Raw genomic sequence first — 111579 nt, forward strand, 5'->3', positions numbered from 1 at the left:
GACGTGTTCGAATACATCGAGATGTTCTACAACCCGACACGCAAGCACACCAACAACGGTATGCTGTCGCCGGTTAACTATGAAATCAAACAGAAGAAGATGAACGAGGCAGGCGTCTAGGAAACTAGGGGCACCTCAAACACTACCTTTGGCGTGCCGTCGATCACGAAGTCGAGGTTCTGGAAGCCGTCGCCACTAAGCGTAGAAACAAAGTTGCGGCATTGAAATTTCTAAAGAAACTGATGAAGCGACATGGAAAAGTCGAAGAAGTAGTTACAGATCGCTTGGCGTCTTACCGTGCCGCGTTGAGAGACCTGGGAATGCAAGTCAGACAACGAACTGGGAGATGGCTCAACAACCGCGTCGAAAACTCACATCTTCCATCCCGACGAAGAGAACGAGCAATGCAACGTTTCTGGCGGATGCGAAGTTTACAGAGATTCGCTTCTGTCCATTCTTCCTTCTACAACCATTTCAACCATGAAAGATCAGTCAGCAGCAGAGAAACATTCAAACTGACACGCGCCGCCGCTCTTGCCGAGTGGCGTCAGCTTTGTTTCGCATAGGATCGCGCGTGTCTCAGCACGGTCCTCGACGATTACAACCGCTACATCGTCTCCTGGAAGCTCTGCAAGAACATGCGGGCAGAAGATGTGACGGATTGCTGGACCTCGCATTGCAGGCTTCTGGCTGCGACAAAGTTCACGTCGTCCACAAGCCACGCCTGCTTAACGACAATGGATCCAGTTACGTCTCAGGGGATTTGGCTGAGTGGTTGCAGGACAAGGGGATGAAACACACGCGCGGTGCGCCGTATCATCCGCAAACCCAAGGCAAGATCGGGCGTTGGCATCAAACACTGAAAAACCGCAACTTGCTGGAAAACTACTTCCTGCCCGGGGATCTCGAAGCTCAGATTGAAGCCTTCGTCGATCACTACAACAACCAGCGCTACCACGATAGCATCAACAACGTCACTCCCGCTGACGTCTACTTCGGGCGTGATAAAGCCATTCTAAAGCAACGGGAAAGGATCAAACGGAAGACGCTCGAAACGCGCCGCTTGCATTACAGACAACTCGCCGCATAATCAAACCAACCAGATGAGCCAGACTCTCTCTCTTACGTCAGGCCGCCATTGGTTCCAATAACTCTGACGACACACACTTTGGTAGCATCAATTGGGGGTGTTTTGAGCCTGTGCCAAAAAGGAGGCCTTTTGATGCGCCATGCAACTATTGTCTAAACCACAGCGTCATCATTCTTCCATTTTTCGACGTAGTCAGTTTGATATACTTTGGACCCCGAGGCCATTTTCTTGAGTGGCTTTCGCACCGCATAATTCAGTATCAAGGGAGAGTTCTTCGGCAAATCGCCTTTAATTCGAGGTCGTTTACCAGTCTCATTGGGGTTGGTCGTGCTTGCTACATGCTTCGCGAAATTAGGTAGCAGAGGTTGCAGTGTAAGATGCAGCACTTCATACCCCATCGCTTTTTCCCAGAACCCATACACCATCTCAGGGCTAATTTGGTAAAATGAATGATTGATCCAATTATTGCATGGGGAATGCCCGATCAATGTACCGCCAGGTTTCAACATACGGTGGATGTTGCGATATGCTTTTGGTAGTTCGAAAATGTGTTCGCAAGTGCCCCCATCATAGATAACATCAAAACGGTGCTTTAACTTCTTGTCCAGTTTACCACTTAGGTCCTGAACGATGCTGGCCCCTTAGAATGAAGATATATCCATTGAATCCACGTTGTCGAAACCCAACATGCGAAAGAAATTTTCTGAGTAGCCATCGTTAGGGTTCTTCAGATCTTCTTCTTGAACGCCCGGCATATAGTTTTCTAAGGTATCTTTGAGCAACTACGCAGCAACACCTTTTCGAGTTCCTAGCCAACCCTGACGCCCCAGCATAAGCATATCACCAGAAAGGCTGTGATGTTTGACTGTTTCAATCAGCCGCGCAATTAAAGTGTCAGGAAGAGACATGGACGTTGCCTTGCTAGTGGACGTCAAAAAAGGTTAGCAACAAAGGGAGCGAACTAGCAATAGTACCGTTTTCCAAGGACCACGGTTTGTTGAACCACTCACTGAACCAGACATTGGTACTCCTGCGTCGGAGGTCCGTTCAGTCGGCGGAGCGGTCGTTCGCTTACAATATTTAGACTGGCCGCTTCCGGATGTTTTTTAGGACCAGAGCCTAAGCGACGGCAGCTTATTCAAATATTTTTGGTCCGTTTTCCAACATGAAGAACGGTTCCTTATTGGGTAGGTGCGGCCCTAGCCGCCCGTGCCGATTAGTTCTGCGATGATGGCCTTGGCACTGTCCGATGACCAGTCCGCATCCCCTCGCAACCGGGCTATTTCGCGCCCTTCACGATCAATTAGCACTGTGATGGGAAGGCCGAAGATGCCCATTTGCGCTGCCAGTTTTTGCTTTGGGTCCTGATGGCGTGGCAGGTTGTCGATGCCCGTGTCCTTGAAGAATTTGACGATCCCGGCAGGTGAGTTGCGCCCGGTGGCGATGGTTACCACTTCAAAATCATCACCGCCAAACTCGGTCTGTAACTCGGACAGCATTGGCATCTCGTGCCGACATGGCGCACACCACGTCGCCCAGAAGTTCACCAGAATGTATTTCCCCTGAAATTCTTCCAGCGTGATCTGACCTGCATCATCGGCCAGATCAAAGGCGACGTTGGACACAGCCTCAGGGGTGTCATGAAAGATCAACTTGCGCATATCTCCGTCGCGCAGGGCCGCTGCGGCTGAAGTGTCAGCATGCCCGGGAATTGCGCCCAAGCTCAGGGCCATGTAGAGGGCGGCAGCAACCAGTTGTTTCATCTTCTTACCTCTCATAGGCCACACGTCATGACCGATAAAACTGCAAACACCATGTGGGGCGGACGCTTTGCCGCTGGACCGGACGCGATCATGGAAGCAATTAATGCCTCGATCGGGTTTGACCAGCGTATGGCGTCCCAGGATATTGCAGGCTCGCGTGCCCATGCCGCCATGTTGGGCGCCACAAGCATACTGAGCAATAAGGATGTGGAGGCCATACGGGAAGGCCTGCTCACGGTCTTGTCAGAGATCGAAGGCGGCACGTTTGAATTCTCGACCGCTTTGGAGGACATCCACATGAACGTGGAGGCGCGGCTGAAAGAGGTCATTGGCGAACCTGCGGGGCGTTTGCACACAGGCCGTTCGCGAAATGATCAGGTGGCAACAGATTTCAAACTCTGGGTGCGCGACCAGCTTGATGCAGCGGAAGGGGCGCTTTTGTCCTTGATCAACGCCCTTCTGGAACAGGCCGAGGCGGGCGCGGATTGGGTCATGCCCGGCTTTACGCATTTGCAAACCGCACAGCCGGTAACATGGGGCCATCACATGATGGCCTATGTCGAAATGTTTGGCCGCGATCTGTCCCGCGTACGGGATGCGCGGGCGCGGATGAATGAATCGCCCCTTGGTGCGGCCGCTTTGGCGGGCACGTCCTTTCCCATCGATCGGCATATGACAGCACAGGCGCTTGGCTTTGACCGCCCCGCTGCCAATTCCCTCGACGCGGTCAGTGATCGTGACTTTGCCCTTGAATTTCTCGGGCTTGCCAGCATCTGTGCGATGCACCTGTCCCGCTTTGCCGAAGAGCTTGTGATCTGGTCGTCTGCGCAGTTCCGTTTTGTCACGCTGTCGGATCGGTTTTCCACCGGGTCTTCCATTATGCCGCAGAAAAAGAACCCGGACGCCGCCGAATTGATCCGCGCCAAGGTGGGCCGCATCTTTGGCGCAAATACGGGTCTGATGATGGTGATGAAAGGTCTGCCGCTGACCTATTCCAAGGACATGCAGGAAGATAAGGAACAGGTCTTTGACGCGGCAGACAACTGGATGCTGGCGCTGGCAGCGATGGACGGAATGGTGCGGGATATGACGGCGAACCGGGACAGTCTGGCGGCTGCGGCCGGATCAGGATTTTCCACGGCGACCGATCTTGCCGACTGGCTTGTGCGCGTGTTGGGCCTGCCGTTTCGCGACGCGCACCACATCACTGGAAGCCTTGTGGCACTGGCCGAAGCCGAAGGTTGCGACCTGCCTGACCTCACTCTGGAACAGATGAAATCCGCTCACGCTGACATCACAAACGACGTCTTCGAAGTTTTGGGCGTGGAAAATTCCGTTGCATCGCGTACATCTTATGGGGGGACGGCGCCGACTCAAGTGCGTGCGCAGATCGCCCGCTGGAAGGAGATGTTGTCATGAAACGTGCCCTGTGCCTGATTGCGATGCTTGCCCTCGCTGCATGTGGTGTCGATGGCGAACCCGAACAGCCTGTTTACACTGACATTGGTATCGCCATCGGATCGGGCGGGCATGTTGGTGGTTCGATTGGAGTGTCGCGCGGCCCACTTTCAGTCGGTGTGGGCATCTTCTGATCTGATGGCCCCGATCCGTATGATCTACCTCGCCCTCGCGATCTGGGGATCGATCCATCCGATGTATTACTTCATCTCGTGGTTCAACGGAAATGGCTATGACATAATGGCTATGGTCGATGCGTGGCACGTGAATGACGCTGCGAGTGGGCTGGTCTGGGATTTGACGATCGCCGCAGTGGCCTTGACGGTTTTCATCCTTTCCGAGGTTGCAGTGCGGCGCAATTGGCTCGCGCTCATCGCGATCCCGGCAACCTTCTGCATCGGTGTCAGCTGCGGCTTGCCGCTTTACCTTTTCCTGCGCTCGCGCCCTGTCGCTTAAAACTTTCACCGATTTGGAAACAATGGCGCCCAATTGTTGCCATTTTCGCGTGTCACGATTCAGCGCAAAGCAAAGTTTCGGATCAAAACGCGGGGCAACGTGATGACAGATACAGGCATTCAAGCGCCAAAAGGCGCACTTCTGGACGCGCCGGGCAAGGCCAAAAAAGCAGAGGCGTCTTTGATCGCTCAAGTGGCGAAGGCACACGGTATCAGCCCGCTGCGCCAGATGCGCGAGATTTTCTCGATGCGCCGGGGTGCACAGAAGCTGAGTGGCCCGGAATATTATTCGCTGCGTTTGTTCGATCCCTCCAAGAGCATCGAGGATAAGCGCGCTTTTCTTGGTCAGGCGGGCGTGAACGCCCTCAACACGTCCATGAACCCGCCCGTGGCTGTGCCAACGCGTGCCTTCGTTGGCAACAAGCTGCTTTACACACAACTTTTGACGCAACTGGGTATTCCCACCGCGCGGACGCAGGCCCTTGTCAGTGCCTTTCGGCATGCAGGCGCGTTACCTGTGTTGCGCGATGCTGAGGCTGTCGCCGGTTTCCTGCGCACCGACGCGACATATCCCCTCTTTGGCAAACCGCATCATGGCTCACTCTCCGAAGGTTCAGTGCGCATCAAGGCGCGCGACGGAGACATCCTGCGCCTTGGCAATGGCTCCCAGAAGGACATCGATGCGTTTGCCGCTGAAGTCATGGATCGCTATCCTGGCGGATTCCTGTTTCAGGATGCCCTGACACCCCATCCCGACATGGCTCGGATCGCCGGGCCTTCCATTGGCTGCGTGCGTGTCGTGACGGTGAATGACGGAGCCGGGCCGAAACCGGCCTATGCGGTTTGGAAAATGCCCGCACCCGACGCGATGTCGGACAATTTCTGGCAGGCGGGTAGCTTGCTGGCCCTTCTTGATCTCAGCACTGGCGAAGTGTTGTCCTGCATTCGTGGCACTGGCCTCGGGGCCGAGGCACTGTCGATGCATCCGACGTCAGGCGAACAAGTCGTAGGGAAAATGCTGCCCCATTGGGAAGAAACCCTGAAAGTCGCTCAGGACGCCCATGCGGTGTTCCCTGAATTCGGCATCTGCGGCTTTGACATCGCGGTGACTGCAGACGGCGCACACATTGTGGAATGCAACGACAACCCCTCCCACATGCTTTACCAAATTGCCGCCGGGCGCGGGGTCGCTAACACGTATCTTGCCCCCGTCTGGCAGGCTGTGGCGGAACGTCAGACCAAACAAGTGAGCAAGTTAAACGCCGCACGGAGGGCAAAATGATGCTGGCAACCGCTGACAAAGTCCTGCTGGCGGCACCCAAGGACCCACGCCCGGCAGCAGCCGAAACAATGGTCGCTGTCGCGCGTAGCTGTGGGATCGGCCCGTTTGGTCAGATGCGTGAAATGGCGGCCCTGCGTTGGGGGCCCGGCAAACTGGCCAGTCACGAATACTTTTCGACCGGCGCGTACGACACCAAGCTCAGCAAGGCAGAAAAGCGGGCCTATGTAGGCAAGATCGGCAGCTACGAATTAAATCTGGCCGCCTCGCCCTTGAAGTTGACGGGCACGCGGGCCTTTGTGCGCGACAAGGTGATGTATACAGCGCTGTTGAACCAGTTGGGCCTTGAGACGACGCAGACCCAAGCCGTGGTGCATGCCGATCGCCTGTTCGGCAACATCCCGACTTTGCGCAGCCCAAGCGAGGTTGAAACCTTCCTGCGTGAAACCGCGAAATACCCACTCTTTGCAAAACCCTGCGAAGGTGCGGCCAGCGTCGGTTCGGCCCTTATCGAAGCCCGCGACGGCGACTTGCTGAAACTCGGGAACGGACGCCAGGCCGATGTGGCCAGCTTTGCCCACGAAATTATAGAAGACTACCCCGAAGGCTTCATCTTGCAATCGGCCATCATTCAGCACCCCGATATGGTTGCCATGACCGGCGCTTCTGTTGGTACGCTGCGCGTGGTGACCTTGCGGGACGAAAGTGGCATCGCGCCGCTTTATACTGTCTGGAAAGTCCCTTCGCCCAAGGCAATGTCGGACAACTTCTGGCAATCCGGCAGCATGGTTGCGCTGATCGACGATGACACCGGGTGCGTGCGCAAGTGTAATATCGGGTCCGGTCCTGCGGCGCAGTGGATTGAAAAGCATCCCACCTCGGGTCTCGCCTTTGAGGGCTATCAGATCCCGCATTGGGGCAAGGTGATCGATGCGGCCTGCGCGGGTCACGGCCTGTTCCCCGAATTTGGCATCGTCGGATGGGACATCGCAGTTGGTCCCGACGGTCCGGTGATTATCGAATGCAACGATAACCCCTACCATGTGCTTTGGCAGCTGGCGGCGGGTGAAGGTATTCGCAACGACCACTTCCTGCCTCGGTTCAAGGCGGCAGCAGCCCGCTCGGACGCCATTCTGCGGGGTAAGGTTGCGACATTCCAGGCGCGTCAGGCGGCCAAATCCGCCAAGAGCTGATTGAACAACCCTTTAGCGGCCGTTATTGGCCGGTACATGGATCATTTTCTTTACCGTGACGGCGCTTTGCACGCCGAAGACGTCCCCATAGCCCAGATTGCGGCTGAGGTTGGTACGCCGTTCTACGTCTATTCGACAGCTACATTGCTGCGCCACTTTCAGGTGCTGGATGAGGCGCTGGACGGCATGGACCATCTGGTCTGCTATGCCATGAAAGCAGCAAGCAATCAGGCGATCCTCAAAACACTCGCGCAGGCGGGCGCAGGTATGGACGTGGTCTCTGGCGGCGAATATCTGCGCGCCAAAGCTGCCGGCGTGCCGGGCGACAAGATCGTGTTCTCGGGCGTGGGTAAGACAGCCGACGAGATCCGCATGGCTCTGACCGGTGGTATCCGCCAGTTCAACGTCGAATCTGAACCCGAGATGGAGGTGCTAAACCAAGTCGCGGGCGACGTGGGCGCCATTGCCCCGATCACCATCCGTGTAAACCCGGATGTAGACGCCAAGACCCATGCAAAAATCGCGACGGGAAAATCGGAAAACAAATTCGGCATCCCCATCGCACGGGCCCGGGAAGTTTATGCCGTGGCGGCAGCGTTGCCCAACCTCGAGGTGATCGGGATAGACGTTCACATCGGATCGCAACTGACCGATCTGGCGCCATTTGAATCGGCCTACCAGAAGGTGGCGGAATTGACGGAAATCCTGCGTGCGGATGGACATACCATCCGGCGCCTCGATTTGGGCGGGGGCCTAGGCATTCCTTATGCACGCAGCAATGAGGCACCGCCGCTACCCCGCGAATATGGCGAGCTGATCAAACGCACTGTCGGACATCTCGGCTGCGAAATCGAAATCGAACCGGGTCGTCTGATCGCTGGAAATTCCGGCTGCATGGTGAGTGAAGTCATCTACGTCAAGTCCGGCGAAGGACGCGATTTCCTGATCCTCGATGGCGCAATGAACGACCTGATCCGCCCCGCCATGTACGAGGCGCACCACGACATTGTACCTGTGATCGAGCCCGTGCCCGGCGTCGAACAGTTGCCATACGACATCGTTGGACCGGTTTGCGAATCTGGGGACACGTTTGCAAAGCAGCGGATGATGCCACCTTTGGCGGCAAAAGATCTCGTCGCCTTCCGTTCAGCGGGTGCATATGGCGCGGTAATGAGCAGCGAATACAACACCAGACCCCTGATTCCAGAGGTTTTGGTGAAAGGTGATCAATACGCGGTGATCCGCCGGCGTCCGACCTTTGACGAAATGATAAATCGCGATAGCATTCCCTCGTGGCTGTAGCTGTGCTCAAAGTCATCTGGCTTTGAGTGCGTCACATCCTATGTAAAGGGTCAGGTGCAAACTGCGCCGCGCCACCGGCAAAGGACGCGAGATATGTCGAGCTTTTCCAGAAATGACGTGCGCCGCGGGCTGAGTGCCTTGCGCTGGCCGCTATTCTGGACGCGCGCGGGCATGTTTGCCGAAAGCTTTTGGCGCGCCACATGGCCGTTCGCCACTGTGGTGCTGCTGGTTCTTGCCGCTCTGATGCTGGGCCTTCAGGACAGCGTTGTCGTTGAAGTTGTCTGGGGCATCGCAGTCGTTTCGGCCCTCGCGGCTCTGGGTGCACTGATCTACGCAATCGCCCGGTTCCGCCTGCCGACACGTGAGGCGGCGCTAGTGCGGCTTGACGAAACTCTGCCCGGGCGACCCATTCAAGCGCTGATGGACACCCAAGCCATCGGTGACGACGATTCCGCCTCAAGCGCTGTTTGGCGCGCGCACCAGGCTCGGATGGCTGAGCGCGCTGCTACAGCCACTGCCGTGCCCGCCGACTTGCGCATAGCGCGCCGTGACCCTTATGCGCTGCGCTATGTGGCGGTTCTGATTTTTGCCGTTGCGCTGATCTTTGGTTCTATCTGGCGCGTTGGTTCTGTCACAAACATGACACCCGGTGCTGGGGATGGCCTGGCCTCTGGGCCCGTTTGGGAGGGCTGGGCCGAAAGTCCGCGCTATACCAATCGGCCGACCATCTATCTGAACGACATCCCGGAAGGGGTGCTGGACCTGCCAGCAGGTAGTCTGATCACCTTGCGCCTTTACGGAGAAGTGGGCGCATTGACTGTGGCCGAAACCGTTTCGGGCCGCATCGGGGAGTTGCCCCCGGCCTCTGCGGCCGAACAGGATTTTACCGTGCGCCAATCCGGCGACATCACGATTTCAGGCCCCGGTGGGCGCACATGGAGCGTTGCCATCGTTCCGGATCGGGCGCCCAGCATCGCTATCCTGAACGAACCGGACTCTGACGCAATGGGCGAGATGTCATTGCCCTATCAGGCAGCTGACGACTATGGCGTCGAGGCGGGCGAGGCGCGCTTTGCCCTCGACCTGCCATCCGTTGATCGCCGTCACGGGCTTGCCATCGACCCCGATCGGCGCCCTGAACTGACTGTATCGTTGCCGATGCCGATTGCCGGGGACCGCACGCAGTTTGAGGAAAGCCTTGTCGAGGATTTCTCCGAACACCCTTTTGCCAATTTGCCAGTGACCGTAACGCTGAGCGCATTGGATGCGGCCGAACAACAGGCTGAAACTGCACCACGCCAGATCATCCTTCCGGGGCGTCGCTTCTTTGACCCGCTGGCGGCCAGCATCATTGAACAGCGCCGGGACCTGCTGTGGGCCAAGCAAAATGCCACCCGCATTGCCCAGATCATGCGCGCTGTCGCGCACCGCCCGGACGAGGTGTTTCGCAAGCAAGTGGACGAATTGCGCCTAAGCCGTGTGATCAAGCGCCTCGAGACGCTGGCGCGCTACGGGCTGACAGATGAACAGCAAACCGAAATCGCGCGGGACATGTGGGACCTCGCGCTTGGGATCGAAGAAGGGGACCTCTCCAGTGCCCTCGAACGGCTCCGGCAGGCCAAGGAACGGCTGAACCAGGCGATGCGGGATGGAGCGAGCCAGGCTGAAATCGAAGAGTTGATGCGCGAATTGCGCCGCGCCACGGATGACTATATGCGCCAGCTGTCGCGTCAGGCAGAGCTGGATGACGAGTCCAATGAAGAAAACGGCGGCCAACAAAACAGCCAGAACCAGATGCAGATGAATCAGGACGATCTGCAACGGATGATGGACCGCATTCAGGAGCTGATGGAACAGGGCCGTATGGCAGAAGCCGAACAGGCGCTGCAGGAACTGCAGGAAATGCTGGAAAACATGCGCGTCACCCAAGGTGAAGGGCAGGGCGGTCAGTCTCCGGGCGAACAGGCGATGGAAGGTTTGGCCGAGACCTTGCGTGAACAGCAGGGCCTGTCTGATCAAGCCTTCCGCGATCTGCAAGAACAATTCAACCCGAACGCGCAAGCCGGTGAAAGCCAAGGCAATGAGGGTCGCGACGGTGGGCAAGGCCAGGGACAACAGCACAGTCAGGGCGGCGATGGTCAGGGCGAACAAAGCACGGATGAAGGCGGTGGCGATGGCAGTGACCAAAATGCCGGCGAAGGACAAGAAGGTTCGCTCGCTGATCGCCAACAAGCGCTGCGCGATGAACTGCGCCGACAGCAGGGCAGCCTGCCGGGTGCCGGTACACCCGAAGGCGATGCGGCGCGTGATGCACTGGATCGCGCCGGACGCGCGATGGACGGAGCCGAAGAGGCGCTGCGTCAGGATGACTTTGCTAGGGCCATCGATAACCAGTCGCAAGCCATGGAAGCGCTGCGCGAAGGCATGCGCGCGCTGGGCGAAGCGATGCAGCAAGAGGCCCAGAATGGGCAGCAGGGGCAAGGGATGGCAGATGCAGACCGCCGTGCTGATGCCCGCGATCCGCTTGGGCGCGAACCTGGCTCAAACGGCTCTGTTGGTACCGAAGAGGGACTGTTGCAGGGAGAAGACGTCTATCGCCGTGCCCGTGATCTGCTGGATGAAATCCGGCGACGTTCGGGTGAAGGAGAGCGCCCGGACGTGGAGCTGGACTACCTGCAACGGTTGCTTGATCGTTTCTAAACTCCGGCGAGGAGCGGCTGCGCGCGTGGAGGCCCAGAACCTATCGTAGCCTCAGGCGATCGATTAAGGCCTTTCGAGAAGGCCTTGCGCGGTCTTATTCTTCCTGCGCCGAAGCGACATCATCCAGCCAAGTCAGCGTCATTGTTACCTTCTCATCGAGCCAGGTACGCCCGGAATCCACCAGTGCAACGTAGTCGCTCAGGTACGGGTTTGCCTGCGGTACAGCATCCGCGATTTGCGGCGCCGTCACATAGATGGCCCCCAGTATCACGGCCAACAGGATCATCAGCGTAAAGCCACGGCGGAATCCGGACTTGGCAGGAGGGGCGACAGGCGCAGAATGGGCGTCACTTGACTCGTTGGTCACACCTGACTGGCGGTCGCTGGACGAACGCAGGGTGGAATTGATCTCTTCGATATCAGGCAACAAATCGCGGCGGGATCCCAGGGCTGCCGCCGTCGCGGCTGCTTCGCTGACGGCGCTTTCAGGGGGCTCTTCACCACGCATCTTGGCCATGCGTGCCTGTGTTTCGTGACTGCGTTTGTCACTCTCCGCGTCCTGCAAGCCCAAATCAGGTTGGCTTTCAAGCGCCTCTCCGGCGCGGGCCTGTGCCTCGTGCTCGGCCTCCTGACGCAGGATATCGGCAACAGAGGTATCCAGTTCGCGGCGTTCCGGTATTGGGGGCGCAGCAACGCGCTCTTCCCCTTCCACTGGTTCATCATCGACTTTGGCCGGGTCTTCAGACAGGTCTTCGGACAAGTCATCAGGGGGCTCGGACGTATAGGTCTCTTCGACCTCTTCGAGCATGTGATCGGGGTGATCCTGAAACCATGTCTGCCCGCAATTGGAACATTGCACGTCACGGCCTTCTTCGGGGATTACGTCATCCACGACCTCATATTGCGCATCGCAATTAGGACAAACTAGCCGCATTTATGCCTCTGCTCTCTTTTATTTTCTTCACCATATGTTGTGTGGCCTCGTCAGAAAAGTAATATTTGCAACTCATCCTGTCTGCTATTCAATTGAATCCCGCATGATGCTGAGGCACAACAGGCGCGTTGGGTCGGGGGCACGCGTGATTGAGCTAGAAAATGTTGCGTATAGTTATGGCGGGGGCGAGTTGTTGTCCGATATTTCCGTCAAACTCGCGCCCGGATCATTTCACTTTCTGACAGGACCGTCGGGGGCGGGGAAAACGACGCTGCTCAAGCTGTGTTACGGCGCGCTTTTGCCTTCTGCGGGCTATATCCGGCTGTTTCAGACCGATGTACGGTCGCTGGAAAGGGATGATGTGGCCAAGCTTCGGCGCAGGATCGGGGTTGTTCACCAGAACGTACAGTTTCTCGACCATTTATCTCTGACCGACAACGTCGCCTTGCCGCTTACAGTTTCGGGACGGCACAGCGAGGCTGCGGGCGGCGATTTGCCTGAACTGATGAACTGGGTAGGCCTCACCAACCGCGCCGATGCCTTGCCTCCGGAATTGTCAGGCGGTGAACGCCAGCGCGCTGCCCTTGCGCGCGCGGTGATCATGTCGCCTGACATCGTGCTGGCCGATGAGCCCACCGGCAACATTGACTGGGAGATGTCCCAACGTCTGCTGACGCTCTTGGTCGAGCTCAACCGCATGGGCAAAACCTTATTGATCGCCACTCACGACCTAAGCCTTATCCGGGCGGCCAAGGCACAGGTGCAGGCGCGTGTGTTGCGCATTTCGAACCGGCGGGTACAACTGGCGGGGGCGGATCTGTGAAATTCAATCTTGCCAGTCTGCGCGGTCTTATTGCCGGAGATCAATATGCGGCGCGCGTTGTGCCGCCCTCGGGGTTCACCGCGCAACTGACACTGTTTGCCTCGGGCGCTATGGCCTTTCTGGCTGTATTCGCGCTGGCCTTGTCGCTGGCCAGTGGACGGCTTGCGCAGCGTTGGGGGGATGAGCTGGCAGGCACTGCCACGATCCGCATCGTGGCTCCTCAGGATCAACGAGCCGAACAGTCAGCGGCGGCCCTGACCGTTTTGGAAACAACACCGGGCGTCGCCAGCGCGCGCGCATTATCGGACGCCGAACAGCAAGCGCTTCTGGCGCCATGGTTCGGCTCTGACTTGCCGCTGGACACCTTGCCTGTCCCCCGTCTCATTGAGATTTTCACGACAGGGCGAGGGTTTGACGCCACTGGCTTACGCCTGCGACTGGCAGCCGAGGTGCCGGGCGCTGTGCTGGACGATCACGGGCGCTGGCGCGCGCCGCTGGTTGCAGCGGCTCAACGCTTGCGGTTTCTCGGCTGGCTCGCTGCCGGGCTGATTCTCGCGGCCGTCGCCGCGATGGTCACCCTTGCGGCCAACGCTGCATTGGCCGCCAACGCTCAGGTCGTTGCCGTGCTGCGCCTTGTCGGGGCGACTGACCGCTACATCGCCCAGGCCTTCGTGCGCCGCTTTACGTGGCGTGCGTTGGTGGGATCGACGGTCGGCGTCCTGTTGGGACTCGCCGCGGTTTGGCTCCTGCACACAGGTGGCGACGTTCCCAGTTTCCTCACTGGCATTGGTTTCGAAGGGGTGGGTTGGCTGGTACCTCTGGCCCTGCCACTGGTCTGCGCCCTTGTGGCATTGGCAGCGACTGCAGTGGCCGCGGGCCGTGCGCTTAAGGTTTTGTCATGATGCAAATGATCCGTTCCTACCTATTCATCGCGCAAATGTACGTCATGATGCTGGTTATCGGCCTCGTGTTTTTCCCTTACGCGCTGGTCAACAAAGAAGGCGCGCGGCTTTGCTGCAAAACTTATAGCCGGTGGGTGTTCTGGACCATGGGTTGGATGGTTGGCATCCGGCATGAGGTGCGAGGCGAGGTGCCACAGGGCGAAGTGCTGGTTGCTGCCAAACACCAGTCTTTCCTCGACATCATGATGATTTTTACGGCCCTGCCCAAAGCAAAGTTCATCATGAAACGCGATATCCTGTGGACACCAATCATTGGCTTCTACGCCAAGATGCTCGACTGCGTACCAGTTGAGCGGGGCAAGCGGGGGGCTGCGATTGCCAAGATGGTGGCGGACGTGCAAGCCGGGCGCTCTGATCCGGGCCAACTGATCATCTATTCCCAAGGAACCCGCGTCGCACCTGGAGCCAAGGTGCCTTACAAGGTGGGCACCCACGTTCTTTATGAACAACTCGACCAACCTTGTGTTCCTGTGGCCACCAATGTCGGTGTGTTCTGGCCGCGCAAGGGGATGTGGCGCAAGCCGGGCCTTGCCGTCGTTGAGTTCCTGCCCGTGATTGAAACGGGGTTGGGAAAAGATGCATTTCTGGCCCGGCTTGAAGATGAGGTTGAGACGCGTTCCAACGAACTGATGGTTGAGGGAGGATTTGATCCGGATGGAGTTCATTGACACGGTCGAGGGGCTCGAGGCGCTTTATGGAACTCCTGGCGCTGCGTCTTTGCGCAAGGTTGCCGATCACCTGACCCCTCTTTACGCCAAGTGGATCGAACGTTCCCGGTTCGTCGTGCTCACAACAGTAGGTTCTGGCGGCACAGACGGGAGCCCGCGTGGGGACGATGGCGCTGTGGTGACGGCGCTTGATGCACGCACGCTGGCGATGCCGGACTGGCGCGGCAATCAACGGCTGGACTCACTGCGTAATATCGTCGAGGACGGACGGGTGTCGCTGATGTTCATGGTGCCGGGGTCCAACACGGTGGTGCGGGTGAACGGGCAGGCGCGCCTGACAGCGGACGCCAATTTGCGCGCCCGGTTCGAACACAAGGGACGTCAGCCCGCAACGGTGATCGTGGTAACTGTGGGCGAGGTCTACACCCAATGTGCGCGCGCTGCGATGCGAGCGGGTCTTTGGTCACGCAATGATGCAGAGGGTTTGCCAACGCCGGGTGAAATACTGGCGGAAGTGTCAGGGGGCGAAGAGGGCGGTGCAACCTATGACGCCGAATGGCCCGAACGCGCGGCCCGGACCATGTGGTAGCCGTCAATGCTGACGAGCTGGGTAGTGCGGAGCGTTGAACCAACGCTCCGCACTCTTTTCTAAGCTTAAGGCAGCAGAACCTTGTCGATCACGTGGATCACGCCGTTAGTTGCAAAGATGTCAGCGGCTGTAACGTTGGCATCATTGACTTTCACGCCTGTGCCGAGTTTGCCAGCCTGACCGTTAACGTCCACTGTCGCACCGTTGACTGTGGCAACGTTTTGGCGTGTGCCCAGCACATCGCCGGCTGTGACCTGACCGGGCACAACGTGATACGTCAGAATGCTGGTCAGAGTGTCTTTGTTTTCAGGCAGCAGCAGGCTGTCCAGTGTGCCGGCTGGCAGAGCGGCAAAGGCTGCGTTGGTTGGCGCGAAGACGGTGAACGGGCCGTCGCTTTTCAGAGTGTCAACGAGGCCAGCCGCTTGAACGGCTGCTACAAGTGTCGAGAAATCGGGATTGCCTGCCGCAATATCGACGATGTCGTCGCCCTGCGGCTGTGCGCAAGCGGTCAAAGCCAGAAGGGCGGCAGCGCCCCCAAGAAGTTTCATAGAAGTGCGACGTTTCATCGGTCGTGTCCTTTCAAAAATTCAATGCGGGCCAGAACCCAGGGCTACAGGTCGCAAAACAAAGGGTTTTTGGCGAAAAAAGATACAAGTTGTCTCGCCGAGTACCCACGACCGCGGGTTATCGGCAGAAACTCTCTTCCCTCACGGCTTGCAATCGGCGATGAGTCGCCATCCACGCAAACTGAGCTGTTCCATTAGCTCGAATTGCTCGTTTTTTTTGAGGAGGATGCGCAGGCTCTCTACGGAGCATGTGCGCCATACGGATGTATAGCGCACAGCGTTTCTAAAGTTGCCCCGACGGTCGGAGACATTTCACCGTCCGCCTAGCGGCGCTCCACGGACTAGCTGTGGATCGGGCCTAAACCACAGGCCAATGCCGCTTCGCGCACGGCTTCTGAATATGTCGGGTGCGCATGGCAGGTCAGGGCCAGATCCTCAGCGGAGGCCCCAAACTCCATCGCCACGCAAACCTCGTGGATCAGGTCACCCGCGGCGGGGCCAATGATGTGGGCACCCAGAATCCGGTCTGTCTCTGCGTCTGCCAGGATTTTGACAAACCCGTCGCCGGCAAAATTCGCCTTGGCACGGCCATTGCCCATAAAGCTGAACTTGCCCACCTTGTAGGCGGTGCCCGCCTCTTTCAGGTCTTGTTCCGTGTGGCCCACATTGGCGACCTCGGGATGCGTATAGATCACGCCCGGGATCACACCGTAGTTCACGTGGCCATGCTTGCCCGCAACCGTGTCGGCGACGGCCATACCTTCGTCTTCGGCCTTGTGGGCCAGCATGGGGCCTTCGATGACGTCGCCGATGGCGTATATGCCGGGCACATTGGTCTGCCAATGGGCGTCCACGGCGATCTGGCCGCGCTTGGTCATCTCGATGCCCAAGGCGTCGAGGCCAAGACCGTCGGTGTAGGGTTTGCGCCCGGTGGCGACCAGCACGATGTCAGCATCCACGGTGTGTTCGCTGTCATCCTTGCGCAGCTTGTACGTGACTTTGGCCTTTGTCTTGGTCGCGGCCACCGACTGTACGGCGGCACCCATGGTAAAGCTCAGCCCTTGCTTGGTCAGCAACCTTTGGAACTGGCGCTGCACTTCGGCGTCCATGCCGGGGGTGATGGCATCGAGGAATTCGATCACCTGCACTTCGGCGCCAAGGCGGGAATAGACCGATCCCAATTCCAGCCCGATAACCCCTGCGCCAATCACCACCATCTTCTTGGGGACTTTGCCCAATTCCAATGCACCTGTAGAGGTCACGACAACCTTTTCGTCCACCTCGACACCGGGCAGGCTAGAGGGTTCGGACCCCGATGCGACGATGATTGACTTGGCTTCGTGGACCTCATCGCCAACCTTGACCTGACCGGGCGCGGGGATGCTGCCCCAGCCTTTGAGCCAGTCCACCTTGTTCTTTTTCATCAGGAATTCCACACCCTTGGTGTTCTGGCCAATGGTGTCTTCCTTGTAGGTCAGCATCTGCTTCCAATCGACCGAGGGGCTTTTGCCCTTCAGGCCCATGGCGGCAAAGTTGTGCTCGGCCTCGTGCAGCATGTGCGAGGCATGCAGAAGCGCCTTGGAGGGGATGCAGCCGACATTCAGGCAGGTGCCGCCCAGCGTTTCGCGCCCTTCGACGATGGCGGTTTTTAAACCCCGCTGTGCGCAACGGATCGCGCAGACATAGCCGCCGGGGCCGGAGCCGATGATGATTACGTCGTAAGATGCCATGGGTCAGGTCCTTTTTTGCCGGGGTCAGAGGGGGCCAGCCCCCCGGTGCTGCGCACCGCCCTCCCGGGATTTTTTTTCTAATCAGAGAAGCGGACGGGCGCGCCGCTGTGGGTGTGGGGTGTCTGCGTCATCAGAGCAACGGGACAATCATCAGGGCAAGGCCTGCAAGCGATACAAACCACGCGATGGAGCGGACCAGAGGCAGGCCAGAGGCATAGGCCGGGATGTAGGCGACGCGCGCCCAGAACCACAACGCCGCACCAAGGGCCGTCGTCTCAGTGCCGAGCTCGGTCACGGCGAGCATCAGGGCCAAAGCGACGAAAGCAGGCAGGGTTTCGAGGTAGTTTTTCAGTGCGCGCTGGATGCGCGCGGCGACGGGAGGCTGGTCGCGGTGTTCGTCCTGCGGGCCAAGGGCCCAGCCGAGGCCTTTGGACAGGTCAGAGAACGTGGCCTGAATGAGTGCATGGGCGATCAGCAGGATCACGGCATAGGTGAGGTAGGTGAGTTCGGGGGTCATTTTGATTGCTCCGTATTCGTCTCAAAGATCAGCTTCATTTAGAAATCTAACACGCTTACTTTGCCTCAGCAGGGTCAAAAGGCTGCTATTTCAAAACAGCCCGGGTTTGCAGCGCGTCCGCCAGAGGTTTCGACTGCGCCACCTGTTCGAGTAAAAGGTGGCGCAAACCGTGAAAAACCTAGATATGACAAAGCCATATGGCCCCCTTACAAATCCATCAACAAACGCCGCGGGTCTTCTAGCGCTTCTTTCACTCGCACAAGGAACGTGACCGCGCCTTTGCCGTCCACGATCCGGTGATCATAGGACAGTGCCAGATACATCATCGGGCGGATCACCACCTGACCACCAATCGCCATGGGCCGGTCTTGGATCTTGTGCATGCCAAGGATACCGGACTGTGGTGGGTTCAAAATCGGCGAACTCATCAGTGAGCCATAGACGCCGCCATTGGACAGCGTGAACGTGCCGCCCTGCATTTCGGCCATGGACAGCTTGCCGTCACGGGCACGCGCACCTTTTTCGGCAATCGCCTTTTCGATATCAGCAAAGCTCATCGCGTCCGCATCGCGGATCACGGGCACCACAAGGCCGGTCGGCGTGCCTGCGGCCACACCCATGTGCACGAAGTTTTTGTACACGATGTCGGTACCATCGATCTCTGCGTTGACCTCGGGCACCTCTTTCAGGGCATGGCAGCACGCCTTGGTGAAGAAGGACATAAAGCCCAGCTTGACCCCGTGTTTCTTCAAAAACAGGTCTTTGTATTCGTTACGCAGGGCCATCACCTCAGTCATGTCGACCTCGTTGTAGGTGGTGAGCATGGCGGCGGTGTTCTGGCTGTCCTTGAGGCGGCGCGCGATGGTCTGGCGCAAACGGGTCATCTTCACCCGTTCCTCGCGGGCTTCGTCATTTGCCGCCACAGGGGCACGCGGAGGGCTGACAGGGGCAGCGGTCGCCGTTGGAGCTGTACTCGCAGCAGCGACGGCTTTGGCGACGTCGTCTTTCATCACGCGGCCATCGCGGCCTGTGCCTGTGACGGCATCCGGGCTGATCCCGGCCTCGGCCATTGCTTTTTTGGCGGCGGGCGCGTTTTCGACATCCTTGCTGGATGCGGCAGGCGCTGGGGCAGCAGCAGCAGCAGGGACTGCAGCTACGGCACCGGAGGATGAGATAACAGCCAGTTTGGCACTTGCATCTACGGTCGCGCCTTCGGGGGCAACGATTTCCGCGAGGACACCTGCGGCGGGGCTGGGCACCTCGACGCTCACCTTGTCGGTTTCCAGCTCGCACAGCATTTCATCTTGCGCGACGCTGTCGCCGACGGCTTTGAACCATGTGCTGACTGTGGCCTCTGTCACGGACTCGCCTAAGGTGGGCACCATCACGTCGACACTGTCACCACCGGATACGGGCGCTGGGGCGCTTTCGGCAGCGGCGGCGGGGGCAGGAGCCGCGTCGCCTTCGGCGATTGTGGCCAGCAGGGCATCGACACCCACGGTTTCGCCTTCGGCGGCGATGATTTCGCCGAGAGTGCCTGCAACGGGCGAGGGCACTTCGACCGTCACCTTGTCGGTTTCCAGCTCACACAGCATCTCATCAACGGCAATCGCCTCGCCAGGTTTCTTGAACCACGTGGCAACAGTGGCTTCGGTGACGCTTTCGCCCAAGGTGGGCACGCGGACTTCGGTTGTCATGGTCTTACTTCCCTTTGATGGTCAGCGCGTCGTTTACGAGCGCGGCTTGTTGGGCTTTGTGATTGCTTGCCAGACCCGTCGCGGGGCTGGCAGAGGTGGCACGGCCCACATAAACGGGGCGGGTGTGCTTGGCCTTGATCCGGCCCAGCACCCATTCGAGGTTGGGTTCGATAAACGTCCAGGCGCCCTGGTTCTTGGGCTCTTCCTGACACCAGACCATCTCGGCCTGTTTGAACCGTTCCAGTTCCGCAACAGCCGACTGCGCCGGGAAGGGATAGAACTGTTCGAACCGCAGCAAATAGACATCGTCAATCCCACGCGCATCACGCTCTTCGAGGAGGTCATAGTAAACCTTGCCCGAACACATCACCACGCGCTTGATCTTGGCATCCGGCACCAATTGGGTGTCCGAATTGCCGTGCTGGGCGTCATCCCACATCAAACGGTGGAAGGACGACCCGGTGGTGAACTCTTCGGTCTTGGACACGGCCATCTTGTGGCGCAGCAAGGATTTGGGCGTCATCAGGATCAGCGGTTTGCGGAAATCCCGGTGGATCTGGCGGCGCAGGATGTGAAAGTAGTTCGCAGGGGTCGTGCAGTTGGCGACGATCCAGTTGTCCTGTCCGCACATCTGTAGGAACCGCTCAAGACGGGCCGAAGAGTGCTCGGGTCCTTGCCCCTCAAACCCATGAGGCAGCAGGACGACCAGACCGGACATGCGCAACCACTTGCTCTCACCCGATGAGATGAACTGGTCAAACATGATCTGCGCACCGTTGGCGAAATCGCCAAACTGCGCTTCCCACAGGGTCAGCGCGTTGGGCTCGGCAAGGGAATAGCCATACTCAAACCCAAGTACCGCATACTCAGACAGCATCGAGTCGATGACCTCATATTGCGCTTGACCCGTGCGAACGTTGTTGAGGGGGTAGTAACGCTCTTCGGTCTCTTGGTTCACCAGCCCCGAATGGCGCTGTGAGAACGTGCCACGGGTCGAATCCTGCCCGGCCAGCCGCACAGGATACCCTTCGGTCAAAAGGGATCCGAAGGCCAACGCCTCACCGGTGGCCCAATCAATGCCCTCACCGCTTTCAAACATCTTGGCTTTGGTGTCGAGCAGCCGCTCAACTGTCTTGTGCAGAGGGATACCCTCCGGCACGGTGCTGAGCGCTTGGCCAACCTCGGCAAAGGTTTCGGGCGGGATAGATGTCTTGCCGCGCTGGTACTGTTGCTCTTCCATCTTATCCAGATGGGACCACTTGCCATCCAGCCAGTCGGCCTTGTTGGGGCGGTATTCTTTGCCGGCTTCGAACTCGTCGTTCATGCGGGCCTGGAACGCGGCCTTCATGTCTTCGATCTCGCCTTCAGGGATCAGACCATCCTTGACCAGACGCTCGGTGTATAAGGTCAGGGTCGTCTTATGTTTCTTGATCTTCGTGTACATCACCGGGTTGGTGAACATGGGCTCGTCACCCTCGTTGTGACCAAAACGGCGATAGCAGAAGATGTCGATGACGACGTCCTTGTGGAACTTCTGACGGAATTCCGTGGCGACCTTGGCGGCATGAACAACAGCTTCCGGATCATCGCCATTCACATGGAAAATCGGGGCCTCAACGACCAGCGCATTGTCCGTGGGGTAGGGCGAAGACCGGGAAAAGTGCGGCGCAGTGGTAAAGCCGATCTGGTTGTTCACAACGATATGCATCGTCCCACCCGCACGGTGACCCCGCAGGCCCGAGAGGGCGAAACATTCGGCCACAACACCCTGACCTGCGAACGCCGCATCGCCGTGCAGCAGGATGGGCATGACGCTGGTGCGTTCAGGATCGTTGTTCTGATCTTGCTTGGCGCGGACCTTGCCCAGAACAACCGGGTTCACCGCCTCCAGATGCGACGGGTTCGCGGTCAGGGACAGGTGCACAGAATTGCCATCAAATTCGCGATCTGAAGACGCGCCGAGGTGATATTTTACATCGCCGGATCCATCGACATCCTCGGGCTTGAAAGACCCGCCCTGAAATTCGTTGAAAATCGCCTTGTAGGGCTTGGCCATCACATTGGCCAAAACCGACAAACGACCCCGGTGGGGCATGCCGATCACGATGTCGCGCACGCCAAGGCTGCCGCCGCGTTTGATGATCTGCTCCATCGCCGGGATAAGGGATTCACCGCCATCCAGACCAAAACGTTTCGTGCCCATGTATTTGACATGCAGGAACTTTTCGAAGCCTTCGGCCTCGACCATCTTGTTCAGGATCGCCTTGCGCCCTTCACGGGTGAACTGAATTTCCTTGCCCAAACCCTCGATGCGTTCTTTGAGCCAGCCCGCCTCTTCGGGGTTGGAAATGTGCATGTATTGCAGCGCAAACGTGCCGCAATAGGTACGCTTCACGATGTCGATGATCTCGCGCATGGTGGCGACATCCAGACCCAACACCTTGTCGATAAAGATTGGTCGATCCATGTCGGCCTCGGTAAAGCCATAGGACTTTGGGTCCAACTCAGGATGAGGCGTCTGATCGCGCATGCCCAGCGGGTCGAGATCGGCGACCAGATGGCCCCGGATACGATAGGCGCGAATGATCATAAGGGCGCGGATACTGTCGAGAACCGCGCGCTTGATCTGATCGTTGGAAACCTCGACACCTTTTTCAGCCGCCTTGGCCTTGATCTTGTCGCCTGCCCCTTTGACCTCTGCAGGTGCCGCCCACTCGCCTGTCAGGGCTTGGGTCAGATCATCACCGGGCATGGGCGGCCAGTCAGTGCGCGCCCAGCTTGGACCTGCTGCCTCATGTTTGACGCTGATCTCGTCATCGCCCATCGCCTTAAAGAACGCCTGCCAAGCTTCATCCACAGCGCCCGGATCATTGGCGTACCGCGCATACATCTGTTCGAGGTATTCCGCGTTGTGTCCTTGCATGAAGGACGAGGCGTGAAACTGGTCGTTGGGAGACTGGTCAGTCATTGAAGTACCTCCGAAAGATTGGGGTTTGGCGTGGGGCGGCGAGTAGGGAGTAAGGCGAGAAGTAAACACAGGATGGCCAGTGGACGGCCGACCCAAGGCATGATGTCAAAAAGAACCCGAAGGAAAGGATAGTGTCCGAGTTCTGACGCGGGCACGGTTTTGTCGTCAAACTGGACCGACAGGTTTTGCAACTCGCCCTCGGCAGGCACCGGAATGCGGTAAAGAAACTGTGCGATCACACCGAACAGAAAGACGAGAACGAACAGCCAGCGCCAAACGCCTGCATCTACCAGACGTCGGGTGCCGACGGCTATCATCGGGAGTGCAAGGGCGATTGTGATCACCGTTGCAAGGATGTCGGCATTGGGCCCTGAGGTCGGCAGCCCGCGCCAGTGCATGATGAGCATCGCCGCCGAGTAAAGTAGCCCCCAAGTCCACCAGAATTCCGACCGCGAAGCGCGGCCGGAAAAGTCGAACGACTTCCGGAAGGACATCTCTAAGGCGCTTACCGGTCCCATCTCATCCATTGCCAATTGCTTCTATCAATGCAGTGCAGGGCCAATCGCGCGTTCGACGCGACGCAAGGGATGCTCCCCCAATCGCCACCGGCGGATGCCGTTCGCGCATATGATCGCCCGTGCTGCATTTAGCTGTTGATCGCTTCCTGAACCGCTTCACCTAGCGTCGCAGGGCTGTCAGCCACCACGATCCCTGCGGCGCGCATGGCTTCGATCTTGTCCTCGGCCCCACCTTTGCCACCGGCGACAATCGCACCCGCGTGGCCCATGCGGCGGCCCGGAGGCGCTGTGCGGCCAGCGATGAAACCAGCGGTTGGCTTCCAGCGGCCTGCTTTTTTCTCGTCAGCGAGGAACTGGGCGGCGTCTTCTTCGGCGGAGCCGCCAATCTCACCGATCATGATGATGCTTTCCGTCTCTGGATCAGCGAGGAACATCTCGAGCACGTCGATATGCTCGGTCCCTTTGATAGGATCGCCCCCAATGCCGACAGCCGAAGACTGGCCAAGTCCCAAATCGGTGGTCTGCTTGACCGCCTCATAGGTCAACGTGCCCGAGCGGGACACAACCCCACAGGACCCACGCTTGTGAATGTGGCCGGGCATGATGCCGATTTTGCAGGCATCAGGCGTGATCACGCCGGGGCAGTTTGGCCCGATCAGGCGCGACTTTGACCCTTCAAGCGCGCGCTGAACACGCATCATGTCGAGCACGGGGATGCCTTCGGTGATGCACACGATCAGCGGCATTTCGGCATCGATGGCTTCAAGGATCGAGTCCGCTGCGAAGGGCGGCGGCACGTAGATCACGGAGGCATTCGCCTCTGTCACATCCATCGCTTCGTGGACCGAGTTGAACACGGGCAGGTCGAGGTGTGTCATCCCACCTTTGCCCGGTGTCACGCCGCCAACCATCTTGGTGCCATAGGCGATGGCCTGTTCTGTGTGAAAGGTGCCTTGCGAGCCGGTCAGGCCCTGGCAGATCACTTTGGTGTTTTCGTCAATAAGTACGGCCATTGGGTTTCCTTAGTTGATTTGGCTTGCAGCGGGGGTAAGCCGCTCCACATTCATGAATGTTTCTATGCCGTTGGGTCCTTGGCGGGTTCCTACATGGACCACGGCGATGCGTTTGGGGTTAAGGTAGCGGGCCGCAAGCATTTCGGTGCCTGCGATCGGCGTGTAAGTGTCGGGAACGGGGGCGTCCCGGCGGATGCCTTCCGCTTGCAGTCCGTTTTGTGCCATCTCGACAGCCAACGCACTGTGATCACCATCAAAGCTGACTTCACAGCGCCGGTCGGTGCCGCGCGTGGCAGGGCGCAACCCAAAGGCGGGCGAAGGGGCTGCATTGGAAAACGGTTCAAGGTCATAAAAGTCATGGCGTGCACCAGCGACACTCAGAGCGTCCCGCGCCTTGGTGGCGGTCAGGTAGGGTGAAAAACAGTTCTGCGTGAAAGCCTGCGCAGCAAGGATAGCGTTTTCCTGCGCAAGCGCAGGCGTACTCAGTGCCATCGCTGCAAGACCAAGTTTAAGCCCGCGTCGGGAAGATGCCTGTCGCATGGTCACAGCCTCACTGCGTCGTACTGTCCGGCGTGAGCCACGTTGGCATTTGAAACGCGCCCCATCTGGATTGATCCCGACGGCGGGCTTTGGACAACAGAGCGCACTCCCGTTGTCCTCTGCAACGCCGACAGGACATCAAGCCCAGTTACGAGGCACGCATTGCGCATCGCCTTACCCCTTGACGGCTTTCACGATCTTCTGCGCGCCGTCTTTGAGGTCGTCAGCGGCAATCACGTCAACGTCTGAGTTGTTGATGATGTCTTTGCCCTGCTGCACGTTGGTGCCTTCAAGGCGCACGACCAGCGGCACTTTCAGACCAACCTCTTTTACCGCGGCAACCACACCCTCGGCGATCACATCGCAACGCATGATGCCGCCAAAGATGTTGACCAGAATGCCTTTGACCTGCGGGTCGGAGGTGATGATCTTGAACGCCTCGGTGACCTTTTCCTTGGTCGCACCACCGCCCACGTCGAGGAAGTTGGCAGGTTCGGCACCGTAAAGCTTAATGATGTCCATGGTCGCCATGGCAAGGCCCGCGCCGTTCACCATACAGCCGATTTCACCGTCGAGCGCGATGTAGTTGAGGTCGTATTTCGAGGCGGCGAGTTCTTTGGGGTCTTCTTCTGTCTCGTCGCGCAGCTCGTTGATGTCGGCGTGGCGGTAGATCGCGTTGCCGTCAAAGCTGATCTTGGCGTCCAGAACTTTGAGATCGCCGCCATCGGTGACGATCAGCGGGTTGATCTCAAGCATCTCCATGTCTTTTTCCATGAAGGTTTTGTAAAGCAGGCTCATCAGGCCAACGCACTGTTTGACTTGTTTGCCTTCCAGCCCAAGGGCAAAGGCGATGCGGCGGCCGTGGAAGGCCTGATAGCCGGTGGCCGGATCAACGCTAAAGCTCAGGATCTTTTCGGGGGTGCTTGCGGCGACTTCCTCGATATCCATTCCGCCTTCAGTCGAGCAGACAAAGCTGACGCGACTGGTTTGACGGTCGACCAGCAGGGCAAGGTAAAGTTCAGTCTCAATCCCAGAGCCGTCTTCAATATAGATACGGTTGACTTGTTTGCCGACAGGCCCGGTCTGGTGTGTGACCAGTGTGCGGCCCAGCATCTTCTTGGCCTCTTCGGCGGCCTCAGTGGCCGACTTCGTCAGGCGCACACCGCCTTTTTCGCCAGCGTCCGCCTCTTTGAACGTCCCCTTGCCGCGTCCGCCGGCGTGGATTTGGGCTTTGACCACCCAGAGAGGGCCGTCCATTTCACCGGCTGCCGTCTTGGCGTCTTCAGCGCGCAACACAACGCGCCCGTCTGAAACGGGTGCCCCGTAGCTGCGCAAAAGGGCTTTGGCCTGATATTCGTGGATGTTCATGAGCATTGGCTCCCGCTTTGTTTACTGGGTTCTCTCACCGGCATAATGTGGTAAGGGACTGTATGGAATTCAGTTTTCCAGTTGAATCGCATATAATTGGGGAAACTTACCATTTTGTGATCACAGGTTTAAAACGTGTGATCACAAAATAGAATTCACCTTTTTTTGGGTGCGAATCAGTGCTGGTGATTCGGCGTCAAAGGCGGTGTAGGGGGGTGTAAATAGCAATCGGCAGAAAACGTTTCCATCCAAAGTTGCAGCACCTTCTATGTAGACGCGAGTCTTCATAACTGTGGCGGGAATTGGGCGCAAACATCTTTGAAATATGGCGAAAATGCGATTTTTTTGGAAAAGGAAAGTACAAAGGTCGGTTCCTTTGCAGATTTTTACGAGGTTCAGCATCTTTGATGCTGGGCCGTAAACAGTGAACAGGATCTGAGACATGAAAAGACTATTTTTATCGGCGCTTATTGCTGGCGGGCTTGCCGCCACATCGGGGTTGGCAGCGACATTCAATATCGATTTTGTTGGCGCTGCAGCGGGCAATGAACAAGGCGTAGAAGGTGAGGCACTGTTCTTTAGCAGTACTGGCTATGCCGGAACGACAGCAGGTGCGGGCCTGCTGAGTGTAACAGGCACAGCCAACACCACCTACAATGCTTATCTGGATGATCTGTCAGGCGGTAAACCGGCCGGCATGGGCGTGTGCAAAATATTGAATAGCAATGATCAATGTAACCCGGCTGGTGATGACAATATTCAACAGGGTGAGAGACTGACTCTGACTTTCGGATCTGCTGTTAAGAACCTTACTGATTTTGTCTTCCACGACGCTAATCACAACGCACTGGCAGGAAGCGCGTTGGAGTTCCAGTACAGGGAGAGGATTAACGGGTCTCCCAATCCTGATTGGGTGACAACAAGTTTTGCAGGTATAGGTACGATTGCAGGACCGATCGATGGTCTGCGGTTCAAGACAAAAGGAAGTACGCACACCCCATTCTATGTATCGTCTTTTACCGTTTCAACCGTCCCAGTCCCAGCAGCCCTTCCACTTATACTTGTCGGAATGGGTGGCTTCGCCTTTATGGCACGCCGCAAGCGCAAATCAGCCTGACCTAACGCAATAAATGAACGCACAAAAAAAAGCCCCGGATCAATCCGGGGCTTTTTGCATTTCTGTAGACACGTTCAGGTCAGGCTGTCGTCAATGCCTTTGCACGCGTCGACCAGACCTTTGACGGCTGTGACTGAGCTGTCGAACATGGCCTGCTCGTCCTTGGTCATTTGAATGTCGATCACCTTTTCGACGCCGGCTGCGCCGATCACGGTGGGTACGCCCACATACATGCCTTTGAGGCCAAGGGCACCGTCCACATAGGCCGCGCAGGGCAGCACGCGTTTCTGGTCCTTGAGATAGGCCTCGGCCATTTCGATCGCCGAGGTGGCGGGGGCGTAAAAGGCAGAACCGGTTTTCAGCAGACCCACAATCTCTGCGCCGCCATCACGGGTGCGCTGGACGATGGCGTCCAGTTTTTCCTGCGTGGTCCAGCCCATCTTGACCAGATCGGGCAGCGGGATGCCTGCAACGGTTGAATAGCGTGTCAGTGGCACCATCGTGTCGCCATGCCCGCCCAGAACGAACGCGGTGACGTCACGCATGGACACACCGAACTCTTCGGCGAGGAAGTGGCGGAAGCGGGCGCTGTCGAGCACACCAGCCATACCGCAGACTTTTTCATGGGGCAGGCCCGAGAACTCGCGCAGGGCCCAGACCATCGCATCCAGCGGGTTGGTGATGCAGATGACAAAAGCGTTGGGGGCGTGATCGCGGATGCCTTCGCCGACGGACTTCATGACTTTGAGGTTGATGCCCAACAGGTCATCGCGGCTCATGCCTGGCTTGCGCGGAACACCTGCTGTCACGATGCAGACATCAGCACCTGCGATATCGGCATAAGACTGTGTCCCGCTCATCTGGGCGTCAAACCCTTCGGATGGGCCGGACTCGGCGATATCAAGCGCTTTGCCTTCAGGCGTGCCTTCGGCAATGTCGAACAAAACGACGTCGCCCAGTTCTTTGATAGCTGCGAGGTGAGCGAGGGTGCCGCCAATTTGCCCTGCGCCGATAAGCGCGATCTTGGGTCTGGCCATGGGTGAAAATCTCCGGATCGTTGGGGTTTATTTGCGGCGTGTGCTATCCTGCATGGGCGCGCCGCGCAAGTGCGCTGCATTGCAGCGCGGGCATTCGTGATCGCTGGTGGCAGACGGAGGCTTGGGCTAAAGGGATCGGAACGCAGACTTTTTCGATCGGTCAGGACATGTTGCAGCTGGACATCTGGTTTTTTGCGGTCGCCGCGCCCGCTGTCGTCTTTGCGGGTATTTCCAAGGGCGGGTTTGGATCAGGGGCGGCCTTTGCGGCGACGTCGATTCTGGCGCTGATCCTAGAGCCGGGGCTGGCGCTGGGCGTAACCTTGCCTCTGTTAATGCTGATGGATGCCGCTGCCCTGCGGCCCTATTGGGGCAAGTGGGACTGGGCCATATCGCGGCGCATGATCGTCGGCGCTCTGCCCGGTGTAGCAATCGGAGCGTGGCTGTTTGCCCGTGCGGATGGCGATGTGTTCCGGGTTCTGATCGGAGTGATCTCGATTGCATTCGTGATCTGGCAGGTGGGTCGCGCCCAAGGCTGGATCAAACTGGCAGAGCGCGCCCTACCGAACTGGATTGGCGGTGTGACGGGGGCTGTGGCAGGGTTCACCAGTTTTGTTAGCCACGCAGGCGGGCCTCCGGCGGCTGTCTATCTGTTGTCTCTCAAGCTTGGTAAAACAGCTTATCAAGCCAATACAGTTCTGATTTTCACGGCCATCAATGTCTTCAAATTCGTGCCATACGCCTTTCTGGGCATGTTCACGTTGCAGACCTTCACGGCCAATCTGGCGCTTGCCCCGTTTGCGCTGCTAGGAACGTGGCTGGGGGTCAAGGCGCACCACCTGATGCCAGAGCGCGCGTTCTTTCTTCTTACATATGTGCTGTTGATTATGACAGGAACCAAGCTGATCTGGGATGGGCTGACCTGACAACCCACTGGTGAGAGTTGCCAACGAGAGAGCACTCGCGAAACGATGTGTTCGCAACGCAAAAAAGGCGCACCAACTGGCGCGCCTTGCAGTTCTCGCAGACCGTTTCGCTTGTTCAGGCGTCGTTGCCCTTGGCAGGCAGGGCCTCGGCCAGTTCCTCAAAGGCCTGACCGCTGGCAACCAGACAGGTCACACCATTTGGCGACGTCACGGTGATCGTCCATGTGCCGGCTTCTTCTGAGGCAAAGACCTCAATTACCGCATTGTTTGCGCCCAACCCCATGGATTGACGGGTCTCGCCAAACCCTTCGGCCAGTCGGTTCACTACCAGCTCACGCGGTCCGCAATTACGGCTTTGCTGGGCGGCGGCCATTCCGGTCGTCACCAGATTCAACGTGGCAGCCATGACAAGCGCGCCCAGCGTTATCGGAGTGTTGTTCCGTTTCATTTGTTCAGCCTTTCGCAATGGAAGGCGTCACCTCTGGTCATCTGGCCCACCCGGATCGTCCGGCGATGACCGGGCGGCCCCGGTTCATTTCCAATTCCGCGCTCTCTCTTTCCGCAAAAGTGTTCAGCGGCCCAGCTGAAACGGCCCTCCCGGAGAAGTCGGAATACGAAACAAGGTGCGCTCAGGCTCTGAAATAATGGTTAACGGCCCGCACGCTGATGTGCTCAATTTGAATTGTGACCGCCTCGTTTCGGAATTTCGCGCATTTGCGCCAACAGGCCCTTGAACTATCCGGAAATAAAATGCACCTGTCCGCGCAACATTATGACTCACCCGGAGGCTTCCATGGCCATCGCACGCCCGCTACGTTCTGTTCTCTATATCCCCGGATCTAAGCCGCGCGCGCTGGACAAGGCCCGGGGGTTGCCTGTGGATGCGATAATTTTTGACCTGGAAGACGCTGTTTCCATTGAGGAAAAAGAAGCTGCGCGGGAAACACTTGCATCCGCACTGGACACCGGCGGCTACGATGCGCGCATGAAAATCGTCCGCATTAACGGCCTTGATACTGCTTGGGGCGCGGATGACGCCAAAGCAGCGCTGAACATGGACACCGACGCGATCCTGATGCCCAAAGTGTCGGCCCCGACCGATCTCGACGCGCTTGCAGCGATCACAGGTGACACACCGCTTTGGGCGATGATGGAAACCGCACTTGGGATGCTCAACGCGGGCCAAATCGCCACCCATCCGCATTTGCAAGGTATGGTCATGGGCACCAATGACCTGGCCAAAGAACTGCAATCCCGCCCCCGTGCCGATCGTCTCGGGCTGCAATCGGGACTTGGGCTGTGCCTGCTGGCAGCAAAGGCGCACGGCCTCGCAATCATCGACGGCGTCTATAATGCATTCAAGGATGAGGCAGGGCTGGACGCGGAATGTCAGCAGGGCCGCGACATGGGCTTTGACGGCAAAACACTGATCCATCCGGCCCAAATCGATATAGCAAATGCGGCCTTTTCCCCCTCCGAGGCAGACATCGATCTCGCCCGTCGCCAGATCGAGGCGTTCGATGCGGCAGAGGCCTCTGGGCAAGGAGTCGCCGTCGTCGATGGACGTATCGTCGAAAATCTGCACATCGTAACCGCACGTGAAACGCTGGCCAAAGCAGACGCGATAGCCGCGATGATGGAAGGATAAGCGATGTACTGGATCATTCTGGTTTTGGGTGTGGGTCTGTGGTGGGCCGCGCACCTGTTCAAACGTGTCGCGCCAGAACGACGCGCGTCACTGGGTGATCCGGGCAAGGGCCTTGTTGCAGCAGGTATCGGGATCGGAATTGTGCTGATGGTCATCGGCTATCGCGGTGCCGACTTTATCCCGGTCTGGTTCCCCCCCAGTTTCATGGTCCACATCAACAACACGCTGATGATCATCGCCATCTACATGCTCAGCCCCGCCCCCAAGCGCGGCAAGCTGATCTCGGGCATGCGCCACCCCATGCTTACGGGCTTTTCGATCTGGGCGATCTCTCATTTGCTGGTGAATGGCGATCTGGCTTCGATCCTCTTGTTTGGCGGCCTCTTGATCTGGGCCATTCTGACAGCGCGTATCATCAATTCTGAAGAACCTGATTGGCAGCCCGGGCCCAGTGGCACCTACGCCAAGGACGGTATGTTCCTCGCCGGGTCGGTGATCCTGCTGGGCGTGATCGGGATGATCCACAACTGGCTGGGTGTCTGGCCGTTTCCGAGTTAAGCACATGAAATTATATCGCTTTCTGTCCGAAGAGGACACATCGGCCTTTTGCCACAAGGTGACCGAAGCGCTGAACAAGGGCTGGGCGCTGCATGGCAGCCCAACCCAGACATGGGATCACGCAGCCGGAGTGATGCGCTGCGGACAGGCTGTGACCAAAGAGGTCGAGGGAACATACACTCCCGACGTAAAGCTCGGGGCGCAGTAACTATGGGCAAGACCAATCAGGGCCGCTTTTTCGAAGATTACAGCGTCGGCGATGTGCTGACCCACGCGGTACCCCGGACCGTGGGGGCGGGCGAACGTGCGCTCTATCATGCACTCTATCCGGCGCGGCACGCGCTCTATTCGTCTGACACCTTCGCCCAAAACTGCGGTCTGAAGGCATCGCCTCTGGACGACATGATCGCCTTTCACACCGTGTTCGGCAAAACCGTCCCGGATGTGTCGCTGAACGCCGTGGCCAATCTTGGTTACGCCGAAGGGCGCTGGCTGGCACCGGTCTGGCCCGGCGACACGCTGACTTCGGCCTCAGAAGTTATTGGGGTCAAGCAGAATTCAAACGGTAAAACCGGGGTTGTCTGGGTCCGGACAACTGGGCGCAATCAGCATGGGGTTCCCGTTCTGGACTATGTGCGCTGGGTCATGGTGCGCAAACGCGACATCGACGCGCCGGCCCCAGAAACGGTTGTGCCTGACCTTGCCAAAGTGGTCGCGCCAGAAACGCTTGTTGTGCCTTCGGGTCTGACTTTTGATGGTTACGACACTGCATTGTCAGGACAGCCGCATCGCTTGAGTGAATACAAGGTCGGCGAACAGATTGATCATGTCGACGGTGTCACGGTCGAAGAGGCCGAGCATATGATGGCCACTCGCCTCTGGCAAAACACCGCCAAAGTGCATTTTGACACGTCAGCACGGCCTGATGGTACGCGTCTGATCTATGGCGGGCATGTGATCTCCATGGCGCGCGCCTTGTCTTTCAACGGTCTGGCGAACGCGCAGATGATGGTTGGGCTAAATGCTGGCGCGCACGCAAACCCTTGCCTGGCTGGCGACACCATCCGGGCCTGGAGCGAGGTGTTGGACACCGCCGAAACCTCAGCCCCCGGCGTGGGCGCAATCCGGTTGCGGCTGGTTGCGACCAAGGGCGGTGCACCGTTTGCCCTGCGCGGAGAGGACGGCAAATACTTGCCCGATGTCCTTCTCGATCTTGATTATTGGGCGCTAATGCCGACCTGAGCACGTTTCGCGCCCGACCTCAGCACTGATTGCGCAGAAGCGATTGCGCGCGCCTGCCAATCGGTATCATCTCAGCGGCAACCGCATGAACGGAGGCCGCACATGACACATCCCGAAATCGACGCGCAACGAGTCGAGGATATGATCCTGCAACTGGGCGAGATCGGGCGGCATTCCGATACTGGCGTATGGCGCACCGCGTTTTCACCGGACTGGGTGACTGCCAACTCTTTGGTGGCCCAGTGCGGGAGGGACGCGGGCCTAAACGTGAACTACGACACTGGCGGAAACCTTTGGGCTGTGGCCCAAGGGCGCGAAGCTGGCCCCTCGATCGTGACGGGGTCCCACATCGACAGCCAGTGTCCCGGCGGGCGGTACGATGGCGCACTTGGGATCATCGCAGGTATGGTCGCGGTCAGTGCGCTGTATGAACAATTCGGCCCGCCTCGTCGTACGCTAGAGGTGGTGTCGCTATGCGAAGAGGAAGGCAGCCGGTTCCCCACCGCAGGGTTCTGGGGGTCCCGGGCACTGGTCGGTCAAGCAGCGCCCGAGGATTGCGAAGCAATGTGTGACGCCAACGGAGTAAGCGTCGGCGCGGCCATGACCGAGGCCGGATTTGATCCCACACGCATCGGCGAGACGGTGCGCGAAGATATCGCGGCGTTCATTGAATTACACATCGAACAGGGACCTATCCTTGAGGACGCGAACCTGCCCGTGGCTATCGTGGATGCCATCACCCACATCCGGCAAACCGAAGTCACGCTTTATGGCACCTCGAACCACGCTGGTGCTTTTCCGATGGACATTCGCACCGATCCGATGGCGGGCTTTGCTGAAATCGCAAGCGGCGTGATCGGCCACGCAGAGGCTCTGGGCCGTCCGGCTGTCACTACCATAGGGCATTGCGTGCCCAAACCCGGTGGGCGCGCCATCATTCCACGCTCGGTCACCTTTTCCATCGATGCACGCCATCCCGACCCAAAGGCCGCGCATGCAATGTACGACGCCCATCTGGAAATGATCCAAGAGGTGGCTGCGCAGCGCGGGCTGACATTTGACAGCACCATTTTGCTGGATCACCCGGCTTGCCAAAGCGATCCGGCACTTCTGGCGGCGCTCGACAGGGCGGCAGCAAAAATGGAGGTCCCAGTGATGCATATGGCCAGCGGCGCGGGCCACGACGCGCAGCAAATGGCACAGATTTGCCCTGTTGCCATGCTGTTTGTGCGCAGCTTTGAGGGGCGCAGTCATACGCCCGAAGAATTTTCAGAGCTCAGCGATTGCGTGGCCGGGATTAAAGTGCTGGCCGCTGCGCTCTACGACCTGGCGTACTGACGGATCGAACACCAACATTTCAGATGCGTGTCAGGGCCGCTCTGCTAGGGTCGCCCTATGAACTGGTTGTGCGCCCCCGCTTTGGCAATTTTAGTGACATTCGCCGCGACGACGCAGTCGCGCGCCTGCGACCTTGCGCTGCTATTGGCAGTGGATGTGTCGGGGTCGGTGGACAAACAGGAATACCGCATTCAGATGGATGGTCTGGCCGCCGCCTTACGCGATGGGATCGTCGCTGACGCGCTCGTGGATCAGCAGGCGCAGATCGCGCTGATCCAGTGGACAGGGTCCTCGCGCCAGCGCCAGACAATCCCATGGACCGCGATGCGTACCTATGCGGATGTGCTGGCCCTCGCCGATCAGATCGAGGCCGACCCGCGAATCTGGCGCAACTTCTCAACAGCCATTGGCGAAGCACTGGAAGTGTCGCGAGCAGCGCTTGCGCCCGTGGCGCATTGCACGCGCCGCGTGATCGACGTTTCGGGTGACGGGGAATCGAACGAAGGGACCGAACCTGCGAGCCAGCGCGCTCTGCTGAGCGCCGATGAAGTCACCGTGAACGCGATCGCTATTGAAACCGACGATGCAAATCTGACCGCCTACTTCTTTGAAAATTTGATCACTGGCCCCGGGGCCTTCGTCGTGACAGCAAACGGATTCGCGGACTACCCGGAACAAATCAAACGCAAATTGCAGCGCGAAACGACGCGGCAGATGACGGACATCGCGCAACAGTGAGTTTTCGTGATCACAGCCTTTTGCCCTGTGATCACGAATTAGAGAAAACCGCAATTGTGCGCCAATTAACCGCGCCATGGACCCGCGCGGGGTAGGTGACACCGGCGTAGAATAGAGTATCAATAGGGCAGGGAACAAAAGGACGCATTATGGCCGACGTCAACCGGGGCAATCGCCCGCTCTCGCCGCATCTTCAGATCTACCGTCCACAGTGGACGTCTATTTCTTCAATCATGGTGCGGATTACGGGCATCGGTTGTCTGCTCGCGTCTGTGCTGGTTGTGGCCTGGCTGCTGGCTGCGGCTTCATCCGAGGCAGCCTTTGCAGTGGTCGATGGCTTTTTGCGCAGTGTGCTTGGAACCCTGATCCTGACGGCGGCGACATGGGGCATCTTTTACCACATGCTTGGACGGCTGCGTCACGTGCTGTGGGACTTTGGATACTTGGTCCGCGTTGAAGTGTCTGAGGACATGGCCAAGGGGATGTTTATCCTCGCAACCCTTCTTACAATCTTTGTTCTGGTCGTCACCTGAGGAGGGTTTGATATGCGCTATTTAACAGATCGCAAACGTGCGTCAGGGCTGGGGTCCGGTCGCGAGGGTACGCATCACCACTGGCAGATGATGGTCAGCTCGATCCTTTTGCTTCCGCTTGTGCCGATTCTTGTTATGCTTTTCGGGGGCGCGCTTGGTGGCAGCCACGAAGAAGTGGTCGCCTATTTCAGCCGCCCAATTCCGGCCATTCTGATGGGCCTGGCGCTCATCGTGATCGTTGTGCACCTGATGCGCGAGGCACATGCCGCAATCGAAGACTACGTGCATGGCACCGCAGGAAAACTCACTCTGATCGCTACGACGGCATTTTCCTACACGATCATTGCTGCCGGACTGTTCGCAATCGCGCGCATCGCACTTTGAGCTGCCAACGCGCGTTTCGCGCGATGAATTTAAACAACGGCGCGGATCCCCGCGCACAGATGACAAGGGCGCCCGGCGCCAAGCATGAAACAGGAGGCCTGACAAATGGCTGCATATGATTACGAGACGCATGAATATGACGTCGTGGTCGTGGGTGCCGGTGGTGCCGGACTGCGCGCAACGCTGGGCATGGCCGAACAGGGACTGCGCACCGCCTGCGTGACCAAAGTGTTCCCGACCCGCTCGCACACTGTTGCGGCCCAGGGCGGGATCGCTGCGTCGCTGTCCAACATGGGCCCAGACAACTGGCAGTGGCACATGTACGACACGGTCAAAGGATCTGACTGGCTCGGCGACACGGACGCGATGGAGTATCTGGCGCGCGAAGCCCCCAAGGCGGTTTATGAACTTGAACATTATGGCGTGCCATTCTCGCGAACCGAAGAGGGCAAGATCTACCAGCGTCCCTTTGGCGGCCACACCACTGAATTTGGGGAAGGCCCCCCGGTACAGCGCACCTGTGCTGCCGCTGACCGGACTGGCCACGCGATCCTGCACACGCTCTATGGGCAAAGCCTGAAGAATAACGCGGAATTCTACATCGAATACTTTGCAATCGACCTGATCATGTCCGAAGACGGGGTGTGTCAGGGTGTGCTCTGCTGGAAGCTGGACGACGGCACCATGCACCTGTTCGCCGCCAAGATGGTCGTGCTTGCGACAGGTGGTTATGGCCGTGCATATTTCTCTGCCACCTCTGCCCACACCTGCACCGGTGACGGCGGCGGCATGACGGCGCGCGCGGGCCTGCCTCTGCAAGACATGGAATTCGTGCAGTTCCACCCCACCGGCATTTACGGCGCGGGCTGCCTGATCACCGAAGGCGCGCGGGGCGAGGGTGGTTACCTCACCAACTCCGAAGGCGAACGATTCATGGAGCGCTATGCGCCGACCTACAAAGATCTGGCCAGCCGCGACGTTGTCAGCCGATGCATGACCATGGAAATCCGCGAAGGGCGTGGTGTGGGAGATCAGGGAGATCACATCCACCTGCACCTCAACCACCTGCCCAAAGAAACGCTGGACCTACGCCTGCCGGGGATCTCCGAATCCGCCCGCATCTTCGCAGGGGTAGACCTCACCAAAGAACCGATCCCGGTTTTGCCCACTGTGCACTACAACATGGGCGGCATTCCGACGAACTACTGGGGCGAAGTGTTGGCACCAACCAAGGATAAGCCTGACAACATTTCGCCCGGTCTGATGGCTGTTGGTGAGGCGGGCTGTGCGTCCGTTCACGGCGCGAACCGTCTGGGTTCGAACTCGCTGATCGACCTTGTGGTGTTTGGCCGCGCGGCCGCGATCCGCGCCAAAGAAGTTGTGGATGCAGACGCGCCTGTCCCAACACCAAACCAGCGCTCGGTCGAGGCTGCGTTCTCGCGCTTTGATGGTTTGCGCTATGCCAAAGGCCATGTGCCCACAGCGGAACTGCGCCTTGAGATGCAGAAAACCATGCAGGACGACGCTGCTGTCTTCCGCACGGACGAGACACTTGCCGCGGGCGAGGAAAAGATGAAGGACGTGGCGGGTAAACAGGCTGACCTCAAGGTCACCGACACCTCGCTGGTCTGGAACTCGGACTTGATGGAGACGCTGGAACTGACGAACCTCATGCCAAACGCCGTGGCAACGATCACGGCGGCAGCGGCGCGCAAGGAAAGCCGGGGTGCGCACGCGCACGAAGACTATCCAGACCGCGATGACGAGAACTGGCGCAAGCACTCGCTTGTCTGGTTCAAGGGCAACGAGGCGTCGCTTGGCTTCCGTGGGGTGCACCTTAACCCGCTCACCAGCCACAATGACGGCGGCATCGATCTGAAGAAAATCGCGCCAAAGGCCCGGGTCTACTAAGCCTTTATGACCCAAGGCCAGACCACCCCGGACCCGCACACACTGGCCCCCGGCCGTGTTTTGCGCGTCTACGGGATGCGGCGGTCCGGCAACCACGCGATCATCGACTGGATGATGCGCAACGCGCCTGACGGGGCGGGGCTGTTCCTGAACAATTGCAAACCAAACCGCGATCCGATCAAGACGGCCAGTGGCGTCTCTTTGTATGAGGGCGGCGTCGTGGCGCCGTATGACAGGGTCAAAGACAAGGTCCGCGCGGCCGGCGAGGCTCCATTCGCCTTGGTCAGCTATGAAGATCGCATGCCTTCGCCTGTTAGTCCCCCACTCTTTGATGCACCGGAAACCAACGTCATCATATATCGCGCCTTTTTGCACTGGGCGGCATCGCTGCTGCGCAAGATCCAGGGCAATGCGGGCTACGGCCCGTTGGAACGCATGCGGGTAATGATGCAGGCCATGCGGACATATGACGAAATGTTGGGTCGGGTGCTGGAAGCCGATGTCGTCTCCATCTGCTATGACGACTGGATGAGTGACGAAGACTACCGGCGCGCCGCTCTTGATCGGCTGGATCTGCCGGGGCGCGACCTCGACCTTGGGGCAGTGCAGCGTTACGGGGGCGGGTCGTCCTTTCAGGGCAAAAAGGCGGAGGTCGCGGACCTGGATACCGGGGAAAGGGCCGCGCAAATGGCGGGCGACCTCGAATACCAGGTTGTTCTATGGACGGCCGCGCGCGATCTTACATTCATGCGGCGTCTTGCCGATGTTTTCCCTCGGGACGCAGAACGGCTTTCTGGCCTGCTCGACACTGCAAGAGCAGAGGTAACCTTGCCATCATGATGCGCGTATTGACCCTGACCGCCCTGATCACACTCACCGCATGCGAAGAGGCGACGCGTGCCGTCGATGACGCAGCTCGGCGCAGCGCCAAACTGGCGGTGTCCGAAGCCGTCGTGACCCGCTTCCCTGCCGTGCCCAAGGAACTGATCACGCCATTTACCGACTGTGTGATCGACAACGCCTCGGCAAACGAAATCGGTGCGTTCGCTCGTGATGCGGTGATTGGGGTGACCGAAGAAACGGCGACTCTTGTGCGCACGGTGCTGGAACGGCCCGAAACCCAGACTTGTGTCGTGCAGGCAGGGGCAAATGTCCTTGGCACAGCGTAAAAGGAACGACATTATGAATGGGACGATTCTGATCAGGGCGCTGCCCAAGACCACTGATTAAAGGACACCTTTCCCTCATGCGTTTGAAAACACTTTTGGCCGTATTGGCCGCGCTGACACTTTCAACCACGTTTGCTGTGGCAGATGTTCCTCGATCTGCGGCACAAAAATGCGCTGAGCAAACACGCGCTCCGGGCAACTATTACCTGTCGGATGCGCCGGGCCTGCCGCACGTTCTGCCAAGCCCGGACGGAACGGTCGATGGGGCGGCACGTATCAACGACTGCCTCAAGGATGCTTACGCGGTCCAATATGGTGCCAGACTGGGCGAGACTTCTTCCGGAGCTTTGGCGGAAACCGGAGGGGTGGACGCAGCACAAAAGTGTAGACAAACGCGCAACGGGCAAGTCGTTGTCGGGACTGTTCTGACTGCAGGCATTATCGCGGCGATTGGTGAACCCTATACAGCAGCGACCATTGGCGGTTTGATTGGTCTGAGCCAGGGGGTCAAATATTCCAACCAGGAATACGCCAAGTGCGTGAACGCGGCCGCTCCTCCGGTGGACCCGAACGCAGCGTTTTACACGGGATGTAGCCGCCGGAACGGTGTGATGAGCGGTGGCACTCGGCTGTGTGTGGCACCTTGACCAATTGCACTCCGTATCCCCTGTTGGATACTGCTGCATACAACAATTCTAGTGCACCGATCTCGTCTATCGAAAGGATCAATCAATGGTTCAGCTGACGCTTCCGAAAAATTCCCGCATGCAGACGGGGAAAACCTGGCCTAAGCCCGAAGGCGCGACAAACGTGCGCAAATTCAGCATCTACCGCTGGAACCCGGATGACGGCAAAAACCCGCAAGTGGACAATTACTTTGTCGACATGGACACATGCGGGCCGATGATTTTGGACGCACTGATCAAGATCAAGAACGAGATTGACCCGACACTCACCTTCCGCCGTTCCTGCCGTGAAGGCATTTGTGGGTCCTGCGCGATGAACATCGACGGGATCAACACGTTGGCTTGCATCTATGGCATGGACGAGATCAAGGGCGACGTCAAAATCTACCCCCTGCCGCACATGCCAGTGGTCAAGGATCTGATTCCGGATCTGACCCACTTTTACGCCCAGCACGCCTCGATCATGCCTTGGCTCGAGACCAAGACAAACCGCCCGGCCAAAGAGTGGCGGCAGTCCATTGAAGACCGCAAAAAGCTGGATGGCTTGTATGAATGCGTGATGTGCGCGTCCTGCTCGACTTCGTGCCCCAGCTACTGGTGGAACGGCGACCGCTACCTTGGGCCAGCCGCACTGTTGCACGCATATCGCTGGATCATCGACAGTCGGGATGAAGCAACGGGCGAGCGTCTGGATGACCTTGAAGACCCGTTCAAACTCTATCGCTGCCACACGATCATGAACTGCGCCAAGACGTGCCCGAAGGGCCTCAACCCAGCCGAGGCCATTGCAAATATCAAGAAAATGATGGTCGAACGCACAGTCTGATCACAGCCAAATACCAATCCCAAAAACGCCCTGCGCTACCGCGCGGGGCGTTTTTCTTTTGAGACTTGCGCAATTTTTTTTCCCCATGACGCCTTATTGAAGGCTATGCATCTTCTTGCGAAGTTGCGGATGCGACAATTGCGGAAGGAAAATACAATGAAAAAACCACTAGCCGAGTTTATCGGCACATTCACACTTGTCTTGCTTGGCTGCGGAGCAGCCGTCATCGCGGGGGACGCAATCGGGTTTGCGGGCATCAGCTTTGCCTTTGGCCTTGCGCTGATCGGCATGGCGTACGGCATCGGTCCGGTCTCGGGCTGTCATATCAATCCTGCTGTCACACTGGGCGTTGTGGCCTCTGGTCGGATGAGCGTAGGCGACGCGATCCCCTACATCATCGCGCAGGTCGCAGGCGGTATTGCCGGTGCTTTGGTGCTTATGATCATCGCAAGCGGGCAGGCAGATTACTCGGTTGCAACCAATGGACTGGGGCAAAACGGATGGGGCCCCGGGGTCTTCAACGAATACTCCATGGCGGCTGCGTTCATCTTTGAGGTGGTAGCAACCTTTCTCTTTGTGGTCGTGATCCTTGGGGCCACAGGCTCCAACGCACCTGCCGCAATGGCTGGCCTCGCAATTGGTCTCGCGCTTGTTGTGATCCACCTCGTTGGCATCAGCGTCACAGGTGTTTCGGTAAACCCGGCACGCTCCATTGGGCCTGCCCTGTTTGTCGGCGGCACTGCGATCGCGCAGCTGTGGTTGTTCATTGTCGCGCCCATCATTGGCGGCGTTGCCGCGGGTATTCTGTTCAAATCAGGCTTGCTCGAGCCCGACGACGCCTGATCTGTAGAACAACTGACTGGAAAAGGACGCCCGTCATGGGCGGCCTTTTTCGTTAGGACATCAATGGCATTCGCCGTCCGCTTCCTTATGATCAGCGCCAGGTAGCGAAAGAGAGTTCATGACCCAACCGACAGACGCCGACGCCCGCCGCGCAATTGCGCCCGTGATCTGCTATCCGCCCAACACGCTGCCTGCGCCGGACATGGCGCTCTACAGTAAGGCGCGCGATACCATGACCAAAGTGGATGAGGTCATCGCGCAGCCACGCGAGGCCGCCTGCTTTGAAGTGCCGGCGGGTCACATCTTTCGCATCTCCTCGGTCGAGGGACCTCAGGTGGGCGATTTGAACCTTTGGAACGCAAAAGATCTTTCCGAGCGGTTCTATTCCGGTAAAACCCGCGCGCTGCATGGCACCCATATCACAACAGGCGAGCGGATGTGGTCGACCTTTCCGGCCCTTCGCCCTATGGCCACGATCATTCACGATACACTTGGCTGGTACGGGATCGATCAATACGGCGGCTCAGTGCACGACGTAATCGGCACGCGTTGTGACCCCTACACCGGCAACCTACTGCAAGGCGGGCACTACCACCACTGTTGCCACTCAAACCTGACTCGCGCACTGGCAGATCACACAGGAATGACACTGGCCGAAGCAGAACCACATGTGCATGACGTCATGAATGTCTTTATGTGCACGGGGTTTACGCGCGACACAGGCCAGTATTTCATGAAGGCAAGCCCGGTACGCCCCGGCGATCATATCGACTTTTTCGCCGAAATCGATCTGCTGGGAGCGCTCAGCGCTTGCCCCGGTGGCGATTGCGGATCAGAGCATACGTCAGACGTCGCCCCGTGCCACCCGCTCAAGATCGAAGTCTTTGCCACAGTTCCGGGTGCGCTCGATGGCTGGTCCAGTCCATTGCCAAATGGCTATGACGGCACTCATGGGCGGTAGGGCCACAAAGGGTCATTTTCACTGTACAAAAAACTCCAGGCGCCGGTTCCACGCGGATCCGCAGCATTAACAGAGTCTTTAGGTTCCGCCCTCATCCTGACAGCGTGCAGCGGCTGAAAGTAAACGATACCTGAACGGGCGGTGCGGCACCTGTGCACAATCAGTGCACAGGTTGTGCACGCCCGGTGCACGGGTTGTGACAAGCTCAAATGGGGAATAACCGGCTGATCATGAACGCTTAAACGGGAGCCTCAATCAGGAGAACGCTGCTTCCAACGCAATTTCCAACATGTCGCCAAAGCTCTTTTCACGATCCTCGCTCGGCAACGCCTCTCCGGTCTGTAGATGGTCGCTGACCGTCAGCACAGCCAAGGCACGACGGCCATGACGTGCGGCGAGGGTGTAGAGTTCCGCAGCCTCCATCTCGACCCCGAGAATGCCGTGGCGCACCATCTGCTCGTCGAGATCGGGACGCTCAGCATAAAACACATCAGAGGAATAGATCCCGCCGACATGGGTTGTGGAGCCTTTGATTTCGGCAGCCTTCACGGCCGCGTTCAACAGTCCGTAGTCAGCGCAAGGAGCGTAATTCAGTTCGCGAAAAATGCTGGAGGAGGGGGACGTGATCGTGCTGGCGGTCATTGCGATAATCACATCGCGGATGCCAACATGGGATTGCATGCCCCCACACGACCCGATCCGGATCAGGGTCTGCGCATTGTAGGTGGTGATCAACTCATTAGCGTAAATCGACAGGGACGGCATGCCCATGCCCGAGCCCTGGATGGTAACGCGATTGCCTTTCCACGTCCCGGTAAAGCCCAGCATGCCGCGGACTTCGTTGACCAATTCAGCGCCGTCCAGAAACGTCTCTGCAGCCCAGCGGGCACGGTAGGGATCGCCTGGCATCAAAACGGTTGGGGCGATCTGTTCGGGCTTTGCGCCGATATGCACTGTCATGGGTTTTCCAATCCAAAGATGACTCGCCCAAGACTAGCGCAAAACGCACGGGCGATACGAGGGGGACCTCGCATCGCCGGACAACTGTTCAGATCAGCAGATCGTCAGCGCTCTTGCCGCCAGACACAGCAGCTTTGAACCAATTGGGCTGGCGCCCTTTGCCAGTCCAGGTCTGGGTGGGGTTTTCTGGGTTAAGGTATTTAGCCTCGGCCTTTGTGCCTTTGCCCGCACCTTTTCCGGAGCGTTTGCCTGTCAATTCTTCAAGGGAAAACCCGAACTCGGCGGCCGCTTTCTGGGCGGCAGCAAGTGCGTCCTGTTTCTCTTTCTTGCGCAAATCGACAATAGCTTTGTCGACGTCATTGCGCAGTTTTTCCAATTCGCTTCGGCTCATTTTTTCGAGTTTCACGGCCATTCTTTAACTCCGAATTTTTCCCAGGATCGGTGCATATTTTCGATTTCTTTAGGAATTTCAATGAGTCGGGTGATCCAATTTGTGTCACCGGCGATCAATTGCTCGTTTGTCGCGACTTCTTCGACCACCAGTGGAAAAGCTGGCCCGATTTTCTCCAAAAGTCACAGCGCCGAAACTTGCCGAGTTTCGAATTCTCTATTCAGCGGCCACCGAACGCGGATCCGCTAAAGTCACGATATCAGCCATAATCGTATTCAGCTCAAAATCCTTCGGCGTATAGACGCGCGCCACGCCCAAAGCGCGCAGTCGCGCAGCATCATCATCCGGAATAATGCCGCCGACGATAACTGGCACGTGACCCAGCCCTTCGGCCCGCATGCGCTGCATCAAATCCTCGACCAGTGGGATGTGACTGCCTGACAGGATGGACAAACCGACCACATGCGCCTCGTCAGTGCGGGCGGCTGTCACGATTTCTTCTGGGGTCAGGCGGATTCCTTCATACGCGATGTCCATACCGCAATCGCGCGCCCGAACGGCGATTTGTTCTGCGCCGTTCGAGTGTCCGTCAAGTCCAGGTTTCCCAACGAGAAATTTCAGTCTTCGACCTAGCCGATCGCTGACCAAATCAACATCCGCGCGCAACTCATCGAGTCCTTCTGTCTTGTTAGACTGCGATGCTGACACGCCCGTTGGGCCACGATACTCACCATGTACGGCGCGCATCTGTGCGGCCCATTCGCCGGTGGTCACACCAACACGCGCGCAAGCGATCGAGGCGGGCATGACGTTCTCGCCGTTCGCTGCCGCTTGGTGCAAATCAGCAAGGGCTTGCGCGACGGCAACGCTGTCGCGTTCCTGCCGCCATGCCTCAAGCCGGTCAATCTGTTCCTGCTCAACCGCGGGGTCCACGACCATGATCCCACCGTCGCCGGTCATCAGCGGAGATGGCTCTCCGGCCTGATACTTATTTACGCCGACAACAACAGTTTCTCCGCGCTCAATCCGACCCAATCGTTCCGCATTTGAACCGACCAATTGTGCCTTCATGTAATCGATGGCCGCAATCGCCCCACCCATGGAATCCAGTTGCGCCAATTCCTGTCGGGCGCCTTCTTTGAGGGCTTCGACCTTTGAATCCACCGCCGGATTGCCATCAAACAAATCATCAAATTCCAAAAGATCGGTCTCAAACGCCATAATCTGCTGCATGCGCATCGACCATTGCTGATCCCATGGGCGGGGCAGGCCAAGCGCTTCGTTCCATGCTGGCAGTTGCACAGCTCGCGCGCGCGCTTTTTTCGACAACGTCACAGCGAGCATTTCAATGAGAATACGATAAACGTTGTTTTCGGGCTGCTGTTCGGTCAGGCCCAGTGAATTGACCTGCACCCCATACCGGAAACGGCGGTATTTCGGATCGGATACGCCGTAGCGCGTCTCGCAAATCTCGTCCCACAAATCCACAAAAGCGCGCATTTTGCACATCTCGGTTACGAACCGGATGCCAGCATTCACAAAGAATGAAATGCGGCCCACAACAGCTGGAAAGTCCTCAGGTGCGATACGGGGCTTCAACGCGTCGAGCACTGCGGTTGCGGTGGCAAGTGCAAAGGCCAGCTCTTGTTCCGGTGTAGCGCCGGCCTCTTGCAAGTGGTAGGAACACACGTTCATCGGGTTCCACTTGGGCACATTGCTATAGCAATACTCCGCCACGTCCGCGATCATCTTGAGGCTCGGCGCAGGCGGGCAGATATAAGTGCCCCGGCTAAGGTATTCCTTGATCAGGTCGTTCTGAACCGTGCCCTGCAGAGCAGACACATCTGCGCCCTGTTCTTCGGCGACAGCGATGTAAAGCGCCAACAGCCACGGGGCTGTGGCGTTGATCGTCATCGAGGTGTTCATCTGTTCCAAAGGGATGTCTGAGAACAGCGTGCGCATGTCACCAAGGTGAGACACGGGGACGCCAACTTTGCCGACTTCGCCGCGCGCGAGTACGTGATCGCTGTCGTAGCCTGTTTGCGTGGGCAGATCGAAAGCGACGGAGAGGCCCGTTTGCCCTTTGGCAAGATTCGCCCGGTAAAGCGCGTTTGATGCAGCAGCGGTCGAATGGCCTGCATAAGTGCGGATGAGCCAGGGGCGATCTTTTTGGGTCACGGTGACCTCCTTGAATCGGGTGAGCAACAAAGTTGCGCTTGATGCGGTTTAAGAGAAATATTCTGGCGTTGTCAATTCGCTGCGTCGCGGCATTTTTTGCGCCGCGGCAAGAGGGCGACAACCAGCATAGCCCAACCTAGCAAACCAACACTGTGTGCAGAGAGAGTTGCCGGACCACGAAAGGTCAACAATGCGACCAGGACCTCAGGGCGCGGGGGGGCGTCGATTACGGATTGAGCCGGCAAACCATCGATGACGAGACGATAGTAGGCATAATACCCTTGGGGCGAGGCCCAGACAAAGCAGATGAACAACACGAACCAAATTGGTGGTCGCAAAAGTAATGGACGCAACACCGTCATGATGCGTGTGATCGTCAATGCGGCAAGAGCAAAGGCGATCGACACTATGACCAGCCCCACTTGTCCCCAAACCGTCAAGGTATAGAACGAGTCACCTTCATACATCTGTTAGGTCCGTCATGGACGTTTGTGCCAAGTTTCTCATTTACCCCGGCCCGCGCGTTTGCGAGTGTCCCGCGCAATGACGACAACAATTGAACTTCCGCTGTGGCTGTTTGTGCTGATGGTGCTGTTTGCCATGGTGACGTTCGCCTCGCATTTCCTGTTTCCATCTGTCCGCTGGTTTTTTCGCCGCCGCCTCGAGCGCGCAGTCAAACGGCTGAACGAAAGGCTAACGCGGCCCATTGAACCGTTCAAGCTGGCGCGTCGCTACGACATGATCCAGCGTATCATCTACGACCCCGAAGTGACCGAGGCAATCGTCCAGCATGCACATGACAACGAGGTGCCCGAGAACGTCGCCTTTGAAAAAGCTCGCCGCTACGCGCGTGAGATTGTGCCCAGCTTTTCTGCCTTTACTTATTTCAGCTTTGGCACACGTGTGGCACGTTGGCTGGCCACGGCGCTTTACGATGTGCGAACGGCACCCGGCAACACTTCCCGTCTGGACAGCGTCAGCCCCGATGCAACGGTGGTGTTCGTGATGAACCATCGCAGCAACATGGACTATGTGTTGGTGACCTATCTGGCTGCCAAATCCTCCGCGCTCAGCTATGCAGTCGGGGAGTGGGCGCGGGTCTGGCCGCTGAGCCGGTTGATCAAGTCGATGGGAGCCTATTTCATCCGCCGCCGGTCGCGCGGGCAGCTTTATCGCAAGGTTTTGGCTCGATATGTCCAGATGGCGACAGCTGGTGGGGTGACCCAGGCGATTTTTCCCGAAGGCGGGTTAAGCGTGAATGGCCGTCTGATGCCGCTCAAGATGGGCCTTTTGTCTTATGTGGTGGAGGGGTTTGATCCGGAAGCGAGAGATGTCGTATTTGTTCCTGTCGCAATCAACTATGACCGCGTGCTCGAAGATCGGGTTTTGATTGCGGCTGATCAACGCGGTGACCGACGGTTCAGGGCCGGAATCATTGAAGGGATGGGCGCGATCCTGCGGATGTTGTGGCAGTGGGTGACTGGGCGCTATCGCAAGTTTGGCGCGGCCTCCGTCGCGTTTGGCGAACCCGTTTCTCTTGCTCAACTGGCTCCCGAACAAGGGATCGAAACGCTAGCAACAACACTACGAAACCGGATCAATGATGTGACGCCTGTGCTGCCTGTACCGCTGATCTCGCGGATAATGCTGGCCGCAGACGGGCCGTTGGATGAAAAGACATTGCAAGAACGCGTGCTGGCTGCTGTTCCGCAGCGCGCAGGTTATGTCGCTGATCCTCAGGATGGCAGTCTGCAGGCAGACGTCACGCGCGCCCTGACGGACATGGCATTGCGTGGAATGATCGCCGAGAGCGACGCAGGCTGGAGCCTCGTCGAGGCGGAGCGCCCATTTTTGCAGTTCTATGCCAACTCGATTGCCGAGCTTTATCCAGATTGCCCACCCCCAACGGATGCTGCGCGCGCAAAGTTATAAAATTACAAAAAATGCATTCCAGTTGTTGCATTGTTGCGTAAAGGGCCATATTCAGCCACTAGACGCCGCGATTCTGCACTGCGGCACGTATTTTTTGACCGGAGGCTGACATGGCACTGGACCTTGTGACTGAAACGGGCATCGCGCCTTACACTGCACCTGAAAAAGACCTGTACGAGATGGGAGAAATCCCACCCATGGGTTACGTCCCGAAACAAATGTACGCTTGGGCGATCCGCCGCGAACGTCACGGCAACCCAGATACCGCAATGTTGCAAGAGGTCGTGGATGTCCCGACCCTCGACAGCAATGACGTTCTGGTTTTGGTGATGGCAGCGGGCGTGAACTACAATGGAGTCTGGGCCGCCTTGGGTCAGCCCATCAGCCCGTTCGATGGTCACAAGCAACCCTACCATATCGCGGGATCAGATGCGTCGGGTATCGTTTGGGCTGTTGGGGATCGCGTCAAACGGTGGAAGGTTGGCGATGAAGTCGTGGTGCACTGCAATCAGGACGATGGTGATGACGAACACTGCAACGGGGGTGACCCGATGTATTCACCAACTCAACGGATCTGGGGTTACGAAACCCCCGATGGATCGTTTGGCCAGTTTGCCCGCGTCCAAAGCCAGCAACTCATGCCGCGCCCCAAGCACCTGACGTGGGAAGAAAGCGCCTGCTATACCCTCACGTTGGCAACCGCGTATCGGATGCTGTTTGGTCATGAGCCGCACGACCTCAAGCCGGGCCAAAACGTACTGGTCTGGGGGGCGTCGGGCGGCCTTGGATCTTACGCGATCCAATTGATCAATACCGCGGGCGCAAATGCGATTGGTGTGATCAGTGATGAATCCAAGCGGGACTTTGTGATGGACCTTGGCGCCAAAGGAGTCCTGAACCGAAAAGACTTTAACTGCTGGGGCCAGCTGCCGACCGTGAACACGCCCGAATATGCCGAGTGGTTCAAAGAGGCGCGTAAATTTGGGAAAGCCATCTGGGACATCACCGGAAAAGGCAAAAACGTCGACATGGTGTTCGAGCACCCCGGCGAGTCCACATTCCCTGTCTCAACATTCGTGTGCAAACAGGGCGGCATGGTCGTGATCTGTGCCGGTACCACCGGGTTCAACTGCACATTCGACGTGCGCTACATGTGGATGCATCAAAAGCGCCTGCAAGGCAGTCACTTTGCCCACCTGCAACAGGCCAGCGCGGCCAACAACCTGATGGTTGAGCGTCGCCTTGATCCATGCATGTCGGAAGTCTTCACCTGGGAAGATCTGCCCCAGGCTCACATGAAGATGCTGCACAACCAGCATAAGCCCGGTAACATGAGTGTTTTGGTGCAGGCCCCGAAAACGGGTTTGCGCACCCTTGACGATGTTCTTGAGGTTCGGTCGTAGGCTAAATACACCCTTGAGTAGAAATCAAGCGCCGGCGAATCACCCCTAGGTTTTGCGGGCGTTTTCCGTTTTCGGGAGTGTCCTTACACTTCAAAGCGTTGGAATTTCGCCCCTCACTATTTCTGGGGAGTGAAAATAGGTGAATTTTCCACGGCAATTAACACATGTTATAGTTGTGTTAATCTTTCATTAACTACTGGGAAGTGAGTCTGTAGATGAGAAGTGACTGGATACTGGACGTTCTGACGGACCTCAAGACTTTTGCCCGGTCCAACAATATGCCGATACTGGCTGAACAGTTGGACGATTCCGCAATCGTCGCGATGGCCGAGATCGCCGCGATGAAGGATGTCAAAAATGCTCAGCGCGAAGACGGCGACGAAGCCGTTGGAACTCATCTTGGAGGAGCTGGAACAAGCTGATGGCCTTGAGGGTCTTCAAACGGCTACCGAAGCACTATGTGATCACTATGGAATTGATCATGTCATCTATCATTGGGTCGACTCGGCCGGAGAACAATATGGATGCGGCACCTATTCAGACACATGGCGCCATCGCTATCTTGAACTTAATTACCTGCGCATTGATCCAGTTATCATTGGATGTTTTCAGCGGTTTCATCCTGTTGATTGGAAACGCCTTGATTGGTCCAGCAAAGCAGCCCGTGCGTTTCAGGCTGACGCCATTTCACACGGCGTCGGCAATCAAGGGTTTTCCGTACCCATCCGCGGTCCCAATGGACAGTTTGCGCTCTTTACCGTCAACCATTCATGCGGCGACGAAGCATGGGCGAACTGGACTGAAGCACACCGGTGTGATCTGATCCTGATAGCTCACTACTTCAACCAGAAAGCACTGGAATTCGAACCCGACCGTACCCCCGAACAATCTCAGGCGCTCAGCCCGCGCGAAGTTGATGCGATGACGTTGCTGGCAATGGGTTACAGTCGAGCACAAGTCGCTGACACCTTGTCGATCTCGGAACACACGCTGCGCGTCTACATTGAAAGCGCCCGTTTCAAACTGGGCGCGTTGAACACAACCCATGCCGTCGCGCGCGCGATGAGTCGCGGGTTGATTGTGGTTTGAATTCCCCCGTTGCGTCGCTGCACCTCTTGTCGTGCGCCCATGTGAGCAAACGTTAACGCACGCTTGGGTAATACTTCGGTCATGCCTTCCCCGGTCTGACAAGGAGTACCCAAATGCTGCGTTACGTCTATGCCTCCGATTTGATGAATTTTCCCAAACTTGCCCGCACCATGTTTCGCGACCGTGCGGACCAGTTCAAAACCCGACTTGGATGGGATGTGAGCGTTGACGCAGAAGGGTATGAGCGGGACGAGTATGACGATTTGAACCCGCTCTATGTGATCTGGGAAGAACCTGATGGCAGCCATGGCGGTTCCATGCGGTTCTTGCCAACCACGGGACGCACAATGGTGAATGATCACTTTGGCGATCTCATCTCAGGCCCAATCACAAGCCCGCTTATCTGGGAGTGCACACGGTTTTGTTTGACCCGTGGTGCAGGAGGGCATGTAGCGGCGGCCCTTATGCTGGGGGGCGGAGAAATAATGCAGAACTTTGGCGTGGAGCATTTTGTTGGCGTCTTTGACGCCCGCATGGTGCGCATCTATCGCATGATCGGGTCGTCGCCCGAGGTACTAGCTAGCGCAGGCCAAGGGCGCGATCAGATCAGTGTGGGGCTGTGGCATTTTGATCCTGGCGCGGCTGACAAGGTGGCCGAACGGGCAGGGGTCCCGCTCGAGCGCTCGCGGCAGTGGTTTGACCGCGCCTTTGGCAAGCAGACTTCTATCAAGTTCGCGCGAAGCGCCTGATCGCGCTGGCTCATGGTGCGGCCTCTCTGTAGGGTCGCGCCATGAACGTTTCTCTTGCCCTCTCAGATGACCAGGCTGGCGCCTTTGATGCTGTGACGGACATGCTGCGCAGTGCCGGAATCGATCTGGATGATGCACTGTTGATGCCGCCGAAATCGAACGCCACCTCTGTGATGGCGATCACAGGCAAGGCGGGGTCGGGCAAGACGCTGTTGCTTGCCGAGCTCTACAAGGCGCTTGAAGCGGCCGGTGTCGAAATCGTCTCGGGCGATTATGAATCTCGCAAGAAACGCGACAAACGGACCCTCGCCATTCTGGCGCCGACGAACAAGGCGGCCAGCGTGCTGCGTTTTCGTGGCGTACCTGCAACCACGATCCACCGCGTTCTTTACACTCCGGTCTATGATCCCGAATACGAACGGATCGCAGAATGGCTGGCAGGCAACGGCGAACGGCCTGAGGTTGAAGGCCTCACGGAACTCGCCCTCGACCGCGCCTTTGGTTTCTACCAGACCAACAAGTCCATCCCTGGTGCACTGGCTGCTGCAGGCCTGCGCGGTTCTGACTTCATCACAGGTTGGAAACGGCGTGAAGAGCCCCTCGATATTGGCTTTGTCGACGAATCCTCGATGCTGGATGACAAGCAGTTCGAGGACCTTAAGGAAATCTTTCCCAACCTTTTGTTGTTTGGGGACCCCGCTCAGCTGGCCCCAGTCAACCAATCGGGCACGATGGTGTTCGAAAAACTGCCCGCGCCTCGTGTCTTGCACCTTAACCGCATTCACCGGCAGGCAGAGGGCAACCCGATCCTTGATCTCGCCCATGCGCTCGCAGACCCGCAAGTTGATTTCTATGCCTTCGAAAAGATGGTCGAACAGGCCGCAGCCAAAGATGACAGGGTAGTCTGGGGCGAGCGGGTTGAAGTGGATCTGATGGCCCGCAGCCCGGTGTTGGTCTGGCGCAACGCCACGCGCATCCGTCTGATCAATGCCTTTCGCACGGTGCACGGCGCACCAGATGATGCATTGCTGGAAGGTGAACCACTGATCTGCGACGGGCTGGAACTGCCTCTGAAGCACCGCAAGAAGCGGCTTGATCTTGAGGCGCGGGGCCTGATCAAGGGTGCGCAGGTGATCTTTCTGGGGGAGGGTCGTAAACCGGGATTTTCCCGCTTGCACGTGATGGGGGCTGAAGACCCGCAAGTCTCTGCCGCTTCGATCGTGAAGATTGAGAAACCGGATGAGGAAGAACCGTTTATTCCGTTTGCTGCACGTATGGGTGCGACATTCTTGCACGGGGCGGCAGTGACCATACACAAGGCGCAAGGCAGCCAGTGGGACACGGTACAGGTCTTTGCCCCCGACCTATACGGCGCGGCGCGGATGGGGCGTACAGAGGCTGGTCAACCCTTGTGGAAACGCCTTGCCTACGTGGCTATCACGCGTGCCCAAGAAAGATTGATATGGGTGGTGCGCAACCGCCTAGCCAAACCCACGGGCACGCTCACGGTGGATGATTTGCGCAGCGCCCCGGTCGCTCCGCTTACATTGGATGCGCCCGAGCCGGACCTGTAACTCTGCCTGATCTTGGTCAACACGGCGGTGTGTGGAGAAGGGGGACCTTCACGCACGCAGAAAAAGCGAAATCAGTTTCGCAGCAGAGAAAAGGCCGCGGACGCGCCCCATCCTGCAAAGATGGCAATCGCCAGTGACATCAGCCCGTATATGATTGGCTGTTGGCGGCTGAGGCTAAACAGCCAGCGTTCAAGTCCGACTTTACGCACATCAATGCTGGTCTCGTAACTTGACACCACTTGCCCATCCCGGGTCAGGAAGATGCGGGTGGCGTAGGCCCCTTCGGTCAAAGCAGCCGGCAGTTCGATGCGGGCGCGAAACAGTGTTTGCTCATCCACGGCGACTTGGTTTTCCCGCAACTGATACAGGCTTGCCTCTGACCTGATGCGGATCAGGGCCTCGGTGAAGGCAGGAGCATCCGTAATCGACATGGGCGCGCCCACGGACCGGATCGCACGGGGCACCGAGATTTGGTAGCGCAGATCTTCGGTGTCGCGGAGCACATCGCGCAACAGCCCACTGGTGGCGACCGCATAAAAGCTTGGCGCCCTGTCAACTTCGACGGCATCTGTGTTCACCCAGATGCCCACCCGCTTGTCCTTGCGACGCACCATCACCGGGACCGACGGACCCGCGACAGTTATGATCACTTCCAACTCTGGCCCATCTGGCACCGGGACTTCGCGTTTCACCGCCCCAAAGATAAGAATCTCAGAGCCGTCGAAACTGGTTGTGATTGCAATTTCATTCTGGCTGAGGCCCAGCACAACGCTTTCACCCCAAGCGGGCAGGGCCACAAAAAGGAACAGGGCAAGCCAGCGCATCAATGCCCTCCTACCGCACCGACCGAGAAAAGCTCGGAAGGCATCACAAGCAGATCAAAAGCCAGTTTGCCACAAACGGCCAGGACCATTATGGCCAGCAGGATGCGCAATTGTTCGGCCTTCATCTTTACCCCGATCCGGGTGCCGATCTGGGCGCCAATCACGCCCCCGACCAACAGCAGCACGGCCAGAACCACATCGACGGTAAAGTTCGTCGTTGCGTGCAGCATGGTGGTAAAGGCGGTCACAAAGATGATCTGGAACAGAGACGTGCCAACCACAACTTTGGTGGGCATGCCCAGCAGATAGATCATGGCAGGCACCATGATGAACCCGCCTCCGACCCCCATAATGGCGGCCAGAACGCCAACGCACAGACCAACCAGCACCGGGGGAATGACAGAGATATAAAGGCCTGAAACACGGAACCGCATTTTAAAGGGAAGCTTGTGGATCCAGTTATGTTTCTTTCGGGGGGGGACTTTGCCCTTCTTGGTATTGCGGATCGCATTGAGGGATTCGATGAACATCAACCCACCGATCACGCCCAAAAACAGCACGTAGCAAAGCTTGACCAGCAGATCGACCTGACCCAGCGCCTTGAGGTAGTTGAACACAACAACCCCCAGAGCGGCCCCGATGAGCCCCCCCACCAGCAGGACGCAGCCCATCCTGAGGTCCACCGTCTTTCTTTTTAGGTGGGCCAGAACACCAGAGAAGGACGAAGCGACAATCTGGTTGGCTTCGGTGGCCACAGCCACAGCAGGCGGGATGCCGATAAAGAACAACAGCGGCGTCATCAAAAAGCCGCCGCCGACGCCAAACATGCCCGAAAGGATGCCTACTAGACCGCCCAAACCCAGCAACAGGTAGGCATTGACCGACACCTCGGCGATAGGCAGGTAGATTTGCATACCTCTCTTAGGCCCACTGCTGGAGGTAAATCAAGGCATCATGCCGCTCTGCAGCAAACTGGTCGGGCAAGAACAGGCAATCTGGACTTAAATCCACAGCAGTCCTGAACCGTCACCGTTCTTTCACGTAAGGTTCGCCGCCCGCTCGTGGTGGGATTGCCTTGCCCACGAAGCCAGCCAGAATGACAACGGTGAGGATGTAGGGCAGTGCGTCCAGCAACTGGACCTGTACTTTGAACCCAAGCGCGCCTTCGATGATGTCCGGGCGTAGGGCGATGGCCTGCAGGTATCCAAACAGCAATGTGGCCCAAAGCGCGTGCCACGGGCGCCACTTGGCAAAGATCAGAGCCGCCAGTGCGATGAACCCGCGCCCTGCAGTCATGTCCTTCACAAATCCAGCTTGCAGACCTGTGGCAAGGTACGCCCCTGCAAGACCGCACAAGATACCGCAGATGCCCACGGCGGCAAAACGCAAGCCGACGACGGAAACACCCGCCGTATCGACCGCCGCCGGGTTTTCTCCCACGGCCCGCAGGCGCAAGCCAAAGCGTGTGCAAAACAGGATGTACCACGTGCCCGGCACACAGAGCAGCGCCACATAGACAAGGATCGAATGACCTGAAATCAATTCCGCATAGATCGGCCCGAAAACGGGCACAGTGCTGAGGGCATCGGCAAACGGCAGGGTGATGGGTTCAAACCGTCCTCCGCCGATCAGGGACGGGGTGCGCCCGCCTTGCTGAAACCAGCTTTGCGCAATGAGAACGGTCAGGCCCGCGGCAAGGAAATTGATCGCGACACCTGAAATTAGTTGGTTGCCTCGAAAGGTGATCGAAGCAAGCCCGTGTACTGCTGAAAGCACCAGAGAGGCCCCAATGCCTGCCAGCAGCCCGATCCAGACTGACCCGGTGATTGCAGCCAATGCGGCGGAAAAGAAGGCGGCAGCCAGCATCTTGCCCTCGAGCCCGATGTCAAAAATGCCGCCGCGCTCAGAAAACAGCCCCGCAAGACATGCCAACAGAAGTGGTGTGGCCAGTCGTACCGTTGTGTCCAGAACCGACAGATCAAAGAGAGCAAAGAAGTTCATATGTTCTACTCCGCCGGTGTCGATTTGGATTTGGACGTGCGCCGCAGTGCCAGAAATATCCGTTCAAGCGGCATCCGCACCATATTGTCGAGCGCACCGGTGAAAAGGATCACAAGGGCCTGAATGACCACGATCAACTCGCGCGGGATCGACGTCCACAGGGCAAGCTCCGCACCGCCCTGATAAAGAAACCCGAAAAGGATCGCGGCTAGGAATACGCCCACGGGGTGGCTGCGCCCCATCAGCGCGACGGCGATGCCGATGAACCCGGCGCCTTCAACCGCGTTGAGAACCAGACGCTCTGCCTCGCCCATCACGTTGTTGATCGCCATCATCCCCGCCAGTGCGCCCGAGATCAGCATTGCGATCATGGTGATCTGTACAGCGCCGATGCCAGCATAACGCGCGGCGCGTTGGGATTTGCCGTAGGATCGGATTTCCAAGCCAAGCGGCGTGCGCCAGATCAAAAGCCACACGAGCACACAGGCAATCATAGCCACAACAAGGGATACATTTGCAGGGGCTGCCTTGGAAAAGGCGATGCCAAAAGGCGCCAGCAAATCATGTAGCGACGGCAGGTGCACAGCCTCGGGGAAGCGGGCAGTGGCCGGGTCCATGCTTCCCGCCGGGCGTAGTATATTGACCAGCATGTAGTTGAGCACGGCGGCGGCGATAAAGTTGAACATGATCGTCGTGATCACGATATGACTGCCCCGCTTGGCCTGCAGATAGGCCGGGATTGCTGCCCAGAGTGCGCCGAACAGGGCCGATCCGATGATCGCCGCCAGCACTGCGATGGTCCAGTGGGGCCACGGGATAAACAGGCAGACAAGGGCCACGCCAAGGCCGCCAAGCATTGCTTGGCCCTCGCCACCGATGTTGAACAGCCCTGCGTGAAAGGCCACGGCAACGGCCAAGCCGGTGAACATAAAGTTTGTCGCGTAGTAGAGCGTGTAACCCCAGCCATATGTGGACCCCAGAGCGCCTGACACCATCAGTTTGACGGCGGCAACCGGGTCCTCACCGATGGCGAGGATCACAAGGGCTGACAGGATCGCCGCCAGCAAGAGCGAGATTAGCGGAACAAGGATCACCTCGGCCCATTTGGGCATCACATCCATGTCAGTTTTCCTCAACTACAAAGCCGGAAAAGGCCGGTCGGCCTCCGGCTACAGAACTCAGAATGCGCGCATAAGGCGGGCGCCAATCGCTAACGGTCAGGCTTTCGCCACTGCCCGCGTGATAGGTCCACAGCCCGGCAACAAAACAGCGGTGGGCGTCTTGGGGCTGACCGCCTGCGCTGTCATGCACGACGACCAACACGTCGGTATCATCAAAACGGTGGCGGGACACATCACAGGGGGTGCCGACTGAGCCCAACTGCGCAACCGACTGAGCCAGTGCTGCAGGCATTGCAGCGCGCAGCTTATCGCTAGCGACTGCTCCATCGATGAGACCTGTGCCCGAGTGGAACTCTAACCGAGATGCTTTGCGCGCCCCAGACGTGCGGGGTGCGAGCATGGCAAAAGTGGTTGCCAGCGTGACCAGAGTGGATTGCGTGGTTTCATCTTCCGCCCTGACTGCGATATCAAAGCGATCGATTTCTGTTTGCGCGCTGAGCGTGGTTGCAGTGCAGACAAAAGCCGAGGCGAGTTTGAAGAGGCATCGCTTCATCATGCGTCCTCGCTTACGCCGGCCATCAGAAGGCCAAGTTCTTTTTCGTCCGTCTGGCCGGGCATCCGTTCTCCCATGATGCGTCCGTCAAACATAACCGCAACGCGGTCGGCCAGGCTCAGGATTTCTTCTAGTTCGACCGAGACCAGCAGGATCGCTTTGCCTTGATCGCGTAAGGCAACGATTTGCTGGTGAATGAACTCGATTGCCCCGATATCGACGCCGCGCGTGGGCTGGCCGATCAAGAGCAGATCGGGGTTGCGTTCGATCTCGCGTGCCAGAGCGATCTTCTGTTGGTTGCCGCCGGAAAAGTTCTTGGCCGCAAGATGCGGGTGCGGCGGACGGACGTCAAAGCGGTCCATCTTGGCTTGGGTGTCGGCTTTGATCGCGTTGTTGTTGCTGAGCATGCCCGACTGATAAGCGGCGTCACGGTGATAGCCAAAGGCCGTATTTTCCCAAGCCGCGAAATCCATGATCAGACCTTCGCGTTGACGGTCTTCGGGCACGTGGGCGATGCCCTGCGCGCGGCGGGACCGCCCATCTGACTGCGCGCCCGTTAGTTCAATGGGCTGGCCGTTCAACGTGATGGTGCCGGTGCCGTCGGCATAACCGCCAAGCACTTCAAGCAGTTCGGATTGACCGTTCCCTGCGACCCCGGCGATGCCAAGGATTTCACCAGCGCGCACTTGCAGATCGATGCCGCGCAAGCGTTCGACCTTTTGGTCGTCCACAACGCGCAAGTCTTTGATATCCAACACGACATCGCCAGGCGTTGCTGGGGCCTTATCTACGCGCAACAGCACCTTGCGCCCCACCATCAACTCGGCCAGTTGCTCTGGTGAAGTTTCAGACGTCTTCACCGTCGCCGTCATCTCTCCGCGCCGCATCACGCTGACCGTGTCGGTGATGTCCATGATCTCGCGCAGTTTGTGGGTGATCAGGATGATCGTTTTGCCTTCATCCTTGAGACGACCAAGGATGCGGAACAATTGGTCGGCCTCCGAGGGGGTCAGCACGCCGGTTGGCTCGTCCAGAATCAGGATGTTTGCCTGCCGGTACAGCGCCTTGAGGATTTCAACGCGCTGCTGCATACCCACACCGATCTCTTCGATCACGGCATCAGGGTCGACCTTAAGGCCATATTCCTGCTCTAGTTGAAGAAGGGTCTTGCGGGCTTTGGACAACGAGGGTTTCAGCAGGCCCCCATCTTCGGCGCCCAGAATGATGTTCTCCAGAACGGTAAAGTTCTCGACAAGTTTGAAATGCTGAAACACCATCCCGATCCCAGCGGCAATGGCGGCCTGACTATCCGGAATTTCGGTCTTCTGGCCAGAGATGAAGATCTCGCCAGCGTCTGCTTTGTAAAAACCGTAAAGGATCGACATAAGCGTCGACTTGCCGGCTCCGTTTTCTCCGATGATCCCGTGAATCGTGCCGGGCATCACGCGGATCGAGATGTCTTTGTTGGCTTGCACCGGGCCAAAGGCCTTGGAAATGCCTTTGAGTTCAATCGCCGGAGCGGAGGCGGGGGCGGTCATGGTATTGCGTTTCCCGGCTTGTCAAAAAGGCCGCACCACACTCATGTGCGGTGCGGCCCGTAGGGTCTTGGGTTCGGATCAGAAGTCCAGAACGGGGCAGCTGTCGTTGGTGTAGTAGGCGACAACTTCCAGATCGCCGGAGATGATCTTTTCACGGGCTTCTGCGACCGCGGCTTCCATCTCGTCTGTCACCAGTGCGTCATTGTGCTCGTCCAGAGCAACGCCCACACCTTCTTCGGCGAGACCGAGGGTTGTGAACCCACCAGTTTCCATGCCTTCGCCCGCTTTCATCGAGTCATAGACAGCGACGTCAACGCGCTTCAGCATCGAGGTCAGAACTTTGCCGGAGTGCAGGTAGTTCTGGTTGCTGTCCACGCCGATCGACAGGATGTCTTCGTCCGCAGCCGTTTGCAGAACGCCCACGCCAGTACCTCCAGCCGCAGCATAGATCACGTCAGCACCCTGACTGATTTGCGCTTTGGTCAACTCGGAGCCTTTCACGGGATCATTCCAAGCCGCTGGTGTCGTGCCGGTCATATTGGCGATGACTGTTGCATCTGGGTTGACGGCTTTTACGCCTTGGGCAAAGCCGCAGCCAAAGTGGCGGATCAGGGGGATGTCCATGCCGCCAATAAAGCCGACTGTGCCGGACTCAGAAGCCATCGCAGCCATCATGCCCACAAGGTAAGAACCCTGGTGTTCCTGAAAGCCGATCAGCTGTACGTTTGCAGGCACTTCAGGCATCCAGCCGTCGATGTTGACGAACTTGGTGTCCGGATAGTCCGGGGCCACAACGCTGACTGGATCGGCAAATGCGAAACCAGTGGTGATCACCGGGTTTGCGCCGGATTCTGCGAAACGGCGCAGGGCCTGTTCGCGCTGTGCTTCGGACTGCAGTTCGATCTCAAGGAACTTACCGCCAGTTTCGTCCGCCCAGCGTTTGGCGCCGTTAAAAGCAGCTTCGTTGAATGATTTGTCGAATTTGCCGCCAAGATCAAAGATCAGGGCAGGCTCGGCCAGTGCAGCACCGGCCGACAGGGCAAGAGCAGCACTTGCGCCGAGGAATTTCTGCATGAGGGTCATGGTGTCAGGTCTCCCGAGTTTATGTTTGGGGCGGTGCCAGAAGTGAGGCCCGCCCGGGATCGCAGTGATCATACGGGATTAGGCCGCAGGGGCGGGATGGGGTCAACCGCTTTTTGACCCTTGGCCTTGCGCATTTGAACGTGACCTTGCGCTATGCTGAACGCTTGGGCGGGGGGCTGTCTGCCTCCATTGCCCGGTACGTGTCGGTCCCCCGAGGTTTTTTAGCGAACAGAGGACGGCAGGGGCGCCCGCATGATCAGCGCATCCACTTTGTGATCGTCCCGTTTGTAGTAGCCAGCCCTGCGGGCCACGATTTCAAAGCCGAATTGTTCATAGAGGCTGGCAGCTGGAGCATTGTCTGCGGCGACTTCCAAAAATGCGGTTCCTGCACTGTCTTGGGCTGTTTGCATCCACTGCCGCATTAGCTTTGTCGCGATCCCTTGCCGCTGATGATCAGGGTGGGTGGCTATTGTCAGCAACTCGGCCTCGCCCGCAATGGCGCGCCAAAGGGCAAATCCGTTTTGCGCGGTGCTCAGGTGGCAGTATGGGCTGTCGAGCAGTGCGCGAAACTCATCTGCCGACCACGCTCGGTCTTTGGAAAACGCGGCGTCATGTAGCTTTGCCAGCGCTTCAGGGGTCATGTGAGAATGCGGGGCGGTGCATCCCGTGCCGGGGCTGCGTCCGGAGCGCGGACGTAGAACGGGGCGGGTGGCTCGGGCGTTGCCGGCCACAAACGCGCGGCATGGAGAGCGGCACCTGTCGCCAGTTCGGAGGGCGTCGGATTCGGCGCGGCATCGGCGACGTTCTCTGCGGGGACGATGCGGGCACCATGAGAGTCACTTACGTAGACCATGTCCCGAGGGGCAGGAATTGCAATCCGTGCACTCTCCAGGGAAATTTGCGCGCGCGCCTCGAAACCCGTCACACCATAGGCTGGAATGTTCAGACCCAACGCCAATCCTCGTGCCGCAGAAACGCCAATCCGAATGCCGGTGAAATTGCCGGGGCCGGTGCCCACAGCCAGCGCACTCAGATCCGACCAAGTCTTGCCTTGAGCCGCCAGAACCTCTTCTAAAAGGTCCATAAGGCGTTCCGCCTGCCCGCGGGCCATGTCCTCTCCATGCGCGTGCAGAATTGTATCGCCTTTGATCAGAGTGGCGGCGCAATGCGGGCCGGACGTGTCCAAGCCCAGGATTAGCGGGCGACTCATGACTTGGATGCTTTCAGGTTGGCACGTGCGGTGCCATCAGAACGTGGCAGATCATCTGCAAGATGCAGCCATGGCAGACGCTCTGCATGATGGCTGTGCAGAACTGGTGTCAAACAGTCCGCTTGGTCGATGATTCCTAATGGAACATAGATTTGGTCAGGCAGGTAATCGAAGGCTGCGCCGAGGGGGGAGCCACAAGTTGCGCATGTCCAGCGTCGCACGGGACCTTTTGGCGCATAGTCCGGCGGCATCTGCTTGATCAGCGCATCTGCAGAGAAGGCTGCGAACGCGGCAACCGGCGCGCCTGTCCAACGTCTGCAATCGCTGCAATGACAATAGGCCACCGTTTCCGGTGGCCCTTGGATCGTGAGTTCGGATTCGCCGCAATAACAGCGAGCTGTGTATTCCGGCACAGTCTCAGACGGCAACGGGGCGCACTTCTGTGACTTCGGGAATGTAGTGGCGCAGCAGGTTTTCGATGCCCATTTTCAGCGTCAGGGTCGAGGACGGGCAGCCCGCGCAGGCGCCTTGCATGTGCAGATACACGACACCGCGGTCAAAGCCGTGGAATGTAATGTCGCCGCCATCTTGAGCCACAGCTGGTCGTACGCGACTGTCGAGCAATTCTTTGATCTGGCCCACAACTACGCCGTCTTCGCCGTCATGTTCTGCGTGCCCCGAGGCGGGAGCGTGGCCGTCGTCCATTACAGGTTGGCCGGACTGAAAGTGTTCCATGATCGCACCCAGAAGAGCAGGTTTGATATGGTCCCAGTCGACGCTGTCGGCTTTGGTCACGGTGACAAAATCTGTGCCAAAGAAGACGCCTGTTACGCCCTCGACCGCAAAAACGCGCTGTGCCAGTGGTGATTTCTCTGCGGCATCTGCGGTTGGAAAGTCAGCTGTGCCAACCTCTAGTACGGTCTGGCCGGGCAGAAATTTCAGCGTCGCTGGGTTAGGCGTGGATTCGGTCTGAATGAACATGGAGCATCTCCTGATGGATATTGTCGGATATGCGCTTGCACGCGGGTCAAGTCAAGGTTTGGAACAATTCTAAACTGCTGCGCGTGCGTACCGACAGGCCGGTTGATCCGGCGAGCAAGGTCACGTGATGAGTTCGAGCTTTTCCTTGCTCAGGTCTCCGGGAACGATCGTAATCGGAATAGGTAAATTGCCAGCATTGCGGGTCAACTGGGTCACCAGCGGGCCGGGGCCCTTCTTGTCTGTGCCTGCACCCAGAACCAGAACACCAATTTCGGGGTCTTCGCGCACTTGGGCCATGATCTCGTCAACTGGTTGGCCTTCGCGGATCACCAACTCTGGATCTATGTCCTGTTTGTCGCGCATCCATTTGGCGAACACTTCGAAATGTGCGTGGATGCGTTCGCGGGCTTCCTCGCGCATCACCGCACCGACACCAATCCAGTGATTGAATTCATCAGGCGGAATCACGGACAGAATGGCGACTCCGCCGCCCGTGTTGGCCGCACGCATCGCGGCAAAACGCATGGCGTTCAGGCACTCTTGGCTATCATCCAGCACCACGAGAAATTTGCGCATGACGGGATCCCTGTTCCATTGCGAACTCAAGCATGCCGCCAGAGTCGGTCAGAGGCAATGGAAACTTCATACGCCTTCAGGTGGAGGCCGCCCAATCCCAATACATTTCACGAACCCGGCGCGTCACGGGGCCGACCTGATATTGGCTGTCCTCAAACGCGGTGACCGGGGTCACCTTCATCATGTTGCCGGACAGAAATACTTCGTCGGCGTCTTCAAAATCGGCAAATCCAAGAACGGTCTCGTGCACTTCCATCCCGTCTTTGCGCATGTTGTCCATGTGGCGGGCTCGGGTAATCCCAGCCAAAAAGGTGCCGTTCGGGATAGGGGTAAAGACTGCGCCGTCTTTGACCATGAACACATTGGCGGTCGCACTTTCAGCAACGTTGCCCATGGCATCGGCAACCAGTGCATTGCCAAAACCGCGCCTGCGCACATCCGCCAGCATGCGCGCATTGTTTGGATAAAGGCAGCCTGCCTTTGCGTTCACCACATTGTCTTCCAATACGGGGCGGCGGAACTTGGTCCGCCCCAGCGTGGTTGACGCGTTTTGATCTGCCATAGGTACAGCCTCAAGGCAGATGGCAAAGCCAGTGGAATTTTCTTTGGGCACGATGCCGGATACGTCACCATCCAGTGCCCAGTACATCGGACGGATATAGACAGCTTCGTTAGGGCCATAGGCCTGCAATCCCTCTTGCACGGCCGCCACGACGTCGGCCGTTTCCATCGTCGGCGTGATCATTAACGCTTCGGCAGAGCGGTTCACGCGGGCGCAGTGCGCTTCGAGATCCGGGGACCGCCCGTTAAAGTACCGCGCTCCGTCAAACACGGTGGTGCCGACCCAGCTTCCATGATCGGCGGCGCGCATGATCGCGACATCCTCATCGTGCCATGCGCCGTTGAAGTATGTGCGGATATGTGTGCCGATAGTCATGAGTAAACCTTTCCAGTGCTGCGCGCGAGGCTATCAGAAACAGGTCACAGTTCCAGACCTTTCAGTCGGCCGGGCGCAGTTGATACACACCTTCGGGTAGATCAAGCGCCGCAGCCAGATCGCGCACTTGTTCAGGAGACAGTGTGATGCGCACCACGCTGTCTGTACGGGCATCAAACTGTTCAACCGTGATACATTCAGCGAAATTGTTGACGATCACATCCTCTTGCAGAGGTGTCGCCCCCTCATCCACCAGTGTGATGACCGTCGCGTCAAATTCGTGTTCAATTGTAAACATGGCGAGAGGCTAAAACATGCTTTCGGATTTGCAAAGAGTCGCAAGCGAGGAATGGAGCGCTTGATCGGGGCTGTAACCCACATATTTCCATGGTAGAAAGATGATCCGACGGGCCAACAAGGATGTCCCGGGTCGTAGAAAAGGAATGTGCGCAATGATCCGTTTGATGGCAGCTCTAGCACTGCTGGCATTTGTATCCGCCTGTGGCGATCCAGTGGTGATTTCCGGACCAGCTTCCACCGGTCCAGCGCCAGCGGCGCAGGATGTGCCCGACGAATTGCGCACCAGTTCACAAACCGGGCGTGCCTTTGCAAGTGTTGTGAATCGCGTCGAGCCGATTGCAGAACGAGAATGCCGTTCGCGCACCACCGGGGTGAATTGTGATTTCCGTATTTTGATTGATGATCGTCCGAACCAGCCTGCCAATGCGTTTCAGACTTTGGATGAAAACAAACGGCCTCTGCTGATTTTCACGATAGCGCTGCTCAATGAAGCACGAAATGCGGACGAGATAGCGTTTGTGATGGGACACGAAGCGGCACACCACATTCGGGGCCACATCGCCCGGCAGCAACAAAACGCCGCAGCCGGAGCCATACTCTTGGGTGGGATTGCATCCGTTATTGGAGGCGATCTGGGGTCTGTAGAAGCGGCACAGCAACTTGGGGCGCAAGTCGGTGCACGCTCCTATTCCAAGGATTTTGAGTTGGAGGCTGATGTACTCGGTACGGTGATTACGGCGCGTGCAGGTTATGATCCGGTGAGGGGGGCGGGCTTCTTTACCCGAATTCCTGACCCAGGTGACCGGTTCCTTGGGACCCATCCGCCCAATGCCCAAAGGATCCAGGTTGTCAGACAGACGGCTGCTGGGCTTTAGGGCGTCGTTTTCCGACCTCGAAAACGGATGGAAATCGGCGCGGTTTCCTTTTCGTCTCGCCCGGTGTTTCTTTCGAGTATGAAACAACTTGGACACATCCTGACCGACAAGGGTTCGAAATACGCGGTGTCGGGGTGTTCCGTGACTGACCGGTCAATGATCGACGCTGCACTGAAATTGCTGAAACGCGACCGCAGCTATGCCAAGGCGACGCACAACACATGGGGCGCAAATTTGAGCCAAGGTGGACCCATCAAGGGTGATGATGGTGAATCGGGCGCGGGGATGGTGATTCTGCGGATGTTGGAGCGCGAAGGGGTGCAGGATCACCTCGTTGTGGTGACGCGCTGGTATGGCGGCAAACACCTTGGTGGGGATCGTTTTCGCCATGTGCAGACTTGCGTGCGCGCCTATCTGGATGCGCTTTGATCTGCATCAAGGACGATCAGAGGTGTGGGGGGCATCGTTTCAATCAACGATAGCCAGCAGGAAGGACCTTTCCCCGATGTCCCCGACTCATCTGAAACGACATGCCCAACTGGTAGACGACATGGCCACTGCACGTGGGCTTGATCTGCAGGAAATTGCTTTGCGCGGTGATCTTAGCCCCTCGGATATTTCCGATCTTGTTCTGCGCTGCACCGGTTGCACGCAAACTGCAGCTTGTGAAAAATGGCTGTCCGAGCAAGTCGGTGCTGTGTCCTCCGCGCCCCACTATTGCCGCAACGGTCACCTCTTTGACGAACTGGCCCGCAAATCAGGCTGACACGCCCACAGACACCGCCGCAAAGAAACAGGTGGAGGCAGCCAGCACGAACCCGTGCCACACCGCATTCTGATAGCGCATTTGCGGATGGCGGTAGACCAGCGTGCCCAGTGTATAAAGCAAACCGCCCCCGACGATCAGCCCAACGGTTGCGGGGGGCAACGTTTGTGTCATTGGCCAGATCAGCAGCACACTAGCCCAGCCCATGCCAAGATAGACCAGCAGTGACCCACGCCCGTCCGCGGCCCAAAAGCTGAGCTTGGCCACAGCGCCTCCAAGGGCAACAAGCCAAACCCCAGCCAGAACCACATAAGCAAAAGCTGAGCCGATCAGGACCACCAACGGCGTGTAGGTGCCCGCAATTTTGAAATAGATTGCTGCGTGGTCAATCCGCCGTAACAAGGGGCGCGTCCGCTCCCAGGGCAGAAGGTGATAGAGCGCAGAGGCAACGAACGAAAACAATAGAAACCCCGCATACATGCTGGTGGCAGCAATCTGCGTCGTGGTCTGGGTTTGGGTGACGTAAACCACGAGGACGATGCCCGCGATCAGGGTCGCGATCAGACTAAGGGCATGGACAGAGGCGTCCGCAAGGGTTTCGCGCAAGGAATATGGATAAGGCATGACACCAAACTGACCGCTGTTGCGCCCTCAGTCCACAGTCGCACGCGTCACGATTGAGTTGACGTTGCGCCAACGCGCCTCAGGTGCCAGCGATATATCAAAGGTGCCAAAACATAGTCATATGTCAGACAAGCTAGCTTGTTCAAACCGGGCAGTGAGAGCAGGCGCGCAAGCCAGCGATACCGGGGCATGTCTTGCCACAACACAATGAACGCCGGAATGCCGGAATACATTTGGGCGTCCTTCATGACATACAGCCGACGCGCTGCTTCATCAGGAGTCAGGCCCCAGTCGTCGAGCGCATCCCGGTTGAGATCCTCAAACCGGATAGGCAAGCCCGTCCGTTCAGAATAGGCGGCGTAGTGGTTGATCTCAAAACTGCACACCGGGCAGTCGGCATTGTAAAGGACGCGTGTGTTGTCTGTCATAGACGAAAAGTAGGGCTGCTATTCTCGTCCAACAGGGGCAATGCGCCGCAGGGCAAGACTCAACGCGGTTTGTTCCCGTCAATCCAGCGCGACATCATCAGCTTGTCCCGGAAGCATTCCGGGGGGATGTCGCGTCGCTTCAACCGGGCAATGCGTTCGGCAAACTGGACTTGCTTGGCACTTGGATATGCAGAAAACCGGGACGCAGGCGCGCGTTTGGCGCGATCAATCCATGCCGACAAACCAGTCTTGTTGCGCAGCAAGGCGGACGGGATTGTCTGACCTGTCCGCGCCGCAAGCGTGCGGGCATATGCGATCTGTTTTTCACTCGCGGGCACAGGTGCCTCTATCGGCAGTGCCCCTTGGGCGGGGTCAAACAAGCTTGGCTGGCGTGCATGATAGGACATCGATGTTCTCCATTCTCGAGAGTGAGAACAAATATAGAACATTTATTGAAAATTGCAAGGATGCGCCCAATTCCGTCGGCGAGAGCTGTCACAGTTTGGAATGTGATCCGTCGCATAGTGGTTTGTTTTCGCTCGCCTTGCAGCCGCAAAAGAACACCTTCTTGCTTTCTTCGGCGGTGTATTTGTGCGGATTGATCCCGGTATCTTTATGCGATCCGTCGCAAAACGGTTGATTGGCGGACTGGCCGCATGCACACCAGAAATAGGACTTTCCGGCCTCTACATCGACGGGGTACGGCGCTTTTTGGGCGATTTTGGGTGTCGTCATCGGATCAGACCTTTCGTTGAGCAATACCGCTCACATAGGCGGGAGCCTGAAAATTTCGACTTCATTTGTCATGCAAGGTCAAAAGGTCAGACCAATCGCCCCCAAAGATCGTATTCGCCTGCTTCGTCTACCTCGACTGATACGATGTCACCGGGCTTAAGTGCCTCAAAGCCTTCATCGATGAACAGATTGCCATCAATCTCGGGCGCATCCGCTTTAGTGCGGCAGGTCGCGGCCTCATCGTCGATTTCATCCACAATGACCTGAATCGTTTGACCGACCTTGGCCGCCAGCTTCGCTTCTGAAATGGCCTGCGCCTTCTCCATGAACCGGTCCCAGCGCTCTTGTTTGACCTCTGCCGGTACATGATCGGGCAATGCGTTGGATCGCGCCCCCTCCACGTTTTCGTATTGAAAACAGCCCACGCGGTCCAATTGAGCTTCGTCCATCCAGTCGAGCAGAGTCTGAAATTCGGCCTCTGTCTCGCCGGGATAGCCGACAATAAATGTCGAGCGCAGCGTGAGATCGGGACAGACGTCACGCCACGCTGCAATCTCGTCCAGCGTCTTTGCCGCGGCGGCAGGACGGGCCATGCGCCGCAGCACATCAGGGTGGGCGTGTTGGAAAGGAATATCGAGATAAGGAAGCACCAAGCCATCCGCCATCAGCGGGATCAATTGGCGCACATGCGGGTAGGGATATACGTAATGCAGACGCACCCACGCTCCCAAACTGCCCAGATCGCGCGCCAGATCCGTGATGTGCGCACGATGCCCATTGGCTTCGGCATGTTTGATATCGACGCCATAGGCTGACGTGTCCTGAGAGATCACCAAAAGCTCGCGCACGCCTGCCTCAACTAGCTTTTCGGCCTCGCGCAGCACTGCATGAGCTGGGCGCGAGGAAAGGCGGCCCCGCATGTCTGGGATGATGCAGAATTTGCACTTGTGATTGCAGCCTTCGGAAATCTTGAGGTAGCTGAAATGGCGTGGGGTCAGGCTAACGCCGCGTGCGGGCAGGAGATCGATAAAGGGGTCCGGGTCTGGCGGCACGGCAGAGTGCACTGCATCCAAAACCTGTTCATATTGGTGCGGTCCGGTCACAGCCAGCACCTTGGGGTGCGTGCCGGTGATGTATTCGGGTTCTGCACCAAGGCATCCGGTCACGATCACGCGCCCGTTTTCATTCAGCGCCTCACCGATGGCTTCAAGGCTTTCGGCCTTTGCACTGTCAAGGAAACCGCACGTGTTGACGATCACCGCGTCCGCTCCTGAATAGTCGGGCGAAATGCCGTATCCTTCAGCGCGCAGCCGGGTCAGAATCCGTTCGCTGTCCACCAGCGCCTTGGGACAGCCAAGCGACACCATGCCAATGGTCGGCTGGCCAGGGCGGCGGTTAGGGTCCATCCGCGCCTTTGGCGAAGTATCATCAAGCCGCACCTTTGGTGCGAGATCAGGGCGGAGGTCTGGCGGATTTGTGCTCATACCCTGCCTCTTATGCGATCACATCTGCGGCGAAAAGGGTTGGGGTGGGTAGCGGCCCTGCGTTAGGCTGATTTCAACCACGTCACAAGAACGGAGCAGGCCTATGAAATGGATCGCACGGCTCATCGGGTTCTTCGTTGTGCTTGTCCTTGTGGCTGGGGTTTCCCCGCTTTTCTTACCCGCCGATCGCATCGCGCGGCTGGCGACGGATCAGATGCGCAACGCCACGGGGCGGGATGTTCGCATCACGGGTGATGTGTCTATGACCTTGTGGCCAGTTCTGGGGGTCAGCGTCGGCGGGCTTGAGGTCGACAATGCTGATTGGTCCGAACAGGGGCCAATGCTGACCGCTGAAAACGCAGCCATCGGTGTGGATGTGATGGCCCTGCTAAATCGTGAAATCCGGATCACCAATATCGAAGCCACGCGCCCAACCATAAGACTGGAAAGCCGCGCGGATGGCCGAGCGAGCTGGGTTTTTACAGACGCCAGTGGCGCAGCACAGATCGAAACCGAAGTCGCACCAGACACCCGCACCCCGCAAGCGGTGTGGATCGAGAACCTGTCCGTCAGCGATGCGACGTTGATTTATGACGCCGAAGGGTCTGACCTTGTGTCCTTCGCAAACGTTGATCTTACGCTGACTTGGCCCGAACGGCTGGGTGCGGCCGAACTTGCGGCCACGCTCAGCCCGGCAAGGGCAGATGTGGACGTGCGGGCGACAATTGGCGGGTTTGCGGGCTTCATCACTGGGCAGGTTCAATCTGTTACCGCCACTGTCACGGCCGGGGGCGGATCACTCGCGCTCGTTGGGCGGGGCAGCACAGCGGGTGACGTCGCCGGGCAACTGACGCTGGACATGCCAAACACGGATGACTTCTTAACTGCTCTTGGCCTGCCGGCACCCGGACTACCCGCAGGTCTGGGACAGTCCGTTGACTTGCGCGCGGACCTGACCCTGACATCGGACCGGCGTTTATCTTTGCGCGATGTTGTTGCGGACTTGGGGGCCAACGCAGTTGCAGGGGCGGCTGATATCTCGCTGAACGGAACCCCGGAGGTTAACGCGCAACTGAGCGCGGGGGCGCTTGATCTGAGTGTGGCCACAAAGGCAGGTGGCGCATCAATTGGGGGATCTGCAGCCCCTGCGGGCTCTGGCTGGCCCACTGATGTTTTGGATGCCAGTGGATTGGCCAGCTTTAACGGACAAATCGCGCTGAGCGCTGACTCGATTGACCTTGGCCAGTTCAAACTGGGCCAAACCCGCGCGCTTGTGCGCAATGACAACAACCGCATGGTGTTTGAGTTGCGCGAGGTGGCGGCCTACGCGGGCAAGCTTACGGGCGAGTTTGTGATGAACAACCGGTCGGGCCTGTCTGTTGGGGGCAAGCTGTTGGCCACTGGGATCGACATGCAGGCTGTATTGCGGGACGCGGCCCAAATTGAGCGACTGACCGGAGCGGCGGATGCCGAGATGTCCTTTCTGGGGTCAGGACAGTCCGTTGACGCTATCATGAAGTCGCTGTCTGGTAATGGAAAAATCCAGTTTGGGCAGGGCACGATTATTGGCATTGATCTGGACCGTTTGATGCGCTCCGGTGCGACCGGGGCTGGGACCACGGTGTTTGACAGTCTTGCGGCGACATGGACGATCGACGGAGGCGTGATGCGCAACGATGATCTTCTCTTGCGCCTCAGCAACTACGAGGCGCAAGGTGCAGGAGAGGTCGGGCTGGGCGCACAGACGATTGATTATACATTCACGCCAGTGGCGCTCCGGGCCAACGACGGGAACGGAATCGCGATCCCCGTCCGCATGGTTGGACCTTGGTCCGATATCAGCATTCGCCCGGATCTGGAGGCCGCCCTTGACCTAAACCTCTCCGCTGAAAAGGAACGGCTTGAGCAGCAGGCCGAGGATGCGGTGCGTAGCAAGGTCGCTGAGGAACTCAATGTGACGGATGAAGGTCAGGACCTCGAAGAGGCGGCCAAAGATAAGCTGGAAGATGAATTGAAGAAAGGGATACTCAAACTGTTTGATTAGGCCGCCCAACACGCAATTTTTCGGAGATCCAGATGCCATCCACGCCCGAAGCCAACAAGGCAAACGCGATCGCGTTTTACGACCTGATGTTCAACCAATGCGAACCGCGTGCCGCGATCGAGGCCTATGTGGGCGATGTCTATATCCAGCACAATCCGCATGTCGGGGACGGCAAGGAAGCATTCATTTCCTATTTCGAGGAGATGGCGGCGGGATATCCGGGCAAGGAAGTGCGCTTTGTCCGCGCCATCGCTGAAGGCGACTTGGTCGTTTTGCACTGCCACCAAACTTGGCCGGGCAGTGATGACTACGCGGGCATGGATATCTTTCGCTTTGATCAGAACGGCAAAGTGGTGGAGCACTGGGATGTGCTGCAGGTAATCGCGGGAGAGTCCAAGAACGAAAATGGGCTGTTCTGAAAGATCAGACTAGGGCGCTCGCATCATGCGCCCGCCTTGCTTAAAACGTCTGGTCGTAGTCGCCGACCCCCGGTTCGGTGCGGATCACGTCATCGATGTCTTTGAAGATTGCGCGCAACTCGGCTTCAGATTCCGGGCTTTCGCACACGACGACAAGGTTTGGTGTGTTGGACGATGCACGAACCAGTCCCCAGCCACCATTGTCCAGGATGACACGGGCCCCATTTACTGTCACCACTTCTTTGATCAGGCGACCGCCGATGGATCCACCGTTCTCGTGCCGATCAACCAGCTTCGCAACGATCCGTTCAAGGATGTCGTATTTCTCAGTATCCGCTGCATAGGGCGACATCGTCGGCGTGGCATAGGTCTTGGGTAGGGCACGGCGCAGGTCGGACATTTTCATATCCGGGTTCCTGTCCATCAACTTGCAGATTTCGACAGCCACCCGCATTCCGCAGTCATAACCACGCCCGATGGGCTCAGCGAGGAAATAGTGGCCTGACTTTTCAAACCCCGCCAGCGCGCCCAGCTCCTTGACCCGCCGCTTCATATGGCTGTGTCCGGTTTTCCAATAGTCCGCGGTCACGCCATTTTTGATCAGTTCGGGATCCGAGGCGAACAGGCCGGTGGATTTTACATCTGCAACGAAGGTTGCATTGGGATAAATCTTGGCCAGATCGCGGGCCATGATGACGCCAACCTTGTCGGCAAAGATTTCTTCGCCCTCGTCATCCACAACACCGCATCGGTCGCCATCACCGTCAAACCCTAGCGCGAAATCCGCACCTGACGCTTTCACGCTGGCGGCCATGTCATGCAGCATCTCCATGGCCTCAGGATTGGGATTGTAGTGAGGAAAGGTGTAGTCGAGTGTGTTGTGGCTTTCGACCACTTCGACTCCAATTCGCCGGAACAACTCAGGTGCAAATGCGGCCGCAGTGCCGTTGCCGGTCGCGCAAACGACCTTGAGCGGGCGCGTCATTTTGAAATCACCCACAAGGTCTTGCAGATAGGCCTCTTGCACGCCGTCCACAAACTCATACCCTCCGCGTGGACGCGGTTCGCCCCGGCCGTTCAGAACGATCTCCCGCAACTCGCTCATCTCGTTCGGGCCGTGAGTGAGGGGGCGTTCAAAGCCCATCTTGACGCCTGTCCAGCCGTTGGGATTGTGGCTGGCTGTCACCATTGCGACGGCGGGTACATTCAGGTGAAATTGGCTGAAATAGGCCATCGGGGACACAGCTGGACCGATGTCCTTGACCTGAATGCCAGCCTGCATCAGCCCCAACATCAGCGCGTTTTTGATCGACAGTGAATAGTCGCGATAATCGTTGGCGACTGCGATTTCAGGCTTGATCCCGCGGCGGTGCATCTGGGTGCCGAGGCCTAACCCAAGGGCAGTGATCCCCGGTAGGTTGATCTCATCCGGGTATTTCCAGCGCGCGTCGTATTCGCGAAAACCTGTTGGCGCGATCATCGGGTCGCGCAAAAATTCCCAAGTGTTGGGGGTGACAATCGGTGCGGGTTTGGTCATCGAAACGTACTCTGCTTTGAAAAATGATTTAAATCGAAAGAGGATCGGCCTTGGCCAACGCGTCGAACTGCATCAGGCTTTCGACAAGGCGCGGCATCTGATCCAGATACACCATGTTCGGTCCGTCAGAGGGAGCGTTATCTGGGTCGGGATGGGTCTCGATGAACACACAGGCCACACCAAGGGCGACCGCGGCGCGGGCCATGACGGGGGCAAATTCACGCTGCCCCCCGCTCGAGCCACCTTGCCCACCAGGTTGTTGCACCGAATGGGTTGCATCCATCACCACTGGATACCCCGTTTTCGCCATCTGAGGCAGGCTGCGCATGTCGGCCACCAGCGTGTTGTACCCAAACGAGGTGCCGCGTTCGGTCAGCAGAATGCGGTCATTGCCGGTGCTTTCAACCTTAGTGATGATGTTGGGCATTTCCCAAGGTGCAAGAAACTGACCCTTCTTGATATTGACCACCGCTCCGGTGTTACCCGCGGCCAGAAGCATGTCAGTCTGGCGGCATAAAAAGGCGGGGATCTGTATGATGTCTGCCACCTCGGCGGCCACGGAGCATTGTGCTTCGCTGTGCACATCTGTCAGCACCGGCACACCGAACGTGTCCTTGATCGATTGCAAAGCAGCCAAACCCGCTTCAATCCCCATGCCGCGTTGCCCGGACAAAGACGTGCGGTTGGCTTTGTCGTAGCTTGCTTTGAATACGTATTGCGCCCCGGCGGCCTTACAGGCCTCTTGCATTTTGCCGGCGATTTCGTGGCCCTGATCTAGGCTTTCAATTTGGCAAGGGCCTGCGATTACCGTCAGGGGGCGGTCATTGCCGATGTTCAGGTCGGCGACTTGGACATGTTTCATGTTAGCTGGTCACTTGTTCTCTGAGGATCGACGCGGTTAGGGAGATCATCAGATAGATGCCTGCAAAGACCAGAAAAGCCAAGATCGTGTTCTCAAACGCGCGTGGATAGGAAGGTTCCTCGCTCGCGATTGGGTCAACAGCAACCGTCAGGTAGCGCACTTGACGCGATGCCTCGACCCGGGCCTGTTCCATCGTTTGCAGCGCCGACTGCATCATCATATCGCGCGCGGCGAGGTCTGCTTGGGCGATCTGAATGCGCGCGGCCAGTTCAGCAAGGGAATTCTCGCCCCGCGAAACATCTGTCATCTTGCTATTCAGGAGGTTCAACTGGGTCTTGAGGATTTCCAGCGTCCCACGGGCCCCATCGACCCGGCTTTGGTTCGGACGGGAATTGTTGAGCAAGCTCGCCAGTTCGATCTCTTTCTCGATCACCTGTGTTTCAAGTTGCGAAATCTGGGCGCGCAGCGAGGCGATCACACCCTCCGGGTCCAGCGTTGACCCCTCGATCTGCAAGCGAACAAGAGACTCCTGAGCCGCGCGACGATCGATTTCAGCGCGGTCAAACCCTTCGCGGGCGTCGCGCATCTGGTCTTCGCGCTTTTGCTGAGACAGGTTGTTGACCCGTTGTTCCGCATACTCGATCAACTGGCGGGAAAAATCCGCCGATACTTGCGGATCTGCCGCGGCTACTTCCATACGGATCATGCCTTCGGTCGGGTCGTAGCCGATTTTTACATTTTTCTTGTAAACCTTATAGGCCTCTTCGTTTGTAGGGGCTGCGCTGAGGCGCTGGATTGGATCAATCCAATCCTGGGTGAAGTGGGACTTGAACCCGACATCCTGATCAAGACGCAGCATCGCGTCCTTGGACTGTAAAAAGCCTTGTACCGCGATGCTGTCGGAATTGGTCGCGAACTGAGTGGGTAACAGACCCCCCAACGCACCACCGCCGCCGGAACCTTCATTCTGGATGATCAGAAACTCGGATTTAGTGGCGTACATCGGCGTGGCAATGGCGTAAAAATAGTACCCGGCCAGAAAGGTGGGCAGCATCACGAAAAAGGCCAGCCGGACCAGTAGGAGACCTGTTTTGCGGCGCCGTCTGCGCGCGATGTCGCGCTGGATGTTGAACATTTCCTGCGCACGACGGTCTGCGGGGCTGACCTCGGTAGAGGGCAGTTGCTGTTTTCTGACAGGCACTGTCTGGGGCAGCTGCACGCGGCCCTTGGTAGCACCTGCACCCCCTTCAGATGCAGGTAAGCTGGCAAACGCATCCGGGGCGCCACCCTCATGTGGTTCGGCACCGGCCTGTGGCACGACCAGTTCCAGCATGTTTGAGCGCTGAAATGGATCGATGCCCTTGGCACGCAATAGGCGTACTGCGTCGAAATCGGACGTGGCTGGCAGCTTGTGTTTTTGCGCGACGCGACGCGCCATGCGCAACTGGCGACCTGTCAGTCCTTCTTGGCGGATGGCATCAATGGTGTTTGCACTGTCGACCTGCTTGGTTGAAGGTGCCTCGCTTGCGGCTGCGGCTGCGGCTGCGGTTTGGGCGGCTGCCGGCTGCGCACTGTTTCTCGGTGCAGAGGCATCGCGTTGCACGGCTTTCACGGGTTGTGGTTCACCGCCGCCAGCATCTGCCTGCTCCGCCGAGGGTGCCGCACGTTTGATGCGGAACTTTCTAGCTTTGGGTTTCGTAGTCATAAAGCCGTTTCGCCTCTTCCAGCGTGTCAAACATGTGTAGTTTGCCATCCAGAAGGACAGCAGCCGAACGCGCGAACTTTTCCAGTGTCTGCGCCTGATGTGACACGATTATTATTGTTGTGGTGCGCAGCCGTTCTTGCAGCACCTCGCCTGCTTTGCGGTTGAATTCGACGTCGGTGCTGGATGGCATCCCTTCGTCGATCAGATAAATGTCGAAATCCAGCGCCAGCATCAGCGAAAACGAAAACCGCGCACGCATGCCTGATGAATAGGTGCCGATGGGTTGGTCGAAATACTCACCAAGATTGCACAACCAGCGGCAAAAGCTTTCGACATAGTCGGGGTCAAGCCCATAGAGACGGGCAATGTAGCGGCAATTTTCGTGGGCCGAAATCTTGGAGATCACCCCGCCCATGAAACCGAGAGGGAACGAGATGTTGCAGAGGCGTCGAATTTCCCCCTCATCCGGTTTTTCCAACCCTGCCATCATGTTGATCAAAGTTGTTTTGCCTGTGCCGTTCGGGGCCAATACACCGAGCGAATGTCCCAGTTCCACGCGGAAAGACACACGGTCAAGGATCACCTTGTGCTGTGTGCCAGTCCAGAAGGACTTGGAAACATTTTCAAACTCTAGCATCCCGTTGCTCCGCGGTGTGCTGGTGGTGCCCCAAGATGTACGCGTGGGGCGATCCCTCCTTATCAGAGGTGTATTAACGGCCTCGTCCTTAACCGTGGCTATATTATGTCGAAGTTCACGTTAAATGTACAGGATCGACGCTGCACTGTTGCGCAGCGTCGAACAATGATTTTTCAAAGGGTTCGGCGGAGTGTCGCCGTCCGCTTGACGCTTAGGATCAGGCGATCACTTGCCATGCCAACCCGGCAAGGATGGAACCGGTCAGCGCAAACCCAAGATAGGCGGCGAATACCCTTGGTTTGACCAGTGCCCAAACTGCAATTGCTGCTGGGATTGAACTGACGCCACCAGCGATCATGAAGGACATCGCCGCTCCGCTTGCCATACCTTGATCCAGCAAATCGCCGATCAGTGGAGCCGCCGCATACCCGTTGAGGTACGCTGGCATCCCAACCAAAGCGCCCAGCATGATGGTGCCAATACCAGTCCCACCAAGCACGTTGGCGATCAGATCAGCAGGCATGTAGTAGACCATCAACCCTTCAATCACATAGGCCAGTGTCAGCCATTTCAGCAGGAAGGCGGCGTTCTCAAGTCCCGCGCTGCGGAAGATGGCCACACGGTCGCTGTCTCCCCAGAACTTCCATACTGGCTTGGTCGAAAACGGAGCTTTTACTCCGCAGCATCCGCCCACGGCAGGTTTGTCCCGCAACGGGTTGGTGAAGACGGGCGTGCCGGACAGAAGCAACGTGCCAAAGCCGCCGAACATGCCTAGCGCGATGGCTGCCACGGTTTTTGCCAGTGCAAATTCCATACTGATTGCACCTGTAGTAATCGCAAACATGGCTGGGTCCATCAAAGGCGAGGCAAGCCAGAACGCCATAACAGCCCCAAGCGGCGCACCCACGGCAAGAAGGGCAGCGATGAACGGAATGACTTCGCACGAACAGAACGGAGAAAGGCCGCCCAGCAGAGCTGCCATTACAATCATGCGCGCGGGGTTGCCTTCAAAGGCTTTGGCCAGCAGGTTTTCGGCCCCTGTCGCTTTGAGATAGGCGATGGCCAGTACGGCAAAGGCGATGAAAGGCATCGTGCCCGCCAGTGCCTTGGCCGCGAAAATCAGGACATCGTCAACTTGTGCAGTGTCAAGAAGTGCGACGAGCAGGACGATGACGCAAATGGCCAGCCAGACGCGGTCAATGCGCGCCAGCCAGTTGGTGCGCGGGATTGGGGTCGTTGTATCAGCCATTGTTTGCGTCCTTTTGGAAATCCACGCTGTCGGCGCAGCACTCAGTTAGTAGAAAAGCCGAGAGGCTTTGTACTTCGTCAAATGCGACGGCTGCGCAGATGATCGAACGGCCCTGACGCGATTGCTTTACAAGGCCCGCGGTCGACAAGATTTTCATGTGATGTGTTAGGGTCGAACCCGTCACATCGGTCCGCTCTCCAAGGTCGCCGATGCTTAGACCTTCGGGGCCTGCGCGCACGAGCGTTCGCAGAACGGACAAACGTTGTTCGGACCCAAGCGCTGCAAATGCACTGGCGGCGCGGGTGAGATCGAGCGGGTGGGGTGATTCCATTTTCATATTTCTAGAATTGTCGAAATGAAGGGGGTCTGCAAGCATTATTTCGACAAACATCGAAATGTTTGCCTAAGTCTCTGGAGTGTTTAGATGTTTAGTATGAGTATAGAAGCTGATCTTGGCGCTTGTACGATCTGTGCTGATCGCTTTGCCGCAACGCAAACACAACACCAGCCCCGCCCAGTTGTGTGGTTTCGCCCCGGCGTGCGCATCCTCGTGGCCGGTCAGGCCCCCGGAGCACGGGTTCACGAAAGCGGGCGTCCCTTTACTGATCCATCCGGCGATCGGTTGCGCGATTGGTTGGGAATAGATGCAGAGACGTTCTATGACCGTGACAAGCTGGCGATTGTACCGATGGCCTTTTGCTTTCCAGGCTACAACGCCAAGGGATCAGACCTGCCGCCGCCCAAAGTTTGCGCTCAAACATGGCGGCATCAGGTGATGGCACATGTCGGGGAGGTCCCGCTGGTTCTGCTGATCGGGGGGTATGCTCAAAGCTGGCATTTGGGCGCGAAGGCAGGGGTGACCGAGACGGTTGCGGACTGGCGCAAATACGCTCCGCAAAGCTTTCCCTTGCCTCACCCGTCCTGGCGCAATACCGGGTGGCTGAAGAAGAATCCGTGGTTTGAGGTTGATGTACTGCCTTCTCTGCGCGCCCAAGTGAAAGACGTGCTGGCATGACTGAGACGCCTCTTGATATCGCACACAACGCAATGTCCGCCGCGCCGGACGATGATGCGCTGCGCCTGCGCTTTTTCGAGCGCCTTGGCGATGCAGAATTGTTTTTGCTGCTCGAGGACGAGGCAGAGGCAGAGGGCGATGCGGTTACCCCTCAAGTCTTTGATCCGGGCTCCGGCTCTATTGTTCTGGTTTTTGACCGGCCTGAAAGGATGAGTTCATTTGTCGAGGCCGAAGTGCCTTACGTGGCGCTGTCCGGGCGGGTCATCGCGGGGCTGCTTGCTGAACAGGACCTTGGGCTGGGGTTGAACATGGGTGTGGCGCCCTCGTCCTTTCTGCTCGATGCAGACGGGGTGAAGTGGCTGGCGCAAACTCTGGGCCATGGCCCGGACGAAGTTGAGGCGCAGTTGGCTGAAGTTGCACCACCGACAGGCCTGCCGGATGTGCTGATCTCTGCGCTTGATACGAAGCTGGCGACAGCCACTGGATTGGCACAATTGGCCTATCTTGTGAGCAGCACCGATACGTCTGGCGCGCGCGGTCATTTGCTGGCTTTTGTCGGGGCCGCACCTGGGGCGGAGCCTGCTCTGGCACGGGCGGCGTCTGAGGCACTGACCTTTTCGGGGATCGAGGCAGGCGCGATGGATGTTGCCTTTTTCGACGCGGGTGAGCCAATCACTGAGCGGCTGGCGCGGGTAGGTCTGCGATTTGACCTGCCACAACCGGCCCCGGCGCGCAGTCCCGAAGTCATTGCGCCCGGATCAGACCCGGACCGTCCGCCCAAGCTGCGCTGATCACGGTCGGGTTTCAGGCGGTCACATCCGCGCGAGACGGCCTGATAAGGGCTTTGGCGATCCTCTATAGTTGTAGCACCAGCAGGGCAGATAACGCGACCTGTTGCCCCGAACATGACCAGATGCCATCGTGCAAAAAGGATACTTGAAAGATGATGAACCGTTTCACCCTTGCCGTTGTTGGTGCCGCCAGCGCACTGACCTTTGCCACAAGCGCTTTTGCAGGCCCCCAGTATCTGGACGAGACCGGCTATGCGGTGTCGGGATATGACGTTGTGGCCTATTTTAGTCTGGAACAATCGCCGGTTGGCCAATCCCAGCCTGCTGGCGTGCCGGGCAAATCGTCCATCACGGCAGACTACAATGGCGCGACGTTTGCGTTTTCAACCGAAGCAAACCGGGATGCGTTTGTTGCTGATCCAGCCAAGTATGCCCCTCAGTATGATGGCCACTGCGCTTATGGAGTGGCCAAAGGTGGCAAGGTGCCGGGCAACCCGAACCTGTGGCGCGTCGTGGATGGCAAGTTGTTCCTGAACATCAACACAGCTGTTGTTGGTTTCTGGGAAGAAGACATTCCGGGCAACCTTGATCTGTCAGAAGGCAACTGGGTTTCTTTGGATGCAAAGCCGGCGTCGGAAAATACGATCCCGAAGTTTTCCAGCGCTGCGCCGCAGGGCTGACGTGAGCAAAACGAAGTCAGATATCAAAGGCCCGGCGCGCATTTCGCGTCGGGCCATTGGCTTTGGAGCAGGGGCCCTTGTTTTGGGTAGTGCGGTGTTTGCATCGCGCTGGTTCAACATTTCTGCTGATGCCAGAGCCGACGGCAATTTGCGCGTTGAGGATGCACACAAGGCTGCGTTGTCCGGCGCTGTTGTGCTGGTCGACATCCGCCGTCCTGACGAATGGCAGCGTACCGGAGTCGGAGAGGGCGCTGTAGCGCTGGACATGCGACGCGACGACTTTACCGATGCGCTCCTTGCACACACTGCCGGTCGGCAGGATGCGCCTGTGGCGCTGATCTGTGCACGGGGGGTGCGGTCTCGCGGATTGACGGCGAGGCTGACCTCTGCGGGGTTCACCAATATAATCGATGTGCCTGAAGGCATGCTTGGCTCTGGTGCTGGTCCCGGCTGGTTAAAGCGCGGTCTACCCGTGGTTGCGTGGTCCCCGACCTAGCTGTTGTCAAAAGGAGCACGCTAACGTGCGCACTCCATTCTTGATTTGCCTTCCATCTTACAAATCCAGTCAGAGATCGGGGCTTGTGCCCGGATCAAAGTGGACGGACGGCGATGGCATCAAAGTACTTCACCAATTTACTCTGCGGCGATGTCAGGTACTTCGATACGTGCGCGCAATCCGGCCCGTGCCACGCGGGCCTGAGCCACAATTGTGGGTTCCCGCAGTGTCAGTGGGTTGTCCAAACGCAGTGCTCGCGCCGCGGTTGCGCTGAGAGCTGAAAGGGGAACTGCGAGCAGCAGACTGATCATGATCGGCAACAACCACAAGGAAACTAATCCCGACAACAGTCCTGCCAGCAACAGCGTTCCTATCGCAGTTTCAATCCAGTGAAACTGGATCAGCTTGCCCAAAGGATAGGCGCCCGCGTCCCTTTTTTGCGGCTGCCATCCGTTGCCGCGCCCAAACACGCTGCGCAAAACTGCGCGGGTTTGCTGGACCATCATTATGGGCGCATACGCCACAGACAGGGCCAGCTCGATCCCCACAGCTCTCAGGAACGCGCCCCGACCGCCAAACAACTTGACCGCTTTGTTCTGTGTCATGATCAGCGTCGCGCAGGCAACTTTTGGAGCCAGAAGCATTGCGTACATCACCACCAGAAAGACCGCACTGTCGATATGTGTCATCGCCGGAGGCCAGTTTGGGAACAGAGGATTGGCTTCGTTGAAATAGGTGATCAGGTTGGTGTTGGCATCCCTGCCCAACAACGCCCAAAAGGCCAGCAAAACGAACCAGGCTGGCGACATCAGGTAGGCGGCCGCGCCCTGAAACAAGTGAAACCGGCTGATCGGGTGCAGGCCCCGGGTGGCAAGCAAGCGCAGGTGTTGCAGGTTGCCCCGGCACCAGCGGTTGTCGCGCACTACGTAGTCAATCAGCGTGCCGGGCGTCTCTTCGTAGCTGCCTGAGATGCGCGGCAGAAACCGCACGCGCCAACCGGCACGGCGGAGCAGCGATGCTTCGACAAAGTCGTGCGAAAGGATGAGATCCGTGCGCCCTGTCACGCTGCGCAGATACGGCAGGCCAGCAGCGGCTGCAAAGGCACGGGTGCGGATGATCGCGTTGTGGCCCCAATAATTGCCCTCGGTCCGCGCCCAATGTGCCAGTCCTTCAGCCAGCAGCCAGCCATAAGCCACGTTTGAAAACTGCTGCATCCGGGCAAACAGTGTATCGGCACCAATCAGTTGCGGACAGCTTTGGATCAAACCGGTTTGTGGGTCAGCAGCCATTTCGCAAGCCAGCCTGTCAATCGCGCGCCCGGTCATCAGACTGTCAGCGTCCAGAACAACCATCGCCTCATACGCGGCGCCCCAGCCGGTGATCCAATCCAGCAGGTTGCCGACTTTCCGGTCGGTGTTTTGGGGGCGACGACGATAGTGGACAGGGAATGGCGCGCTATACGCCAGTGTTTCGAAGGCGTGCAACTCTTGCGCGGCCAAAGTATCATCGCGTGTGTCCGACAGGACAAACAGGCTGTAGCGATGTCCGCCACGTTGCCGGGCCAGATCTGACAGCATGGCTGCTGCATTGCCAAAAACGTCAGACGGGCGTTCGTTGTACACAGGCACCAAGAGGGCAACGTCCAGGCTAGTTGCGTGTGCGGCTTGCCGTGCCGGATCACGCCGACCGACCAGACCAACCGTGACCGTTGACACGGCCAAGGTCACCCAAACGAAGGTCAAGCCGATCAGAGTGAGGAGTACATATTCCAGCCAGCTCATTCCGCTGCTTGCAAAGACACCGTACAGCCCCCAGACCATCAGTGCGGTCGTAATCAGCGCCGGAGCGAACACGGCGATGCGCCAGAGCGGTGCCTGTTGCACGGGTGCCGTGACGGCCATGTCAGGGGCCGCAGAAAAACTCTGCGTCGGCATAGCCAACGGCGCGCGCGCCGGCATATGCACGTGTTGGCTCACGACTGTGTCCAACGATAAAGCCACACTTCGCTCAGGGCCTGGCCATCAAGGCGCAGTTGGGCGCGGAATTCGGCCCATATCGCCTCACCCGGCGTAAATGTGAAGGCAAGGCGCGGGCCGCCTGTGGCGGGGTTGCGCTGAATGATCCCTTCGGTCACTTCGCCCGCGGAACTGCGCACCAACCGTTCAATCTGACCCAGATCGTCGGGTACGTGATCGCCCGCTTCAAAGTCGATGGCAAAGATGCGTCCACCTTCAGGTCGCCCACCGGCGGCTGTGTTCAGCACCCGCAAAGGCATGGCCGCCTTGGGCGCCGGGTCGCTGCCCCAATCGAGGCGATAGGTGATCTTGTGCGACGTGCCCGGTTCGATATCCGCTGAGGGGCGCCAGTAGGCGACAATGTTGTCGTAGATTTCGCGGTCCGCCGGTATTTCGACCAACTGGACATTGCCGCGCCCCCAGCCTTCGCCCGGAGTGACCCAGAGGCCGGGGCGGCGGTGGTAGAGGGCTTCGAGGTCATTGAAATCCGAGAATTCTCGGGCCCGTTGCATCAGGCCAAAGCCACGCGGGTTGTTGTCCCCAAAGGCGCTGATTTGCAGCGTCGTGGGATTGGCAAGCGGACGCCAGATCACCTCGCCTCCACCGTTGTGGATCATCAATCCGTCATTGTCGTGAACTGCCGGGCGGAAGTCGTCAAAGCGCTGACGGTCCATGTCGTCAAAGAGGAACATCGACGTCAGGGGCGCGATGCCGACATGGGTCAGCGAATTGCGCGCGAAAATTTCGGCCTCGACCATCATGGTCAGAGGCTGGCCCGGCATGATTTCAAATCGATAGGCCCCTGTGCACGACGGGCTGTCGAGCAGGGCATGAAGCACGATCTTGGCCGCGCCGGGTGCCGGTTCTTCGAGCCAGAAATGAGTGAAGTCGGGGAATTCCTCGCCCATCGGGTCGCCGGTCTTCAGGGCAAGACCGCGTGCAGAGAGACCATAGATATCGCCTGTACCGATGCCCCGGAAATAGCTTGCGCCCTGAAAGACTGCGTATTCCTCGTAGATACCCGGTTGGCGCAACTCTGCCCGAAGGCGCAGGCCGGAATAGCCCAACGTTTCGTCGATCGGCACATCCGGGAATTTGTCAGTTGTGTCGAAAACGCCCATGTCAAAGACCATCGGGCGGGCTTGATCCCCCTGAACCACGTAGGTGCGGATAGCTTGGGGAAAGTAGAGACCGGGCGGGAAGACATCGACCCGTTGCGGCGCGTCGGACCCTTCCCACAGCGCGTTGCGACTGTCGAACCAGATCTTGCGGTATTGATCATACGTCAGGTTGCGCCACTCCGCCGGGATCAGGGGACGAGGCTGGTAGTCTCGCGAAGCCATCTCGCGTGCCATCTCGGCCACATCACTTGGTGCGAATGGTTTCGCGTCCCCAAGCTGTAGACCGGGTTCAACTGCATCCTCTGCCCAAGACGCGCGTGGTGCTGCGGCGAGTGCCGCAAGGCTTGCCAAAAATTCACGGCGTAGCATCAGCGCACCTCTTTCGGTTTCCAGGGTGTCGTCTTGAACCACCCAGCCAGATAGGCGGTCAGGATCAGGCAGCCGCAGCCAAACGCGTTGACGGCCAGAACCGTAACTGTCTCCCGACCCAGAACGTCCATTGCAAAACCATTGAACCGCGCAACAAAGATCGACACGACAAACACGGCCAAAGATTGCTGCCCGACTTTGAGAATGATCTGCAGCACTACATTCCATGCACGCCCAAACGCCCCTGCGCCGGCACGAATTCGGTTTCCTTTGTCCCCGGCAATCACCCAGCAAACATAAGCCAGCGCAAGGAACTGGACATAGCGCAGCAGCCCAAAATCGGTCTTGGAAATCCACTGACGGTTTTCGATCCGCCATTCACGGGCCCAGTCAAAACCGAATTCACGCACGCCAATGTTGGATAGGGGCACGTTCGCGACCACGATGAATGTGGCAATCCCGATCAGAACCGGAGTTACTGGAGGCTTGGGTATCCATCCACGCATGAAGGCAAAGCCGGTGAAGAATACCAGTTGCCAGCCAAATGGATTGAGGAACCAGCGCCGTTGCCAGTCATCATCCCCCACCCAAGGCTCAGCTGTGAAGTTGAGGTAGGGCAGGCCAAGGCTTTCCATGAAAGCGCGTTGGCCAAAAAACCACAGGGTGAGACTGGCAATGGCCAGCAGCGCAAAATGGGTGCGTCCAAGCACAATGACGATCGGCATCATGGCGAGGATCACCATGTACATCGGCAGGATGTCGAACAGATTAGGCACCCATTGCAGGGTCATAAAGCTGAACAAGATGTTCGGATTGTTCCAGTGCTCACCTTCGACAAACAGCATCCACAGGTTCAACTGGCCCCAATAGTTGCGCGTCGTGATCTCAAGATCGGTGAGAAAAGCGAGCATCGCGGCGGTAGCGAAGAACAGGCCGATATGCGCCCAGTAGACCTGCCAGATGCGATAGAGGACGCGCGCGGTTCCCAAGACCCATCCGGCCCGATCAAACGTGGCCCCGAAGGCAATGGCCGAAGCCATGCCCGAACAGAACACAAAGATCTCTGTGGCGTCAGAAAAGCCGAACCGTGCCGGGATCCACGACGTGATGAAGTTGCCCGGCGTGTGGGCAAACAGGATGATGAACATCGCGATCCCGCGGAAAAAATCCAGACGGATATCACGCACCCGAACCGCATTGGCGGGGGCGGCAGCGGCGGGCGCTGCTTGGGTATGTGTTGGGTCGGCAAACGTCATGGCCGTTCTTTAGTCTTCTTTACTCAGGTTGTCTTGACCCACCGGATTATTGAGCCGGGATACGCCGTGCATTGTGGATGCTGGCAAGGCGAGTGCTGGAGAACCTGTCCATCGCGCCTGCGCGGCGTGCGATGCGGTCTTCGATAAGTGTTTCAGTGGCATCAACTAGGCCTGCACGCAGACCTGCGTCGATTGTCATCCGTTCAAACACATCGCGCTGGGCATGGCTTCCCCCGATGGTTTGCATGCCGGGACGCGCCGCGGCGAGGCTTTGGAAGGCTTGTTCGTAGCGCCCTTCGGAAAAGGCATTTAAACCTGCAAGAGCAGCCTGACCCGGGTTCGCAACTCGCGCGGGCATCTCACCACTGCGCACCGCGTCGCGGGCAAACCGGTTTGTCATAGAGGCTTGGGCGGTACTGCGCCCGGCGGCACCTAGGGCCAGCATGTAATGCAGGTCGGCGAAAACGAGACAGCCGTCGTCTGTGCGGTTTTGGGCCAGATCGGCCAACTCGTCCCACCGAGCGCCGACATGGACACCCTCCAATTCCAGACGCATCAGCAACGATGTGGCGTTGGCCATGTCGCGGTAGTCATCCGTCTTTTCGCTTCGCACCTGATCGTCGTAGATCGCCAGCACGATGTCTGTCTCACCCTGGTCCAAATGCAGCAGCGCTTTGTGCCACCATACGTGGTAGCGGAAGTTGTTACAGTGATCCCAGGCCGAGCAGTTGTTTTCGATCAGCGCAATGCCGTGGTCGGGGCGCGCTGTCATGTCATAGACGTGGGCCACGGCGTGCAGGCCCCACGCGTCGTCACCGGCCAGCCCTAGTCCCTTGAGGCCAGCGGCTTCGGCGGCGTCATACTCGCCCGTTTCTTCAAGAGTGAAAGCGTGGCAGCCAAGCACGTATCCTTCCAGATCGTGACCTTTATGCGCATCCAGCACGTTCTCAATGGATGTCCGCATACCCACGCCATCGCCAAGGATGAAGCGGATGGCGTGACTGACTTTGGCGGATAGGGTGTCAGTGGGTTGATTAACCAGTATCCGCTCCATTGCAGCAATGGCACCGGACGGTCGTCCGTCCAACCATTCGCCAAGGGCGCGGACCCACAGGCGTTCGCGGGTGCTGCCGCCGGATGCGGCCAATGCCGCCACGGCCGCCTGCCCAGCCTCGCGCGCCACTACGTTCAACTCGCGCCGTCCCATCATCAGAGAGAACAGCCCCTTGGCCGCGTGTCCCATCGCAAAGTTCGGAGCCCCGCTGAGCACAGCGCCCAGATGTGTTGGGGTTGCAGTACCATGTGCCATGAACGCGCGGATCAGAGCGTTCCATTCCTCAAGCAAGGCAGGATCGTCCAGACTGACGGGGGATTGGCAAATGTCGTACATCATAGATGGAAAACCCTTTATCTCGTGCTGTCTAACGCTCTAAACCATCTGGCTCTTTTTGGGACCCATTGCGCGCCGCTCACACGCACACGTGAAGGGCGAGCAGGGATTCTGTGAGCAAAATTTCAGCGTGTCAGTTCAGAAACGGCGGTTTTCAGCCAAAGCACTTGGGGGCAGCGCCTCAATCTTGCTTTTTCGCAGATTTCAGAGTGGCGAGAACGGCTTGGGTGTCTTGACCAAACCGGGGCGGGGCCCGGTCATAGCGCACAGGCGTCGCGGAAAATTTCAGCGGATTCGCCAAAAGACGGACATGGCCGTCGGCAACATCCTCGCGTTCGACTTCGACAACTGTGCCGCGTGCTTGCGCCTGCTCCGATGCTAACGCCTCGGCCACATCATGGATCGGGCCGCAGGGGACTTTGACCTCTTGTAACATCTGCAGGATATCGGCCTTCGCCATCTTCGAAAGGATCGGGCGCAAGGTTGGGATCAGGCTTTCGCGGTTCTCAATTCGGCCAAGATTGGTCACAAAACGCGCATCCTGTGCCAGTTCCGGCACGCCGAGTGCATCGCAAAACCGAGCAAATTGCGCATCGTTGCCGACAGCGATCAGGACGTGGCCATCGCTGGCCTCAAACGCATCGTAAGGCACGATGTTGGGGTGCGCATTGCCGCGGCGTTCGGGCACTTGGCCGGACGTGAGGTAGTTGCATCCTTCATTGATCAACCAGGCCATTTGTGCGTCGACAAGGGACAGGTCGATGTGCTGGCCTTCGCCTGTGTGATCGCGGTGGCGCAGGGCCGCGAGAATGCCGATTGTCGCGTACATCCCGCACATCACATCCGCTATGCCGACGCCGACTTTCATGGGCGCTCCCTCCGGTTCGCCTGTCAGTGACATGATCCCGCCATAGCCTTGCGCCATCAAATCGTATCCCGGCTGATCCCGGTTTGGCCCGTGCTGTCCAAAGCCAGAGATCGAGCAGTAGACAAGCCCCGGATGCGCCGCGCGCAGGGTCGCATGATCCAGCCCGTATTTGACCAGCCCGTCCGGTTTGTAATTCTCGATCACAATGTCCGCGCGTGCGGCCAGTTGGCGTATGATGTCCTGCCCTTCGGGGGTCGAGATATCGACGGCAATGGACTGTTTGTTCCGGTTGGCCGCCATGAAGTAGGCCGACAGATCCGTAGGCTTGCCATCGGTGCCTTTGGCATAATTCGGCCCCCACCCACGGGTGTCGTCTCCGCCGGTTTTTGGGTTTTCGACCTTGATCACTGTCGCGCCCAAATCTCCCAGCAGTTGGGTGGCAGTCGGGCCTGCAAGGATGCGGGACAGATCAAGGACGAATACGCCATCCAGTGCGCCGGGTTTAGATGCGTCCATCGTAAGCCCCCCGGTCGATCACGCAGGCGATCACACTAAAGGTGTCGCTGGATTGGGCGGCCTGCAATGCGTTCTGTAACTCGGCGCGTGAACTCACGGTGTGGCCAGCTCCGCCAAAGGCGCGGCCCATGGCGGCAAAGTCGTGTTTTGCAAATTCAACACCTTTATTGCTCAACTGCCTCTGGCGTTGTTTCAACTCGATGAGCGCCAATGAGGCGTCAACAAAAACCACGAAGATGGTTTTGAGGCCCAGTTCCGCAGCTGTCGACAACTCTCCCGCAACCATCAGGAACCCGGCATCCCCGGAAAAACTGACCACACAACGATCAGGTTCAACCACTTGGGCGCCCATCGCCAGCGGGATGGCGCAGCCCATCGTGCATAGGGCGGATGACTGCATGATCCCACGTGGTTCGAAACACTGCCACATCTGGCTCAACAAAATACGGTGCGCGCCGCTGTCGGCAGTGGCCAGCGTGTCGCGGGGCAGGGCGGTGCGGCAGGTATCGATCACAGCGGCGGGCCCCCATGCATCGTCACATGGGAATGCGGTGGCCAAATCGGCGCGCGCTTTGTCCACTTCTCCACCTGCCCATGTGGCGTTTGGCACCACGCCGTCGCGCATCGCGGCCAGCGTCGCGCCACAGTCCGCCACGACATTCATGCTCGCCTGATGCATGTAATGGTGGTTCGGCTCTGCTGTGATGTCGATCATTGTCTGGATTCCGGGAAAGTAGAAATCTCGCCATCCTGTGCGCATCTCGATCGGGTCATAGCCAAGGCCGATAATCAGATCCGCGCGTTGCACAAGAGGCAGCAGAACGGCGTCCGCCTTTGGGGACAGGCCTGCACCACCTAGGGCAAGCGGGTGATCTTCGGGAAGTAATCCTTTTGCCTTGTAAGTGGTGATGACGGGTACGTTGAAGGTCTCAACAAAGCTGCGCAATGCCTCTGAGATGTCTACGCGCCGGGTATCGAACCCTTGGGTCAGCGCATCTACGCCTACGATCAGAATGGGGCGTTCTGCGCGGGCCAGATGCGCCCGCATCTCCTCGAGTTGAGCAGGGGCAGGTACCACGGGCGAGGCGACAGCACGCTGCGCAGGAATCTCCGGGGTGACCGGCGTGACGGCGACAGTAATGGGCACATCGATGTGCACTGGGCCAGGCCGTCCTTCAGTTGCAATGGCCACAGCCTTGTCCGCGATCACATGCGCGGCTCCGGTGTTGAGAGTGAACGTCGCTTTGGTGATGGGGCGGAATACCCGCGTCTGATCAAGCACCTGATGGGTGTAGGTTTGCGCCTCATCCTCATCCACGCAACCTGCCAACACAATGAGGGGCACACGATCCTGATGGGCATTGGCGACCGCATTCACACCGTTCAAAGCGCCCGGGCCTACCGTCGCGACCAGTATGCCCGGTGCTCCTGTGCGGTGCCACGCGCCCTCCGCCATAAAGGCAGCAGCGTTTTCGTGTTTGCACAGAATGAACGTAATCCCGGCACGCTCCAGCGCATCCACCAGCGTCAGAACTTCACCCCCCGGCATCCCAAAGGCATGCCGGCACCCCGCATCATAAAGGCGCGCAGCCAAGACGTCGGCGGCGCGGGGCGGGGAAGGGGGTATATCGGTCATCTTCGCTCTTTCACGTCTGATCGCGGTGTTGCGTCTAACTGTCATGGGCGTTCGACACGTTCAACTCACACCTGCGTTGTCAGATGTTTCAGTATCCTGATGGCATGGCTCTTGACCTTCCAGTCACGGGAACCCTTATGTGACTTTGTATGACACACCCCTCTCTCTCTTTTGGCATATCCGGCCTTAACTGCGCGTCCTGCGTCGGGCGGGCAGAAGCCGCATTGCAAGCCGTGCCGGGTGCGCAAGCGGTGCGGGTCAATCTGGCAGATCACTCTGCACGGATCAGCGGGGTGAGCCCCGATGCGGCGATGCGGGCGCTGGATGACGCAGGCTATCCGGCTGAAGTGACACAAGTCCGGCTTGAGATCGCAAACATGTCGTGCGCCTCTTGCGTGGCGCGGATTGAGGCCGCGGCACTTGCACAGCCCGGAGTTATACTAGCCGAGGCGCGACTGCCGACCCATGAACTCTACGCTGAGGTATTGGGGGATGGGCATGAACTGCGTGCGGCACTGGCCACCGCTGGCTATCCGGCCAAGGAGAAGTTGCCCGACACCACCCCTGACGATCCCGCGGCCGCTCTGCTGTGGCGGTTCCTTGTGGCGGCAGCACTGACTCTGCCCGTCTTTGCCATGGAAATGGGGGGGCATGCGATCCCGGTGGTGCACCACTGGATTGCTGCCAACATCGGAACCACCACCAGCCATCTGGTGCAACTTGCGCTGACGGGGCTTGTGCTGTTGGGGCCGGGTGCTGGCTTTTTTAAACGGGGTGTGCCCGGTTTACTCAAGGCGCGCCCGGATATGGATGCGCTTGTTGCGCTTGGGGCTGGTTCAGCATTCCTGTTTTCTGCCCTCGCCGTGCTTGCTCCCGGCGTATTGCCCCCTGCGGGCATATACTTTGAGGCAGCGGCGGTGATCGTAACCCTGATCCTGATGGGCCGTTGGCTTGAGGCGCGCGCCAAGGGACACACAGGCGACGCTGTGCGTCGCCTTTTGGGCCTGCGCCCGGATACAGCAGAGGTTGAGCGGGATGGAGCCTTTAAGGATATTCCCGTGGATGATGTGCAGATCGGTGACGTGTTGCGCGCACGTCCGGGTGGGCGGATCGCTGTCGACGGCAGTGTGGTTTCCGGTGAGACATATATCGATGAGGCGATGCTGACCGGAGAGCCGATCCCCGTGCTCAAACGCATCGGTGATCTCGTCAGCGCGGGCACGCTTGCGACCAACGGCACGCTGACCTACCGCGCCACTCATGTGGGGCGCGACACGGTTCTGGCCCGCATCACTGCGCTGACCGAGGTGGCCCAAGCCGCGCGATTGCCGGTCGAAGCTTTGGTCAACCGCGTCACGGCATGGTTCGTGCCGATTGTTATGGTTATCGCACTGCTCGCATTCTGCATCTGGTGGGCGCTTGTCGGACTTGGCCCGGCGGTGGTGGCCGGGGTGTCGGTGCTCATTATCGCCTGTCCCTGCGCGATGGGACTGGCCACTCCGATGTCTATCATGGTGGGCACCGGGCGGGCAGCAGAATTGGGTGTCCTCTTTCACAAGGGCGCGGCGTTGCAACGCTTGCAGGATGTACAAGTGATCGCCTTTGACAAAACCGGCACGCTGACGCTTGGACAACCCGCTGTGACGAACATGGCGTCGGAAAACCCTGATACAATGCTGCGCGCAGCTGCGGCGGTTGAACAACACTCTGAACACCCGATTGGTCGGGCAATCGTGGCCGCAATGCCAGACGTCACAGAGGATGTAAGTGGGTTTGAAGCCACATTGGGTAACGGGGCGCAGGCACGTGTGGACGGCAAACAAGTCGTGATTGGTAACGCAGCCATGTTGGAAAATGCTGGGATCGCCACCAGTGATGTATGGCTTGCACAGACGGAAGCATGGTCCGCGACCGGCGCGACTGCGATCCACGTGGCAATTGATGGCCATCATGTCGGTGCTATCGCTGTCAGCGATCAGGTGCGCCCGGGGGCTGCTGACACGATTGCGCGGATCAAAGATACGGGGCGCGCTGTCGCCATGATCTCGGGCGATGCCAAAGCAACCGCTGATCACGTCGCACGCAGCATCGGGATTGATCATGTGGTAGCTGGCGTCCGCCCGGATGGAAAAGTCGCAGCACTTGAGTCGTTGCGTTCATCCCATGGTGCGGTGGCCTTTGTCGGCGACGGCATCAACGACGCGCCTGCATTGGCTGCAGCCGACGTTGGTCTGGCGGTGAACGGCGCAAATGAGGCCGCAATCGAAGCGGCGGACGTTGTGATGATGTCGCCAGAGCCCGCCGCCGTTCTTCGAGCGCTCAGTATCAGCGCAGCAACACTGCGCAACATCCGCCAGAACCTTGGCTGGGCCTTTGGATACAATGCGCTGCTGATCCCCGTGGCCGCTGGGGTATTGGTCCCGTTTGGAGGGCCGCAACTGTCACCCGCACTGGCGGCACTTGCCATGGCGCTTTCATCGGTTTTTGTGGTCACAAATGCGTTGCGGCTGCGCAAGAAAGGTCAGACATGAACATCTCGCAAGCCTCAAAAGCCACCGGCCTTCCTGCCAAAACCATCCGTTATTATGAAGAGATCGGGTTGATCCGGCCGATGCGAAGCACCAACGGGTACCGGACTTTTACAGACACCAGCCTGCACCAGTTGAACTTTCTGGCCCGTGCCCGTGCGCTCGGGTTTTCGATAGATCACTGCCGCTCACTGCTCGCACTCTGGGAAGATCGGGATCGCGCGAGCGCAGATGTGCGACGCATTGCGCTCAAACACCTCAATGAAATCGAGAAAAAGATCTCTGATCTGACAGAGATGCGCGACACGCTCGGCGAACTGGTCAGAACCTGTGACGGAGACGGCCGACCAGACTGCCCAATCTTGAACAGCTTGTCGGCAACTTCATTTAGCTGAAAATATTGTGGGATAGTCGCGCCTGCGCTTTGGGTGAAACCCCAAAACGCATGGCGTGGCTCAGCCGCCTTTGGATCAGCGGCGGCGGTCCCGGCGTGAAGACATGGGTTGGAACGCCACGCCCACATGTGCCTCGCAATAGGGTTTGCCTTGTTGGACAGGCAGACCGCAGAACCAGAAGTTGTCCGTAGCCGGATCGCCCACGGGCCATTTGCAGGTCCGCTCGGTCAACTCCATCAAGCTGATCTTCTTGGATTTCTTTTCGACTTCATTGACTTTGGCCAATGCCTCAGGGCTGATCTCATTGGCTGAGGGTTGCGGCGGCAGAGGTTGGCCTGCGGGAATGATCTGTTTGCGGGCTGGCAGGTTTGGCCGCGCTTCGCCGGAGGGGACAGGCTTGATCGCCGGTTCCGTCTTGGGCTGGGGTTGCTTTGGCTTGGCCTCGGCCTTTGGCGCGGAAGGTTTGGCTTTCGGTTCGGCCTTGGCAGGTGTTGCACCACTGCCAGCGCGGTTGGACAAGCCAAGCCGGTGGACCTTGCCGATCACGGCGTTGCGGGTCACCCCTCCCAACTCCTTTGCGATCTGGCTGGCCGACTGGCCCTCGCCCCACATCTTTTTGAGAACTTCAACGCGCTCGTCAGTCCAGGACATCAGCAGGCTTTCTTAGCTAAAAAGCGACCCCCTTTGCAGGGGCCGCCCCAAAATTTCGTATCAGCGCTCTATTCTAATGCTGTGCGCCAAAGTTACAAGGGAGCATGGTCATGTTTGGGCTGTGTTCGCACGGCTTCGCGCCATGCCAGCAACAGTGCGCCTGCAACAATGATACTGGCGCCCAAGATCGTGACCCCATCCGGGATCACATCGTAAAACAAAACATCATACACAGCGGCAAAAATCAGCGTCCCGTACGTTAGCGGCGCGACAAAGCTGGCATCAGCGCGCGCCATCGCATTTACAAAGCAGGTCTGCGCCACGGCCATCGCACATCCAAGGCCTGCCATCAGCGCCCATTGCATTGGGGTGGGCCAGATCCAAACCCAAACAACGGCAAGGCTCGCGATCCCGACGCCTATGGCATTGTTCACCACCAGAATAGAAAACGGGTTCTCCCGCCCGGTGAGCTTTTTGATGATGTTTAACTCGAACCCCAGAATGACGGCTGCCGCTAGCGCATACAAAGCGCCGGGTTGAAAACTGTCCGGCGTCGGGCGCAACAAGATCACAGCACCGACCAATGCGATCAGGGCCGCACTCCACCGCCATTTTCCGACTCTTTCGCCAAGCAGGGGAATGGCAAAAATCATCCCAAATACGGGATTGAGAAATGAAATCGCAGTCGCGTCCGCCAGTGGAATGTGGGCCACGCTTGCAAACATGAGCGTCAAGCCAGCCCAACCGCCCAAAGTGCGGGTCACGTGCAATCCAAGATGCGGGCGTTGCAGGGCGGGGCGCAGAATTGCGGCAACCACGGCAAAACTCAAAAACGCAAAAAGAAACCGCCCGAACACCACCTGAAACGGATGCAGAGGCGTTCCAAACTGCGTGCTCGCCAGTGTCTTGGCGATCAAAGTTGTGGCCGCGATGAAAGCACAGGCCACCGCGATCAGTATGGCCGCCAGAGCAGGGTTATGGGTTTTTGCGGTATACATGCAGGGCCGTTGAGCCCGATCCTTCACCTGATGCAAGCGAAAAGGGCTGGCACAAGCCCAAAGCTTGCGCTAGTTCACATGCATGATCAAACGCGCCTTCCTCCGACGAAAAGCATAACGCAGCTCTGCCTGCGCCTGATCCCGTTGCATCTACTCGCAACACCACTTCACTCTCAATTTTGTTGACCCTGCCCCGTGGCTCATGCACCAACGCAGTCATGCCACAAGGCCACCCAGATAGGATGATCCCCATGATCGCTTCCGTTTTGCCAACCTATAATCGTGCCCCCTTTAGCTTTGTAAAAGGCGAAGGCTCCTGGCTGATCGAGGCGGACGGGCGACGTTTTCTTGATCTGGGGGCGGGGATCGCTGTGAACGTGCTGGGCCACGCCAACCCCGCGTTGACGGAGGCCCTGACAGCGCAGGCGGGCTCCCTCTGGCACACCTCGAACCTCTATGAGATCCCACAGCAAAAAGCGTTGGCGGATAAACTGGTCGACGCGACCTTTGCCGACACGGTGTTCTTTACGAACTCGGGCACTGAATCCTGCGAATTGGCCGTAAAAATGGCGCGCAAATACTGGTACGAAAAGGGGCATTCGGAGCGCATCGAGATCATCACGTTCTCGGGCAGTTTCCATGGCCGCTCATCAGCCGGGATCGCTGCGGCGGGGTCTGAGAAAATGACCAAAGGCTTTGGCCCGCTTCTGCCCGGTTTCGTTCATCTGCCGTTCGCAGATCACGAAGCCATCGCCCCTGCAATCACCCACCATACAGCAGCTATCATGATAGAACCCGTGCAAGGCGAGGGTGGTATCATTCCTGTGCCCGACCAATGCCTGAAGGGTTTGCGGGATCTGTGTGACGAGCATGGAATCCTTTTGATCCTCGACGAGGTGCAGTGCGGTGTGGGCCGGACGGGCAAATTGTTTGCCCACGAATGGGCGGGGATTGAACCCGACATCATGATGGTGGCCAAGGGCATCGGTGGGGGGTTCCCTCTGGGTGCTGTGCTGGCCACGGAAAATGCGGCGAGCGGAATGACCGCAGGAACCCATGGGTCCACATATGGTGGCAACCCGCTGGGCTGTGCTGTCGGCAACGCGGTGATGGATGCTGTCAACACGCCCGAATTTCTGGACGATGTAAATCGCAAGGCGGGCGCATTGCGCCAAAAGCTCGAAGGCTTGGTCGCGGCTCATCCTGACACGTTCGAAAGCGTGCGGGGGCAGGGCCTGATGATCGGGATCAAATGCAAGGCCACAAATACGGATATCGTGCAGGCCGGTTATGATCAGAATGTTCTGACTGTGCCGGCAGCGGATAACACGATCCGGCTGCTCCCACCGCTGAACATCACGGACGAAGAGATTGGCGAGGCTGTTGATCGCCTCGACAGGGCGGCAGCCTCCCTCGCTGCGTAACAGCTCTTTCGTATCCAAACATCCTCGGAGGCCCGGGGGCAGATTGCCCCCGGTGCTCTCCATTCAAGAGACCAATGCTATGACCCATTTTTTAGACATCCACACAACCGCACCCGCAGATTTACGGACCATCATTGACGGTGCCCAATCCATGAAAAAGGCGCGTGCAGGTCGCCCGAAGGGGCAACTCGATGACGACCAGCCTCTTGCCGGGCACATGGTCGCTCTGATCTTTGAAAAGCCATCGACGCGAACCCGCGTGTCCTTCGACGTTGGTGTGCGTCAGATGGGCGGGCAGACAATGGTGTTGTCCGGCAGTGATATGCAGCTTGGCCACGGCGAGACGATCGCTGATACAGCGCGTGTCCTGTCCCGCTATGTCGATCTGATCATGATCCGCACGTTTGAAGAGGCTACGCTGCTTGAGATGGCAGAGCACGCGACCGTTCCAGTCATCAATGGGCTGACCAACCGCACCCACCCCTGCCAGATTATGGCGGACGTGATGACGTTCGAGGAACACCGCGGACCCATCAAAGGCAAAAAAGTCGTGTGGTCTGGCGATGGGAACAACGTGTTTGCGAGCTTTGCCCATGCGGCGAAACAGTTCGAATTTGATCTTGTGTTCACCGGACCTGAGCCACTTGACCCGGAACGCAGTCTAGATGGCCTGTATACCACCGTGAGAAATCCGGATGAGGCGGTCGCAAATGCGGACCTTGTTGTGACGGACACATGGGTGTCGATGCACGATCCGCAATCCGCGCGTGAAAGGCGGCACAACCAGTTGCGTGGCTATCAGGTTAATGCCGACCTCATGGCCAAATCCAGGCCCGACAGCCTGTTCATGCACTGCCTGCCTGCCCACCGCGATGACGAGGCTACGTCCGAAGTCATGGATGGTCCGCATTCAGTCATCTTTGACGAGGCCGAAAATCGCCTGCATGCGCAAAAGGCAATCATGCGTTGGTGTCTGGGCGTTTGAGCACACTCCGCATAGCGGTCGCCGGGGCAGGCAGCATCGGCTGCTTTGTCGGGGGATTGTTGCGTGATGCAGGATTTGACGTCCGACTACTTGGGCGCGCGCGGGTGATCAACGCGGTCGCCCAAGATGGGCTTCGGCTTACGGACTTTGACGGGCTCAGCCTGGAGGTGGGCGGCATTACTGGGTCTGACGATCCTGAAACTGCTCTGGCGGGTGCCGATTTGGTTCTTGTTTGCGTCAAGTCCGGCGATACCGAAGCGATGGGGCGCCTGATTGCGGCCCATGCGCCTGATGCCCAGGTGATCAGCCTTCAAAATGGTGTCGACAATGCCGCGCTGTTGCGTGCCGGTCTGCCGGGGTCAGATGTCCGCGCGGCGATGGTGCCTTTCAACGTAGTGTCGCATGGCCCGGGAGAGTACCACCGTGCGACATCGGGCGATATTCTGGTTGAGGCGGGGCCGTTGCCGGACCTCTCCTGCGCCCACCTGACTTGGCAGGCTGTCGATAATATTGAGGCTATCCAGTGGGGCAAGTTGCTGATTAACCTCGGGAATGCGGTCAATGCGCTGGCCGATATGCCATTGCTTGAGCAGTTGCTGGACCGCGCCTGGCGGCGGTTGCTGGCTGATCAGATGACGGAAGCCCTGCGCATACTAAGGGTTGTCGGGATCAAGCCCGTCAAAACCACTGCCGCACCACCAAATATCATTCCGCATATACTGCGCCTCCCAACACCGTTGTTTCGGGTTGTTGCTGCAAGCATGCTGACGATCGACGCACAGGCGCGGTTGTCTATGTGGGACGACCTCAAGCAGGGCCGGAAGACCGAGATTGATGCGCTTCAGGGAGCGATACTGGACCTTGCTGAACGTCACGGACGACAGGCCCCTTTGAATGCTAGGATGCGCAGCCTAGTCCGGGCGGCAGAAGACGCAGGCCGTGGACCGCCGGGGCTTACTCCGCGCGACATTCGCTCCTAGGCTTGCGCGTCAGAACGGGCTCTCTATGGTCGTCGAAAAGGAACATGGGGGCCCTATTATGGCAGCAGACATAGGCGTTTACGGACTAGGTACTATGGGGAGCGCATTGGCGCTCAATCTTGCCGAGAAGGGTTTTGAGGTTGCCGTCTCCAACCGTGAGGCGGATTGGATCGGTCCCTTTCTCAGCGAAACCGAAGGGCTGACAGGCGCGGTGCGTGGCTTTGAGGAACTGGCGGATTTTGTCGGAGCGATCAAAGCGCCACGCACGATCCTATTTATGATCCCATCTGGTGCGCCGATGGATGTCATGATCAAGGAAGTGACCCCGCTGCTGAGCGATGGCGACACGATCATTGACGGCGGCAACGCGGATTTCAACGACACTCGCGCGCGCACGAAACGGCTGGAAGGCACAGGCGTACATTTCGTTGGCATGGGCGTGTCAGGCGGTGCGGAAGGTGCACGTCATGGCCCATCGATGATGGTGGGTGGGTCGCATCATGCATGGGCGCAGTTTCGGCCCATGGCTGAGGCGATGGCGGCTCGCTTCGAAGATGATCCCTGTGTAGCGCATGTTGGTCCTGACGGGGCTGGTCACTTCGTAAAGACCGTACACAACGGGATCGAATACGCCGATATGCAAATGATTGCAGAGGTTTACGGCATTCAGCGTGATGTGGCTGGTATGGCTCCGGCCGACATCGGTGCGATGTTCGGGCGCTGGGCTGGTGGTCCGCTGGCCTCATACCTTGTCGAGATTTCGCACTCGGTTCTGCAAGCGGTCGATGCCGAGACAGGCAAGCCGATGATCGATGTCATCCTTGATTCCGCCGGGCAAAAGGGAACGGGCCGTTGGACCGTGATTGAAGCGCTCAAACTGGGACAGTCCGCGTCAGCCATTGAAGCTGCGGTCGGGGCGCGCGGTTGGTCCTCGCAAAAAGAGGTGCGGGTGGCGGCGCAGGATATGCTGGAGTCGGGGGCCAGTGCCTCGACAACGCCGGGTGAGGATGATCTGGCAAGTGCTATGTTGGCCGGTCGCATTCTGGCCCATGCGCAGGGTTTTGCCGTTTTATCAACGGCTTCAGAGGCGTTTGACTGGTCGCTGGATATGGCCCGGATTGCCGAGATCTGGCGGGCGGGCTGCATCATTCGCTCAGCCCTGCTGGACGAATTTGCCGACGCGTTCCGGGGCGAGCTACCCCATGGTCAGATGATCCTTGCACCGGCGATGGTCGAGCGTCTGGCTGCGTCCGTGCCGAGCCTGCGCCGGGTTGTGGCTGCGGCCAGTCTTGCGGGCCAGCCACTTCCGGCCTTGTCGGCAGCCTTGTCATGGCATGACAGCATGGCCCGCGCGCGTGGGACAGCGGATATGATTCAGGGCTTGCGCGACTATTTTGGAAACCACGGATTTCGCAGGATCGACCGGGATGGTGACCATCACGGCTCGTGGGGGTGATTTACTCCTTGTTTATATGGGTAAAAGGCTGAAAACAGTTGTGTACCGGACGTGCGCAACCTGTGCACAGACTGTGCACCGATCATGCACGGATTTGGAGACGTTAACGCCGCGTGCGGTCATCTGGAGGACGCGCGCTGCGCGACGCCATTTTTCAAGGGGCTCTGCCCCGTCCTTCGGACTCCCCCGGGATTTATTCAAATCAGAGAAGAGACGTGTGGGGTGGTGCGGCCACCGCCCTATTTGCGCGGCTTGGCACGTAAGGTCGGGTCGGCTTCTGTCGGGTCTTCGGGCCATGGGTGTTTGGGGTACTGTCCGCGCATGTCCTTGCGCACATCCCCGTAGCTGGTGGCCCAGAAACGGGGCAGGTCGGACGTGACCTGTACTGGGCGCTGGGCGGGAGAGAGTAGGGTGACTTGAAGCGGGGTCTGACCCACCATTGGGTGCTGGGTCACCCCGAACATCTCTTGCAGCCGTACCGAGATGCCCGGGGTGGCTTCGTCATAGTCGATGGCGATTTTGCGCCCCAGTGGCGTTTCAAAGTGGCCGGGAACGGCGCGGTCGAGGGTTTGCATATTATCCCAGCCCAGCAGGGATTGCAGGGTGGGCAGGATGTCGAAGGCCTTCCAGTCCGCCTGAGAGCGCACATCGGTGAGGTGGGGCAAGAGCCAGTCCTCGAGCGTAGTCATGAGGTGGCTCTCGTTCAAGTCGGGGAAGTCTTCCCCCATAAGAGCGGCGCGCGCCATTAGTCGTCGGGCTGCGCGGGAGGGGCTCAGTCCCAATTCTGCAATGCCATACAGCATGGCCCGCGCCACGTCCTCATCCGGAGCGTCCGGCCAGTGTTTGTCTTCAAGTACGAGCGCGCCAAAGGCACGCTGCTGGCGTGACTGGACGCTGCGACTGCGTTTGGACCACTGGCAGATGTTTTGCCATTTGATCTGATCGCCAAAGAGGGCGTCGAGTGCGCTGTCGCTGAATCCGACCGCCTGTCTTATCCGCGCCTCGCGGGGGTCGCCGTCAAGGTCTGTGGCCACGATAAGCCGGTGACCGGACAGCGCATCACCTTGTGGCAGGATCGCGCCCTTGCCGCCCGACAACACAAAGCGCGGTGCCTCGCCGGAGCGGCGTAACCCGATACGGTCGGGGTAAGCGAGAGCAGCCATGTCTCCGAGATCGAGCGGAGGTCGGTCTGGTGCACTGCGCTTCAGTCGCTTTGCCTCATCTCGGATGCGCGCCAGCGTGCCGCGATGCGCATCGGCAAATGCGTTTGGATCATTGAGGGCCCGCATGCGCAGGGCGAGGTCTGTGCCCCGGTTGCGCAGGGGGTCGCGTTCGGCCAGCAGAGCGGCGAGGGGGGCGGCCTGTTTGCCAGCCGTGACCAGCATGTGCGCGAGACGCGGGTGCAGCGGTTGGCGCGCTAGGGCGCGTCCGTGATCTGTTATCCGCAGGTTCTCGTCCAGAGCGCCGAGCATCTGAAGCAGACTTTGCGCTTCTTTCAGGCGGCCCTGATGCGGTGGAGTGACAAAGCGCAAGCAGTCGCCGCTGCCCCAGAGGCTGAGTTCGAGGGCAAAGCCTGCGAGATCTCCGCTGGCGATTTCTGGGGGCGGGAAGGCGGCCAAAGCCCCGTCTTCGCCTTTGGTCCACAGTTTGTAGGCCGTACCGGGCGCAACCCGGCCTGCGCGGCCCATTCGCTGTGTCGCTTCGGCCCGCGTGACCCGTTCCGTCACCAGTCGTGACATGCCAGAAGCTGCGTCAAACTTTGCTCGCCGGGACCGCCCTCCGTCTACGACGATGCGGATGTCGGGGATGGTCAGCGAGGTTTCGGCGATGGAGGTGGCGAGCACCACCTTGCGTTGCTTTGATGGTGTGATGGCGGCACGCTGGGCTTTGAAATCCATTGCTCCAAATAAGGGATGCGCCGTCGTGCCCGTTGGCAAGTGCGGTTCGATCAGAGACAGGGTGCGCCGGATTTCGCCCTCGCCCGGAAGGAAGGCGAGCAGAGACCCCTCGGCCTCTGAAAGAGCGTGCAGGATCAGGTCCGCCATCGCGGCTTCGAACCTTTTGTCTTTGGGGATCGGTTTGGGCAGCCAGTGGGGTGTCACCTCGAATCTCTGACCGGCACTGGTGAGGATGGGGGCCTGCATCACTTCGGCGACTGGGGCCGCATCGAGCGTGGCAGACATGGCCAGCAAGATCAGGTCGTCGCGAAGGACGTCAGCCACCTCAAGGCAGAGCGCGAGACCGAGATCGGCGTTGAGCGAGCGTTCGTGAAATTCATCGAAAATGACGGCGCCGATCCCAGGCAAGTCGGGTGCGTCTTGCAGCATGCGGGTCAGGATGCCTTCGGTGACGACCTCAATCCGCGTATTCGGGCCGACGGTGCTGTCGCCCCGGATGCGGTAGCCGACGGTCTGGCCGGTATTTTCCCCCAATGTCATGGCCATCCGATCGGCTGCCGCGCGCGCGGCGAGGCGGCGGGGTTCCAGCATCAGGATTTTGCCGTCTGTGAGTCCTGCCTCAAGCATCGCAAGCGGGACGCGTGTGGTCTTGCCTGCCCCCGGCGGGGCTTGCAGCACGGCACGCCCCGCATCGCGCAGAGTGTCGATCAGATCGGGCAGGATTGCGTCGATGGGGAGCGTGGCGGTCATGGGCCGCCTTATGGCTGAAGCGCACCCTCGCGCCAACACTGGACATTTGCCTGTGCCTTTCCCACAACGAAGCGGAAAGGGGACGGGCGATGGACACCAGGGATCTGGCAGACAGAATTGCACGCGGCGAACGTCGGGCGCTGGCCCGTGGCATCACGCTGGTGGAAAGCGCGCGCGCTGATCATCAGGCGCAGGGTGCGGATGTGATCGCGGCCCTGCCGCGCGACCGCCAAGCCTTGCGCATCGGGCTGTCGGGCACGCCGGGGGTGGGTAAGTCTACCTTTATCGAAGCTTTTGGCATGATGTTGATCGGGCAGGGTTTGCGTGTTGCTGTGCTGGCCGTTGATCCCAGCTCGGCTCGCTCGGGTGGGTCGATCCTTGGGGACAAGACCCGCATGGATCGTTTGAGCCGTGAGCCGGGTGCGTTTATTCGCCCTTCGCCCAGTCGCACCCATCTGGGTGGCGTGGCGCGCCGCACTCGTGAGGCGGTGGCCTTGTGCGAAGGGGCGGGTTTTGACGTTGTGCTGATCGAAACCGTTGGGGTTGGCCAGTCGGAGACGGTTGTGGCGCAGATGGCTGATCTGTTCCTGTTGCTGCTGGCCCCGGCGGGGGGCGACGAGTTGCAGGGGGTCAAGCGCGGCATCATGGAGATGGCTGACATGATCCTGATCAACAAGGCGGACGGGGATTTGAAACCGGCCGCCACGCGCACTTGTGCGGATTACGCCGGAGCATTGCGTCTGCTGCGCAAGCGGCCGCAGGATCCTGAGGGGTATCCCCGCGCGATGATGGTCTCGGCACTTGCGGAAGAAGGGTTGGAGGCGGCCTGGGCGGATATGCAGGCCCTTGTGGACTGGCGCCGTCGTGAAGGTTTCTTTGACGCAACACGTGCAGCGCAAGCCCGCTATTGGTTTGAGGAAGAGGTGCGTCAGGCGCTGCTTGCACAGCTGGACGACCCAAAGGTGCGCGCCGGTATGGACGATTTGGCTGCACATGTGGCGCGGGGTGATTTGACCCCCGTTGCCGCTGCACTCGAACTGGTCCAGACGCATTTGCGCCGATAACACTGCTATTGCTTGTTTCGACCCCGCCGGAGGGGTTGACGCGGACGCCAACCGCGCCTAATCACCCAACACCAGATTCCCGGGTGCTGCCAGCGGCACCCTTTTTATATGTGCGAGTGCCTGACCCTCGCAACAAATCACGAGGTACGCCCATGTCGCGTGTATGCGAATTGACCGGAAAAGGCCCGATGACTGGCAACAATGTCAGCCACGCCAACAACAAAACGCGTCGTCGGTTCTTGCCGAACCTGAACGATGTGACCCTGCAGTCCGAAACACTGGGCCGCGGCATCAAGATGCGCATTTCAGCAGCTGCCCTGCGCACAGTAGACCACCGCGGTGGTCTGGACGGTTTCATGGCTAAAGCCAAAGACGCCGAGCTGTCCCCTGGCATGCTGAAAGTCAAAAAAGAGATCATGAAGGCCCAAGCCGCCGACGCATAAGTGCCGGACTTGTCCTGAAGACTTTGCCCCGTCTGCTAACGCAGGCGGGGTTTTTTGTCGCGCTAGTGGGCGGTTTCGCGCAGTTGAGTGCGTCCCCCCGGTCCGATACACCGGCTCCATGATGCGATCCCTTTTGTCTCTGTTGCTGTGCGCGGTGTTTGTGATGACAAGTCACACAACAGGCGCGGCGCGTGGATCTGACAGGGCCGTCGATCACATGGTGCTGTGCGTCGGTGCGCAATCGGTTGTGGTGTATATCGGGGCCGACGGTGCGCCTGTGTCCGTGCCCCATCATTGTCCGGATTGTGCCTTGCATGCGCTCGACGTGTTGGAGCCGGGTGGGTCCTTGGTTGGGTCCGCCCCTGTTTACGCCCATCATGCCGTCCCTGCGCAGGAACCTGCTCGGATCATCAGTGCATCATTTCATGGTATGGCGCGGGCGCCCCCGATTCTGATCTGAGCCAAGCCCTTCAAAACGACAACTCAGATCAAAAAAGGGGACACACATGTCCTATCTTACACGCGCTTTGGCCTTTGCCACGGCGACCCTGTTTGCCCTTCCAGCCTTTGCCGACGGCATCATGGTGATGGATCCCTATGCCCGCGCGGCCAGCCCGGCAGCCAAGTCAGGCGCTGCTTTTATGACACTGCACAACATGTCCCAGCAGGATGACCGTCTGATCGCAGTGCGCACGGATGCGGCCAAGCGGGTTGAGCTTCATACCCACAAAGAGACGGGCGACGGCATCATGCAAATGATGGAGGTCGAAGACGGGTTTCCCGTCGCAGCGGGCGAGATGATCCAGCTTAAGCGCGGCGGCGAACACGTCATGCTCATGGGCCTGACGGGCCCACTGGAACAAGGTGCCGACATCAGTGTGACGCTGGTTTTCGAGACTGCGGGCGAGGTTGAGGTGAGCATACCTGTCGACAATGAACGCGCGCCGGGTGCTGGAGCACATGGCGGGCACGATAACAAGTCGAACTGATCAGCGAGGGCGGGCGGAGGACACCTCCGCCTTTGCCCTAGCCGTTCAGGACGTCGTCCACCCATTGCGGCACCGTTTCCGAGGCCTTGCCGGGCCGCGTGTCTTCAAACAAGTCCACGGTTTCAGACGGGTCGAGGTTCATCTCGACTGTGCGCGCGCCCACATACCTTGCCATCTGCACAAATCCAGCTGCGGGATAGACGTTGCCGGAGCTGCCGATCGCCGCAAAGATGTCTGCCTGTGCCAGCGCGGCCTCGATCCGCTCCATATGATAGGGGATCTCGCCAAACCAGACGATGTCGGGGCGCGCTGTGGGTTGGGTGCAGGTTGGGCAGGCCTCGCCAACTTTCATATGTAGCGGGGCCGTCCAGCGGTGCCCGCAATTGCTGCACAAGGCCGAGGCCAGCTCACCATGCATGTGTACAACGTCGCTGCTGCCTGCCTTTTCATGCAAAGAATCCACGTTCTGGGTGACCAGCAGCACCTCGCCTTTGTGTTCGGCCTGAAGGCGCGCGAGCGCTGCGTGACCGGCATTGGGGACGGCCTCGTGCGCCTGCGCGCGGCGCGCGTTGTAAAAGTCGACGACCAGTGTGGGGTTGCGTGCAAATCCTTCGCGAGTTGCAACATCTTCGATTCGGTGTTGGGCCCATAACCCGCCTTCGTCGCGAAAGGTGCCGAGGCCGCTTTCGGCAGAGATGCCTGCGCCAGTCAGAATCACGATTGAAGGGTGGGTCATTGTGGCCTCACTTTTGTTAGTGCTGCGCAGTACGAAACTGCCTCATGCCTCAATCAGCCGCAGCTCTCCGGCGAGCCATGGCAGGTGCGACAAGGCGGGGTCGATCATATGTGTCTGAATCAGGCGGCGCATCGTATTTGCCACATCTGTTGGCACGTCGCCGGCCCAGTCTGCGCTGGCAAACAGAGAAATCGTGCGTGAGAACGGCGCAATAGGCAGGGCGAAGGCTTCGACGTTGTCATGAAACCGCCCGGCCCGCATGAAACCCAGTGGCGTTGTCACCGCCCAGCCAATGCCGCGCGCCACCATGGCCATCAGGGCCAGATGACTGCCAATCTCGAACCGGTCCTGCAAATCCAGCTTTTGGCGCGCCAGATGTGCCTCGATCTGCCGGGAGATCAACTGATCACGCTCGTAACGCAGAAAAGGCAGGGAAGTCAGGCTGCCCAGCAGGTCGCCGTGTTGTGCGGCCCCTTTGGGTGCAACGAGGATGAACGGATCACGTGCTAACGGGTATTCGATCACTCCGTCCCGCATCGCGCCGTCACTGGCCGAAATCGCCATATGCAGGCGTTTATCGGTGATCGCTTGCAGGATTTCGTGGCTGGGCGCAGTGGCCAGCGTGAATTTGCACCGAGTCAGGCTGTCGGCAAGGATTGTGACCAGCCGGGGCGTCAGATCATTCTCAAAATCATCGATCACTCCGATGGACAGCGCCGAGAGGTGTGCGAGGTCCATCACCGTCAGTTCTGATTGCGCCAGACGCAGTTGGGACAGCGCAGCTTCGGCGCGGGTAAGAAAGCTGTGGCCTGCCGGGGTCAGCCGCATGGGTCGCTTTGCGTGATCGATAAGGTTGGTGGCCAGTGCGGTTTCGAGATTGCGTAACTGCTGACTGACCGCAGGTTGGCTGAGCCCGGTGGCATTGGCCGCCTGCGCCACAGAACCGGTAGCGGCCAGTGCCTCGAAAACTTCGAGGCCGCGCAGTGTCACACCTTTGCTCAACATATCCCGATCCTTACCGCAGTTTCGCGTTTATTGAAACTACGGGGCTTTCGGTCAATGAAAAATACAGTGACCGCTACCACATATTTCAATTTTGCGATGATAGCGTGCACTTGCCAGCACGGGCCGCGCTGGGCATCATGGGGCCATGAAGATTGCCACCGCCTCTTATCCGCTTGATGTCCTGCCAGACTGGGCGGCCTATGAGGACAAGTTGACAGCTTGGGTCAGTGAGGCCGTCGATGCCGGTGCTGACCTGCTGGTCTTTCCCGAATACGCTGCGATGGAGCTTGCGACGCTGGCAGGGCTAGACGTCGCGGGCGATCTGGAGGCCTCGCTGTTTGCTGTGGCTGATCTTTTGGCGGACGCGGATGCGTTGCACGCGCATTTGGCCAGTGCACATGGCGTGCATATCCTTGCGGGGTCTGGCCCGGCAACTGATGCGCTGCCCGAAGGGGTTACGCGCCCGGTCAATCGAGCGCGCCTGTTTACGCCCAGCGGCGCCTGTGGCGTGCAGGACAAGCAGATCATGACCCGTTTTGAGGCTGAGGAGTGGGATGTTGTCCCCGGTGGGCCCTTGCAGTTGTTTGATACGAGCCTCGGCAAAATCGGCATTCTGATTTGTTACGACAGTGAGTTTCCCCTTTTGGGGCGGGCCTTGGCTGAGGCCGATATTCTTCTGGTCCCTTCTGTCACCGAGGCGATGAGCGGTTATTCCCGAGTTCGTATTGGCGCACAGGCCCGTGCCCTTGAAAATCAATGCGTTACCGTGATGTCATCCGTAGTGGGTGCGGCGCCATGGTCACCGGCTGTGGACATCAGCACAGGCGCGGGAGGCATATTTGGCCCGCCAGATCGCGGCTTTCCGGATACGGGTGTCATTGCGCTTGGGGAACTCAACGCACCCGGCTGGGTCTATGGTGAGGTGGATCTGAACGTGATTGCAGCGGTGCGCGCCGACGGTGTCGTACTCAACCGCCGCCACTGGGCGTTGCAACAGGGCCGTGCCGATCCGGCCACAGTCACGCAACTGGCTTGATTACCCCTTGAATTATGGCACCAGCGGGCGCATTTAGTGGCGCGTCCGTCCTCGCGCGGACCTGAAGTAACAAAGGAGAGACCATGGCCAAGGAAGATACGCTCGAATTTCCCGGTGTCGTAAAGGAACTCCTGCCCAATGCGACGTTTCGGGTCGAGCTTGAAAATGGCCATGAGATCATCGCACACACGGCAGGAAAAATGCGCAAGAACCGTATCCGCGTTCTGGCTGGCGACAAAGTGCAGGTCGAAATGACCCCCTATGACCTGACCAAAGGTCGTATTAACTACCGGTTCAAGTAAGCTCGATCCATGGCATTTGTGCTGGGATCTGGCAGCCCGAGACGGCTTGAGCTTCTCGGGCAATTGGGCGTTGTGCCCGACGCCATCCGCGCCCCCGACATCGACGAAGATCCGATCAAAGGCGAGTTGCCTCGCCCCTATTGCGCGCGTATGGCCCGCGAAAAGGTCGCCGCTGTTGTTGCTGATGATGCGGACGTTGTGCTGTGTGCCGATACCACGGTTGCATTGGGGCGGCGTATCTTGGGCAAACCCGCCGATGCGGATGAAGCGCGTGGATTTCTGACTGCCCTGTCAGGCCGTCGCCACCGCGTGATCACCGCCATTGCTGTGCGCAAGGGAGCGCGCATTTGGGAAAAGGACGTGGTCAGCAGGGTAAGGATGAAGGCTCTGTCCGCTTCTGAGATAGCCGCCTACATCGCCAGCGAGGATTGGCGTGGCAAGGCAGGGGGTTATGGCATTCAAGGGCCCGCGGGCGCGTTTATCCCGTGGATATCGGGTTCGTTTACAGGCATTGTCGGTCTGCCTTTGGCCGAAACGGCCGGGGTGCTTCAGGCCGCTGGATTGAGGGTTTGGACATGAAGGGTCGTCAGATTTTTCTGGATCACGTTGGGGGGCGCGAGGCCTCTGCGTTAATGGAAGATGGTCGGTTGATCGATCTGCTCATCGAGGGGGATCGCCCACGCCCCGGTACGGTCTATACCGCTGTGACCGATCGGCCCGTAGCCGGACAGGGCGGTATATTCCTCAAGACACCAGATGGGCAGGCATACCTGCGTGGGGTCAAGGGAATCGGTGCCGGTGAGGTTTTGCGAGTGCAGGTCACCGGGTATGCCGAACCGGGCAAGGCTATTCCGGTTTCCCACAAGCTATTGTTCAAAAGCCGCTATGCAATTGTGACACCGGATGCGCCGGGGCTGAATCTGTCGCGCAGCATCCGGGACGACGATGTACGTGATGAACTGCTCGCTCTTGCGCACGAAGGCATGGAAGGCAGCGAGATGGGTCTGATCCTGCGCTCTGCCGCCGCAGGGGCCGACGGGGACGAGGTGGCCGAGGACATTGCTGCAATGCGCGGGGTGGCCGAGTCCGTTTCGGAGGATGCAAGCACGGTGCCGGAAGTTTTGGCGCAGGGTGATGGCCCGCACGTTCTGGCATGGCGTGATTGGGTGGAACCTGCGGATGTGGTGACGGATGCGGGCTGTTTTGAAGATCACGGCGTTCTGGACGCCATAGATTCTGCACGCGGCGATCAGGTGACGTTGGGGGCACAGGCGTCGATGTTCATCGAACCGACCCGCGCGTTGGTTGCTGTAGATGTGAACACGGGCGCTGATGGCTCTTTTGCCGCCGGACTGAAGGCTAACATGGCCTGCGCACGCGCCCTGCCTGCGGCCCTGCGTGTGCGCGGTCTTGGCGGTCAGGTTGTGCTTGATCTGGCGCCGATGCCAAAGAAAGAGCGGCGGAGTTTTGAAGGTGCCCTACGGGCGGCCTTTCGCACGGATGACGTGGATACGGTTCTGGCCGGTTGGACGCCGCTCGGCCATTACGAATTGCAGCGCAAACGCGCGCGATTGCCGCTCAGTGAAGTGCTGTCATGAGTTGCCCAATCTGCCAGAACGAAACGGTTGCCGCCTACCGTCCTTTCTGTTCGCGTCGATGTGCCGATGTGGATTTGTCGCGCTGGATGAGCGGCGGTTATGCCATCCCGTCTGAACGGGAAGAAGACCAGGATGTCGAAGACACTGAGGGCCCCACAACACACTGACGTCCGCATGTTTTGATAGTATGCGTTTTTTGTTGGTTTTTCTATGGACAGTGTTTGGCCGACGTCCTATCACGCGTCCACCCAGAAGGTCAGCGCCTTCATCCCGTGCCCGGGTAGCTCAGGGGTAGAGCAGTGGATTGAAAATCCTCGTGTCGGTGGTTCGATTCCGCCCCCGGGCACCATTCAAATAGCTGAAATCACTACCTTTATTTAATGCGTCAAGCTGATCTTCTTTTTTGATGAAAGGCCGCGTACCACGCCTGTACCATTTATTACCACTTTAACCCATCTTTCAGGCGCCTTAATTTTGAGGTTATCTGGGATACCTCGCCCCCTTCGAGTGCGATGTGGCAAATCACGCTCGACTAAGAAACACGCCTTCGGACACGAGCCAACGTTCGCAGAATGAGCTCGGTTATCCGCCATTCAATGGTTTCTGCGCCGCGTTGCTTTGCCATCTGCTTTAGAGACTAAAGCGGTTTGCGTTTGACCTAAATCGAATTGGGATCCACAAAGCCACCTTTTTCTGGTTCAGTTTTTTTGGGGCGGGTTGGATCATGGGCAAACCCAACTCTTTAGATCTTCGGGAACGGATTTGCGCCTATGTCACTGAAGGCAACTCAGCTGGTTCAGCAGTGCGGTTGTTCGGCGACTGCTTGGTCATTGCGGTGCAATTGTTAGCGGGGCTTCGTGAACGCGGCATAGCAATTCGCAAACCGCAAGGGCGCCCCAACGGCCCGTTCGACAAACTTGCTCCCTAGCGGAATATTCTTCTGGAAATTTTTCAGGCTAACCGAATAATACCCTCAAGGAATCGTCCTCAAGAGCAGCTCGATATGTTGCATATTTGCAGCATTCGAAATTGAAACGCAAAAATTCGGACCATTCCCAAGGATTGACTAGGCGCTCAACAATCCATGCTTATCCTTTTAAGAGCCAAGAATAGACCATCCCCTATTCTTCTAATTCAAGAATAGCAGTCACCTCTATCCTTGATTTTTTCTATTATTAACAATAATTTACGTCTAAAATGTCGACTTGCCAACCCATAGGCAGGTGTGATTTCTCGTGGCGCGCAACAACCCGTGAGGAGAAAACATGACGCCCAAGAAACTCGAATACGCGGTCCATTACCCAATGCACTTGCGGGAAGACGGATATGTGCATTTGACCGGAAACCAATACGGCATGCTCGAGTGCACGCTCTATTACTCCGCGCCGAACATCACCTCCAAAACGGCAGTTGCTTTGCAAAAGGGCAACATCCAAATCGGCCTTACCGTTTTTGCCCGGGATGCTTCGGTGGTTCCGTTCTTCGTGGCTCAGTTCGACGGAGGTTTCTTTGAGTGCCCATTTGCCCTCGGCGCCGAGCCGCCTGAAAACCAGAACCTGATCACAAAAGCACTGGCAAATGTGAAGCACCTCGGCGAAAATATTTCGTGGCCGATTACTTTGATCGCCGTAGATAACAAGAAAAATGAAGAAGTTGCGCTTCGAGTTGCATCGCTGACGCCGGAGTTCTGGCAGGTTGCCTCGAACGTCATTTTGTCATCTCGCGGTGTTTCGCTGTCCGAATACAGCGAGATTCTCAAGGGAGTGTACCATTTGCATCGCAATCCTAAGGACCTGTTCAAGAAAGCGCTACACGAAGAGCTCTTGGGGCTTCGTGAAATGTACTGACTTTTTCTTAAGCGTAGTGACCGAAACTATTGGCCCGATACCCCGTAGTTCGGCTGTTCTAAACAACCAATCATGAGGCAGGTAATGGCGCGGAGCATTCAAGTTACCAGGACATCAAACGGTGCTAAGATCAAATTTCCTTTCGACTTGAAGGATAACTTTCGGGCGGCGTTCAAATCGGCGAAATGGGATCCGGTTCAGAAAGTGTGGAAAGTCGGTCCCAGGTCGATCAAACGATTGGAGCAGTGGGTAAAAGCAGTTCAGGACGCAGCGGATGAGATTGCGACACATGATGAACGTGAATTTGCGATGCGCGATCTTGAGGCGTTGGCACGCGAGGTCTCTGAAATTAGAGAATGGCGCGCGGCCCAGATCCAATTCGCTGCTGAGCTGAAAGAAACACTGATACTCATCGAAGCGGCGCGAGTTGAGCTGGCCGAAATGAAGGCCGCGTACAAGGAAGAGCAAGCTGCCGTCGCTGATATGCGCGCGCAGATCGAAGAAGCGGTCAGCGATCATTGCGACCTGGAAAAAATGAAGGCTGCGCGCACCATGATGGCTGTAGTCATGCTGCTCCGCAAGGCGAAGGCCACCGAAGAATATAACGAGTCAAAATCCATTGTCCTGGCCGAGTACGAACGGGCTAAAGCCGCAGGATTTTACTCAGATGCGATTGAATTAGCGCTGAGCGCCAACAAAAATCGGCTGGATCGTGATCGGCAGGATCTCTTGCGCGAAATCATCTGGCAGCGGGCAGAGTGTTAGTCACAACAGCTTAGCCTTTTCATGATGTAATCAAGGAACCAAAACCCAAAACCTCAAAAAGTTTGGCTGAAAAGACCGCCATCATAGTGGGCCGCGAGCAAGCCCCAATGCAGGAGATTGAACTTACGGCCCGGGCTTTCGCAGCAAAACTCGGGCAGCCATTGGTATGCTCGGATCCGGTATGGGAATGGCGCGGTATCCGAATCCGCAATCAGGCCGCGGCCCATCCCATTGTTGTGATGACACACTCTGATCCTCTGGTTGAGAATATCCTACATCAAACAAGGGAAGCCGAGATCGCACAGGCCATCGACCGGATTCGGGTGATCCATAATCGCGAACCCAAGGAAGTCATCATCATGAATGAGATTGCCGTCGACATCACGGTGGATCGGGTTGTGGGATGGCCGGACTTTTGGCCGGGGGGTACTCGCCCGGAACGGGCAGTCCAAATGTCTGGTTTCCTACCGCTTGATGGTCAGGAGGCCGTAAATTTATTTACTGAAATCTGGAACAACAAAGAAACCTCAAACAAGGATCTCAAGCCTCTGAAAAGCTTAGTGTCAGAAGACGCATATAAAGATCTATTGTATGCCAAACCTGACAGTAAGGTCGTTTGCCACGTGAGGTGCCCCTAGTTTCCTAGACGCCTGCCTCGTTCATCTTCTTCTGTTTGATTTCATAGTTAACCGGCGACAGCATACCGTTGTTGGTGTGCTTGCGTGTCGGGTTGTAGAACATCTCGATGTATTCGAACACGTCCC

117 protein-coding genes, 1 tRNA gene and 2 pseudogenes are annotated in these 111579 nt (G+C 58.3%); 65 read left to right on the forward strand and 55 right to left on the reverse strand.

The window, feature by feature from the left end:
* The 3 genes and pseudogenes from ABJD00_RS22370 to ABJD00_RS22380 form a co-directional block, all read left to right on the forward strand.
* On the forward strand, positions 1-120 hold a 120-nt coding region (locus ABJD00_RS22370), incomplete at its 5' end, for an IS3 family transposase (RefSeq protein ID WP_413828751.1).
* 20 nt (positions 121-140) lie between these two features.
* Positions 141-566: pseudogene (locus ABJD00_RS22375) on the forward strand (IS6 family transposase); the annotation flags it as partial.
* 12 nt (positions 567-578) lie between these two features.
* Positions 579-1090: pseudogene (locus tag ABJD00_RS22380) on the forward strand (transposase); the annotation flags it as partial.
* Between the two features lie 152 nt (positions 1091-1242).
* Here the strand turns inward: ABJD00_RS22380 and ABJD00_RS22385 are convergent.
* On the reverse strand, positions 1243-1722 hold the full coding sequence (locus ABJD00_RS22385) for a methyltransferase domain-containing protein (protein WP_413829144.1): 480 nt from the start codon (positions 1720-1722) through the stop codon (positions 1243-1245).
* 567 nt (positions 1723-2289) lie between these two features.
* The gene (locus ABJD00_RS22390; RefSeq protein WP_413828974.1) at positions 2290-2853 is read right to left on the reverse strand and encodes a TlpA family protein disulfide reductase; all 564 of its coding nucleotides are present in this window, start codon (positions 2851-2853) and stop codon (positions 2290-2292) included.
* Between the two features lie 27 nt (positions 2854-2880).
* Between ABJD00_RS22390 and argH the strand changes: the two genes are divergently transcribed.
* The 7 genes from argH (at position 2881) to ABJD00_RS22425 (ending at position 11240) form a co-directional block, all read left to right on the forward strand.
* Positions 2881-4272: an argininosuccinate lyase gene (gene argH, locus ABJD00_RS22395; protein WP_413828976.1), complete on the forward strand. Its 1392-nt coding sequence runs from the start codon at positions 2881-2883 to the stop codon at positions 4270-4272.
* Positions 4269-4445, forward strand: coding sequence for a hypothetical protein (locus ABJD00_RS22400; RefSeq protein WP_413828978.1), 177 nt, complete (start codon positions 4269-4271; stop codon positions 4443-4445). The genes argH and ABJD00_RS22400 overlap by 4 nt, the downstream gene beginning before the upstream one ends.
* A gap of 4 nt (positions 4446-4449) precedes the next feature.
* Entirely contained in the window at positions 4450-4767 is a 318-nt protein-coding gene (locus ABJD00_RS22405; RefSeq protein ID WP_413828980.1) for a DUF2834 domain-containing protein, read from the forward strand.
* Between the two features lie 102 nt (positions 4768-4869).
* Complete coding sequence (locus ABJD00_RS22410) at positions 4870-6048, forward strand: sugar-transfer associated ATP-grasp domain-containing protein (RefSeq protein ID WP_413828982.1); 1179 nt, start codon at positions 4870-4872, stop codon at positions 6046-6048.
* Positions 6045-7238, forward strand: coding sequence for a sugar-transfer associated ATP-grasp domain-containing protein (locus ABJD00_RS22415; protein WP_413828984.1), 1194 nt, complete (start codon positions 6045-6047; stop codon positions 7236-7238). The genes ABJD00_RS22410 and ABJD00_RS22415 overlap by 4 nt, the downstream gene beginning before the upstream one ends.
* A gap of 36 nt (positions 7239-7274) precedes the next feature.
* On the forward strand, positions 7275-8540 hold the full coding sequence (gene lysA, locus ABJD00_RS22420) for a diaminopimelate decarboxylase (RefSeq protein WP_413828986.1): 1266 nt from the start codon (positions 7275-7277) through the stop codon (positions 8538-8540).
* 93 nt (positions 8541-8633) lie between these two features.
* The gene (locus tag ABJD00_RS22425; protein ID WP_413828988.1) at positions 8634-11240 is read left to right on the forward strand and encodes a TIGR02302 family protein; all 2607 of its coding nucleotides are present in this window, start codon (positions 8634-8636) and stop codon (positions 11238-11240) included.
* Positions 11241-11334: 94 nt separating this feature from the next.
* On the opposite strand, the gene ABJD00_RS22430 is transcribed toward ABJD00_RS22425, so the two are convergent.
* Complete coding sequence (locus ABJD00_RS22430) at positions 11335-12174, reverse strand: zinc-ribbon domain-containing protein (RefSeq protein ID WP_413828989.1); 840 nt, start codon at positions 12172-12174, stop codon at positions 11335-11337.
* Positions 12175-12319: 145 nt separating this feature from the next.
* Between ABJD00_RS22430 and ABJD00_RS22435 the strand changes: the two genes are divergently transcribed.
* From ABJD00_RS22435 to ABJD00_RS22450, 4 genes are read left to right on the forward strand one after another with little or no spacing between them, the layout of a single operon-like run.
* Positions 12320-12997: a cell division ATP-binding protein FtsE gene (locus ABJD00_RS22435; RefSeq protein ID WP_413828990.1), complete on the forward strand. Its 678-nt coding sequence runs from the start codon at positions 12320-12322 to the stop codon at positions 12995-12997.
* Complete coding sequence (locus tag ABJD00_RS22440) at positions 12994-13899, forward strand: cell division protein FtsX (RefSeq protein WP_413828992.1); 906 nt, start codon at positions 12994-12996, stop codon at positions 13897-13899. The genes ABJD00_RS22435 and ABJD00_RS22440 overlap by 4 nt, the downstream gene beginning before the upstream one ends.
* Complete coding sequence (locus ABJD00_RS22445; protein WP_413828994.1) at positions 13896-14627, forward strand: lysophospholipid acyltransferase family protein; 732 nt, start codon at positions 13896-13898, stop codon at positions 14625-14627. The genes ABJD00_RS22440 and ABJD00_RS22445 overlap by 4 nt, the downstream gene beginning before the upstream one ends.
* Complete coding sequence (locus tag ABJD00_RS22450; protein ID WP_413828996.1) at positions 14614-15216, forward strand: pyridoxamine 5'-phosphate oxidase family protein; 603 nt, start codon at positions 14614-14616, stop codon at positions 15214-15216. Before ABJD00_RS22445 ends, ABJD00_RS22450 begins: the two co-directional genes overlap by 14 nt.
* Before the next feature lie 65 nt (positions 15217-15281).
* Here the strand turns inward: ABJD00_RS22450 and ABJD00_RS22455 are convergent, their stop codons facing one another.
* The 9 genes from ABJD00_RS22455 to sucC form a co-directional block, all read right to left on the reverse strand.
* Positions 15282-15782, reverse strand: a complete 501-nt coding sequence (locus tag ABJD00_RS22455) for a fasciclin domain-containing protein (RefSeq protein WP_413828998.1) — start codon at positions 15780-15782, stop codon at positions 15282-15284.
* 341 nt (positions 15783-16123) lie between these two features.
* Entirely contained in the window at positions 16124-17512 is a 1389-nt protein-coding gene (lpdA, locus tag ABJD00_RS22460; RefSeq protein ID WP_413829000.1) for a dihydrolipoyl dehydrogenase, read from the reverse strand.
* A 130-nt stretch (positions 17513-17642) separates the two neighbouring features.
* Positions 17643-18029 (reverse strand): MAPEG family protein, encoded by a 387-nt coding sequence (locus ABJD00_RS22465; protein WP_413829002.1) that lies wholly within the window; start codon positions 18027-18029, stop codon positions 17643-17645.
* A 206-nt stretch (positions 18030-18235) separates the two neighbouring features.
* A complete protein-coding gene (odhB, locus tag ABJD00_RS22470; protein WP_413829004.1) occupies positions 18236-19726 on the reverse strand; it encodes a 2-oxoglutarate dehydrogenase complex dihydrolipoyllysine-residue succinyltransferase in 1491 nt (496 codons plus the stop codon).
* Positions 19727-19730: 4 nt separating this feature from the next.
* Positions 19731-22694, reverse strand: a complete 2964-nt coding sequence (locus tag ABJD00_RS22475) for a 2-oxoglutarate dehydrogenase E1 component (RefSeq protein ID WP_413829006.1) — start codon at positions 22692-22694, stop codon at positions 19731-19733.
* Positions 22691-23221, reverse strand: coding sequence for a DUF805 domain-containing protein (locus ABJD00_RS22480; RefSeq protein ID WP_413829008.1), 531 nt, complete (start codon positions 23219-23221; stop codon positions 22691-22693). The genes ABJD00_RS22475 and ABJD00_RS22480 overlap by 4 nt, the downstream gene beginning before the upstream one ends.
* Before the next feature lie 119 nt (positions 23222-23340).
* The gene (gene sucD, locus ABJD00_RS22485; RefSeq protein ID WP_413829010.1) at positions 23341-24225 is read right to left on the reverse strand and encodes a succinate--CoA ligase subunit alpha; all 885 of its coding nucleotides are present in this window, start codon (positions 24223-24225) and stop codon (positions 23341-23343) included.
* Positions 24226-24234: 9 nt separating this feature from the next.
* Entirely contained in the window at positions 24235-24765 is a 531-nt protein-coding gene (locus ABJD00_RS22490) for a succinyl-CoA synthetase subunit beta (RefSeq protein WP_413829012.1), read from the reverse strand.
* A 174-nt stretch (positions 24766-24939) separates the two neighbouring features.
* The gene (sucC, locus tag ABJD00_RS22495) at positions 24940-26133 is read right to left on the reverse strand and encodes an ADP-forming succinate--CoA ligase subunit beta (RefSeq protein ID WP_413829014.1); all 1194 of its coding nucleotides are present in this window, start codon (positions 26131-26133) and stop codon (positions 24940-24942) included.
* 442 nt (positions 26134-26575) lie between these two features.
* On the opposite strand from sucC, the gene ABJD00_RS22500 reads away from it, so the two are divergent.
* Entirely contained in the window at positions 26576-27250 is a 675-nt protein-coding gene (locus ABJD00_RS22500; RefSeq protein WP_413829016.1) for a VPLPA-CTERM sorting domain-containing protein, read from the forward strand.
* A 74-nt stretch (positions 27251-27324) separates the two neighbouring features.
* Here the strand turns inward: ABJD00_RS22500 and mdh are convergent, their stop codons facing one another.
* Complete coding sequence (gene mdh / locus ABJD00_RS22505; RefSeq protein WP_413829018.1) at positions 27325-28287, reverse strand: malate dehydrogenase; 963 nt, start codon at positions 28285-28287, stop codon at positions 27325-27327.
* Between the two features lie 167 nt (positions 28288-28454).
* On the opposite strand from mdh, the gene ABJD00_RS22510 reads away from it, so the two are divergent.
* Complete coding sequence (locus tag ABJD00_RS22510) at positions 28455-29210, forward strand: sulfite exporter TauE/SafE family protein (protein WP_413829145.1); 756 nt, start codon at positions 28455-28457, stop codon at positions 29208-29210.
* Between the two features lie 115 nt (positions 29211-29325).
* Here ABJD00_RS22510 and ABJD00_RS22515 read toward each other — a convergent pair whose 3' ends face one another.
* Complete coding sequence (locus tag ABJD00_RS22515; RefSeq protein ID WP_413829019.1) at positions 29326-29658, reverse strand: hypothetical protein; 333 nt, start codon at positions 29656-29658, stop codon at positions 29326-29328.
* A 345-nt stretch (positions 29659-30003) separates the two neighbouring features.
* Between ABJD00_RS22515 and ABJD00_RS22520 the strand changes: the two genes are divergently transcribed.
* The 15 genes from ABJD00_RS22520 (at position 30004) to ABJD00_RS22590 (ending at position 42047) form a co-directional block, all read left to right on the forward strand.
* A complete protein-coding gene (locus ABJD00_RS22520; protein ID WP_413829021.1) occupies positions 30004-30858 on the forward strand; it encodes an HpcH/HpaI aldolase/citrate lyase family protein in 855 nt (284 codons plus the stop codon).
* A 3-nt stretch (positions 30859-30861) separates the two neighbouring features.
* Entirely contained in the window at positions 30862-31416 is a 555-nt protein-coding gene (locus tag ABJD00_RS22525) for an NnrU family protein (protein WP_413829023.1), read from the forward strand.
* Between the two features lie 4 nt (positions 31417-31420).
* Positions 31421-31624, forward strand: a complete 204-nt coding sequence (locus ABJD00_RS22530) for a DUF1737 domain-containing protein (RefSeq protein WP_413829025.1) — start codon at positions 31421-31423, stop codon at positions 31622-31624.
* 2 nt (positions 31625-31626) lie between these two features.
* Complete coding sequence (locus ABJD00_RS22535; protein ID WP_413829027.1) at positions 31627-32658, forward strand: MaoC family dehydratase; 1032 nt, start codon at positions 31627-31629, stop codon at positions 32656-32658.
* 102 nt (positions 32659-32760) lie between these two features.
* The gene (locus ABJD00_RS22540; protein WP_413829029.1) at positions 32761-33996 is read left to right on the forward strand and encodes a Zn-dependent hydrolase; all 1236 of its coding nucleotides are present in this window, start codon (positions 32761-32763) and stop codon (positions 33994-33996) included.
* 57 nt (positions 33997-34053) lie between these two features.
* The gene (locus tag ABJD00_RS22545) at positions 34054-34734 is read left to right on the forward strand and encodes a DUF1194 domain-containing protein (protein ID WP_413829031.1); all 681 of its coding nucleotides are present in this window, start codon (positions 34054-34056) and stop codon (positions 34732-34734) included.
* A 149-nt stretch (positions 34735-34883) separates the two neighbouring features.
* The gene (gene sdhC / locus ABJD00_RS22550) at positions 34884-35267 is read left to right on the forward strand and encodes a succinate dehydrogenase, cytochrome b556 subunit (RefSeq protein ID WP_108836235.1); all 384 of its coding nucleotides are present in this window, start codon (positions 34884-34886) and stop codon (positions 35265-35267) included.
* A 12-nt stretch (positions 35268-35279) separates the two neighbouring features.
* Positions 35280-35651 (forward strand): succinate dehydrogenase, hydrophobic membrane anchor protein, encoded by a 372-nt coding sequence (sdhD, locus tag ABJD00_RS22555; RefSeq protein WP_413829033.1) that lies wholly within the window; start codon positions 35280-35282, stop codon positions 35649-35651.
* 105 nt (positions 35652-35756) lie between these two features.
* Complete coding sequence (gene sdhA, locus ABJD00_RS22560; RefSeq protein ID WP_413829035.1) at positions 35757-37562, forward strand: succinate dehydrogenase flavoprotein subunit; 1806 nt, start codon at positions 35757-35759, stop codon at positions 37560-37562.
* 6 nt (positions 37563-37568) lie between these two features.
* Positions 37569-38402 (forward strand): hypothetical protein, encoded by an 834-nt coding sequence (locus ABJD00_RS22565; RefSeq protein ID WP_413829037.1) that lies wholly within the window; start codon positions 37569-37571, stop codon positions 38400-38402.
* Complete coding sequence (locus ABJD00_RS22570; protein ID WP_413829039.1) at positions 38399-38731, forward strand: hypothetical protein; 333 nt, start codon at positions 38399-38401, stop codon at positions 38729-38731. Before ABJD00_RS22565 ends, ABJD00_RS22570 begins: the two co-directional genes overlap by 4 nt.
* A gap of 77 nt (positions 38732-38808) precedes the next feature.
* Entirely contained in the window at positions 38809-39378 is a 570-nt protein-coding gene (locus ABJD00_RS22575) for a hypothetical protein (protein WP_413829041.1), read from the forward strand.
* 85 nt (positions 39379-39463) lie between these two features.
* Positions 39464-40243, forward strand: a complete 780-nt coding sequence (locus ABJD00_RS22580) for a succinate dehydrogenase iron-sulfur subunit (protein ID WP_108836241.1) — start codon at positions 39464-39466, stop codon at positions 40241-40243.
* Between the two features lie 129 nt (positions 40244-40372).
* Complete coding sequence (gene aqpZ, locus ABJD00_RS22585) at positions 40373-41086, forward strand: aquaporin Z (protein WP_413829043.1); 714 nt, start codon at positions 40373-40375, stop codon at positions 41084-41086.
* Positions 41087-41204: 118 nt separating this feature from the next.
* Positions 41205-42047, forward strand: a complete 843-nt coding sequence (locus tag ABJD00_RS22590; RefSeq protein ID WP_413829045.1) for an urea carboxylase-associated family protein — start codon at positions 41205-41207, stop codon at positions 42045-42047.
* Positions 42048-42302: 255 nt separating this feature from the next.
* Here ABJD00_RS22590 and deoD read toward each other — a convergent pair whose 3' ends face one another.
* The 4 genes from deoD to ABJD00_RS22610 form a co-directional block, all read right to left on the reverse strand.
* The gene (deoD, locus tag ABJD00_RS22595) at positions 42303-43007 is read right to left on the reverse strand and encodes a purine-nucleoside phosphorylase (RefSeq protein WP_413829046.1); all 705 of its coding nucleotides are present in this window, start codon (positions 43005-43007) and stop codon (positions 42303-42305) included.
* Between the two features lie 88 nt (positions 43008-43095).
* Positions 43096-43419 carry an H-NS family nucleoid-associated regulatory protein gene (locus ABJD00_RS22600; protein WP_413829047.1) on the reverse strand — a complete coding sequence of 108 codons (324 nt, stop codon included), beginning with the start codon at positions 43417-43419 and terminating at the stop codon, positions 43096-43098.
* Between the two features lie 195 nt (positions 43420-43614).
* Complete coding sequence (locus tag ABJD00_RS22605) at positions 43615-45576, reverse strand: methylmalonyl-CoA mutase family protein (RefSeq protein WP_413829049.1); 1962 nt, start codon at positions 45574-45576, stop codon at positions 43615-43617.
* Between the two features lie 71 nt (positions 45577-45647).
* The gene (locus tag ABJD00_RS22610; RefSeq protein ID WP_413829051.1) at positions 45648-46043 is read right to left on the reverse strand and encodes a hypothetical protein; all 396 of its coding nucleotides are present in this window, start codon (positions 46041-46043) and stop codon (positions 45648-45650) included.
* A 76-nt stretch (positions 46044-46119) separates the two neighbouring features.
* Between ABJD00_RS22610 and ABJD00_RS22615 the strand changes: the two genes are divergently transcribed.
* The 6 genes from ABJD00_RS22615 (at position 46120) to ABJD00_RS22640 (ending at position 52323) form a co-directional block, all read left to right on the forward strand.
* The gene (locus ABJD00_RS22615) at positions 46120-47508 is read left to right on the forward strand and encodes a 1-acyl-sn-glycerol-3-phosphate acyltransferase (RefSeq protein WP_413829053.1); all 1389 of its coding nucleotides are present in this window, start codon (positions 46120-46122) and stop codon (positions 47506-47508) included.
* A gap of 110 nt (positions 47509-47618) precedes the next feature.
* Positions 47619-48911, forward strand: a complete 1293-nt coding sequence (gene ccrA, locus ABJD00_RS22620) for a crotonyl-CoA carboxylase/reductase (RefSeq protein WP_413829055.1) — start codon at positions 47619-47621, stop codon at positions 48909-48911.
* 215 nt (positions 48912-49126) lie between these two features.
* Positions 49127-49333 (forward strand): hypothetical protein, encoded by a 207-nt coding sequence (locus tag ABJD00_RS22625; RefSeq protein WP_413829057.1) that lies wholly within the window; start codon positions 49127-49129, stop codon positions 49331-49333.
* Positions 49269-50000, forward strand: coding sequence for a helix-turn-helix transcriptional regulator (locus ABJD00_RS22630; RefSeq protein ID WP_413829059.1), 732 nt, complete (start codon positions 49269-49271; stop codon positions 49998-50000). Before ABJD00_RS22625 ends, ABJD00_RS22630 begins: the two co-directional genes overlap by 65 nt.
* Before the next feature lie 113 nt (positions 50001-50113).
* The gene (locus ABJD00_RS22635) at positions 50114-50749 is read left to right on the forward strand and encodes an acyl-homoserine-lactone synthase (RefSeq protein ID WP_413829061.1); all 636 of its coding nucleotides are present in this window, start codon (positions 50114-50116) and stop codon (positions 50747-50749) included.
* 41 nt (positions 50750-50790) lie between these two features.
* On the forward strand, positions 50791-52323 hold the full coding sequence (locus ABJD00_RS22640) for an ATP-dependent DNA helicase (protein ID WP_413829062.1): 1533 nt from the start codon (positions 50791-50793) through the stop codon (positions 52321-52323).
* A 71-nt stretch (positions 52324-52394) separates the two neighbouring features.
* Here the strand turns inward: ABJD00_RS22640 and ABJD00_RS22645 are convergent, their stop codons facing one another.
* The 14 genes from ABJD00_RS22645 to ABJD00_RS22710 form a co-directional block, all read right to left on the reverse strand.
* Positions 52395-53147, reverse strand: coding sequence for a TIGR02186 family protein (locus ABJD00_RS22645; protein WP_413829064.1), 753 nt, complete (start codon positions 53145-53147; stop codon positions 52395-52397).
* Positions 53147-54061: a sulfite exporter TauE/SafE family protein gene (locus ABJD00_RS22650; protein ID WP_413829066.1), complete on the reverse strand. Its 915-nt coding sequence runs from the start codon at positions 54059-54061 to the stop codon at positions 53147-53149. Before ABJD00_RS22650 ends, ABJD00_RS22645 begins: the two co-directional genes overlap by 1 nt.
* A gap of 112 nt (positions 54062-54173) precedes the next feature.
* Positions 54174-55148 (reverse strand): ABC transporter permease, encoded by a 975-nt coding sequence (locus ABJD00_RS22655; RefSeq protein ID WP_413829068.1) that lies wholly within the window; start codon positions 55146-55148, stop codon positions 54174-54176.
* A gap of 5 nt (positions 55149-55153) precedes the next feature.
* On the reverse strand, positions 55154-56269 hold the full coding sequence (locus tag ABJD00_RS22660; RefSeq protein ID WP_413829070.1) for an ABC transporter permease: 1116 nt from the start codon (positions 56267-56269) through the stop codon (positions 55154-55156).
* 1 nt (position 56270) lies between these two features.
* A complete protein-coding gene (locus tag ABJD00_RS22665; RefSeq protein ID WP_413848982.1) occupies positions 56271-56822 on the reverse strand; it encodes a hypothetical protein in 552 nt (183 codons plus the stop codon).
* A complete protein-coding gene (locus ABJD00_RS22670) occupies positions 56822-58360 on the reverse strand; it encodes an ABC transporter ATP-binding protein (RefSeq protein WP_413829074.1) in 1539 nt (512 codons plus the stop codon). Before ABJD00_RS22670 ends, ABJD00_RS22665 begins: the two co-directional genes overlap by 1 nt.
* Before the next feature lie 78 nt (positions 58361-58438).
* Positions 58439-59443, reverse strand: coding sequence for a BMP family lipoprotein (locus tag ABJD00_RS22675; protein WP_413829075.1), 1005 nt, complete (start codon positions 59441-59443; stop codon positions 58439-58441).
* A gap of 221 nt (positions 59444-59664) precedes the next feature.
* Positions 59665-60084: a GNAT family N-acetyltransferase gene (locus ABJD00_RS22680; protein WP_413829077.1), complete on the reverse strand. Its 420-nt coding sequence runs from the start codon at positions 60082-60084 to the stop codon at positions 59665-59667.
* Positions 60081-60653, reverse strand: a complete 573-nt coding sequence (gene tsaB, locus ABJD00_RS22685; RefSeq protein ID WP_413829079.1) for a tRNA (adenosine(37)-N6)-threonylcarbamoyltransferase complex dimerization subunit type 1 TsaB — start codon at positions 60651-60653, stop codon at positions 60081-60083. Before tsaB ends, ABJD00_RS22680 begins: the two co-directional genes overlap by 4 nt.
* Positions 60650-61066, reverse strand: coding sequence for a GFA family protein (locus tag ABJD00_RS22690; protein WP_413829146.1), 417 nt, complete (start codon positions 61064-61066; stop codon positions 60650-60652). The genes tsaB and ABJD00_RS22690 overlap by 4 nt, the downstream gene beginning before the upstream one ends.
* A gap of 4 nt (positions 61067-61070) precedes the next feature.
* The gene (locus tag ABJD00_RS22695; RefSeq protein ID WP_413829081.1) at positions 61071-61634 is read right to left on the reverse strand and encodes a NifU family protein; all 564 of its coding nucleotides are present in this window, start codon (positions 61632-61634) and stop codon (positions 61071-61073) included.
* A gap of 120 nt (positions 61635-61754) precedes the next feature.
* Positions 61755-62210 carry a universal stress protein gene (locus ABJD00_RS22700; RefSeq protein WP_413829083.1) on the reverse strand — a complete coding sequence of 152 codons (456 nt, stop codon included), beginning with the start codon at positions 62208-62210 and terminating at the stop codon, positions 61755-61757.
* Positions 62211-62286: 76 nt separating this feature from the next.
* Positions 62287-63147, reverse strand: a complete 861-nt coding sequence (locus ABJD00_RS22705) for a branched-chain amino acid aminotransferase (protein ID WP_413829085.1) — start codon at positions 63145-63147, stop codon at positions 62287-62289.
* Positions 63148-63208: 61 nt separating this feature from the next.
* Complete coding sequence (locus ABJD00_RS22710; RefSeq protein WP_413829087.1) at positions 63209-63445, reverse strand: hypothetical protein; 237 nt, start codon at positions 63443-63445, stop codon at positions 63209-63211.
* Positions 63446-63599: 154 nt separating this feature from the next.
* On the opposite strand from ABJD00_RS22710, the gene ABJD00_RS22715 reads away from it, so the two are divergent.
* The 3 genes from ABJD00_RS22715 (at position 63600) to ABJD00_RS22725 (ending at position 65088) form a co-directional block, all read left to right on the forward strand.
* The gene (locus ABJD00_RS22715; protein WP_413829089.1) at positions 63600-64322 is read left to right on the forward strand and encodes a M48 family metallopeptidase; all 723 of its coding nucleotides are present in this window, start codon (positions 63600-63602) and stop codon (positions 64320-64322) included.
* 78 nt (positions 64323-64400) lie between these two features.
* Positions 64401-64751: a YigZ family protein gene (locus ABJD00_RS22720; RefSeq protein ID WP_413829091.1), complete on the forward strand. Its 351-nt coding sequence runs from the start codon at positions 64401-64403 to the stop codon at positions 64749-64751.
* A gap of 76 nt (positions 64752-64827) precedes the next feature.
* Positions 64828-65088, forward strand: coding sequence for a DUF6455 family protein (locus tag ABJD00_RS22725; protein WP_413829093.1), 261 nt, complete (start codon positions 64828-64830; stop codon positions 65086-65088).
* Here the strand turns inward: ABJD00_RS22725 and trhA are convergent.
* From trhA to rimO, 5 genes are all read right to left on the reverse strand, one after another.
* Positions 65080-65712 carry a PAQR family membrane homeostasis protein TrhA gene (gene trhA, locus ABJD00_RS22730; protein WP_413829095.1) on the reverse strand — a complete coding sequence of 211 codons (633 nt, stop codon included), beginning with the start codon at positions 65710-65712 and terminating at the stop codon, positions 65080-65082. The genes ABJD00_RS22725 and trhA overlap by 9 nt on opposite strands.
* Positions 65713-65759: 47 nt before the next feature.
* Entirely contained in the window at positions 65760-66140 is a 381-nt protein-coding gene (locus ABJD00_RS22735; RefSeq protein WP_413829097.1) for a thiol-disulfide oxidoreductase DCC family protein, read from the reverse strand.
* Positions 66141-66199: 59 nt separating this feature from the next.
* Positions 66200-66547 (reverse strand): hypothetical protein, encoded by a 348-nt coding sequence (locus ABJD00_RS22740; RefSeq protein WP_413829099.1) that lies wholly within the window; start codon positions 66545-66547, stop codon positions 66200-66202.
* Between the two features lie 88 nt (positions 66548-66635).
* On the reverse strand, positions 66636-66875 hold the full coding sequence (locus ABJD00_RS22745; protein WP_413829101.1) for a CDGSH iron-sulfur domain-containing protein: 240 nt from the start codon (positions 66873-66875) through the stop codon (positions 66636-66638).
* Between the two features lie 86 nt (positions 66876-66961).
* Positions 66962-68359: a 30S ribosomal protein S12 methylthiotransferase RimO gene (rimO, locus tag ABJD00_RS22750; protein WP_413829103.1), complete on the reverse strand. Its 1398-nt coding sequence runs from the start codon at positions 68357-68359 to the stop codon at positions 66962-66964.
* A 103-nt stretch (positions 68360-68462) separates the two neighbouring features.
* On the opposite strand from rimO, the gene ABJD00_RS22755 reads away from it, so the two are divergent.
* Together ABJD00_RS22755 and ABJD00_RS22760 are read left to right on the forward strand one after the other, a co-directional pair.
* Positions 68463-70403, forward strand: a complete 1941-nt coding sequence (locus tag ABJD00_RS22755) for an AsmA family protein (RefSeq protein ID WP_413829105.1) — start codon at positions 68463-68465, stop codon at positions 70401-70403.
* Between the two features lie 32 nt (positions 70404-70435).
* A complete protein-coding gene (locus ABJD00_RS22760; protein WP_413829106.1) occupies positions 70436-70822 on the forward strand; it encodes a nuclear transport factor 2 family protein in 387 nt (128 codons plus the stop codon).
* Positions 70823-70862: 40 nt separating this feature from the next.
* Here the strand turns inward: ABJD00_RS22760 and ABJD00_RS22765 are convergent, their stop codons facing one another.
* From ABJD00_RS22765 to ABJD00_RS22790, 6 genes are all read right to left on the reverse strand, one after another.
* Positions 70863-72359: a phosphomannomutase/phosphoglucomutase gene (locus tag ABJD00_RS22765; RefSeq protein ID WP_413829107.1), complete on the reverse strand. Its 1497-nt coding sequence runs from the start codon at positions 72357-72359 to the stop codon at positions 70863-70865.
* 28 nt (positions 72360-72387) lie between these two features.
* On the reverse strand, positions 72388-73221 hold the full coding sequence (gene kdsA / locus ABJD00_RS22770) for a 3-deoxy-8-phosphooctulonate synthase (protein WP_413829108.1): 834 nt from the start codon (positions 73219-73221) through the stop codon (positions 72388-72390).
* A 1-nt stretch (position 73222) separates the two neighbouring features.
* Positions 73223-74926 (reverse strand): capsule biosynthesis protein, encoded by a 1704-nt coding sequence (locus tag ABJD00_RS22775; RefSeq protein WP_413829109.1) that lies wholly within the window; start codon positions 74924-74926, stop codon positions 73223-73225.
* Positions 74904-75563: an ABC transporter ATP-binding protein gene (locus ABJD00_RS22780; RefSeq protein ID WP_413829110.1), complete on the reverse strand. Its 660-nt coding sequence runs from the start codon at positions 75561-75563 to the stop codon at positions 74904-74906. The genes ABJD00_RS22775 and ABJD00_RS22780 overlap by 23 nt, the downstream gene beginning before the upstream one ends.
* A 217-nt stretch (positions 75564-75780) precedes the next feature.
* Positions 75781-76812, reverse strand: coding sequence for a permease (locus ABJD00_RS22785; protein WP_413829111.1), 1032 nt, complete (start codon positions 76810-76812; stop codon positions 75781-75783).
* Positions 76805-77149 (reverse strand): ArsR/SmtB family transcription factor, encoded by a 345-nt coding sequence (locus tag ABJD00_RS22790; protein ID WP_413829112.1) that lies wholly within the window; start codon positions 77147-77149, stop codon positions 76805-76807. Before ABJD00_RS22790 ends, ABJD00_RS22785 begins: the two co-directional genes overlap by 8 nt.
* Positions 77150-77236: 87 nt before the next feature.
* Between ABJD00_RS22790 and ABJD00_RS22795 the strand changes: the two genes are divergently transcribed.
* The 4 genes from ABJD00_RS22795 (at position 77237) to ABJD00_RS22810 (ending at position 79794) form a co-directional block, all read left to right on the forward strand.
* Positions 77237-77827, forward strand: coding sequence for a uracil-DNA glycosylase family protein (locus ABJD00_RS22795; RefSeq protein ID WP_413829113.1), 591 nt, complete (start codon positions 77237-77239; stop codon positions 77825-77827).
* Positions 77824-78618 (forward strand): SseB family protein, encoded by a 795-nt coding sequence (locus ABJD00_RS22800; protein WP_413829114.1) that lies wholly within the window; start codon positions 77824-77826, stop codon positions 78616-78618. Before ABJD00_RS22795 ends, ABJD00_RS22800 begins: the two co-directional genes overlap by 4 nt.
* Positions 78619-78773: 155 nt before the next feature.
* On the forward strand, positions 78774-79298 hold the full coding sequence (locus ABJD00_RS22805; RefSeq protein WP_413829147.1) for a YHS domain-containing (seleno)protein: 525 nt from the start codon (positions 78774-78776) through the stop codon (positions 79296-79298).
* A 1-nt stretch (position 79299) separates the two neighbouring features.
* On the forward strand, positions 79300-79794 hold the full coding sequence (locus tag ABJD00_RS22810) for a rhodanese-like domain-containing protein (RefSeq protein WP_413829115.1): 495 nt from the start codon (positions 79300-79302) through the stop codon (positions 79792-79794).
* Between the two features lie 137 nt (positions 79795-79931).
* On the opposite strand, the gene mdoH is transcribed toward ABJD00_RS22810, so the two are convergent.
* From mdoH to ABJD00_RS22840, 6 genes are all read right to left on the reverse strand, one after another.
* Positions 79932-81770, reverse strand: coding sequence for a glucans biosynthesis glucosyltransferase MdoH (mdoH, locus tag ABJD00_RS22815; protein WP_413829116.1), 1839 nt, complete (start codon positions 81768-81770; stop codon positions 79932-79934).
* Positions 81767-83299, reverse strand: coding sequence for a glucan biosynthesis protein (locus ABJD00_RS22820; protein ID WP_413829117.1), 1533 nt, complete (start codon positions 83297-83299; stop codon positions 81767-81769). The genes mdoH and ABJD00_RS22820 overlap by 4 nt, the downstream gene beginning before the upstream one ends.
* A complete protein-coding gene (locus ABJD00_RS22825) occupies positions 83299-84555 on the reverse strand; it encodes an OpgC family protein (protein ID WP_413829118.1) in 1257 nt (418 codons plus the stop codon). Before ABJD00_RS22825 ends, ABJD00_RS22820 begins: the two co-directional genes overlap by 1 nt.
* A 46-nt stretch (positions 84556-84601) precedes the next feature.
* Positions 84602-85948, reverse strand: coding sequence for a tetratricopeptide repeat protein (locus tag ABJD00_RS22830; protein WP_413829119.1), 1347 nt, complete (start codon positions 85946-85948; stop codon positions 84602-84604).
* Between the two features lie 178 nt (positions 85949-86126).
* Complete coding sequence (locus ABJD00_RS22835) at positions 86127-87329, reverse strand: CaiB/BaiF CoA transferase family protein (RefSeq protein ID WP_413829120.1); 1203 nt, start codon at positions 87327-87329, stop codon at positions 86127-86129.
* Complete coding sequence (locus tag ABJD00_RS22840) at positions 87316-88965, reverse strand: thiamine pyrophosphate-binding protein (RefSeq protein ID WP_413829121.1); 1650 nt, start codon at positions 88963-88965, stop codon at positions 87316-87318. Before ABJD00_RS22840 ends, ABJD00_RS22835 begins: the two co-directional genes overlap by 14 nt.
* A gap of 149 nt (positions 88966-89114) precedes the next feature.
* Here ABJD00_RS22840 and ABJD00_RS22845 point away from each other — a divergent pair, with 149 nt between their 5' ends.
* Both ABJD00_RS22845 and cueR read left to right on the forward strand, forming a co-directional pair.
* Positions 89115-91496: a heavy metal translocating P-type ATPase gene (locus tag ABJD00_RS22845; protein ID WP_413829122.1), complete on the forward strand. Its 2382-nt coding sequence runs from the start codon at positions 89115-89117 to the stop codon at positions 91494-91496.
* Positions 91493-91888, forward strand: coding sequence for a Cu(I)-responsive transcriptional regulator (gene cueR / locus ABJD00_RS22850; RefSeq protein ID WP_413829123.1), 396 nt, complete (start codon positions 91493-91495; stop codon positions 91886-91888). Before ABJD00_RS22845 ends, cueR begins: the two co-directional genes overlap by 4 nt.
* Before the next feature lie 75 nt (positions 91889-91963).
* Here cueR and ABJD00_RS22855 read toward each other — a convergent pair whose 3' ends face one another.
* Both ABJD00_RS22855 and ABJD00_RS22860 read right to left on the reverse strand, forming a co-directional pair.
* Complete coding sequence (locus tag ABJD00_RS22855) at positions 91964-92539, reverse strand: GcrA family cell cycle regulator (protein WP_413829124.1); 576 nt, start codon at positions 92537-92539, stop codon at positions 91964-91966.
* A gap of 92 nt (positions 92540-92631) precedes the next feature.
* Positions 92632-93537: a DMT family transporter gene (locus ABJD00_RS22860; RefSeq protein WP_413829125.1), complete on the reverse strand. Its 906-nt coding sequence runs from the start codon at positions 93535-93537 to the stop codon at positions 92632-92634.
* A gap of 251 nt (positions 93538-93788) precedes the next feature.
* On the opposite strand from ABJD00_RS22860, the gene ABJD00_RS22865 reads away from it, so the two are divergent.
* The 4 genes from ABJD00_RS22865 (at position 93789) to gndA (ending at position 98382) form a co-directional block, all read left to right on the forward strand.
* Positions 93789-94961: an aspartate aminotransferase family protein gene (locus ABJD00_RS22865; RefSeq protein WP_413829126.1), complete on the forward strand. Its 1173-nt coding sequence runs from the start codon at positions 93789-93791 to the stop codon at positions 94959-94961.
* 79 nt (positions 94962-95040) lie between these two features.
* Complete coding sequence (argF, locus tag ABJD00_RS22870) at positions 95041-95946, forward strand: ornithine carbamoyltransferase (RefSeq protein WP_413829127.1); 906 nt, start codon at positions 95041-95043, stop codon at positions 95944-95946.
* On the forward strand, positions 95943-96926 hold the full coding sequence (locus tag ABJD00_RS22875; RefSeq protein WP_413829128.1) for a 2-dehydropantoate 2-reductase: 984 nt from the start codon (positions 95943-95945) through the stop codon (positions 96924-96926). Before argF ends, ABJD00_RS22875 begins: the two co-directional genes overlap by 4 nt.
* A 58-nt stretch (positions 96927-96984) precedes the next feature.
* A complete protein-coding gene (gene gndA / locus ABJD00_RS22880; RefSeq protein ID WP_413829129.1) occupies positions 96985-98382 on the forward strand; it encodes an NADP-dependent phosphogluconate dehydrogenase in 1398 nt (465 codons plus the stop codon).
* Positions 98383-98621: 239 nt separating this feature from the next.
* Here gndA and hrpB read toward each other — a convergent pair whose 3' ends face one another.
* Complete coding sequence (gene hrpB, locus ABJD00_RS22885; protein ID WP_413829130.1) at positions 98622-101030, reverse strand: ATP-dependent helicase HrpB; 2409 nt, start codon at positions 101028-101030, stop codon at positions 98622-98624.
* Between the two features lie 89 nt (positions 101031-101119).
* Here hrpB and meaB point away from each other — a divergent pair, with 89 nt between their 5' ends.
* From meaB to ABJD00_RS22905, 4 genes are all read left to right on the forward strand, one after another.
* The gene (gene meaB, locus ABJD00_RS22890; protein ID WP_413829131.1) at positions 101120-102094 is read left to right on the forward strand and encodes a methylmalonyl Co-A mutase-associated GTPase MeaB; all 975 of its coding nucleotides are present in this window, start codon (positions 101120-101122) and stop codon (positions 102092-102094) included.
* A 152-nt stretch (positions 102095-102246) separates the two neighbouring features.
* The gene (gene rpmB, locus ABJD00_RS22895; protein ID WP_413829132.1) at positions 102247-102537 is read left to right on the forward strand and encodes a 50S ribosomal protein L28; all 291 of its coding nucleotides are present in this window, start codon (positions 102247-102249) and stop codon (positions 102535-102537) included.
* A gap of 163 nt (positions 102538-102700) precedes the next feature.
* A complete protein-coding gene (locus ABJD00_RS22900) occupies positions 102701-102997 on the forward strand; it encodes a hypothetical protein (RefSeq protein ID WP_413829133.1) in 297 nt (98 codons plus the stop codon).
* Positions 102998-103043: 46 nt separating this feature from the next.
* On the forward strand, positions 103044-103526 hold the full coding sequence (locus ABJD00_RS22905; RefSeq protein WP_413829134.1) for a copper chaperone PCu(A)C: 483 nt from the start codon (positions 103044-103046) through the stop codon (positions 103524-103526).
* A gap of 37 nt (positions 103527-103563) precedes the next feature.
* Here the strand turns inward: ABJD00_RS22905 and ABJD00_RS22910 are convergent, their stop codons facing one another.
* Positions 103564-104262: an NAD-dependent deacylase gene (locus ABJD00_RS22910; protein WP_413829135.1), complete on the reverse strand. Its 699-nt coding sequence runs from the start codon at positions 104260-104262 to the stop codon at positions 103564-103566.
* A 42-nt stretch (positions 104263-104304) separates the two neighbouring features.
* Positions 104305-105267 carry a LysR family transcriptional regulator gene (locus ABJD00_RS22915; RefSeq protein WP_413829136.1) on the reverse strand — a complete coding sequence of 321 codons (963 nt, stop codon included), beginning with the start codon at positions 105265-105267 and terminating at the stop codon, positions 104305-104307.
* 145 nt (positions 105268-105412) lie between these two features.
* Here ABJD00_RS22915 and ABJD00_RS22920 point away from each other — a divergent pair, with 145 nt between their 5' ends.
* From ABJD00_RS22920 to ABJD00_RS22960, 9 genes are all read left to right on the forward strand, one after another.
* Complete coding sequence (locus ABJD00_RS22920) at positions 105413-106303, forward strand: carbon-nitrogen hydrolase family protein (protein WP_413829137.1); 891 nt, start codon at positions 105413-105415, stop codon at positions 106301-106303.
* A gap of 83 nt (positions 106304-106386) precedes the next feature.
* The gene (gene infA, locus ABJD00_RS22925) at positions 106387-106605 is read left to right on the forward strand and encodes a translation initiation factor IF-1 (RefSeq protein WP_005978431.1); all 219 of its coding nucleotides are present in this window, start codon (positions 106387-106389) and stop codon (positions 106603-106605) included.
* A 9-nt stretch (positions 106606-106614) separates the two neighbouring features.
* Positions 106615-107184, forward strand: coding sequence for a Maf family protein (locus ABJD00_RS22930; protein WP_413829138.1), 570 nt, complete (start codon positions 106615-106617; stop codon positions 107182-107184).
* On the forward strand, positions 107181-108203 hold the full coding sequence (locus ABJD00_RS22935) for a ribonuclease E/G (RefSeq protein WP_413829139.1): 1023 nt from the start codon (positions 107181-107183) through the stop codon (positions 108201-108203). The genes ABJD00_RS22930 and ABJD00_RS22935 overlap by 4 nt, the downstream gene beginning before the upstream one ends.
* Entirely contained in the window at positions 108200-108370 is a 171-nt protein-coding gene (locus ABJD00_RS22940) for a DNA gyrase inhibitor YacG (protein WP_413829140.1), read from the forward strand. Before ABJD00_RS22935 ends, ABJD00_RS22940 begins: the two co-directional genes overlap by 4 nt.
* Positions 108371-108477: 107 nt before the next feature.
* Positions 108478-108552: transfer RNA gene (locus ABJD00_RS22945), tRNA-Phe, on the forward strand.
* A gap of 916 nt (positions 108553-109468) precedes the next feature.
* On the forward strand, positions 109469-110050 hold the full coding sequence (locus ABJD00_RS22950; protein WP_413829141.1) for a hypothetical protein: 582 nt from the start codon (positions 109469-109471) through the stop codon (positions 110048-110050).
* Positions 110051-110134: 84 nt separating this feature from the next.
* Positions 110135-110815 (forward strand): hypothetical protein, encoded by a 681-nt coding sequence (locus ABJD00_RS22955; RefSeq protein WP_413829142.1) that lies wholly within the window; start codon positions 110135-110137, stop codon positions 110813-110815.
* A gap of 62 nt (positions 110816-110877) precedes the next feature.
* On the forward strand, positions 110878-111453 hold the full coding sequence (locus ABJD00_RS22960; protein WP_413829143.1) for a hypothetical protein: 576 nt from the start codon (positions 110878-110880) through the stop codon (positions 111451-111453).
* 4 nt (positions 111454-111457) lie between these two features.
* Here ABJD00_RS22960 and ABJD00_RS22965 read toward each other — a convergent pair.
* Positions 111458-111579: IS3 family transposase (locus ABJD00_RS22965; RefSeq protein ID WP_413828751.1), on the reverse strand; the 122-nt coding region annotated here is incomplete at its 5' end.

It is taken from the genome of Tateyamaria sp., assembly GCF_039945315.1.
Lineage (GTDB): Bacteria > Pseudomonadota > Alphaproteobacteria > Rhodobacterales > Rhodobacteraceae > Tateyamaria.

What these genes read in the sequence shown, in the direction of transcription:
- ABJD00_RS22390 (WP_413828974.1), bottom strand. Translation starts at nt 2,853, where the DNA reads ATGAAACAACTGGTTGCTGCCGCCCTCTACATGGCCCTGAGCTTGGGC.
- argH (WP_413828976.1), top strand. Translation starts at nt 2,881, where the DNA reads ATGACCGATAAAACTGCAAACACCATGTGGGGCGGACGCTTTGCCGCT.
- ABJD00_RS22400 (WP_413828978.1), top strand. Translation starts at nt 4,269, where the DNA reads ATGAAACGTGCCCTGTGCCTGATTGCGATGCTTGCCCTCGCTGCATGT.
- ABJD00_RS22405 (WP_413828980.1), top strand. Translation starts at nt 4,450, where the DNA reads ATGGCCCCGATCCGTATGATCTACCTCGCCCTCGCGATCTGGGGATCG.
- ABJD00_RS22410 (WP_413828982.1), top strand. Translation starts at nt 4,870, where the DNA reads ATGACAGATACAGGCATTCAAGCGCCAAAAGGCGCACTTCTGGACGCG.
- ABJD00_RS22415 (WP_413828984.1), top strand. Translation starts at nt 6,045, where the DNA reads ATGATGCTGGCAACCGCTGACAAAGTCCTGCTGGCGGCACCCAAGGAC.
- lysA (WP_413828986.1), top strand. Translation starts at nt 7,275, where the DNA reads ATGGATCATTTTCTTTACCGTGACGGCGCTTTGCACGCCGAAGACGTC.
- ABJD00_RS22425 (WP_413828988.1), top strand. Translation starts at nt 8,634, where the DNA reads ATGTCGAGCTTTTCCAGAAATGACGTGCGCCGCGGGCTGAGTGCCTTG.
- ABJD00_RS22430 (WP_413828989.1), bottom strand. Translation starts at nt 12,174, where the DNA reads ATGCGGCTAGTTTGTCCTAATTGCGATGCGCAATATGAGGTCGTGGAT.
- ABJD00_RS22445 (WP_413828994.1), top strand. Translation starts at nt 13,896, where the DNA reads ATGATGCAAATGATCCGTTCCTACCTATTCATCGCGCAAATGTACGTC.
- ABJD00_RS22450 (WP_413828996.1), top strand. Translation starts at nt 14,614, where the DNA reads ATGGAGTTCATTGACACGGTCGAGGGGCTCGAGGCGCTTTATGGAACT.
- ABJD00_RS22455 (WP_413828998.1), bottom strand. Translation starts at nt 15,782, where the DNA reads ATGAAACGTCGCACTTCTATGAAACTTCTTGGGGGCGCTGCCGCCCTT.
- lpdA (WP_413829000.1), bottom strand. Translation starts at nt 17,512, where the DNA reads ATGGCATCTTACGACGTAATCATCATCGGCTCCGGCCCCGGCGGCTAT.
- ABJD00_RS22465 (WP_413829002.1), bottom strand. Translation starts at nt 18,029, where the DNA reads ATGACCCCCGAACTCACCTACCTCACCTATGCCGTGATCCTGCTGATC.
- odhB (WP_413829004.1), bottom strand. Translation starts at nt 19,726, where the DNA reads ATGACAACCGAAGTCCGCGTGCCCACCTTGGGCGAAAGCGTCACCGAA.
- ABJD00_RS22475 (WP_413829006.1), bottom strand. Translation starts at nt 22,694, where the DNA reads ATGACTGACCAGTCTCCCAACGACCAGTTTCACGCCTCGTCCTTCATG.
- ABJD00_RS22480 (WP_413829008.1), bottom strand. Translation starts at nt 23,221, where the DNA reads ATGGATGAGATGGGACCGGTAAGCGCCTTAGAGATGTCCTTCCGGAAG.
- sucD (WP_413829010.1), bottom strand. Translation starts at nt 24,225, where the DNA reads ATGGCCGTACTTATTGACGAAAACACCAAAGTGATCTGCCAGGGCCTG.
- ABJD00_RS22490 (WP_413829012.1), bottom strand. Translation starts at nt 24,765, where the DNA reads ATGCGACAGGCATCTTCCCGACGCGGGCTTAAACTTGGTCTTGCAGCG.
- sucC (WP_413829014.1), bottom strand. Translation starts at nt 26,133, where the DNA reads ATGAACATCCACGAATATCAGGCCAAAGCCCTTTTGCGCAGCTACGGG.
- ABJD00_RS22500 (WP_413829016.1), top strand. Translation starts at nt 26,576, where the DNA reads ATGAAAAGACTATTTTTATCGGCGCTTATTGCTGGCGGGCTTGCCGCC.
- mdh (WP_413829018.1), bottom strand. Translation starts at nt 28,287, where the DNA reads ATGGCCAGACCCAAGATCGCGCTTATCGGCGCAGGGCAAATTGGCGGC.
- ABJD00_RS22510 (WP_413829145.1), top strand. Translation starts at nt 28,455, where the DNA reads ATGTTGCAGCTGGACATCTGGTTTTTTGCGGTCGCCGCGCCCGCTGTC.
- ABJD00_RS22515 (WP_413829019.1), bottom strand. Translation starts at nt 29,658, where the DNA reads ATGAAACGGAACAACACTCCGATAACGCTGGGCGCGCTTGTCATGGCT.
- ABJD00_RS22520 (WP_413829021.1), top strand. Translation starts at nt 30,004, where the DNA reads ATGGCCATCGCACGCCCGCTACGTTCTGTTCTCTATATCCCCGGATCT.
- ABJD00_RS22525 (WP_413829023.1), top strand. Translation starts at nt 30,862, where the DNA reads ATGTACTGGATCATTCTGGTTTTGGGTGTGGGTCTGTGGTGGGCCGCG.
- ABJD00_RS22530 (WP_413829025.1), top strand. Translation starts at nt 31,421, where the DNA reads ATGAAATTATATCGCTTTCTGTCCGAAGAGGACACATCGGCCTTTTGC.
- ABJD00_RS22535 (WP_413829027.1), top strand. Translation starts at nt 31,627, where the DNA reads ATGGGCAAGACCAATCAGGGCCGCTTTTTCGAAGATTACAGCGTCGGC.
- ABJD00_RS22540 (WP_413829029.1), top strand. Translation starts at nt 32,761, where the DNA reads ATGACACATCCCGAAATCGACGCGCAACGAGTCGAGGATATGATCCTG.
- ABJD00_RS22545 (WP_413829031.1), top strand. Translation starts at nt 34,054, where the DNA reads ATGAACTGGTTGTGCGCCCCCGCTTTGGCAATTTTAGTGACATTCGCC.
- sdhC (WP_108836235.1), top strand. Translation starts at nt 34,884, where the DNA reads ATGGCCGACGTCAACCGGGGCAATCGCCCGCTCTCGCCGCATCTTCAG.
- sdhD (WP_413829033.1), top strand. Translation starts at nt 35,280, where the DNA reads ATGCGCTATTTAACAGATCGCAAACGTGCGTCAGGGCTGGGGTCCGGT.
- sdhA (WP_413829035.1), top strand. Translation starts at nt 35,757, where the DNA reads ATGGCTGCATATGATTACGAGACGCATGAATATGACGTCGTGGTCGTG.
- ABJD00_RS22565 (WP_413829037.1), top strand. Translation starts at nt 37,569, where the DNA reads ATGACCCAAGGCCAGACCACCCCGGACCCGCACACACTGGCCCCCGGC.
- ABJD00_RS22570 (WP_413829039.1), top strand. Translation starts at nt 38,399, where the DNA reads ATGATGCGCGTATTGACCCTGACCGCCCTGATCACACTCACCGCATGC.
- ABJD00_RS22575 (WP_413829041.1), top strand. Translation starts at nt 38,809, where the DNA reads ATGCGTTTGAAAACACTTTTGGCCGTATTGGCCGCGCTGACACTTTCA.
- ABJD00_RS22580 (WP_108836241.1), top strand. Translation starts at nt 39,464, where the DNA reads ATGGTTCAGCTGACGCTTCCGAAAAATTCCCGCATGCAGACGGGGAAA.
- aqpZ (WP_413829043.1), top strand. Translation starts at nt 40,373, where the DNA reads ATGCGACAATTGCGGAAGGAAAATACAATGAAAAAACCACTAGCCGAG.
- ABJD00_RS22590 (WP_413829045.1), top strand. Translation starts at nt 41,205, where the DNA reads ATGACCCAACCGACAGACGCCGACGCCCGCCGCGCAATTGCGCCCGTG.
- deoD (WP_413829046.1), bottom strand. Translation starts at nt 43,007, where the DNA reads ATGACAGTGCATATCGGCGCAAAGCCCGAACAGATCGCCCCAACCGTT.
- ABJD00_RS22600 (WP_413829047.1), bottom strand. Translation starts at nt 43,419, where the DNA reads ATGGCCGTGAAACTCGAAAAAATGAGCCGAAGCGAATTGGAAAAACTG.
- ABJD00_RS22610 (WP_413829051.1), bottom strand. Translation starts at nt 46,043, where the DNA reads ATGTATGAAGGTGACTCGTTCTATACCTTGACGGTTTGGGGACAAGTG.
- ABJD00_RS22615 (WP_413829053.1), top strand. Translation starts at nt 46,120, where the DNA reads ATGACGACAACAATTGAACTTCCGCTGTGGCTGTTTGTGCTGATGGTG.
- ccrA (WP_413829055.1), top strand. Translation starts at nt 47,619, where the DNA reads ATGGCACTGGACCTTGTGACTGAAACGGGCATCGCGCCTTACACTGCA.
- ABJD00_RS22625 (WP_413829057.1), top strand. Translation starts at nt 49,127, where the DNA reads ATGAGAAGTGACTGGATACTGGACGTTCTGACGGACCTCAAGACTTTT.
- ABJD00_RS22630 (WP_413829059.1), top strand. Translation starts at nt 49,269, where the DNA reads ATGCTCAGCGCGAAGACGGCGACGAAGCCGTTGGAACTCATCTTGGAG.
- ABJD00_RS22635 (WP_413829061.1), top strand. Translation starts at nt 50,114, where the DNA reads ATGCTGCGTTACGTCTATGCCTCCGATTTGATGAATTTTCCCAAACTT.
- ABJD00_RS22640 (WP_413829062.1), top strand. Translation starts at nt 50,791, where the DNA reads ATGAACGTTTCTCTTGCCCTCTCAGATGACCAGGCTGGCGCCTTTGAT.
- ABJD00_RS22645 (WP_413829064.1), bottom strand. Translation starts at nt 53,147, where the DNA reads ATGCGCTGGCTTGCCCTGTTCCTTTTTGTGGCCCTGCCCGCTTGGGGT.
- ABJD00_RS22650 (WP_413829066.1), bottom strand. Translation starts at nt 54,061, where the DNA reads ATGCAAATCTACCTGCCTATCGCCGAGGTGTCGGTCAATGCCTACCTG.
- ABJD00_RS22655 (WP_413829068.1), bottom strand. Translation starts at nt 55,148, where the DNA reads ATGAACTTCTTTGCTCTCTTTGATCTGTCGGTTCTGGACACAACGGTA.
- ABJD00_RS22660 (WP_413829070.1), bottom strand. Translation starts at nt 56,269, where the DNA reads ATGGATGTGATGCCCAAATGGGCCGAGGTGATCCTTGTTCCGCTAATC.
- ABJD00_RS22665 (WP_413848982.1), bottom strand. Translation starts at nt 56,822, where the DNA reads ATGAAGCGATGCCTCTTCAAACTCGCCTCGGCTTTTGTCTGCACTGCA.
- ABJD00_RS22670 (WP_413829074.1), bottom strand. Translation starts at nt 58,360, where the DNA reads ATGACCGCCCCCGCCTCCGCTCCGGCGATTGAACTCAAAGGCATTTCC.
- ABJD00_RS22675 (WP_413829075.1), bottom strand. Translation starts at nt 59,443, where the DNA reads ATGACCCTCATGCAGAAATTCCTCGGCGCAAGTGCTGCTCTTGCCCTG.
- ABJD00_RS22680 (WP_413829077.1), bottom strand. Translation starts at nt 60,084, where the DNA reads ATGACCCCTGAAGCGCTGGCAAAGCTACATGACGCCGCGTTTTCCAAA.
- tsaB (WP_413829079.1), bottom strand. Translation starts at nt 60,653, where the DNA reads ATGAGTCGCCCGCTAATCCTGGGCTTGGACACGTCCGGCCCGCATTGC.
- ABJD00_RS22695 (WP_413829081.1), bottom strand. Translation starts at nt 61,634, where the DNA reads ATGTTCATTCAGACCGAATCCACGCCTAACCCAGCGACGCTGAAATTT.
- ABJD00_RS22700 (WP_413829083.1), bottom strand. Translation starts at nt 62,210, where the DNA reads ATGCGCAAATTTCTCGTGGTGCTGGATGATAGCCAAGAGTGCCTGAAC.
- ABJD00_RS22705 (WP_413829085.1), bottom strand. Translation starts at nt 63,147, where the DNA reads ATGACTATCGGCACACATATCCGCACATACTTCAACGGCGCATGGCAC.
- ABJD00_RS22710 (WP_413829087.1), bottom strand. Translation starts at nt 63,445, where the DNA reads ATGTTTACAATTGAACACGAATTTGACGCGACGGTCATCACACTGGTG.
- ABJD00_RS22715 (WP_413829089.1), top strand. Translation starts at nt 63,600, where the DNA reads ATGATCCGTTTGATGGCAGCTCTAGCACTGCTGGCATTTGTATCCGCC.
- ABJD00_RS22720 (WP_413829091.1), top strand. Translation starts at nt 64,401, where the DNA reads ATGAAACAACTTGGACACATCCTGACCGACAAGGGTTCGAAATACGCG.
- ABJD00_RS22725 (WP_413829093.1), top strand. Translation starts at nt 64,828, where the DNA reads ATGTCCCCGACTCATCTGAAACGACATGCCCAACTGGTAGACGACATG.
- trhA (WP_413829095.1), bottom strand. Translation starts at nt 65,712, where the DNA reads ATGCCTTATCCATATTCCTTGCGCGAAACCCTTGCGGACGCCTCTGTC.
- ABJD00_RS22735 (WP_413829097.1), bottom strand. Translation starts at nt 66,140, where the DNA reads ATGACAGACAACACACGCGTCCTTTACAATGCCGACTGCCCGGTGTGC.
- ABJD00_RS22740 (WP_413829099.1), bottom strand. Translation starts at nt 66,547, where the DNA reads ATGTCCTATCATGCACGCCAGCCAAGCTTGTTTGACCCCGCCCAAGGG.
- ABJD00_RS22745 (WP_413829101.1), bottom strand. Translation starts at nt 66,875, where the DNA reads ATGACGACACCCAAAATCGCCCAAAAAGCGCCGTACCCCGTCGATGTA.
- rimO (WP_413829103.1), bottom strand. Translation starts at nt 68,359, where the DNA reads ATGAGCACAAATCCGCCAGACCTCCGCCCTGATCTCGCACCAAAGGTG.
- ABJD00_RS22755 (WP_413829105.1), top strand. Translation starts at nt 68,463, where the DNA reads ATGAAATGGATCGCACGGCTCATCGGGTTCTTCGTTGTGCTTGTCCTT.
- ABJD00_RS22760 (WP_413829106.1), top strand. Translation starts at nt 70,436, where the DNA reads ATGCCATCCACGCCCGAAGCCAACAAGGCAAACGCGATCGCGTTTTAC.
- ABJD00_RS22765 (WP_413829107.1), bottom strand. Translation starts at nt 72,359, where the DNA reads ATGACCAAACCCGCACCGATTGTCACCCCCAACACTTGGGAATTTTTG.
- kdsA (WP_413829108.1), bottom strand. Translation starts at nt 73,221, where the DNA reads ATGAAACATGTCCAAGTCGCCGACCTGAACATCGGCAATGACCGCCCC.
- ABJD00_RS22775 (WP_413829109.1), bottom strand. Translation starts at nt 74,926, where the DNA reads ATGACTACGAAACCCAAAGCTAGAAAGTTCCGCATCAAACGTGCGGCA.
- ABJD00_RS22780 (WP_413829110.1), bottom strand. Translation starts at nt 75,563, where the DNA reads ATGCTAGAGTTTGAAAATGTTTCCAAGTCCTTCTGGACTGGCACACAG.
- ABJD00_RS22785 (WP_413829111.1), bottom strand. Translation starts at nt 76,812, where the DNA reads ATGGCTGATACAACGACCCCAATCCCGCGCACCAACTGGCTGGCGCGC.
- ABJD00_RS22790 (WP_413829112.1), bottom strand. Translation starts at nt 77,149, where the DNA reads ATGAAAATGGAATCACCCCACCCGCTCGATCTCACCCGCGCCGCCAGT.
- ABJD00_RS22795 (WP_413829113.1), top strand. Translation starts at nt 77,237, where the DNA reads ATGTTTAGTATGAGTATAGAAGCTGATCTTGGCGCTTGTACGATCTGT.
- ABJD00_RS22800 (WP_413829114.1), top strand. Translation starts at nt 77,824, where the DNA reads ATGACTGAGACGCCTCTTGATATCGCACACAACGCAATGTCCGCCGCG.
- ABJD00_RS22805 (WP_413829147.1), top strand. Translation starts at nt 78,774, where the DNA reads ATGAACCGTTTCACCCTTGCCGTTGTTGGTGCCGCCAGCGCACTGACC.
- ABJD00_RS22820 (WP_413829117.1), bottom strand. Translation starts at nt 83,299, where the DNA reads ATGCTACGCCGTGAATTTTTGGCAAGCCTTGCGGCACTCGCCGCAGCA.
- ABJD00_RS22825 (WP_413829118.1), bottom strand. Translation starts at nt 84,555, where the DNA reads ATGACGTTTGCCGACCCAACACATACCCAAGCAGCGCCCGCCGCTGCC.
- ABJD00_RS22830 (WP_413829119.1), bottom strand. Translation starts at nt 85,948, where the DNA reads ATGATGTACGACATTTGCCAATCCCCCGTCAGTCTGGACGATCCTGCC.
- ABJD00_RS22835 (WP_413829120.1), bottom strand. Translation starts at nt 87,329, where the DNA reads ATGGACGCATCTAAACCCGGCGCACTGGATGGCGTATTCGTCCTTGAT.
- ABJD00_RS22840 (WP_413829121.1), bottom strand. Translation starts at nt 88,965, where the DNA reads ATGACCGATATACCCCCTTCCCCGCCCCGCGCCGCCGACGTCTTGGCT.
- ABJD00_RS22845 (WP_413829122.1), top strand. Translation starts at nt 89,115, where the DNA reads ATGACACACCCCTCTCTCTCTTTTGGCATATCCGGCCTTAACTGCGCG.
- cueR (WP_413829123.1), top strand. Translation starts at nt 91,493, where the DNA reads ATGAACATCTCGCAAGCCTCAAAAGCCACCGGCCTTCCTGCCAAAACC.
- ABJD00_RS22855 (WP_413829124.1), bottom strand. Translation starts at nt 92,539, where the DNA reads ATGTCCTGGACTGACGAGCGCGTTGAAGTTCTCAAAAAGATGTGGGGC.
- ABJD00_RS22860 (WP_413829125.1), bottom strand. Translation starts at nt 93,537, where the DNA reads ATGTATACCGCAAAAACCCATAACCCTGCTCTGGCGGCCATACTGATC.
- ABJD00_RS22865 (WP_413829126.1), top strand. Translation starts at nt 93,789, where the DNA reads ATGATCGCTTCCGTTTTGCCAACCTATAATCGTGCCCCCTTTAGCTTT.
- argF (WP_413829127.1), top strand. Translation starts at nt 95,041, where the DNA reads ATGACCCATTTTTTAGACATCCACACAACCGCACCCGCAGATTTACGG.
- gndA (WP_413829129.1), top strand. Translation starts at nt 96,985, where the DNA reads ATGGCAGCAGACATAGGCGTTTACGGACTAGGTACTATGGGGAGCGCA.
- hrpB (WP_413829130.1), bottom strand. Translation starts at nt 101,030, where the DNA reads ATGACCGCCACGCTCCCCATCGACGCAATCCTGCCCGATCTGATCGAC.
- meaB (WP_413829131.1), top strand. Translation starts at nt 101,120, where the DNA reads ATGGACACCAGGGATCTGGCAGACAGAATTGCACGCGGCGAACGTCGG.
- rpmB (WP_413829132.1), top strand. Translation starts at nt 102,247, where the DNA reads ATGTCGCGTGTATGCGAATTGACCGGAAAAGGCCCGATGACTGGCAAC.
- ABJD00_RS22900 (WP_413829133.1), top strand. Translation starts at nt 102,701, where the DNA reads ATGACAAGTCACACAACAGGCGCGGCGCGTGGATCTGACAGGGCCGTC.
- ABJD00_RS22905 (WP_413829134.1), top strand. Translation starts at nt 103,044, where the DNA reads ATGTCCTATCTTACACGCGCTTTGGCCTTTGCCACGGCGACCCTGTTT.
- ABJD00_RS22910 (WP_413829135.1), bottom strand. Translation starts at nt 104,262, where the DNA reads ATGACCCACCCTTCAATCGTGATTCTGACTGGCGCAGGCATCTCTGCC.
- ABJD00_RS22915 (WP_413829136.1), bottom strand. Translation starts at nt 105,267, where the DNA reads ATGTTGAGCAAAGGTGTGACACTGCGCGGCCTCGAAGTTTTCGAGGCA.
- ABJD00_RS22920 (WP_413829137.1), top strand. Translation starts at nt 105,413, where the DNA reads ATGAAGATTGCCACCGCCTCTTATCCGCTTGATGTCCTGCCAGACTGG.
- infA (WP_005978431.1), top strand. Translation starts at nt 106,387, where the DNA reads ATGGCCAAGGAAGATACGCTCGAATTTCCCGGTGTCGTAAAGGAACTC.
- ABJD00_RS22930 (WP_413829138.1), top strand. Translation starts at nt 106,615, where the DNA reads ATGGCATTTGTGCTGGGATCTGGCAGCCCGAGACGGCTTGAGCTTCTC.
- ABJD00_RS22935 (WP_413829139.1), top strand. Translation starts at nt 107,181, where the DNA reads ATGAAGGGTCGTCAGATTTTTCTGGATCACGTTGGGGGGCGCGAGGCC.
- ABJD00_RS22940 (WP_413829140.1), top strand. Translation starts at nt 108,200, where the DNA reads ATGAGTTGCCCAATCTGCCAGAACGAAACGGTTGCCGCCTACCGTCCT.
- ABJD00_RS22950 (WP_413829141.1), top strand. Translation starts at nt 109,469, where the DNA reads ATGACGCCCAAGAAACTCGAATACGCGGTCCATTACCCAATGCACTTG.
- ABJD00_RS22955 (WP_413829142.1), top strand. Translation starts at nt 110,135, where the DNA reads ATGGCGCGGAGCATTCAAGTTACCAGGACATCAAACGGTGCTAAGATC.